A 115343-nucleotide genomic window follows, 5' to 3' on the forward strand; every position below is an offset into this window, starting at 1 on the left:
CATATTATGGTCCTTGTTCGGCAACCGCGAACTGGCTGACATCATTGATGTGTTGTTGTTGCTGTGAAGCCAGTTGGAGCAGAATTAAGTTGGAAGTTAAGGTCGGTTGCGCTGGCTTTTCATCGGATTCTTTGTCAGTGTTTTGCGAGTCACTGTTAGTCGCGCTCTGCGTATCGCTCAAGAAAACCGCGCTAGTCGCGTCTCCGGTAAAGCCGGCACGCTGGATAGCCGCAAAAACTTGTTGCTCACCGCTTTGCAAATTAACCAGCACCGCCGTCGCTGCTGGCTTATCTTTCTTACCCGCTTGCTCACGTTCGAGTAACGGCGCCAGCTGCTTGACCAAGCCCCATTGGCGGTCACTAGCGATTTGCGGCGCGGTACCCCGCTCCACTCGCCACTCGGTATCGGCTTGCAAGGCACGAAATATGGCCTCGCTGTCACCACGGTCAGGACGCGCCTCGTAAGCTATCCAGTCGCCCTGGTCGCTGAGTTGTAAACCCTCAATAGCGCGAAACTTCATGATATCAGTCACCGTGAGCGGTCGCTGCGTATCACTTGTTGCGGTTGCTGCTTGGCTGGCGAGGCCATCGTTATCGATAGCGCTAACGGGCGCGGCCTGAGCTAGCTGTAGTGAGCCGCTAAGGCAAATTGAGGCCAGCCAAAACCGCCTTACCGGGGTAAAAAAACGTTGCCGTGACATAGTGCATCCTGATGCTTTTATGATGGTAATTGCATCATACCAAAGCCGGCGTTGATACCGGCATCAACGCCTCGCCATTAACCGCAAGATTTGGTCGATAAGTCGCAACACCGGCACTCGACTGGGGCTAGACGCCGTCAGCGTTGCTCAATATTCGGTGTAATTTGGGTGACATCGCCACATTGGGCGCGATGTCGCAAGTAATGATCGATAACCACCAGCGCCACCATGGCTTCAGCAATAGGTACCGCACGAATACCGACACAAGGGTCGTGCCGCCCCTTCGTCACAATAGCTTGTGGCTGACCAAAACGATCAATGGTTTGGCCGCTTACGCCAATGCTTGAGGTTGGTTTTAAGGCTATGTCAGCAAGCAATGGCTGTGCCGTTGATAAACCACCCAGCACACCACCACTATGATTACTTAAAAAACCGCTGGGTGTTAGTTCGTCACGATGTTCACTACCGCGTTGATTGACCACTGCAAAGCCATCACCAATAGCCACCGCTTTAACCGCGTTAATGCTCATCAGCGCTTTAGCAATATCGGCGTCGAGGCGATCAAATACCGGCTCGCCAAGACCCACGGGCAAACCATGAGCTTCTACACGCACTTTGGCGCCGACCGAGTCACCGGCTTTCTTCAACTCGCGAATAAGCTCTTCCATAGCGGCAACGGCGTTACCATCGACACTAAAAAAAGGATTTTGGTTAACTTGCTGCCAATCCCATTGCTCAGCGATAACCGAACCCATTTGGCTCAAACCAGCACGAATGCTGATACCCTGCTGTGCTAAGAACTTTTTCGCGATACCCGCAGCCGCCACCCGCATAGCGGTCTCCCGCGCCGACGAGCGGCCGCCACCCCGATAATCACGAATGCCGTATTTATGTTCATAGGTATAATCGGCATGGCCAGGACGAAACAGGTCTTTGATATCGCCGTAATCTTGCGAGCGCTGGTCGCTGTTTTCAATCAGCAAGGCTATCGGAGTGCCAGTAGTTACGCCTTCAAACACGCCCGACAGAATACGCACCTGATCGGCTTCGCGCCGTGCCGTGGTAAAACGGTTACTACCGGGTTTACGTCGATCGAGGTCGGCTTGTAAATCGGCTGCCCCCCGGCGGGCAGCCATCAACAATAGCGCCGAGCGCCTCGCCATGACTCTCGCCAAAAGTGGTAACCCGAAATAATTCGCCAAAACTATTGCCCGCCATAAACCGTTATGACTCCCTTAACAACGCTTGTGCTTGCAGCAACTCGTCGCGGGTCAGCAAGAACACGCCATCGCCACCGCGCTCAAAACTCAACCAAGTAAACGGAATTTGTGGATATTTCTGGCTTAGCGCCACCATCGAATTACCCACCTCACAGATCAGAATACCACCCTCATTTAGCTGGTCGGCTGCTTGCCGCAAGATACGCTCAACCAAGATCAAGCCATCGTTACCAGCGGCTAGGCCCAGCTCGGGTTCATGTCGATACTCGGCCGGCAGATCAGCCATGTCTTCGGCATCAACATAAGGCGGATTGCTGACAATTAAATCGTAGCGCTCTTGTCGAATGGCGTCGAATAAATCGGACTGTAGCGGTATCACACGCTGACTGAGCTGGTGTTCTTCGATGTTGCGCTCGGCAACGGCTAAAGCGTCCTCAGAAATATCGACGGCGTCGACTTCGGCTTGGTCAAATGCATAAGCACAAGCAATGGCGATACAGGCGCTACCGGTGCAAAGGTCCAAAATACGCTGTGGCGGCTGCTGCAACCACGGCTGAAAACCCTGCTCTATCAGTTCCGCAAGCGGTGAACGCGGTATTAACACCCGTTCATCGACATAAAATGGTAACCCGGCAAACCAGGCCTGATGAGTTAAGTAAGCGGCCGGAATACGTTCACGGATACGACGAGCAAAAAGCTCGACCACGGCAACGCGTTCACGCTCAGTCAGGCGGCAATGGCGAAACTGTTCGATCGCCTGCGGCTCTATTTTTAAAACGTGCATGAGTAATACCATAGCTTCGTCGTAGGCGTTGTCGGTACCATGGCCAAAATAAACTTGATTGCTGTTAAAGCGACTGATGCCCCAGCGCAAATAATCATCGATAGTTGCTAAATCGGCTACCGCCTGTTCTAAGTACACTCGTTCCAAAATCTCTCTCCGCCCTGTTGTGCGCTGCGCAGTTGTTCTATACTGCATGAACTATCGCCATAAGATACCCCAAAGCGGGCTCGGTTTACATCAAGCAAGCGACCAATCATGAAAAATTCCGACCAACAGCCAGAGAGTGACGCGACATTATTTCGCCAGTCGGTCAAAGGAACTCGGCGTTTAAAGCAGGATAAAGTGGTACATCCTCCCGCCAAAAAGCGTCAATCACCGCTGTTAAAACAACAACATGAACGTGCGCAACGCAACGCCAGCCATCACTTTTCCGATGTTTTCGAAGCCCATTTTGGCGCCGGTCCACTGAAATATATTGCCGACGGTGAAGATCCTTATTTAGCCAAGCAGTTACGTCGTGGCGATTTCGAACCTGATTTATTACTGGATTTGCACGGTCTGACGCAGGCTCAGGCAAAACGCGAGTTAGCGGCTTTGTTAGCCAGTTGTGAACGCGAATTAGTGGCCTGCTGCAGTATCATGCACGGTTATGGCGAGGGAGTCTTAAAACAACGGGTGCCGCACTGGCTAGTGCAACACCCATTAGTGAGAGCTTTTCATCAGGCGCCGCAAGCTTGGGGCGGTGATGCCGCTATTTTGGTACTACTGCGGGTACAAAGCTAAAACAGCACTAACGCCGTCATCAGGTTAAGAAAAACAATGAGCAGCGCTATGCATTTGCAATAAACGGCCACGACCGGTGCTGACATCCAACTCAATTTCAGCGATCGCCGCGGTGGAGAAAATCGGTGGCTCTTGCGCACTGTCTAAACTTCTCACCAAATAGCTAACAAACGGCATATGCGACACCACTAACGCGGTCTTTGCACCACGCGCTGCCAAATCGATCAATAGCCATTCAGTAAACAAATCAGCGTTGCTGTCTGGTGTGACATCGGCGTCATTCACACGGGCACTTGTCGGCACCGACTGTAGCACGATGTTTGCCGTTTGCTGAGCGCGAATTAACGGACTGACGTAACAACAATCTAACTCGGTCAGCGATTCAGCCTGAGTCGACGAGCCTGTGGCGTCACTGGTTAGCGCTTTACGCAGGACATTTGCTTGGCAGTCAACTTCGTCTTCACCGGCAACCGTTAAGCGCCGGTCGGCGTCACTAGCGCCAGCGACTGCAGAAGCTTCACCATGACGCATAATATAAAGTTTCATAAGCGTTTTACGATGTTTCGGTTAACGCCCCTTCCTAGCTCGCCGCGTCATCCGTTTGACTGCGACGGGGATTGGGTCGTCCACCGGTTACTTTATCCGCACGCCCTGACTCCTTGGCCTGCTCAGCTCGTTTGCGTCTAATTGCTTTCGGATCGGCAATCAGTGCGCGATAAATCTCAATACGGTCACCGTCGCGCGGCTCGGCATCCAGTTTAACGGTTTTACTCCAAATGCCGACTTTCTGTTCGGTTAAGTCAATCTCGGGAAAATGCTGCTGAATCGCCGAACGCTTGATGCAATCTTCAACGGTGCTACCTTCAGCTACACGCACGGTAACTATTTTCTGCTTGGCCGGTGTGGCATAAGCGACTTCAACGGTGATCATGGCTTCAGACATTAGCGCTCTTTATCCCGATGTAAATCAGACTTTAGGTGTAAACTTGGTCGGCACGCTTAACAAAAGCATCGACCATACGCCCGGTAATTTCGTTAAATATTTTACCAAAAGCCATGCCCAATAGGCGGCTGGAAAATTCAAAATCTAACTCAAAAATGATCTTACAAGCGTGCTCGTCTAAGGCCTCAAAACGCCAACCGCCAGACAGGCGTTTGAACGGCCCATCAACCAAGCTCATATCGATGCGTTGCGGTCGCAACAGGTGGTTGCGAGTGGTAAACGATTTTCGAATACCGGCTTTACTAATCTGTAATTCGGCAACTTTTTCGTCGTCTGTTTGTTGCAATACGCGTGCGCCAACACAACCCGGTACAAACTCCGGATACGCGTCAATATCGTTGACTAAGTCGAACATTTGCTCTGCGCTGTATGCTACCAACGCGGTGCGCTCTATTCGCGCCATAATTTTGGCTTCCACGATGAAAATTGAGCGAATGATAACGCAACTGACGCAACATTGAAGCCCCGAAAGCAATTTTCTTTTTGCCAGTCACTGGTATAATGCGCGCATGAGCAAAAAAAACAATAGCACCGGCGGCACTATCGCGCTGAACAAAAAGGCGCGGCACGAATACTTCCTTGAACATAAGTTCGAAGGCGGTTTAAGTTTGCAAGGCTGGGAAGTCAAAAGTATACGCGAAGGTAAAGTGAACATTCGCGACAGTTACGTCATCATCAAAGATGGCGAAGCCTATCTACTCGGCAGTCAGATTCAACCGCTGAACTCGGCCTCGAGCCATGTGGTTTGCGACGCTGAACGTACTCGTAAGCTGCTGTTAAAGCGGCGCGAACTGGATACCCTCATCGGCGCCTCGGAACGCGAGGGCTACGCCATTGTAGCCACTGCCATGTATTGGAAAAAGTGTTGGGTCAAACTAGAGTTTTACTTGGCCAAGGGTAAAAAGTCACACGACAAACGCGATACTATAAAAGAGCGTGACTGGCAGCGCCAAAAAGAACGCGTGCTTAAGCATGCGGTTCGTTAACGATGCAAGCGCAGCGTATTCGGTGAGAGACTCGTAGCCACTCACCGCTCGCTTGGCAACGGAAGATAGCCGAGCATCGTCTAATCGGGTCACCACCAGGGGCGTTAGGAAAACATTGAAAGGTCAACGGCCCAGTATTTTGTAATTGACCAACATTGCCGGCACTCATTTGTGCGCTAAGTACCTGTAGTGGTGAGCTGTTGAGTACCGTCACGCTAACACGCTGCGCCGGGCAAGTCTGAATAGACCGCTGCCAGTGCAAGGCTAACCGCCGTTGGCGTTGAGCGCTCGCCTTTTTACCGCTTTTCACCGTTAACACCAGCTCCCCCTCAATCGCGGTGGGTAACGTCAGTTGCCCGCTTAAACGACAATGGGCGGTTAATGCTGGCGACTTAACTGCGGCAATACGCCCATTCAGCGGACAATCGCTATGCACGCCCTGCGGCAGGCTTAGCTGATAATCGCAACCGTGCACACAAGCCGCTAATGCAATGCTTAATCGAGCGCTAAAATCGGTGCCTTCCTGCTGTTGTTGACAGCCTTCACAAGTCAATGAAAAAGTGGGCGTTTGCGGGGCTTGGCACCAACCATCAGCGGCCATACAACGCTGCATTTGCTGCTGTAATTCGGTTAGTTGCCGATAATTTTCATCAACACTAGAAAATGGCGTGTCGAGTTGTTTGCCATGCAATGGATAAAGGCTGATTAAACGTTGTAGTTCAGCTTGCTTAGCCTGCAGCGCGTGCACTTGACCGCGCTCAGAGCGCAACGCTTGCGCAAGCAACTGTTCACTAGCCACCGCGGCTATCTGCGCCGCCTCAGCGTTAACGCGCTGCACCTCGGCTTGTTCCGCAGTCAATTGCTGGCTGGCCACATCTATCGCCTGTAACTCATTAATTTTTACGGTATCTGCAGCTATTGCTATGGTGGTAGCGGGCTGACTAAAGCTCAACTGCGCTAGTTTGGCTTGTTCGACCTGCAAGTCATCGCTTCTGGCTTGTTCGATGCGAACTCGCTTTGCCGTTACCGTGGCACTGTTGCTTATCGGATGATTCGCTAAATCTAGCGTCGTCAACATACTCGCGGATTGCTCGGCATCACGTGGCAGTAATTGCGCTAATTGATTAACCGAAGTGGTTGATAACTGCGCGGGCAGCACCAACCAATCACCTAACTCATCGCTAACGACCTTAAAATAAATTGCCCAGTCGGACTGGTTAGGCCATTGCTCGGGTAGACGTAAGTGTAATGCCGAAGTCACCGGCTCTGGCTGCTGACGCCAATGCCAACTTGCATAAGACAACGGTGCTGGCAACCAGTCATTCAATACCTGCAAATCACTTGGCCATTGTCGTTGTTGTTGACGATAGCGGTACAGCGCTTGAATCACCTGCAAGAGTTGCGACTGACGATAGTGTCGTTGCGACGACAGCTGCAGTGACGGTGTTGTCATGAATAGTGCACTGATAATGGTGACTAACAGTAACACCATCAGTAAAGCGAAACCTGTCCTTGGCAATGGCTTAGTCATTTGCTAGCTGCTGACCTCGTTGCAATCTTAGCAGCAGTTGTAACAGTCGTTCGCCGTCTTCATCCAACACTTGCTGTTGACGCGCCGACAGCAACGACGCAGTAGTTTGTCGAAGTTGTACGATGGCTAAGTTATGCCAAGCAGTTGAGTTTCGACTATCAAGCCGCAACACCTGCTGGTAATTCTGCTGCGCGGCATCCAATCGGCCTTGCCTGAATTGCACATTGGCTAGTTGTAGGCGCGTGATGATATCGTTAGGTTGTTGCTCTAGATAAGTTAACCAAATTTGCTCAGCGCTTAATAAATCGCCTTGCTGGTAAGCACGGCGGCCCTGCTGTTGCCATTGTAACTGCTGTTCGGCGCTAGCGGGCGCACGCCATGCCGCAGGCAGATAGCTGACTACGGGTAGCGATAGCGAGCTACATGCCGTCAGTTGCGGTAACCACAGTAATAGCAGCAAACGATTAAGCTTCATACTTAACGTCTACTCCTTGCCTGGCTAGTTCGGCGTTGCTATCGGTATGCTTGGCAGCCAACGGTGCCTGAAACAGCAAACGGCGGCCTAGCCAAGCCGACAGTGGCCATGGTTGTCCAGCGATACATTCAATCAAACTATCGACGCGGCCAGTTAAATTCGATCTGGCAGTGCGCGGAAACTGTTGCAACTGGCGCACAGCCAAGTGCCTAACCACCGCTACGATGCGGCGCTGCTTATCTAACGCGATGATATCCAGCGGGGCGCGCATACCAAAGCTATGAATACGCCGGCAATGTGGCAGCCAAATCACCGATTGCTGGCAGTAGGGCCAGCGAGTTAAGCCATCTAAACGCGATAAATAGCGCTGCTTGATCGCCACCTGCGACCATAATAACAAGGCTCGGGATGCGCTGCTGGTTGCAGCTAAGTCAGCATTTTTCGGTGCCAGATAAACCGACATCATAAGCCCCCTCCTTGGGTTAATTGAATAAAAATGGGTCCCAGCAACACGATGAAGTTGACAGGAAAAAAGCACAGAACCAACGGCAGCAACATTTTGATGGTAGCTCGTTGGGCGTGACTCTCAGCGCGTTGCAGTTGCTCCCGCCGCAGCTCATCAGCCTCAAAAGCCAGTAAACGAGCACTGCTGTGGCCGCTCTGTTGCAGTTGAATCAATAATTGCCGTAGCCGTTGTAAGCGCGGTAACGGGTATTGCAAGACCAAACGTTGCAAAGCCTGAGATAACGTCATACCTTGCCGCAGTTGTACCGCCGTGCGGGCCAACGCTTGATGAAAATGGCCTGGTCGTTGCCCCAATTGCTGAGCCAGTTGTTGTAGCGCCAAACTGATGGGAGCACCGGCGCTGATTAGCATCATTAATAAATCAAGTAATGCTGGAAGCTGCTGTTCCACCAACGTTAAGCGTTGTTGCAAACGTCTTTTACCGCGCGCTAACGGCAACACCATCAACAACAATAGCAATAGATAAAACGGCGCTAGGGATAACGCAGATACGGCTAAGATTAACAACAACAGAGCCACTGCTGTTTGCAAAAACCAGCGCGCTAAACGGTAGTCAGCATGACAGTGTGTTAAATATAACTGCCAGCGCTCACATAATGCTCTCGGCAAGTGCTTTAGCCGCTGCTCGGCGGCGTCTTCTGCCCAGCGCCAGACTCGCTGCGGCCAATGCAGATAGCGCATCAACCAATAACCGCCAAACGTCAGCACAAGCCAAAACAACAGGATCACCAGTAACATGCTTAACCGCGCCCGTCTTCGATCATGCGCTGCATAAGCCAGCGACCCAGTAACATCAATATGACACAAAGCGCCAGTAAGCATTGACCGATACGATGCTGCCAGAGTAGCCCAATGTGTTCTGGCTGTATCCACCAAAGCGCGGCTGCCAGTAGGAACGGTATGGCGAACAAGAGCTGTCCTTGTAAGCGCGCTTGCGCAGTCAAACTTTGCTGCCGCTGAAACATGGCCAGACGTTGCTCAAGAGTATTCGCCAATTGTTCAAACACTGGCGCTTGTTGACCACCATAGCGCTGCCCAAGCATAGCGGTGTGCACAAACATCATCATGCAATCGGACGGCGCACGCGCCGCCAACGCTTGTAATGCGGCTTGCCAGCCTTTGCCATAACGAACCTGTTGTAGCAACAAACCGATCTCTTGTTGTAGAGGCTTGAGTAAACCCGGCTGCTGTTGTTGAATCGCTAAAGTCAAACTACTACCACTGCGCATTGCACCAGCTAAGCTGAGCAGATAGCGCGGCAGTTGCTGTTGCAATAGCTGTTGGCGACGGCGCCAGAGATAACCAAATAAGCGTCGCGGCAAGAACACGCTGAGCAACAACAACGGTAGTTGGAGTGACCAAGGCAGTAACAATAATGCCAGCCCATGTAGCAACAACAGCAGTAGTAACCAATACAACATGAGCCGTTTAGCGGGGGTAAACATAAATAGCTCTAACAAGCTCTGTTGCGTACTTTGCTCAACCCGATGCCACATATTAAGCCGCCAAAGCAGTCGCACAGCCAACCACCACAACAACAGCGATAACGGCAACAAACTCGCCATCAACCACAACGCGGAAGACGACTGTGGTGCTGCACCGAGGTCTGCGATAAGTAACATTTAAAGTAACCATGCCAGCAATTGCTGACGTTCATGATGAGTTAACTGTTCGGCGTATGGTGGTAGCATTCCGGTGGCATTAAGCGTCATATCGCTTGCGTAAGCGTCGCCCGCGGAAGGCGCTAACTCAAATAATGGCAGTAGTTGAATCGCCTGCTGTTCCATGCCGGTGATTTGACTAATTGCTGTGACCTGACGTAAGCCATGACTGTGACGTTTCAGTTGCACCAACAGGTCAACGGCACTGACAATCTGTTGCCGAACCGCCTGTACCGGCAACTCAAACCCTGCCATTAACACCATCATTTCAAAGCGTTTCAGCGCATCTTGTGGCGAGTTAGCATGAATGGTTCCCAACGAACCATCATGACCGGTGTTCATTGCTTGCAACATGTCCAGCGCTTCGGCACCTCGACATTCGCCGACGATGATACGATCAGGCCGCATGCGTAACGCATTGCGCACCAGCTCACGGATGCTGATTTGTCCGGCTCCCTCATGATTCGCCGGTCTCGCTTCCAAGCGCACTAAGTTCTGCTGCTGCAGCTGCAGTTCGGCGGCATCTTCGATGGTGATCACCCGTTGTCGAGCAGGAATCGCCTGCGCTAATGCATTCAGCAGGGTCGTCTTACCACTGCCAGTACCGCCAGCAACAATGATGTTGTCGCCCTGCTCTACTCGCCAACGCAAAAACTCAGCCGCCGCTTGCGATAAACCATCATTGCTTAACCAGTCCTCTAAGCTCATGACATCGCGCCGAAACTTACGAATGGTGATCACCGGTCCGTTAAGGCTGACCGGGGCTAACGCGACATGAATGCGAGCACCGTTACTGAGGCGACCGTCTAACAACGGTGAGGCGTTATCGACCTGCCGTCCGAGCGGCGTGACCATGCGCTCGACCACCGCCAGCAATGCGCCCTCGCTAGCAAATGCTTGCGCTTGTTGGGTGATTTTTCCACCTCGCTCAACGAATAACTGATCATAACCGTTAATCATGATCTCGCTAACCTCGTCATCGGCCAGCAAAGGCTCTAACGCACCTAAGCCGACAACGTTAGCGATAGCCGCTGCTACCTGAGGAGCTAACGACTGAGTCTGCGGCAGGCGGAATTCGCTGTGTAAATACTGTTCAGCAAAACACCGCAGTTGCTGCTCGTTCATCATCGCTAGCTGCGGATCGCGTTGATCGAGCCGCCGCTGCAAGCGCTGCTCCATGTATTGCTGCTCGGCGTTTAGTTTTTTTAGCGCTGAGCTCTCGGCTACGCCATGAGGCGTTGTTAAGGTAGACATTCAGTTTGGCTTCCTTTGCTAAGTGAATGATCCATTAGTCACTAAGTACGCTATGTGACTCGGCATCAACGTTGACCTCACGTAGTCCATTACACCCCATCGCCGCCTCAATCTGCCGTCGATGTCGTTGTGCCTGAGTCACCCTAGCGAGTTGCTGCTGACGCTCCTGCAGACGTTGTGGCGTGACCAAAATGACCAGCTCGCGCTGCTCGGTACGCGTTTGTTGCTGACTGAAAAAGTGCCCGATAATCGGCACATCTGCCAACCCCGGAATACGCTTTAGCGATTCACTTTTTTGTTGATTCAATAAACCCGATAGCACCAGCGTACTGCCACTTTGGGTATCAAATTCGGTGGTCGCTTCACGGCTGAGTAAGCCAGGAATACCGGCGACGGTAGTGGCCGGATCGATATTACTAACCTGCGCTCTAACTCTGGCATGAATAGTTCCGGCTGCAGTCAGTTTTGGACTGATCGATAACTGCACGCCATAACGCCGGAAAGTAACGCTCTGTAATCCCTCACTACTAACCTGCGGAATCGGCAATTCACCACCCGCGAGAAAATCAGCGCTGGCGCCATCCTTACTCAGTAACTGTGGTTGCGCCAATAATCGTGCTTGGCCGCTTTGCTGTAGCGCTTGCAGTTGCGACATCAGAGCCGGACGCCACTGCAATAAGCCACTTTCCATCAGTGCCGGACCAAGCACCGGTTGCTGCCAATCTACCCCCAACTGCTGTAGCTGTTGCCTGGCCATTTCATAAACCTGAACTTGAATGGTGATCATCTCGGCCGCCGTTACCTGTTGTTGGGTTTGGTCGAGCACGTCTGGATAGTCACTCACCAACTCAGCTAGCTGAGCCTTAGCCTTTGCAGTTAGTTCGCCAGTTAGCAACCAGAAACCTTGATGTTGACGCCAACTTAATTGTGGCTGTTGCTGCTTCAAGTGCTGTAATTGCAGCAGCAACCGGGGCTTTAATTGCGCTTGCACATGGACAATATGGCGCGTACTCACTTGCCCCTGACTGTTAACTTGTAACACCTCAACCACACCGCTTTGCTGTGGTAATAGCGCCACTTGTGCAGCACCGATGGGGTGTATTAATAGCGTTTCCTGATCGGCAACAATAAGTTCTGCGGCGGACATCGACCAAACGGCAACATCGCCAACCGTCAATTGATGCTCAACGACGCTTATGGTAGCTATTGGCTGACTATATTGGTCGTTATCCGAACGCCCTGAGCTCATTGGTTCAGCGGCAACAGTGTCCGCTAACAACATCAGCGCCAGCCAAACGGGTATCCACGTTTGTAGCCGCGTCATCAACCCGCCGTAGCGAACATGACAGCTATCGTTTTGCATTAATCCGTCACCTGTTTTAGATAACTAATACGGATAGGCGCAGCGGATTCTGCCGTTGCCACCTGTTCGACGTTAGCCGCCATTAGCCGACTGCGTAACCACAGCCGTACACCGGCAGTCGATGCGCGCTGGTATCGTCGACGCTGTTCAGCGGTCAATGCCAACGTTAGCGACTGTGGAATAAAGCCACCGCTCAAGTCTGCTGATGAGGCACTGCTGTACCGTGGTGATAGCGCGGTTTGCGATAAGTGCTGATCGATGGCGACCACGGGTAGCGCCAATATCGGCGGTTCAGCGCCATCTAAGAATTCCATATCAAGCCGATCTCCCAGTTGAATAAGGCCATGATGGCTATTCAATAAATCCGCACTCAACGTCAACGCATAATGCTGCGCTTGTAGCACCTCGGATAGCGCTGCTGCGGCCGGTTGCAATAGATTAAATGCCAACGGTTGTCCAGCTTCTACAGCAACGGCCAAGCGTCTGCCAAGCAGTGTTGCTGCATGTTCAGGGGCTAGCCATTGACCGGCTAATCCGTTATCGGGTAAACGTCGCTGACGCAAGTGCTGTTGCTCGATACGCGTGCCGACAGCAAGAGCGTCGGCGGCCACTACCACCGTCAACATGGTCGGTTGCTGCGCGCTTAGCGCTTGCTGTTGTTGCCGTTCGACATAACGACTAATTAGCGTTACCGTGAGTACCGTCAGTATTAACGCCGCGATAATAACCACCATGAAGGTTTGATAGGGTTGCCAACGCATGACGTTACTCCGTTGCGCTCAGTAACGTTAACCGCTGTTGCAACTGCTGGTGCTGTATTGCCCAATCCTTACTCGCTACCGATAGCTTGGCAACAGACTCCACCACCGATAGCGGTTTTTCTGTAAGCGCCTCGTCAATCGTCGACATCGATGCAGATAATTGCCACAACAACGCTAATAGCACCATATCGACGAGCAACAGCAATAGAAATTCGAGGCTACTCTGGCCGCCATTGGTCAGGTTGAGACCTACGCTTATTATCGGTTTTGTTGCTGCCATAACATCACCAAACTTCCTTGTTGTCCGACTAGCGGCGCCGCGAATATTTGCACCAAGCCAAGCGGACGCTGTAACTGAAACTGCAACACCGTTGCTGTTGGTAACAATGGACTACTTGCTAGCCTTCGCTGCCAACGCATCTGCAAATGTTTAGCAACTTGCACGGGCGCGCGACGCGGTAGCCAAAGCAACGAATAACTGAAGCCCTGTTGTTGCCAATGATGTAAATTAATGCCCCGCAACCCCGACAACATCGATGTTGGCCGGGCTGCGGATGGCAGTTTAGGCAACTGCCGTAACCACCACCGTCCTTGTATTTCGGTCCATAACCACCACCGTTGTCGAAAACGACATAATCGAGCCCTTGACTGTGGTTGTTCAGGCGCGCCCAAACAGTGCCAGTCAAGCTCTGCCAAAGCAGCCCATAAGGGCGTATATGGGCGTTGTAAAAACCAGTAACCAGGGTCCTCAAAAGCGTCTATCAACTGCCAATCAGCCGGCACCGTTAGCTTGGTCGCCGTAGCCGATAGCCAAATCATGGCTATTAGCGTTAACAATTACTCACCACCAACACCTCCTAAGTATCGGTTGCAGCCATGCTCACGGTTGTATAGCTCACGGCTTGTAGCTTACGGTTGTGCAGTGCCATGCGAAAATGGTCGGCACGGCGCCTGTTGGCACAATGATGTATCGGGCACGACTTCGTCATCGACATAGCCCAAGCGCAAACTGTCCGGACTAATTTCCCGGGCTAGCGGTAACCACGACAACCAACGTAAGGGTTGCTCAATTGGCAATAAACGCGATGCTTGTCCAGTCAACGTTAATCGCTTAGCGACCTGTAACCCCTCAGCATCACTGCGCGCCGACCAACTGTCCAACCAGCGATACCAAGCGCGCTCTTGGTCGTTACTGGCGTAACGGTATTGGCGCTGAAAATCGATGGGTAACTCGAACCATTCCCGTAGCGGCCGCAATGCTCCTTGTGTGGAATGAGCCAAGCGATAATCGTCATCGCCTTTAACCAAACCCAGATCTAAGCGCCGTAATTGCTGCCGATAATGCTGCCACTGTTGTTGCTTGGCCGTTGCTATCTGGTGAAGTTGCTTGGTTGCCAATAGCAGCGCCGCCAACAACGGTAGCAGTAGCAAACTGTGTACTATTGCCTGTCCTTGACACTGACTCAGACTTTGTTGATTAAGCTGTTTGCTGTTCATCGATTTAACTCGCCCGCTCGGCGACCTCAAATGAGGCGACTCTGGCCTTATCAATCGCGCTCAATGGTCGCAACTGTACGAACCACAGCGGATTAAACAGGTTGCCTAACTCAAGTTGCTGATCAGCACGGGGAAATAACCGCCGCGGCCGGCTATAACGAGCATCGGCACGGGCTGCCACTTGCTGTTTACCATTATCTAATGTCACCACTAAGGCGCTGGACGACTGCTGACCAGCAGACTGTTGCAAACGGTAAAAATAGAAATTGGTTTGACGTGCTAATAAGCGACGATATAACCATTGTGCTTCGGTAGAGGTATTCGGATTTACCGAGCGGCTGCCACCGAAATCCTGCCCATATCCGTGAAAGCGCCCTTGCCCGCGGCTACCCCGGCCCCAAGCCAGCTCATCGTGATCGAACAATAGATCAATATGCAGAGCTAAAGTATCCATTGCTTGCCACTGCCATTTTCCCTGGCCATCGATCAGTAAAGTGCTTGCACCTGCCTTTTCAACCTTCGCAGGTCCGGCCTTTAGCCAGCGGTAACTGCGCCGTCGACTAAAGGGATCGCGACTGCGATTGACCAGACTAGCGAATTGCTTGCCATGCGTTGCATGATCATTTCGAAACCGCCGAATATTACGTAGCCAAAGTACCGGGAAAGGTAACAACGAACCGCTATGCCATAGCTGCCAATTGTAGTCGCCGTGCTTAGCGACAAACTCGCTTATGGAGCTTGGCAGCATACTGGTGAAACTCGCCTGTAATAGTAACTGTGACGTCGATAACGCACTAATAATTAGCTGTTGTAAACGCAACGCTGCTGGCAATAAACGGTCCATCACCGTCGACACTCGATCGAGCACCACCGCTAATTGCCGACTGAGCACATTAAGATAGGGAATGACGCTGGTCACCATTGCCATACGTTGGCTTGCGTCGGCCAGCATCGCCAACCAACTGGATAAACCGGTCAACTGTGCCATCACCACTTGATTGGCAATCAGGGCACGATTACTTAGCGCCAGATAATTCAGTTGGCGAGCCAGAATCAACGCACCGGCCTCCGCGGCGTTGTCGGCAATATTCTGCATGACCCACCGCTCACGACTGTCGCTACTGACGCGATGCAGACTGAACAAGGCTAAACTGAGTATGGCGGTTAATAGCAAACCGCTAAACAACAACCAACCCGATTGTTGTTGCGTCAGGCTCATTGCTGCTCACCCGCCTCGGTCGCTTCGTTATAATTACCCAGATTGATGTCTTGCTGAGCCACCGTACCAGCACGGCGAGCGGCTTGTCGCGCCCGATTTATTTGTGCGTTGCTGGTTTGTCCGGTGATTTCCTTGGCAATACCTGCCACTTGGTTGCGCACGCTCTCGCCCAGCAGCGAGTAAACACCGATTGCGGCAACGGCAATCAAGGCAACAATAATGATGTATTCGGTCATGCCTTGACCGAGTTGACGATGACGGTTCGCCCCCTGAGAAGCAAACAACGCGAAGATTGACAGCTGCATGGCTACCCCCTACCGATGACAATGTCGTTCAGTATAGGCGCCAGTCATAAGGCTATTTTAAAAAGGCGTTAACGCTTATTCGATATGGAGATATTTGTGCAGTTGTACCGATAGCCGCCAATTGCGTTCGATACACACTTGCATGGCTAACTCTGTGGCTCGTGGACGCTGACTAATCGGTTGTAAACTGATCACCACGTTGGCTGCCGGCGGGTATTGCGCAAGGAGGGCGTCTAGCGCGTCAATGTGCTTTTGCATAGCCACCGGATGCTTAATTTCATTCGCGCGTGCCATGCAGTCGGCGCGCACCAGATAGCCACCGGGCATATCCAGTTTAGGCGATAGCGTCACCCAAGTTTGCGCAGAGACCTGTAGCGCAAAGGTGCCACTGGTTTCAATTTGCAACTGATAACCACGCGCTTCGAGCAGCTCGGCTAGCGGACGCCAATCAACCATAGCCGGTTCACCGCCGGTAATGACCACGTGTTTGGCACTATAGCCCTGCTGCTGAAAGCAATCGACGATAGCTTGCGCCGATAGTTCCGCCCATTCAGCACTGGCAGTCGATTTACTTAGCATTCGCTCGACACTCACTTGCTGCGCTGGGTCGATGTCCCAGGTATGCTGCGTATCACACCATGGACAGCCCACCGGGCAGCCCTGCAAACGCACGAATATCGACGGCGAGCCGGTAAACACACCCTCACCCTGAATGGTTTGAAATATTTCGTTAATGCGGTAAATCATGAGTTCCGTTACACTATGCGGGGCAAGCATTATAAAGAGGATCGAGCATGACGAAAAGCGTTGTCGTTATTTATTCTGGCGGTATGGATTCGTTTACCGTGTTACACCGTGCCATCGCCGACGGCTTTGACGTTTATGCACTTTCTTTTGACTATGGACAGCGCCATAAAAAAGAACTCGATGTTGCGGCTAAAGTTTGCAAAAGTAATGGAATTTCGCATAAAATCGTCGATATTACAGCCATAAACAGTTTGGTCGGCGGTAGCGCCCTAACCGACGATATTGATGTCCCTGAAGGTCATTACCAAGAGCAATCGATGAAATCGACTGTGGTCCCCAACCGCAACATGATCTTGCTTTCGCTGGCTATCGGTTATGCCGTATCGGTCGGCGCCGAAGCGGTTTACTACGGCGCCCATTCTGGTGACCATGCCATTTATCCGGACTGCCGCCCCGAATTTGTCGAAAAAATGAACGACGTTAGTCTAATCGCTAACTACGAAGCCATCCGCGTACACTCGCCTTATTTATATCAAGACAAAAGCGACATCCTCGCCGATGGCTTGGCGATGGGCTTAGACTATGCCAATACCTGGACTTGTTATAACGGCCGTGAACAGGCTTGCGGCCGCTGTGGCGCCTGCGTCGAACGGCTCGAAGCGTTCGCCGCGCAAGGTGTTAGCGACCCGCTCAGCTACGCAGCGACCTGACCTCCTTGCACAGAATCGTTTAATAACCATGGCGCTGTCCGAAGAGCAGCGCCCATGTGCTGCTAGCGCCTTCTCGCCAGTAACTGAGCTTTAAATAACTGATACCGCGGTTATATTTTCCAATGCGCCAATATCTCTTGCGCCTTAAGCCAACGCGGGTGGTTACGCAAGGTATCAATGGCTAATCCCGCTTGCCGCGCTAACCGCTGATACACCTTATCGTTGCCATCATGGCTACTGCCAATACTGTCTAGCACTTGCTCAGCACCAACACGGTCGTTACAGGCCAACACCATGTCGCAACCAGCGCTTAACGCCGCCGCCGCGCGCTCGGCCATGTTACCGGCAACAGTGGCGCCCTGCATGGCTAAATCATCGCTAAAAATCACGCCTTGAAAACCGAGCTGTTGACGTAGCACTTGTTGCAACCACAACGAGGAAAAACCGGCCGGTTTATCACAGACTTGTGGATAAATGACATGTGCTGGCATGATTGCATCGAGCTGCTTAGCGAGCGCTTTAAAAGGCACTAAGTCAACCTGCTCAATGGTATCCCAGTCGCGCTCATCATAGGGAATATCGATGTGTGAGTCGGCAACCACCGAGCCGTGTCCCGGAAAATGTTTACCGGTGCTTTTCATGCCTGCTTGATGCATACCGCGAATAAAGGCGCGAGCCAACGGAATAACCGCCTCAGCATTATGCGCGAAGGCGCGATTGCCAATCACATTGCTGCAGGCATTGATATCTAACACCGGCGCAAAGCTGATATCGATATCCAACGCTTGCACTTCGGTGGCCATTAGCCATGCTAATTCTTGCGCCCAGTATTGTGCTTGTTCAGCATCAGCAGCACGCTCGGCAATTTCGCCCATGGCTGGGATTTCGCTGAAACCTTGACGAAAACGCTGCACTCGCCCACCTTCATGATCGACAGCTAAAATTAGCGGCTGACGCGCCGCCGCTCGAACCTGTCGCACCAACTCAGCCATTTGTTCACGGTCATGATAGTTACGGGTAAAGAAGATCACCCCACCCACAGCCGGATGGGCAAGCAACTCACGTTCTTCGGCTTGCAATTCTGTATTTTCTAAATCGACCATTACCGCGCTCATAACCACTCCTCTAATTGGCGATGCTGGCAGTGTGCCAAAAGCCACGGCAATCGTCATCTATGCCGACAAAATTCTCGACGAATAACTCAATATAACGGTCTATACCCAGCTACGATGGCACATCAGCGGCTAAAAAACGCGCGATATGACGGTCAGCATCGGTCGCTGCGTCGGCGTTACTTTGCTCGGTGCCACCTAATGGATAAGCCGGATCTAAAATATGGCCGGCATTGGGATAATGTTGTTGCAAACAATCATCGCCACGTTGATGCTGCTGCATACGTTGACAAATCATGTCAGCCATACGCTTTGCTGGCCATACTTCATCTTCGCCGCCGGTGATCAAAAGCAGCGCCCCAGCGCTTTGTTCAACGTTAATTCGTGCCTCAGCAACCGCCTCTTGTTGCGCCAGCGACTGCTCATATAAATCACGCAAACCGGCTACCTGGCCAGTTGGTTTAAAAGGTACGAAAGCCAATACTTCACCATCGTCCTGCCAGCTAGAGGATGGCGTTTGGGTCCAGTCTTTCAATATACCAGCCCATACCACGGCACTTGGCGATATAGCGACCACACGCTGATAAGCATCATCGCGGGAGGCGAGCAACAGTGCTAACTCGGCACCCTTCGACCAACCGACAACATTAATTCCCTCGGCATTGGCAGGGTGTTGCTGTTGTAACCAACTTTTCACCGCATCGAAATAGTCCAATGGCACTTTTTCGAGTTCGGCTGGCAAACCGTCGGCTTTAAAATAAGCGACCGCTAATACCGGATAGCCAAGCGCAGCAATGCGCTTAGCTAAACGGGTAGGTTTACCGCCCTCGGAGCCTCCCAGCACTAATACCGCCGGTTGCTGTTCGCTACCTTGAGGCTGATAAAAATCGGCGACAAAATCGACCCCGGTCAAGGCTTTCTGCGAGACCTCAACGGCGTTAGTCGAGGTATCACTGCGCTCAGCCGCAGCCGCAGTGTTAACGAAAAATGTCATCATACTCATGGCGGTCAACATCAGCACTTTTCTCATCATCTGGCTCTTCTTGTTATTGATTTAACACCCAGTTAACAAGGTTGAGGCGATAGATACAAGTGACAATACTCACTTTTTGCCATAAAAAAACGCCAGTGACTAAGCACTGGCGTTGGTTCTTTAAGCAAACGCACAAAAAGCAATCTTACGCTTCTTCTGCAGTACTCGATTTACGACTGCGTTTAGTCGGCTTTTTATAAAAGCTAACATTTTCAATCGTACCCGGTTTAAAGCTATCAACCGCTATGGCGCCTTTACGTAAGCGCTCTGTCTCACGTAATTTATCGGCCTCTGTGGCGTCAATCAACTCCGCCGCGATGGCCGCGTCTACCAACGCATCACCGTGTAAGTCGGCGCCTATATCACCACGCTTTTCGGCTTTGCGCAGTGTTTTATAGACCTCTTTCATCGCCAACATGCTGATGAATGCTTTTTCCATATGCCCGGTCATGTCCTCGGCGTCATCTTTCCAGTAGCAGAGGAAAGTATGGCGGTCACGGGTTGCCCCTGGTTCCATCATACTCTCACTGATCTGCTGTAACACCTCGTCACGGGGCTCACGAAAGCGAATACCAAATGGAAAAGCGATGAACTTCAAGGTATAAGCAACGACTCGATTCGGGAAGTTATCGAAGAAACCTTCGAAGGCTTTACCGATCGCCGCTAAATGATGCTGCAAGGCATAATGAACAAAGGCTAAATCGCCCTGCTGACGACCATCGTCTTCGTAACGTTTGAGCACCGCTGACGCCATATATAAATGACTTAAGACATCGCCTAACCGCGCTGAAATCATCTCTTTGCGTTTTAAGTCCCCCCCCATGATCAACATAGACACATCCGCCGCCATTGCTAAGACTCGGCTCATACGCGTTAAATGTTGATAATAACGGCCGGTTTCGCCGCTAACTGGCGCTTGATTAAAGCGCGAACCGGTTAATCCCATAAACAAGCTACTAAAGACATTGCTTACCGCAAAGCCGATATGCTTCATCAGCAACTTATCGAATTCGCGTAATCCCGCTTCTTCGTCAGGGTTAGCTGCCGCATCCATTTCCTGCAACACGTACGGGTGGCAACGAGTCGCGCCCTGCCCAAAAATCATCAGGTTACGGGTTAGAATGTTGGCCCCCTCAACGGTAATCGATACCGGTGTCGCCATGTAGCCTTGGCCTAAGTAGTTCTTCGGCCCCAACTGAATGCCCTTACCGGCATGAATATCCATCGCCGCATCCATCACTTCACGGCCCATTTCGGTCATGTGATACTTGGTCATGGCGGTGACCACTGACGGACTCTTACCTTGGCATAAAGCATTAACCGTCAACCGACGCATCGATTCAAGGCTATAGTTGGTGCCGCCGATTTTACCCATCGCCGCTTGCACCCCTTCAAATTTACCAATCGGTAAACCGAACTGTTGCCGCACGTAGGCATAGGCACCGGTCATACGCTCTGCGGTGTGGCCGGTTGCGGTAGCCAACGCCGGTAATGAAATACCGCGTCCGGCTGACAAACACTCGACCAGCATACGCCAGCCTTTACCCGCGTATTCGACCCCACCGATGATCCAGTCAAGCGGAATGAAAACGTCTTTGCCCGACGTGGTACCATTCATAAATGCTTGATTTAATGGGTAATGGCGGTCACCTGTAACCACACCCGGGTGATCTGTCGGGATCAAGGCACAGGTGATACCAATGGCCTTTTTCTCGCCCAACAAACCATCTGGATCGTACAACTTAAACGCTAAACCCAGTACCGTAGCGACTGGCGCTAAAGTGATATAGCGCTTATCCCAATTTAAACGAATACCGAGCACTTTCTCACCATCATGCTCGCCTTCACAAATCACACCGGTATCAGGAATAGCACCTGCATCCGAACCTGCCTCAGGGCCGGTCAGTGCAAAACAGGGGATCTCGTCGCCCTGCGCTAACGCCGGTAACCAACGTTGTTTTTGTTCATCGGTGCCGTAATGGCTTAAAAGCTCACCCGGGCCTAGCGAGTTGGGTACCATCACCGATACCGCGGCACTCAGCGAGCGCGTAGCAATACGCGCCACAATGTGCGAGTTAGCCGCTGGCGAAAAATCCAAACCGCCAAACTCTTTGCCGATGATCATGGCAAAAAAGCGCTCTTTACGCAGGTATTGCCACACCTCTTCGGGTAAATCGCGATCTTGTTGAACGATGCGAAAATCGTCCAACATGGCCAATAGCGTTTCTAATTGATTGTCGATAAAAGCTTGTTCGTCATCGCTAAAGGTCGGTGGCGTCATTGCGTGCAACTGGTGCCAGTCGGGGCGACCGCTAAATAGCTGGCCATCCCACCAAACATCACCGGCTTGCATAGCTTCGCGCTCGGTATCTGACAACGGCGGTAAAATCTTTTTAAAGATTCTAAACACCGGTCGCGTGATCAGGCTGCGGCGCACATCGGTCACAGCAAACACGACAATCACCAACACCAGCAGTAAAATCAGAATTTCCATCTTCTTCCTCCGAAGAAAAACAACGTGTCATTAACTGTAGTTCATCATTGCGTAAACAGCATTAGCCTGCTGCGGAACTATCTAACCCGCCCGCAATAAACGGAATTAATTTGTCGATAATATGTTCGGGATCAACCTGTTCATCGAAATCAGCGGCGGCAATTTCAATCAACGCCTGACTGGATACTTGTGCAAATACGGTTGCACCTAAAATAAAGTGTAAGCGCCAGAACAACTCGGCATCGCTTAATTGCGGATTAGCACGATGTAGCCACTGCAGCAGCTGCTCGATAACCGTACCAAATTCGGTCATGGTGTACTTACGCAAGTGGCCCTGAATTTCGGAATAAGCAAAACCCAGCAAACGTAAAAAATTAGCCGGCCCCTGACGACTAACGTCGGTCAGCGCCATCAGTGGTTGTCGAAAACAATCAAACACTGCCCGGCTGGTCACTTGTTGGTAATTTTCAAGCGACTGTAACTGGCGCGCTAAAGCGGGCATAAAGCGACTTAAATAGCGTGCCATCACCGCTTGAATCAGCGCTTTTTTTGAACCGAAGTGATAATTAACCGAAGCTAAGTTAACACCGGCTTCACTGGTGATTTGACGTAATGATGTTTGTTCAAAGCCATGCTCTGCAAATAAGGCTTCGGCAGCGTTAACAATTTTATCTTTGGTCGTCATCGACGGTTAAACCCGAACACATATTTAAAACATGCGTTTAATTTAAACCAGCAGACGTTTGAACTCAAGAAAAGAAAACAGCTGTTCGCTGAAAGTTTCGGCCTAATATTGCCAATAACGCTTATGCAATAAAATCAGCACCGTAATGATTTCTAGACGGCCGCAAAGCATGGCAAAAATCAGCGTGATTTTAGCACCATCCGGTAGACTCAAGAAATTGCCCGCCGGTCCGATGATTTCACCTAACCCGGGTCCTACGTTACTGACCGCCGTCGCCGAGCCAGAAATTGCCGTCATAAAATCCAAGCCAAATAGCGTTAACACAAAAGCCACCGCCGCGACCAAAATAAAATACATGAAGCAAAAGGCGACAATACTACCCAGCAGACTGTCGTCGACTTGTCTATCCTGATAACGCTGTGCGCTGATCAAGCTAGGATGAATCAACTTCAAAAACTGTTTGCGAAGTAGTAACTGCGATAATTGAAAGCGGAAAATCTTCATGCCGCCGGCGGTTGAGCCGGTACAGCCACCGACAAAGGTCAAATAAAAGAAAGCCATCATCGCCCAGCTACCCCAACGTGTATAATCCTCGCTGGCATAGCCGGTGGTGGTAACCACCGAAACCACGTTAAAGGCGGTATGAGTCACCGCGTCAAAACCGCTCCGGCCATCTTCCTCGAAATAGTCGATAAGACTTAATGCGGCAATCACTACCAACAAAAACAGCAAGAACGCGCGAACCTGAGGATCTTCTCTTAACGGCCGCGTTTCGCCTTTTAGCAAACGGATATATAAAACGAAGGGTAAGGCGCTGGCCGCCATAAAAAGCGTGCCCAACCAGACTAACGCCGGTGTATCGTTAAACGCGCCAAAAGAGGCATCATAATTAGAAAAACCACCGGTCGCGACGGTGGTCATCGCGTGCACAAACGCATCAAAGCCGGACATGCCAAACACATAATAACAGAGCACGATAAGCGCCGATAATAACAGGTAGATGCGTGCAATGGCCCATACCATATGGCTTGAGCGCGGCATAAACTTACCCGAAATATCCGAAGACTCGGCTTGAAACAGACGCATGCCGCCTACTTGTAAGAACGGTAGAATCGCCATTGCCATAACGATGATACCGACCCCACCTAGCCACTGCAAAATGCCCCGCCACAGGAGGTAGCTTTGCGGTAACTGGTCGAGACCGCTAACCACCGTCGAGCCGGTCGTGGTGATCGCTGACATGGCTTCGAACCAAGCATCGGTCCAAGACAGCTTAGCGCCCGCTAACATCAACGGTAGCGCGGCAAAAAGACTGGCGTACAACCAGCATAAGGTGGTTAACATAAACACTTGGCGAGCGCGCAACTTAGCGTCGCCAATGTCACGTATAAACAGCAAACCACCAACAATTAGACCAATGCCAGCAATGCTCAGGTAGGTCCATTGGTCACGCTCGTTGTTGAGCACCGCAAAAGCGTAAGGCGCTAATAAACTGAGCGACATAATGGCAGTCAAGCCACCAAACGTCTTGCTGAGCACATTGAGGGTGTTAGCCCGCAATGTTGCTTGCTCCACGCGACTGAACGCCATCTTGCTGCCTCCGCTATCGCTAACCTTGGTTGGTTAACGGCTTATTGCGTATCTAACTCGGGGAGCGCTTTAACCAACTCATCCAGCGCTTTCATTTGGCTTAGGTAGCCCTCTAATTTAGCCAGTGGTAAGGCACAAGGGCCGTCACATTTTGCTTGCTCAGGGTCTGGGTGAGCCTCGATAAACAATCCCGCTAAGCCTAATGCCATGCCCGCTCGGGCTAACTGTGCAGCTTGCGCGCGGCGGCCATCGGCGGAGTCACTGCGGCCACCAGGACGCTGTAACGCATGGGTGGCATCAAAGAGTACCGGTGCTTGCTGCTTCATATCGTCCATGCCGAGCATATCGACAACCAGATTGTTGTAGCCAAAGCTGCTGCCGCGCTCACATAGCATGACTTGTTGATTACCCGCTTCGGCAAACTTTTTAATGATATGACGCATCTCGTGAGGTGCTAAAAATTGCGGCTTTTTAACGTTAATGACATTACCGGTTTCTGCCATAGCGACCACTAAATCGGTTTGTCGAGCCAAAAATGCAGGCAACTGAATAACATCGACCACTTCCGCTACGGATGCGGCTTGATAAGGTTCATGCACATCGGTAATCAACGGTAGCTGAAACTGCGCTTTTATTTCTTCAAAAATTTTCAAGCCAGCGTCTAAACCCGGTCCCCGATACGAATGAATTGACGACCGATTAGCTTTATCAAAGCTGGCTTTAAAGACCAAAGGAATACCCAAGCGCTGCGTCACTTCGGCATAATGCTCGGCGATTTTCAGAGCCAAATCACGTGACTCCAACACATTCATACCACCGAACAAAACAAACGGCAGATCATTTGCGACGGTAATATTATCGCCGATTTGAATGCGCTGTGTATTCATGCCTGTTACTCCTGATTAAGGGTCGTTTTACCGTGCCAGTGTTAGCTACCGATGACGCGCAACACCTGACCACAAATATAAGCCGCATAAGTGCCGACAGCATAGCCAAGCACCGCTAATAACACGCCCACTGGCGCTAACGACGGATGAAAAGCCGATGCCACCACCGGTGCCGATGCGGCACCACCGACATTGGCCTGACTGCCTACCGCCATATAGAAGACCGGTGCTCGCAATAACTTAGCCACCAGCAAAATAAGGCTGGCATGAATGACCATCCAAATCACACCGATCAAAAAGAACTTAGGCGCTTCGGCAATTTTCGTAATATCCATGTGTAAGCCAATACTGGCAACCAGAATATAAACAAACACCGAGCCAAATTTCGATGCACCCGCCGCCTCATAGTTACGCGCGCGGGTACAAGATAGAATAATACCGCCAGTCGTGGCTAACACGATGAGCCAGAAGAACTGGCTATCCAAACTAAACTTACGTAGTTCGGGATAGTTTTGACCAATAAAGGGCGCAATGATGTCGGCGGCAAAATGGGCTAGGCCAGCGATACCGAAGCCAATAGCCATGATGATCATAATATCGGCCAGTGATGGATTGCGTACGTGTTGTTGCTGATAGGTTTCCATGCGCTGCTTGATATCGTCGATAGCACTGGTATCGGCTCCTGTGCGCGTATCGATTTGGCGACTGTTAGCCGCCATATAAAGCAACACCGCCATCCACAAATTAGCGACAATGATATCTACCGTCACCATGGCGGAAAAAATATCGCCACCGACTTCAAACACTTCTTTCATCGCCGCTTGGTTAGCACCACCACCAATCCAGCTACCGGCGATAGTGGTCATGCCCCGCCATACCGCATCCGGACCATCAACGCCCAGCATTTCAGGGAAAATGGCTGAAACAATCAATAATGCGATGGGTCCACCGATAACAATACCCAGCGTACCGGTTAAAAATAAAATCGGCGCTTTGATGCCCAAACTAGCAATAGCTTTTAAATCTAAGCTCAGCGTTAACAGCACCATACAGGCAGGCAAAAGGTAATCCATGGCAATATCGGTAACCGCTGTGCTGTTGCCATCGACGATACCAAAAGTGTTCAGTAATGACGGCAAAAAATAACACAGCAGTAACGCCGGTACGTATTTATAAAAGCTTTGGAAAAATCGGTTTTGGCTCGATGAGGTATAAAACACCGCACCCAGAATCACCATAAGCAAACCGAATACGACACCGTCGTTCTGTATTAAAGCTGTGCTGGCCTCCATGAACTCTCCTTATCTAGCTTGGGGCACTTATTATTATGTTGTCTAGCTATAACGACCTGCGCAGAGGTCACTAAGCAGTAATGATTAATGCTGGTTAGTGCAATATCTGCGCAGGGGTTGACCAACTATCGATTTGCAAGCGCAACAACTGTGCGCTGGGGTCATCAGGACATTGCTTTAAAAAATACTCATAATCATCAACCGCGACATGCTGACAATCCAGTTCTTCATACACATAACCGCGATCTCGAATCTCGTATGGGTCGTCAGGCAATAAGGTTAACAACATATCAATGGCGATCAGCGCTTGTTCAAAAGCACGCTCGTAAATCAGGCTATGTTTCAGCTCACCCAAATAGCGCACCAACATATCCTGCTGGTTAGCGGCATCTAGCGCTTGCCAACTAAACTCGCCGTCGGCTAAATCATCGCTGTCATCAAGCTCAGAGAAACGTTGCTGTAATTGTTCGGTGGTCATCAGCTCACCGCTTAACGGATCGATGAAATGACAACGATCACCCTGCTCTAAGCGCAAAATCGGATAACCGGGAGCATCAACCAATGCCAACGTTAACCCCGCGTAGGTTGCCGCCTCTTGCAATAAAAAGGCTAAGCTAACCGGCAAGCCGGTGCGCATTGCAATGACCCGATCGATCAAAATACGTTGGCTGGTGACGACCGCTTCCGGCGCATCACTGTATGCTTGCTTGATGTAAAAAAAGTCGCAAAGCGCAACCACTCGTTGTAACAAATCGGGTTCATCACGCAGCGCCTCTAACTCCGCCACAGAGCGATAAAAATCCGCAATAAAGTGGTCTGCATCACGATGAAATGCACGACTAATTTCCCAAACAATATCTATCGTAGGCAGCAGCTCGCGTTGACACTGCTGTAAATAGGAGAACGCCATATAACCTCAGCAATTACCCAAACATGATCGCTTGTTTTGAGGTTGCCACGTGAAACAGTACCGCTAACCAACCCATCGCTACCAAAAAACCAAACCATTGCCAAAGCTTCTGCCGAGCTTTAAGCGCAATAGCCGCAAATACGATGTAGCCAACCAGTCCCACCAATTTATCGGTGAGCCACGCGGTTTGAAACGGATAAATACCTAAGTAAACAATCAACGCGATAGCGCTGATCAACAACAAGGTATCGTTAATATGCGGAACAATCTTCACCCACTTTTTTTGTAACATGGGTGATTGACGCTGCAACCAAAAAAAACGCAGCAAGAATAATATCACAGTTATGCCGACAAACGTCAGGTGGAAGTGCTTTAACATCGGATACACAGCAAGTTTTTCCTTCTCGTTAACTGCCTTTAAATAACATCGCGCAATTGCGCTAAACGTCCAGCAACATGTTGCTGCACATCGGGGGCGTAATACTGGCCACTTTCGGCCTGCAAGCGAGCCACAATCCCCTGCTCACTGTCCTGCCCCTGCTGCCAGCCCTGTAACCAGCAATGCAATTGCTGCACCAGCATAATGATTTGGCTACTTAAAGCAATTTGTTCGCCTTCTTTGCCTTTCGGTAACCCCATGCCATCCCAGCGTTCTAAACGTTCATGTAGCGCCCGATGGGCTAATTGCGTCGCGCTACTATGGCCCTGCTCTAACGCTCGCAAAGAGCGACTAACGCGCTGCTGACAGGTAGCCATTGAAGCTGCCGGTTGGTCATCACGACAGGTCAACAAGTCTTCTGCTTGTTGATATAAGTAGGCAGCGCAAGCGATATCCTGACGTTGCTCGGGTGCTAATTCAGCAGCAATGGCATCGGCCAAACGAGCCACCGGTTGCTGCGCCAAGAAGCTGTCATAGTCGGTGCTGACACGACCCATTAATTCATCGGTCATGGTGGCTAAAAAACGGTCGGCGTCTTCTAAGCAAATCACGTTATCATGCGCTAACTGGACGTTTTCGGCGAATAGTTGCAGTACATGATGGTCGTCATCGCTCAACGAACGAGAGAAACCCTGTAGATATAAAATCGCCCCACGTGGACGACAATGACTACGGCAATAAGCCAAAATAAAATCATCACCATAATGAATGCTGTGGTGTTTAATGACCGTATCAACTTCGGCCAACGCTTCCGCCGGAATAACCGAGCGTAAAGTATGGCCAATGGCCGGCTGGGCGTCATCGCCATAGGCTGCACGGACGCGATAATCGTGGCTGCTATCGTCGTCGGCACTGGCGTATAGTGTCTGCCGCGCGCCACCAATGACCCAACTGAGTTGCTGCACTAAGCCATCAACAAAACTATTCATCGATTGTAAGGCGTATAAATCGGTAGCAGCCGAAATGATCTTCTCCAGCCCTTGACGGCTTTGGTCAATCGACATGATATCGCGATAAGAGCGCAACGCTGACATCACCGCAGTAAACAACTTTTGTGCAGTCAGTTCGGTTTTTGATTTGTAATCGTTAATGTCGTAATTGACGATTACTGTGCGTTCAGGCGCCTGGCCCGGCTGCCCAGTACGTAAAATAATGCGGGTAAAGCGGTTAGCTGCTTCTTCGCGAATAAAGCGCGCCACATTAAGACCGGCATCGTCGGTTTCCATGACCACATCTAAAAGCACAATGGCAGCATCGGGATGATCCTTGACCAATTGTTTTGCTTCACTGCCCGAATGTGCCGAAAAAAACTGTAACCCTCGACCAAGAAAACTGAAATCACTTAACGCCAACTTAGTCACCGCATGCACTTCGGGCTCATCATCGACGATCAGAACTTTCCAAAACTCTTCGGGTAAATTGGGTACTTTTGCTGCACTATCGTCAGCAAACATAAACTGGCTACTCATCGCTAGTCACCAATCCTTGATCATATTGTGCGGCTGTTATCCGTTCCACATTAGCATAATCTACAACGCTATTAACCTTTTTATAACCTGATTCGACAAACTTATCTCTAACTGCGGCAGCCTGCGTATAGCCGTGCTCTAACAACAACCAAGCAGCGCTTTTTAAGTGCTGTCGAGCATGCTGAATGAGGTAAAACAAATCGGCAAAGCCGTTATTTTCGGCAACTAACGCTGAACTCGGCTCAAAACGCACATCGCCTTGCTGTAAGTGCGGATCGTCGATGTCGATATAGGGCGGGTTAGCAACAATTAAATCAAATCGGTCAGTCGCCGTTTGTGGCAACCCAGCAAACCAACTACCTTGATAAAAAGTCACCGCCAAATCAAGTTGTTCAGCGTTACTTTTAGCAACCGCTAATGCGGCTGGGCTTTGCTCGACAGCATGCACTTGCCAAGCCGGTCGCTCGTGCTTTAGCGCCAATGCAATAGCGCCGCTGCCGGTACCTAAATCTAATACCTTTGCGGTCGCCGGTAATGCCAATGTTAAGGCGTGTTCAACTAACACTTCGGTATCCGGACGCGGGATCAGCGTGGCATCGCTAACTTGCAAGGGCAGCGACCAAAACTCACGCTGGCCAGTAATATAAGCCATCGGTAAGCCGCGCAGACGGCGCGCTAATAAGGCCTGAAATGCCTGCTGCTGCGCTGCCGTTAACTGACGCTCTGGCCACGTATGCAAATAGCTGGGGGCTTGCTGCAACACCTGGCAAAGTAAAATCTGCGCATCTAAACGTGGCGTTTCCGAGACACGCTTTAACTGCGTAGTCGCCTGCTGCCAGACGAGCGCTAAGGTCGGTTGATGCGGCTCAAGCATTATCCGCCAAGGCCGCTAATTGGTCAGCTTGATGCTCTTGCACGATGGCATCCAAAAGCAAATCCAGACTTCCCGCTAACACTTCGTCTAAACGATATAGGGTCAAGTTAATGCGGTGGTCGGTAACCCGACTTTGTGGGTAATTGTAGGTCCGAATGCGCTCTGAACGGTCACCACTACCGACTAAATTACGGCGTGTACTGGCTTCTTCTTGCTGGCGTTTATCGTCTTCTAGCTTTTGTAAGCGCGCTTGTAAAACCGACATCGCCTTGGCGCGGTTTTTATGCTGCGAGCGTTCGTCCTGACATTCCACGACGACACCGGTCGGAATATGGGTTAACCGGATCGCCGAATCGGTTCGGTTAACATGCTGACCACCAGCGCCTGATGCACGGTAGGTATCGACTCGCAAATCGGCCGGATTGATCTCGATAGCTTCCGCTTCAGGAATTTCTGGCAACACGGCAACGGTACACGCCGAGGTATGAATACGCCCCTGCGATTCAGTTTCGGGTACACGTTGCACGCGGTGACCACCAGACTCAAATTTCATGCGTCCGTAGCAGCCTTCGCCACTCACATGAGCTATGACTTCTTTATAGCCACCATGTTCGCCGTCGCTGGCACTCACCATACTGACTTTCCAGCCACGCTGCTCAGCATAACGGCTATACATACGGAATAAGTCGCCGGCAAAAATAGCCGCCTCATCACCTCCCGCACCGGCACGAATTTCGACATAGCAAGACCGGTCATCGTTCGGGTCGCGCGGCAGCAATAACACTTGTAAGCTTTGCGTCAATTGCTCTTGTTGCTGCTTAGCTTGGGACAACTCGTCTTCGGCCATGGCGCGCATTTCAGCATCGTCTTCTTGCAACATTTCTGCGGCGGTTTGCACGTCTTCCTGAGCTTGCTGATAACGGCTAAACTCGGCGGCAATTTCTTCTAACTGCGAGTATTCCTTGGACAACGCCCGAAAACGATTCTGATCGTTGATAACAGAGGGCTCGCTCAGTAACGCCTGCACCTCTTGGTAACGTTCGAGTAAGCCCTCAAGCTTACGCATAATGGATGGATTCATTCGCTGACTACGCCTTATTGTTCGCTGTCATAAAGATGTCGGAACGCCGCAAGGGCATTCATATCACCGCTCTCACCGGCGTTTTTGATGGCTTGGGTAGGACGGTGTAATAATTGATTCGATAAACGGTTAGCCAATTCTGCTAATACTTCATCGGCGGCTTTACCGGTTTGTAACTGTTGTTGAGCGCGCTGCAACTGCTGCTGCGCTAACGCCATACCCTGTTGCCGGTAGGCGCGGATCATATCAACGCTGTTCAAAGATCGCAGCCAGGCCAAGAATTCTTGGCTGTGCTGCGCAATAATCGCTAATGCTTGCTGCGCCGCTTGTTCGCGATTGCGAATATTCTCACTGATGATGCCCTGTAAATCGTCGACGGTATACAAGTAAGCATCGTCTAGCTCGTTAACCTGTTCTTCAATATCGCGCGGCACCGCCAAATCAACCAGCAAGATAGGTTTATGACGGCGTTGTTTTAATGCCGTCTCGACCATTCCTTTGCCAACAATCGGCAAGGTGCTTGCGGTAGAGCTAATGACGATATCGGCACGTGGTAACAACTGCGGTAGCTCGGCAAGACTATGCGGTTCGGCTTCAATGCGTTGGCTTAATTCCTGCGCCCGCGCCAAGGTTCGATTAGCCACCATGATTTGCTCGACGCCCTGTTCTTGCAGATGCTGAGCAACCAGCTCAGCGGTATCACCGGCACCGACCAGCAACACCCGTGACTGACTTAATTGAGCAAAGATGTGTTTCGCCAAGTTCACTGCCGCAAACGCCACTGACACCGCATTTTGACCCACATCGGTATCGGTGCGGACGGTTTTAGCCACGCTAAAGGTGCGTTGAAATAAGCGTTCTAGCACTCCCCCGACAGCAGCTTGTCGCTTCGCCATTTGATAGGCTTGCTTAACTTGTCCTAAAATTTGCGGTTCGCCTAAAACCAGCGAATCTAAACCACTGGCAACCGCCATTAAGTGGCGAATTGCGTCTTCATCGCTATGTAAATAGGCGTGTTGCTGGATCTGCTGCGGTGCCATGCGGTGGTAACCGGCCAACCAGCCGATAACGATATCTGCGGACATGGAGCCATGGCAATACAGCTCGGTGCGGTTACAGGTAGACACAATGACTGCCTCGGCGACACCCTCTAGCTGACATAATGCCGCTAGCGCTGTATCTAGCTGCTCGGCATTAAAAGCGACTTTTTCTCGCAGCTCTACCGATGCCGTTTTGTGGTTTATACCTAAGGCTAAAATGGTCATAACAGCGCTAACAAATACCTGTAATGCACGCGTTAATTGGGGCGCTTATTGTACGTTAAAGGATTAACCATTGAAAGCACCTAGGATTTCTGGTGAACTATTTGCCACCAACAGCGCCAGCTGTGCTTGCTTGTTAACCCATAAGGACCCAGCCTGTTCATGCGCCTGCTCATCTGTACTTGCTTGTTATTGCTGCTGAGCGCCTGTGCCAGCCGCCCGCCACAACCTAGCTATCAAGCGAATCAAGTCGATCAACACTTGATCGCTGAGCAACAACAACGCTTAGCAAACCTTAACGATTGGCAGCTCGACGGCCAAGTCGCGGTATTCGATCTTGTCGCCGACGAGCGGCATGCGGTTTATCTCCGCTGGCAGCAAACAGCGACACATCTTAGCATGCGCTTTTCCCACCCTTTAAAAGGCACGTTGGCCACCCTTGAGGCGTCGGCTAAGGGTGCCATTTTAACCGATGATGAAGGCCAACAATGGCGTGATCGCGATGTCAAACGTTTGTTAGCGCGGGTTTTGAACCTGCAATTACCCATTGCCACCATGCAGCAACTGGTGATTGGTCGCCAACCAAGCGCCGCTGAAAATTTGCACTATTATCAGGATGGACATATCGCTGAACTCGCGCTAACCCTGTCAGATCAGCGTTGGAGCGCCCAGCTACAAGATTACCGAGCAGTGCGTAACGATTTGTTAAAACTACCGCACGCGGTTGAATTGACGTCGCCACAATACCGTATCAAAGTAAAGGTTTCGCAATGGACGCTAGCACCACAATAACGCTACCTGCACCGGCAAAACTCAATCTATTTCTACATATCACCGGACGTCGTAACGACGGTTATCATCAACTGGAAACGTTATTTCAGTTTTTAGACGTGGGCGATAGGCTGCGCTTTCAACCGCGCTCAGATCAACAAATCGAATTGCTTGACGATAGCGGTATCGCCACCGACGACAATCTGGTGATGAAAGCGGCACGTTTGTTAAAGCACTATGCCGAACAACATCAACAGCCTGTTACTGGGGTCTCTATCGGTTTGCAAAAACTACTACCCGCTGGTGGTGGTTTGGGGGGCGGCTCTTCCGACGCGGCGACCACCTTGCTGGGGTTACGACATCTTTGGCAATTATCCATTAGCGATACCGAGCTGCGACAATTGGCGCTAAGCTTAGGTGCTGACGTACCAATTTTTATTTATGGCCAAGCCGCTTTTGCGCGCGGTGTCGGTGAACAATTTTTCCCGGCATCACCAGCCTGTCCATGGTATCTGGTCGCCAAGCCCAATGACCTCCATATTGCTACCGCTGAGCTGTTTCAACATCCCGATTTACCGCGTCAAACCGCGTCTATCGACTTTGCCGATTGGTATTTTGCCAATAGCCATAACGATTTTCAGCAACTGGTCTGTCAGCGTTACCCGGAAGTTGCCAAGCTATTAAGCTGGTTGTTAGAATACGCCCCGGCTCGGTTAACTGGCACGGGAGCTTGCATTTTCGGCAGTTTTGCCACAGAGGCGGAAGCGCGCGCAGCACACGCGCAGTTGCCGGCAAACTGTAGCGCTTTTGTAGCTCGCGGTCTCAATCAGTCACCCGTTATTGACGCACTCGCCAACGCTGCCGGCGCGTCTTAATCAGCGTAGCGCCTGATGCGCTGGTACTCCAAATTAACCCAAAAAGGTCGAGGTTTACTGTGCCTGACATGAAGCTTTTCGCTGGTAACGCAACACCAGAACTAGCCCGTAAAATTGCTGACCGCTTATACATCAAACTTGGCGAAGCCGACGTAGGCCGCTTTAGCGACGGTGAAATTAGCGTACAAATTAACGAAAATGTACGTGGTTCAGATGTCTTCATCATTCAATCGACTTGCGCGCCAACCAACGACAACCTGATGGAGCTGATCGTCATGGTCGACGCATTACGGCGCGCCTCTGCAGGTCGCATCACTGCCGTAATGCCTTATTTTGGCTATGCTCGTCAGGATCGTCGTGTGCGTTCAGCACGGGTACCCATTACCGCCAAAGTCGTTGCCGACTTTTTATCCAGCGTTGGTGTAGACCGAGTACTGACCGTCGACCTGCACGCCGAACAGATTCAAGGCTTCTTTGATGTACCAGTAGATAACGTCTTCGGCAGCCCGGTGTTACTAGAACATATGCGCCAGCAACAATTTGATCGCCCGGTGGTAGTATCACCGGATATCGGTGGTGTAGTACGTGCTCGCGCAGTCGCCAAACTACTTAATGACATCGACTTAGCCATCATCGACAAACGTCGTCCATCGGCCAATGTTTCGCAAGTCATGAACATCATCGGTGATGTTGAAGGGCGCGATTGTATTATTGTCGACGACATGATTGATACCGGTGGCACCTTGTGTAAAGCCGCTTCCGCGTTGAAAGCTAATGGCGCCAAGCGGGTGTTCGCCTACGCCACTCATCCGGTCTTTTCTGGCAATGCGGTAGCCAACATTAGCAACTCAGAAATCGACGAACTGATTGTTACCGATAGCATTCCATTATCTGACGATATGAAAAGCAGTGGTAAAGTCACGCAATTGACCTTAAGCGGTATGCTTTCAGAAGCCTTACGCCGAGTCAGCAACGAAGAATCGATTTCGGCGATGTTTGAATATTAAATAAGCCGCGCCACCCGCGTTAGCTGAAATCACTGAAACACCTCGCTCTCGCGGGGTGTTTTTTTAGTTATCGCAAGCGCTCGTTATTGCTTTTGGCGGCTTGCGGTGGTAGTATGCCGCGCCCCTGAATACTCGGTGTTTTATTGCAGTTAACAGCAATCAGTATTTGCTTTGCTAAAGCATCTCCATGGGGGTTACCAAAACGGGTTTTGTATTTGGTCGCGAATACAAAACAAATCATGATCTTGCGGAGATAATCCAAGATGGCAGAATTAGATTTTACCATTAAAGCAGAACTACGTACTGACTTAGGGAAAGGTGCGAGCCGCCGCCTTCGTCGTGCTGAAAAAGTACCTGCTATTTTATACGGTGGCGAGAAAGAGCCTTTAGCGTTGACCTTAGACCATAACAAGGTTAACAACATGGCTGACTACGAAGCGTTTTACTCGCACATTTTAACGCTCGACGTTGATGGCAAGAAATATCAAGCCATCGTTAAAGACATGCAGCGTCACCCGTACAAACCGAAATTGACTCACATCGATTTCCAGCGCGTTGAAGCGGGCCACAAACTGCATACTAACATCCCTCTGCACTTCTTAAACGAAGCGACAGCGAAAGGTGTTAAAGATGAAGGCGGTATGGTAGTTCACCACGTCACTGACGTAGAAATTACTTGCTTGCCTAAAGACTTACCAGAGTATCTGGAAGTTGATATCGCAGCATTGGCGCTGGGCGACACCCTGCACTTAACCGACCTGAAACTGCCACAAGGCGTAGAATTGGTTGAGTTAAACAAAGGTGAAGACCACGACCAAGCGGTTGTTTCAATCGCTGCACAACGTAAAGAAGCCGAAGAAACTGAAGCATCAGAAGAAACCTCTGCTGAAGTACCTGCGGCTAACGTGAAAAAAGACGAAGAATAAGTCTCTATCCAGCCATGGATAACGACATTCGTCTGATTGTGGGCCTGGGTAATCCAGGCCCCGAATATCAACATACCCGTCATAATGCCGGTGTTTGGTTCATTGACCAACTGGCGCGTCAATATCGCCTCACGCTTACTCCTGACAGTAAATTTTTTGGTGCTTCGGTGCGATTACAACAAGGCAGCAGTGATGTTCGCCTGTTAATTCCCGATACCTTTATGAACCTCAGTGGTAAAGCCGTTGCCGCGATGGCGAATTTTTATAAAATTGCGCCCGAGCAAATTTTAGTGGCTTATGACGAATTGGACTTGCCACCTGGCGTTGCGCGTTTTAAGCGCGGCGGTGGTGCTGGCGGTCATAACGGTATTAAAGACATTATTGCAAAACTGGGTAGTCAGCAGTTTTTACGCTTACGTCTGGGCATCGGCCATCCGGGCGACAAAAGCCGCGTTACCGGGTTCGTATTAGGCAAGCCACCCAGCAGCGAATTTGAACTCATCGCAGCAGCCATTGATGAGGCCTGTGCTAGCGTACAAATACTGCGCGAACAAGGTTTAGCCAAAGCCCAACAACGACTACACAGTTTTAAAGCAAACGCATAAAAGGTAAACACAAAATGGGATTCAAGTGTGGCATCGTCGGTTTACCCAATGTGGGCAAATCGACCCTATTTAACGCATTAACTAAAGCCGGCATCGAAGCTGCCAATTTTCCGTTTTGTACCATTGAGCCAAATACCGGCGTTGTACCGGTGCCGGACAGCCGTTTACAAAAGCTAGCTGATATCGTCAACCCGCAGCGCGTACTGCCCACCACCATGGAATTCGTTGACATTGCAGGCTTGGTGAAAGGCGCGTCTCAGGGCGAAGGCCTGGGTAACAAATTTTTAGCCAACATTCGTGAAACCGATGCTATCGGGCACGTTGTGCGCTGCTTTGAAAACGATAACATCGTGCACGTTAACGGTACTATCGATCCGCTTGATGATATCGATACCATCAACACCGAGTTAGCCTTGGCCGATCTGGATAGCGTCGATAAAGCGTTACTACGTCTGGCCAAACGAGCCAAAGGTGGCGATAAACAAGCCAAAGCTGAAATTGCGGTACTCGAAAAGGTTAAACCGGTACTGGATGAAGGCAAAATGGCGCGTTCGGTAGGCTTGGATAAAGACGATTTAGCCACTATTCGCTCCTATAACCTGCTGACCTTAAAACCCACCATGTATATCGCCAACGTCAACGAAGACGGGTTTGAAAATAATCCGTTTTTAGACAAAGTACGCGAGTTAGCTGCTGGTGAGAATGCTGTCGTGGTACCTGTTTGTGCGGCTATCGAATCAGAAATTGCCGAACTTGATGACGAAGAAAAGGCCGACTTTTTAGCCGAGTTAGGGCAAAGCGAACCCGGTCTCAATCGCGTCATTCGTGGTGGTTACGAGTTACTTAACTTACAAACGTACTTCACCGCTGGCGTTAAAGAAGTGCGGGCCTGGACCATTCCCGTCGGTGCCACAGCCCCACAAGCCGCAGGTCGCATTCATACCGACTTTGAAAAAGGCTTCATCCGCGCCGAAGTCGTCGGCTATCAAGACTACATCGAATTTAACGGTGAGCAAGGTGCTAAAGACGCCGGTAAATGGCGTTTAGAAGGAAAAGAATACATCGTTAAAGATGGCGATGTGATCCACTTCCGCTTTAACGTTTAATCATGGCTGCCGTCGACAGCGCTGTCGACGGCAACTTTTCTTACCTGCTCCCGCCCCTCTCCCAGCACCCTAGCACTGATCCAGCGCTGACAATCGGCAGTACGCTGTTATAGTCTAAGCTGTTAACAGTTATCCGTGCAGCCAACCTAAAAACCGGCTAGCCAATCTGGTCAGCAGCGGTTTCAGCAAAGGAGTGATGGTGATGAAAACTCGTATCGAAAAAGATTCAATGGGCGACATCGAAGTACCAGCAGATGCGCTCTACAGCGCTCAGACACAGCGTGCAGTCAATAATTTCAAGATCAGCGGTCTGACCCTGCCGGAGGGTTTTATTAAAGCACTGGCGTTAGTTAAATATTGCGCCGCGCAAGCTAATTTAAAGCTGGATAATATCGAGGCTGACAAAGCCAAGGCCATTCAGGATGCGGCGCTGACCATTTACGACGGCCGCTGGCTCGATCAGTTTCCGGTCGACGTGTTTCAAACCGGCTCAGGCACCAGCAGTAACATGAACGCCAATGAAGTCATCGCCAATTTAGCCAGGCGCGAGTCGAACATCGACATCCATCCCAACGATGACGTTAACCGTGGACAAAGCAGTAACGATGTTATTCCAACCACGATTGCTGTTAGCTCAGCCCTAGCGGTTGCCGAACAGTTGCTACCAGCCGCCGAGCACCTGATCGACAGTATCCGCCATAAAGCCGGCCAGCTTAGCCACGTGGTTAAAACCGGACGCACCCACTTAATGGACGCGATGCCGTTAACCATGGCGCAGGAACTGGAAAGTTGGGCACAGCAATTACAGCTCAGTGTAGATCAAATCAAGCAGCTACAACCGGCGCTACAGCGTCTTAGCCAAGGCGGTACCGCTATCGGCACCGGCATTAATGCACCGCAAGGCTTCGCCGAGGCGTTCAACGACGCCTTATCTGACTTTACCGAGCTATCATTTACCGCGCATGACTGCTTATTCGCTGGCATCGCCGGTCAAGAGACCAGCTTACTCTTGTCCGGTCACCTGAACACGCTGGCTGCTACGCTGATGAAAATCAGCAATGATTTACGTTGGATGAATAGCGGGCCTTTAGCCGGTCTAGGCGAAATCAGCTTGACCGCACTGCAACCCGGCAGCAGCATCATGCCCGGTAAAGTTAACCCTGTCATCCCGGAAGCGGTGACTATGGTGGTGGCGCAAGTGAGCGGCAACCACAGTACCATTACCACGGCCGCACAAGCAGGTAACTTCCAACTCAACGTGATGCTGCCAGTTATCGCCTATAATTTACTGCAAAGCATTGAGTTACTGAGTAACAGTTGTCATGCGTTAGCCGACCAAGCGATTGCTGACTTCAGCGTGAACGAAGAGCAAATCGAGCACGCACTGGCTAAAAATCCCATTTTAGTCACGGCTCTAAACCCGGTAATTGGCTATAACAAAGCCGCCGACATCGCTAAACGCGCCTATAAGGAAAAGCGCGCAATCATCGATGTGGCCGAAGAAATGACCGATCTATCACGGCAGCGATTAAGCGAATTATTGGACCCGAAAAAACTGACCCAAGGTGGTCTGTCGGACGATTAAAAAGGAGTTTTTCGATGAGCAAAAAAACCGTACTGATCACCGGCGCCAATCGTGGTATCGGGCTGGCACTGACGCAGCAATTTTGCGCCCGCGGTGACCATGTGATTGCCGTGTGTCGACGGGCATCCAGCGACTTACATGAAACCGATGCCGACATTATTGACAGCATCAACCTGACCCGCGAAGCCGACTTATTGAAACTACAAGAGCAGCTTGCCGATAAAAATATCGACATTTTGATCAACAACGCTGGCTTGTTACATGATGGCCAGCTGGGTAACGTCGATGCGGGCATGGTGCGAGCACAATTTGAAGTCAACGCGTTGGCGCCGCTCAATGTCACCGAGTTCTTGTTGGATAACCTTGATGACGGCAGTAAATTAGTCTTTATTACCAGCCGCATGGGTTCGATGGCTGATAACGGCTCTGGCGGCTATTATGGTTATCGCATGTCAAAAGCAGCGCTTAACGCCGCGGCGGTGTCATTAAGCCATGATTTAGCCGATCGCGGTATCGCCGTTGGTTTATTCCACCCCGGTTTTGTGCAAACCGATATGGTTGGCGGTAACGGTGACATCAGCGCCAGCGAAGCAGCCGAGCGTTTACTCAAACGTATTGATGAACTTAATCGCGACAACAGTGGTCAATTTTTACATAGTAACGGAGAACAGCTACCTTGGTAGTTGTTCTGCTAAAAAGGAATTAAAGCATGTCAAAATCCAATCTGTTGTTAGCGGTGGCGGTCGTTATTGCTAGCCTGATTTTAGGTTACAGTGCAGTACGTAGCGTCGATACCTTGCAAAGCTATTCGCGTACAGTCACGGTAAAAGGGCTAGCCGAACGTGAGGTAAAAGCCGATACCGCGATTTGGCCGGTGCAATTCGTCCGCGCTGGCAATAACTTGAACGAGGTTTATCAGCAGTTAGAAAGTGATGCCGCAGCGATAAACGCATTCTTACTTGAGCGTGGTTTTAGCGCCGACGAAGTGTCTTTAACCGCACCACAAGTGACCGATAAGGTGGCGCAAGCTTATAGCAGCAATGACGTCGGGTTACGCTATTCGGCGCAGCAAACCATCACGGTTTATACCAATCAAGTCGACGCCGTGCGTGAAGCACTGCAACACGTCGCCGAACTCGGTAAAAAGGGTATCGCCATTAGCGGTGACATGTACAGCAGTCGAATTGAGTATTTGTTTACCGGTTTAAATGACATCAAACCCACCATGATCGAAGAAGCCACCCGTAATGCACGTGAGGTAGCAACCAAGTTTGCGGCTGACTCTGGCAGTCAGGTGGGTAAAATTAGGCGTGCCCAACAGGGTATCTTTAGTATCGCTGATCGCGACTCATCGACCCCTTATCTGAAGAAAGTACGTGTGGTTTCGACCGTCGAGTATTTGCTAGTCGATTAATACCGAAGTGATGCCAAAAACTGCTATTTATTTGACCGATTTAAGCATTTTTTGAGCAAACAGTCATTTTCAGCGGCTTTTTATGAAAAAGATACTTGACGCTATCGATCCTGATTTGCATAATACGCGCCGCACTCAAGGAGCGCGAAACGTTATCGGAAAGGCTACGTAGCTCAGCTGGTTAGAGCACAGCACTCATAATGCTGGGGTCGCAGGTTCGAATCCCGCCGTAGCCACCAATAATGCGGAAGTGGTGGAATTGGTAGACACGCTGGATTTAGGTTCCAGTGCCGCAAGGCGTGAGAGTTCAAGTCTCTCCTTCCGCACCACGCGTTCTTGCAAGTCAGATTGTAGGGGTATAGCCAAGTTGGTAAGGCAGCGGGTTTTGATCCCGTCATTCCCAGGTTCGAGTCCTGGTACCCCTGCCATTGCAAGCAACCTGAGCGCGACATTGAAAGTCTTTGTAGGGGTATAGCCAAGTTGGTAAGGCAGCGGGTTTTGATCCCGTCATTCCCAGGTTCGAGTCCTGGTACCCCTGCCAAGCTTCCAAGTAGTTAAGATGTAAACGATGTTGCGGTGGTGGCGGAATTGGTAGACGCGCTAGCTTCAGGTGCTAGTGAGCGAAAGCTCGTGAGGGTTCAAGTCCCTCCCTCCGCACCAATTATCTTTGATAATTAGGTGCCTATAGCAACAACAAGAACCGCCAGCAGGCGGTTTTTTTGTCTCTAAGTTTTTTGTCTCTAAATTTTTTGTCTCTAAATAACGCATTTCACCGACCAGGGTTCAAGCCAGCCCGACCGCGTAACGCAATACTTGCTGCTTCAACAACGGCACACGTTGCAACGTAGCCAATCCGGCTCGACGTAACAGCGATACCCCCCATTGTTCGCTGCGAAAGCCCACGTGGCAGGCGTCCATGGCACGCATCATCTGCTGATTCTGGCGCATACGCTGGCGTTGATAATCTGCTAGCGCTGTATCTAACGACGGCTGCTGTAACGCCTTCGTCAAACTACGTACATCGGCAAAGCCCAAGTTAACCCCTTGCCCCGCTAACGGATGGATACTGTGCGCGGCATCGCCTAACAACGCGATGTTTTGCTGAAAATACTGCAACGCGCGCCAGCGCGCGATAGCAAAACTGGCGTGATGCAGTAACTCAAAGGCACCGACTCGCTCATGAAAGGTATGGTGTAGCTCGCTTGCCACCGCCTCGCGCCCCTGCTCCAATAACGGCTGCCATTCGACCTGACTGCGGTAATCGATTAAACAGGCTAAGCGTTCGCCTAACGGCAGGATGGCATACGGTCCTTGCTGGCGAAATACTTCCCATGTATGCGGCGCTAACGGCTGTTGACAGCGTACCGTCGCCAACAAACAACGTTGCCCATAGTCCCAACCGCGATAGCCGATACCGGCGGCGCGCGCCACCATAGAATTATGCCCATCGGCACCCAGTAGCAACTGATACGGTAGCGACTCACCGTCAGCCAAATGTACTCGCTGTTGACGGCGGTCAATGCTATCCACCGCCGCGGAACTTAATAAACGCAACTGCGGCTGCTCGCTTAATCGCTGCCATAAAGCAGCCTGAAGCGCGCGGTTTTCGATCATGGCACCCAGCTGGACAATGCCTAACTCATCGCTGTGAAAACTCAACTCAGCGCCATCGGCGGTGGTTACTGACAATTGCTGATAGTCATAGTAGCGCGTCGCGGGTATGGCGCTTAACACGTTTAGTTGCGCTAACCAGTTCAAATTACCATGATGAATCGACGAAATACGTAGGTCCCAATCACCATCGTTAGTTTGCTGTGGCGCGCGGTCACGCTCAACCAGAGTTATCTGATGACCGGCTTGTGCCAAACTTAAAGCCGCTGCGGCCCCCACCATTCCACCACCGATAATGACTATTTGCATTGCCGCCTCTGTCGTTATGTTTGCCTGCTCGGCACCCCTCGCTTAATGCCGTCATCATAGTGAAATTTGGCAACGGAATACAGCCGCATAGTCGCCAGAACTTTGATACACTACAAGCCTGCTTAGGTTAACTCATGGAAGTCGTCATCCAGCATGTCATCTCCTGCACTTTTTAGTCGTGACCATCCGTATGCGGTGATCATCGCATCAGCGCTGGTGTTAATGGCAGAATTGAGTTTCGCTAGCGTCAGTGCGCTGGTCAAATGGCTCAGCGACGACGTTAATTTTGCGCAATTGGTGTTTTTTCGAAACCTGTTTGCGTTATTGGTGTTATTACCGTTTTTATTACGCAAAGGCGTAGGTAATTTACGCACCCGGAAGTGGCACCTGCATTTGTTACGCGGCAGCGTCGGCATGGTGGCCATGTACTTATTTTTTTACGCTATCGCCAACATTCCACTGGCACAGGCCACCTTGGTACTGCTGCTAGCGCCGTTTTTAATTCCCATCATTAGTCGCCTGTGGTTAGCCGAAGCCATCAGCCGGCAAACTATTGTTGCCATTGCTATCGGCTTTAGCGGCGTTTTTATTTTTCTTGACCCGTTACATAGCGAATTATCACCGATTGTTGCCGTGGCGCTTATTGCAGCCTGCTTTGCCGCCTTGGTAAAAACCGTTATTCGACGCTTGTCAGATACCGAATCGACCTCTGTTATTGTGTTTTATTTTTCTTTGTTAGCCACCGTTTTTTCAGCGATTCCACTCATTTGGCAATGGCAAACGGTCAGTGCCGATAGCTGGCTGGGCATCGCCGCCATGGGCTTGCTGGCCGTCATAGGTCAATTGGCGATGACCCGCGCGTTCTCTATTGCGTCGCCGTCGCAAGTGGGAGTATTTACCTATAGCTCGGTGCTCTTTGCCGCGCTGTTTGGCTACTGGTTTTGGCAAGAGCCGCTATACTGGCATATGTTGTTCGGAGCGCTGGTGATCATGCTGGCTGGCTACCTAGCAATTCGCGGTCAAGCACGTCGTCCCAGCTAATGATTGGCAAAGCCCCCCGCTTCGCGATAAAATATGCGCCCTGCGCATCCTGATCAAGGTTGCATGCCATTCGCATCGGCGAATTCGGCAATACATGTAATAGGCACGGTGGTAAGTAAGCGATCATGAGTAAAAAGTTATATATCAAAACCTGGGGTTGTCAGATGAACGAGTACGATTCGGCAAAAATGGCCGATCTACTGCAGGCAACTCACGGCTACGACGTGGCTGAAGAGCCGGAACACGCCGACCTGATCTTGCTCAATACCTGCTCGATCCGTGAAAAAGCGCAAGAAAAAGTTTTTCACCAGTTAGGCCGCTGGAAGCATCTCAAAGATAAAAAGCCTGAATTGGTGATTGGTGTCGGTGGCTGTGTCGCCTCGCAAGAAGGCGACGCCATTCGCGCCCGCGCCCCATTCGTGGATATCGTGTTTGGACCGCAAACCTTGCACCGCTTGCCGGAAATGGTGAAAAGCGTGCAAAACGATAAAGCACCGATGGTTGATATTTCTTTTCCAGAAATCGAAAAATTCGACCGCTTACCCGATCCTAAAGCCGAGGGTCCCAGCGCCTTTGTGTCGATCATGGAAGGTTGCAGTAAATATTGCACGTTCTGTGTTGTACCTTACACTCGTGGTGAAGAAGTCAGCCGTCCGGTGGACGATGTGATATACGAAATTGCGCAGTTAGCCGAGCAAGGCGTGCGCGAAGTTAACCTGTTGGGGCAGAACGTCAACGCTTTCCGTGGCGAGCATTTTGACGGCAGCATTTGTCGCTTCGCCGAACTGTTGCATTTGATCGCCGCCATTGATGGTATTGACCGTATTCGCTACACCACATCGCATCCGGTTGAGTTCACCGACGATATCATTGAGGCTTACAAAACCATTCCGGAATTGGTCAGCCACTTGCATTTGCCGGTTCAGAGCGGCTCTGACCGCGTGTTAGCATTGATGAAACGCGGTCACACAGCGATTGAATATAAGTCAAAGATCCGTGCGCTGAAAAAGGCCCGTCCGGATATCGCCATGTCGTCAGACTTTATTATTGGCTTTCCCGGTGAGAGCGACGCTGACTTCGAAGACACCATGAACCTGATTCAGGCGATTGATTTCGATTTGAGTTTTAGCTTCATTTATAGCGCACGCCCTGGTACACCGGCTTCGGATTTACCCGATGACGTCAGCGAGGCGACCAAGAAGCAACGCTTACAGCTGTTACAACAGCGTATTAACCAACAGGCACAAGCCCATGCGCGGCGTATGTTGGATACCGAACAACGTATTTTAGTCACCGGTCCATCGAAGAAGAACCCGATGGAACTGAGTGGTCGTACCGAAAACAATCGTGTGGTTAACTTTGTTGGTCAACCACATATGATCGGTCAATTTGTTGATGTCCGCATTGTCGAGGTGCTACCCAACTCGTTACGCGGCGAACTGTTGCGCGAAGAAAAAGACATGGGCTTACGGGTGGATACATCACCACAAAGTATTTTGGCTCGAGCGCCGGCACAAACCGACGCCAACGAGCTTGGGGTTGGTCAATTTACGCCAGCCGTCAATCAATAACGAGGTATGCATTGACTCAATCGTTAACCACTGTAGATATCGAACTTGAGCCGGCCGATTTAGGCCGGCTTTCGCACCTTTGCGGTCCCTTTGATGATAACATCAAACACATCGAACGCCGTCTGGGTGTAGAAATTACCCACAAAGGACATCAGTTCCGCCTCATTGGTGAACCGGCGACGGTGGCTGCGAGTAAGAAAATCTTACTCGATTTATATGTCGAAACAGCGCCAGTCAAGGGACAGCAAAACGCCATTGAGCCACAGCAAGTGCATTTGGCGATTCAGCAGGCGAAGGTGTTAGAGCAAGATCAAGGCGACCCTGCCGCCGAAAAGATGACCCATATCAAAACCAAACGCGGCATTATCAAACCTCGTAACCACCATCAGGCACAATATGTGCGGGCGATACTCAGCCATGATGTTAACTTTGGTATTGGTCCCGCCGGTACCGGTAAAACCTATTTAGCAGTGGCGTGCGCGGTCGATGCGTTAGAGCGGCAAGAGATACGCCGTATTCTGCTGACTCGTCCAGCGGTTGAAGCTGGCGAGAAGTTGGGTTTTTTGCCAGGCGATTTAGCACAAAAAGTCGACCCTTATTTGCGTCCGTTATACGACGCCCTGTTTGAAATGTTGGGCTTTGAAAAAGTAGAGAAGCTGATTGAACGCAACGTCATCGAAGTTGCGCCATTGGCTTACATGCGTGGTCGTACACTCAACGATGCCTTCATCATTCTGGATGAAAGCCAAAATACTACCGCCGAGCAAATGAAAATGTTTTTAACCCGCATCGGCTTTAATTCACGCGCAGTCATCACCGGCGATATCACCCAGATAGACTTGCCACGAGGACAGCGTTCAGGGCTACGTCACGCGATTGAAGTGTTACGTGAGGTTAACGATATCAGCTTCACCTTCTTTCAGGCTGGTGATGTGGTGCGTCACCCGGTTGTACAGCGTATCGTAGAAGCCTATGAGCAAGCCGACAGTCTGCGTCAACGGCAACAGCAGCAACGCCAGCAAAAACAGAGCGGTGAAGATGACAATGCTTGAACCGAGTACGGCCATTGCGGTCGAGGTTGATGTACAACGAGTAGTCAGCCCCGCGCAAGCTCCTGACGATGAAACTATCACCCGTTATGTGGCCGCCGCCTTAGCAGCGGCCGGTTACCAGCAAACGCAAGCAGAACTCACCGTGCGCATGACCAGCGCCGAAGAAAGCCAGCAACTGAATCGCGACTACCGTGGTAAAGATAAACCCACCAATGTGCTATCTTTTGCTTTTGAAAACCCAACACCAGAGCCCTTGCCGTTACTCGGTGATTTAGTCATTTGCTGTGCGGTGGTAGCCGCAGAAGCGGAACAGCAAGGCAAGGCCGAAGCGCACCACTGGGCGCATATGATTGTACACGGCACCTTGCATTTGCTAGGTTATGACCATATTGAAACACAACAAGCCGAGCAAATGGAGCAATTGGAACGCGACATTCTGGCTCAGTTTGCCATTAACGATCCTTATTAACCTTTAGATCAAGAGCATGTGGAGTATTAACAGCTAATGAGCGACGACAGTCCCCACTCTAGCAACGGTTCATCGAATAAGTCATGGGCAGCACGTTTGCTGCAAGTCTTTACCGGTGAGCCGAAAAGTCGAGAAGAACTGGTCGATTTAATTCAGGACGCCGAAGAGCGCGACCTGATTGATAACGACACCAAGGAAATGATCGAAGGCGTACTGGATGTCGCCGAATTGAAGGTGCGGGATATCATGATCCCACGCTCGCAAATGGTCACCATCGATAAAAGTCAGCGTGTCGAAGAATTCCTACCCATCGTTATCGATAGCCAACATAGCCGTTATCCGGTAGTCAGTGATAACAAAGATCATGTCGACGGTATTTTATTAGCTAAAGACCTGCTGAGTTATGGCTTCAATTTGACCGACGACGAATTCTCGTTGGACAAAGTCATGCGCCCAGCGGTGATTGTCCCCGAGGGCAAACGCGTTGATGTGTTACTGAAAGAATTTCGCTCTCAACGTTATCATATGGCCATTGTTGTTGATGAATATGGCGGTGTTTCTGGCCTCGTCACCATCGAAGATATTTTAGAGGAAATCGTCGGTGATATTGAAGACGAGACCGACCACGAACAAAACGATAAGGCTGATATTCGCCGAATCAATAAATCGCGCTTTGCTGTCAAAGCATTGACCACCATCGAAGATTTTAACGATTATTTTAATACCGATTTTGGTGACGATGAGTACGATACCATTGGCGGTATGGTGGCACATGGTTTTGGGCACCTGCCCCAAGCCGGTGAAGAAATTACCTTAGCCGGTATTAATTTTAAAATCACCAATGCCGATAAGCGTCGCATTCAGCAATTACAAGTGACCATGCCTGCGGCTGACAGCGAGCAAGGAACCGATTCGTGAGCCAGTGGCTGCGGCGTAGCTGCCGCTTTGTTGCTCAACATGGCACCCTGCGAGTGCTGCTCGCGCTGTTAAGCGGTGCCGCGTTAAGCTTGGCCTATGCCCCCTTTGGACACGCCTATTTAGCGTTTATCATCCCTCCCTTACTGATCGCCTTGGCTTGGTACTGTTCGCCACGTTCAGGTTGGCGCTTGGGTTATGCCTTCGGCTTTGGCTGGTTTGCCGCCGGTCTTAGCTGGATTTATGTCAGTATTGACCAGTACGGCGGTATGCCAGAATTTGCTACAGTCGGTATTTTGCTGCTGTTATTCGCTTATCTTGCCATTTTCCCGGCTTTGGCATTTTGTTGCTGGCGTGTATTTGCCAAACGCCATGCCGCCGCCGTATTTTTATTGCCGACATTTTGGTTAGCGTTTGAATTACTGCGCGGATGGCTATTTACTGGCTTCCCGTGGTTGGGCTTGGGTTATACACAAACTGATACCCAGTTCGGTACGCTGGCACCACTGCTGGGTGAACAAGGGTTAGCGGTATTAATCTGGTTGGCTGCAGCCAGCGTCGTTTATGGCCTAACTCAGCGGCGTTACGGGTGGCTGGCAATCGCCATCAGTATCGCTATCAGCCCTTGGTTAACGTCATTTTACCAGCCCATTCAAAGCACCGGCGAGAGCAAGCAAGTCTCGCTCGTACAAGGCAACATCAAGCAAAGCTTAAAATGGCAATCTGATCAGCAATGGCCAAGCTTACTACGCTATTTAGATTTAAGCCGTCCACATTACGATAACGATCTGGTCGTCTGGCCCGAATCGGCCATTACTGCGCTCGAACCCTTTGCTGGCGACGTCCTACACAACATCGACCAAGCCGCACAAAACAGCCAAACCAGCATTGTCTCGGGCATTATTGATTATGATCGCGACCACGATGCATTTTTTAATAGCATCATTGTGTTGGGTAACAGCCACACCGATAGTGAGCAAAATGGCTACCGCTATGGCAGCAGCAATCGTTACTTGAAACATCAATTGCTACCGATTGGTGAGTTTGTGCCATTTGAAGAATGGTTACGACCACTGGCGCCGTTATTTAATTTACCCATGTCGTCGTTTAGTCGGGGTGACTTTGTCCAGCCTAACTTGGTGGCTAACAATATCCATCTGGCCGCCGCTATTTGCTACGAAATTGCCTTTCCAGAACAAGTCCGTGCGGGCGTGCGCGCCGATACCGATTACCTGCTAACCATCAGCAATGACACTTGGTTCGGTGACTCGCATGGTCCATGGCAACATATGCAAATAGCTCGCATGCGTGCTATTGAAATGGGTCGACCACTGTTACGTGCAACCAATAACGGGGTTTCGGCGATAGTCGATGCGCAGGGTAAAACCTTAGCCACCGCGCCGCAATTTGAGGCCGCGGTGATCAGTGCAGAAGTGCCTTTGGTCAGCGGCGAAACGCTTTACCATCGTTACGGTTTGCTAATACCGTTACTGCTCGCCGCACTCAGCACGCTGTTTAGCCTACTGGCTTGGCGCCAAAGCACGACAAAAAAGCAAAAAGCTGATGCAGGCCAATAGTCAAAGCGGCTTAAAATCAGTAAACTATTAACCTTAATTTTGATATGACTTATTTCGGGAACGATCACCATGAGCAATATCGTTGACGCGTTAATTTTCACGGTTTTAGTGGGTGCCGGTGTATTAGGCATCAGTAGCCTTATTATGTTTTTAGTCCACAAAAACCCTGTTGACCGCGAAGTTCAACAACAAGAACGCATTGAGTACAGCTTCTTTGGTATCGCAGGCATCGTTATCATGCTGCTAATGTGGTACGCATTAAGCTAAAGCAGCCATTAGCGTAGGAATACCGTATCGATAGCGGCTGCCCCAGTCTCTTTAGACTTGATTGCGCAGCCGTTAGTCGTTTTAGATTATCCATAATTTCAGTAGTGACCAGGTAACCGAATGACCGGATCTCAACCAAAAGCCATGCAAGAACAATACGATCCCGCCGCCATTGAACCAAGTATCCAGCACCGCTGGGAACAACAGCAAGTATTCAAGGCGAACGAAAATCCCGAGCAGGAAAAATTCTACTGCTTATCGATGTTTCCCTATCCCAGCGGCAAGCTGCATATGGGTCACGTGCGTAACTATACTCTTGGTGATGTGATCAGTCGTCATCAACGCATGCTCGGTAAAAACGTACTGCAACCGATGGGTTGGGATGCTTTTGGTTTACCCGCAGAAAACGCCGCAATCAACAATAAAACGGCGCCCGCGGCCTGGACCTACCAAAATATCGACTATATGCGCGAGCAGCTTAAGCGCTTAGGCTTTGGTTATGATTGGAGTCGCGAAATCGCTACCTGTCATCCCGACTATTATCGTTGGGAACAGTGGTTCTTTACCAAGCTTTATGAGAAAGGCTTAGTATACAAGCGTAACGCTACCGTTAACTGGGACCCTGTCGACCAAACCGTACTCGCCAATGAGCAAGTGATCGATGGCCGCGGCTGGCGCTCTGGAGCTAAAGTTGAACAAAAAGAAATTCCACAGTGGTTTGTGCGTATTACCGCATACGCCGACGAGCTGTTGGACGATTTAGAGCAATTAGACGGTTGGCCAGAACAAGTTAAGGCGATGCAACGGAACTGGATCGGTCGCTCCGAGGGCTTGGAAATTGATTTCCCGCTAGCCCACAAAGACAGCCATCTGACAGTTTATACCACCCGCCCAGATACCTTGTATGGGGTCACCTATCTAGCGGTTGCTGCACAACATCCGCTGGCACAACAAGCGGCCGCCGATAATGCCGAATTGGCAGCATTCATCGAAGACTGTAAAAATACCAAAGTTGCCGAAGCTGATTTAGCGACCATGGAAAAACGGGGCATGGCGACCGGCTTTTTTGCTCGTCACCCGTTAACCGGCGAGCAAGTCCCGGTCTGGGTCGCTAACTTCGTCTTGATGGGCTACGGTTCAGGCGCTGTGATGGCGGTACCAGGTCACGACCAACGCGACTGGGAGTTCGCTAACCGCTACCAATTGCCGATTAAGCAGGTTATTGAGCCCAGTAGTGGTGCTGGCGACATCGCCCAAGCAGCCATTACCGAAAAAGGCCAACTGGTTAATTCCGCTGATTTTAACGGCTTAACTTCAGAGCAAGCGTTCGACGCCATTGCCGAACAATTACAACAGCAGCAACAAGGCCGTCGGCAAGTTAATTATCGTCTGCGTGACTGGGGCGTATCGCGGCAACGTTATTGGGGTGCGCCGATCCCGATGCTGAATCTGGCCAACGGCGATTCGGTGCCAGTGCCAGCAGATCAATTGCCGGTGCGGCTACCGGAAGATGTGGTGATGAACGGCGTTACCTCGCCCATTAAGGCCGATCCGGAATGGCGCAAGACCACGTACCAAGGTCAACCGGCTGAGCACGAGACCGATACCTTCGACACCTTTATGGAGTCGTCTTGGTATTATGCTCGTTACTGCTCGGCTAACCACCAAGATGGCATGTTAGATCCTGAACAGGCGAATTACTGGTTGCCGGTCGATCAATATGTCGGTGGCATTGAGCACGCCATTCTACACCTGTTATACGCCCGCTTTTTCCATAAGTTGCTGCGTGACACGGGTTTAGTGGCGTCGGACGAACCGTTCAAACGGTTATTGTGTCAGGGTATGGTGTTAGCCGACAGCTACTTCCGTGAAGACGAAAAAGGCGGCAAAACCTGGATCTCGCCATTGGATGTCGAAGTACAACGCAATGAGCGCGGTGAAGTCGTTAGCGCCGTATCGAGCAAAGATGGCCAAGCTGTCGAAGCGGCTGGCATGAGCAAGATGTCAAAGTCCAAGAACAATGGTATCGATCCGCAAGTGATGGTCGATAAGTACGGGGCCGACACGGTGCGTCTATTCATGATGTTCGCGGCTCCGCCAGAGATGACCTTGGAATGGTCAGACTCCGGTGTTGAAGGTGCGCACCGCTTCTTACGCCGCGTTTGGAAGCTATGTTACGACTTCATTGAGGCTGGCGGCAGTGATGCTGCGGATCCCAGCAGCTTTAATAGTACGCACAAGCAGCTGCGCCGTGAGCTTCATCGTACCATCGCTAAAGTCAGCGATGACGTTAGTCGTCGACAACACTTTAATACCGCCATCGCGGCCATTATGGAGCTACTCAACCATTTGCAAAAAGCACCGCTAGAAAGTGCTAACGATCGTGCTTTAATGGCTGAAGCGTTAGATGCGGTGGTGTTAATGTTAGCGCCATTTACCCCACATATGTGCGAACACCTGTGGCAACAATTGGGGCATCAGGATAATATCGTGCAGGCGGCCTGGCCGACGGTTGACGATAGCGCCTTGATCGAAGACGAAAAACTCATTGTGGTACAGGTTAACGGTAAGGTACGGACAAAATTAACCGTCGCTGCCGATGCCAGTGCAGAACAAGTCGAGGCGATGGCATTTGCCGACGAAAACGTGAGTAAATTTGTCGACGGTAAAACCATTCGTAAGAAGATTTACGTTCCCGGCAAAATTTATAATATTGTCGCTAACTAACCGCGGAAGATAAGCATGTTGCGTATGACATCGGTTATTCACTGGCGCTGGCTAAGCCTGACAACACTGTCTTTGGTGTTACTCAGTGCCTGTGGCTTTCAACTGCGTAATAACTACCACCTGCCAGAACAACTGCAACACGTTTATGTGCAAGGTAGTCAATTTAATCAGTTATTGAAAACGCTCAAACAGCGACTCGTGATTGCCGGTGCCGAAATCAGCGATAACGCCCAACATGAGACTCAACTTCGTATCCTTAACGACACCTTGGATAGACGTACATTATCGCTGTTTGAAAGCGGCCAAGTGGCTGAATATGAGCTGATTTATCGTGTTCAGTATGAACTAGTGGTAGCCAATAAAGAGCCCGTGGCGGGCGAAGTCGAAGTATTCCGCGATTATCAAGATGACCCCAATTTTGCCTTAGCAAAAACTCGCGAACGTGAGATTTTGGTGTCAGAAATGCGCCAAGATGCCGCTAATCGCATTATTTACCAGTTAATTAGTAGCCTGAGCGACGATTAAATGACGTTATACCCAGAGCAGCTCGACACCTATTTGCAAAAGCAAGGGTTGCCTGCGGTATTGCGTATTTTTGGCGATGAGCCTCTGCTGCAAGATGACTGCCTGCAAATTGTGCGGCGCTTTGCCAAGCAACAGGGCTTTGACGACAGGCAAAGCTGGCAGCAACAAAATGACTTTGACTGGCAGCAATTAAACCTCTCGCAACAGAGCATGAGTCTGTTTGCCGAGCGCCGTTTAATTGAGCTGTGCTTGCCCGAGGCTAAACCGGGTAAAACTGGCGCCGACGCCTTAAAGCAATACGCCGCACAGGTGCCCGAAGATACTTGCTTGGTGCTATATGGGCCGAAACTCAAACGTGAACAACAGCAAGCCAAATGGTTTAAAGCATTTGACGCTCACGGCCCTTTATTGCTGACACTGAGTCCAGATCGTTCACGTTTACCGCGTTTTATTAATCAACGTGCACAACGCTACCAATTAAGACTCGCAGCCGATGCCGTCGAGCACCTTGCGGATTGGTACGAGGGCAACTTATTGGCACTTGACCAAGAGCTTGCCAAGCTGTCGTTGTTAGGCATCAACTCGCCTATCGAGCTGTCACAGATCCAACAACAACTGCAAGACAACAGCCGTTTTAGCGTATTTGCTATTCAAGAAAGCTTACTGCAAGGCCATTTCGAACAAGCCTGTCATCGCTTACAACGTGTACTAGAAGCCGATGGCGAAGCCGCCATTGTCGCTTGGCTATTAACTCGTGAGTGGCAACTATTGAGTCAAGTTAAACAAGCGCAAGCGTTACAGCAGGATCCTCAAGCTTGTTTTAAGGGCACGATGGTTTGGAAAAACCAGCAACCGCTCTATTTACAATGGGCCGAACGTTTAACCATGGCAACGCTGGTTCAGCTCGGTGATCTGCTGACGCGAGTGGAGCTGGCACTAAAACGAGACAGCGGTGAGGACTGGTCAACCTTAGTGGTTCACATCATGGCGCTGCTTTGTCAGCCGACCGCGGTCAGCGAAAGCTTACAATGTTATAGCGAATACCGACCTGCCAGCTCATTATGAAATCTTCGGACATCCCTTTACGCGCTATTTTTGGCGGCACTTTTGACCCCATTCATCAGGGCCATACCGGCGCGCTGTTGAGCTTGGCGGCACAACTACCGATCAGCCAAATCCACTTACTGCCAAGTGCGATACCACCACATCGAGCACAGCCACAAGCTTCCGCAGAACAACGCTTTGCTATGACTCAATTAGCCGCGCAGCAAGATCCGCGTTTGTTAGCCGACGACTGGGAACTGCAGCAACAGCGACCATCTTATAGCAGTGTGACATTGGCACAATTTGGTCAGCGCTTTGCGGGTCAATCGCTACTATTTGTGATGGGTATGGACGCATTTTTAGGCTTACCCAGTTGGCATCAGTGGCAGCAACTGTTCGTACACGCGCATATCGTGGTAATGGCCCGGCCGGGTTACCACCTCAGTGATGCCGAACCGACCTTACAGCAATGCCTGCAGCAGCGTCGTTGTAGCGCGGCTCAATTGCAGCAACAACCAGCAGGTGGGATTTACCTTGCTGATACACAACTGATCGATATTTCCGCCACCGCCCTACGGCAAGCCCTGCGTCAGCAGCAAGGTCATAGCCAAAAGCTACTTTATCCCGCAGTTTTTGACTATATTCGTGCTCACCACCTCTATCAGTGACTGCTATTTGCTCGATGAGCGTGGTAAACTACCCTTTTTTTGTGTCCGGAGATGTAGTCCTTTGCAAACCGATATGTTGCGCCAATTTGTTATCGATAAAATTGAAGAGTTAAAAGGCCGCGATATCCGCGTGCTTGATGTTCATGAAAAAACCGATGTCGCCGACTTAATGATCGTCTGTTCGGGGAACTCAAAAACTCATGTTAAGAGTATTGCCGAGCACGTAGCAACCGAAGCTAAACATGCCGGTATGCCACCACTGGGTGTTGAAGGTGGTGAGCAATCTGAGTGGGTGTTAGTCGACCTGGGTGACGTGGTAGTGCATGTTATGCAAGAAACCACACGCGATTTTTATCAACTCGAAAAGCTGTGGGATTTATAACACCGTGCGCATTCAGATTGTCGCTGTCGGCAGCAAAATGCCAAACTGGGTCAATCAAGGTGTTAACGAGTATTTAAAGCGCTTTCCACCGGAGTTACCGGTCAGTTTTAGCGAAGTGACGGCAGGTAAACGAGGCAAGAATGCCGACATCGCAAGGATCTTACAGCAGGAAGGCGAAGCGATGCTGGCAGCCGTGCCTAAAGGTAACCGCATCATCTCGTTGGACGTCACCGGTAAACCTTGGGATACCCATCAAGTCGCCACTCAGTTGAGCAAATGGCAATTAGATGGACGCGACGTGAGCTTACTGATTGGTGGCCCCGAGGGCTTAGCTCCAGCTTGCCAGCAAGCGGCTGAGCAACGTTGGTCGCTATCGCCGTTGACGCTGCCACATCCGTTAGTCAGAATAGTGGTTAGCGAATGTTTGTATCGGGCTTGGAGCCTGAATAATAACCACCCCTATCACCGCGATTAACCCCATATATTATCATGAAAAGACGCGTCACCATTCGAGACCACAGCGCCGAAGCAGGCTTGTTCAGTCGTCGAATGCTGTTTTGCGCAATTTTTGTGTTGCTAGCAATGCTAGGTTTGCTAGCGAATATGTATCACCTGCAAGTGCAAGAGCACCAGGCACTACAAACTCGCTCTAACGATAACCGTATTAAACTGCTGCCATTAGCCCCCAATCGCGGCCTGATTTATGACCGTAACGGCGTGTTGCTGGCGGAGAACATGCCGGTCTACAGCTTAGAGATCGTGCCTGAAGAAATTGCCGATATGAGCGTGCTGTTAAATGATCTTAAGCCGCTACTATCGCTTGATGAAGAAACGCTAAATCAATTTCGCGAGCAACTAAAACGGCAACGACGCTTTGCCCATGTCACCTTAGTCGATGAAATGAACGAGCAACAGCTCAATATTTTCGCCGCTAACCAGCACCGTTTTCCCGGTGTTAGCATTGAAGCGCGACTAGTGCGCCACTACCCTTACGGCGAGTTGTTCACTCACGCATTGGGTTATGTCGCCAAAATCAACCGCCGCGACGTAGAGCGCTTACGCGAAGAAGAAAAGCTCGCCAATTATGCCGCTACTCGCACTATCGGTAAGTTGGGCGTGGAGCGCTTTTACGAGGATAAGTTGCACGGCGAAGTCGGCTATCAGCGTGTTGAAGTGAATAACCGTGGTCGCGTCATTCGCACCGTGGATATTGAACCGCCTAAGCCGGGACAAGATATTTATTTAGAAATAGATAGCCGCTTGCAGCGTAAAGCTACCGAACTGTTGAAGGGCCGGCGCGGCTCAATCATCATGATGGATGCCCGTAATGGCGGCATTTTAACCATGGTCAGCGCGCCAAGTTACGATCCAAACTGGTTCGTTAACGGCATTTCTTATAAACATTACCAGCAACTGTTGAATTCCAGCGATAGTCCACTGCTTAACCGCTCAACCCAAGGCGGCTACCCACCCGCCTCGACCGTCAAGCCGATGCTCGCCATTTTAGGCTTAGAAGATGAGATCATTACCCCCACCACTCGTATTTGGGATCCTGGCTGGTTTGAAATCAAAGGCGCCAAGCGACGTTATCGCGATTGGTTAGCTTGGGGCCACGGCTGGGTGAATGTCTCGAAAGCGATTATTGTTAGCTGTGACACCTTTTTCTACGACTTAGCGTTAAAATTAGGTATTGATCGCATTTCCGAGTTCATGAACAAGTTCGGCTTTGGCGACTACACCGGCATTGATATTGCCGAAGAAACCGACGCGGTCATGCCATCTCGCGGATGGAAACGCGCGCGCTTCAACCTGCCCTGGTACGCCGGAGAAACGGTATCGGTCGGTATTGGTCAAAGTTATTGGACCGCTACCCCCATGCAATTAACGGTCGCCACCGGCATTTTAGCGACCGGCGGCAGTCATTTTGTACCACGCTTGCTGCACAGCAGCCGTCAACAGGGTGAACGCGTGTTAGCTGCGCACGAAGAATTCCCGCCGATCGTGTTAAAAAACCCCAGTAATTGGGATGTCGTTCATGATGCCATGGTCGAGGTCAATAACGGTGCCGAAGGCGGTGCCCGGCGCGCGTTTAAAGATACGCCGTACATTTCGGCCGGTAAAACCGGTACTGCACAGGTGCGTAGTTTAGGCGAAAACGAGGAGTATAACGCCGAGGAAATCGACGAGCGTTATCGTGATAATGCCATGTATGTGGGTTATGCCCCCGCCGACACCCCCGAAGTGGTCATTGCCATCGCGCTGGAAAATACATTAGGTGGCGGTGGTAGTGTCGCGGCCCCCGTTGCACGACAAATGTTGGACGCGTATTTTGATAGAGAAAATCAACCCACGCCAAGCGAGATAGACGATGCAGACGACTGAAGAACGTCAACGAAATCCCTGGCTCCACCGCTTTCATATCGATGGACCACTGTTGTTCGCGTTAGTCTGTCTGAGTCTGACCAGCTTATTCGTGGTTTACAGCGCCAGCGGTGAAGACTTGGCGATGATGGAACGTCAGGCAATGCGTATAGGACTTTCTTACCTGGCCATGTTGGTGGTTGCACAAATTCCTTCACTGACGGTAGTACGCTGGTCTGCACCCATGTATTTATTGGGCCTGTTGCTACTGGTGGCGGTGCTGGTGATGGGCGAGATCGGTAAAGGCGCACAGCGCTGGCTTGATATCGGCATCATGACCATTCAACCCTCAGAGTTGATGAAACTAGCAGTACCGATGATGATGGCATGGTTTATTGCTAAACAGGGTATGCCGCCAACCTTTAGCCGCATACTTGGCGGCTTACTGTTAATCACTGCGCCGACGTTGTTGATCGCCAAGCAACCCGACTTAGGCACTTCATTGCTAATCGCCTGCTCGGGCATTTTTGTGCTGTTCTTATCCGGTTTAAGTTGGCGTTTAGTGGCGGTTAGTGTCGGCGCCTTGTCGGCTTTTGCGCCGGTGCTGTGGATGTTTTTAATGCACGATTATCAACGTCAGCGGGTACTCACCTTTCTCAACCCTGAGCGCGATCCTTTGGGGTCGGGCTATCATATTATCCAATCGAAAATCGCTATTGGTTCAGGCGGTATCGAAGGTAAAGGTTGGTTACAAGGCACGCAATCTCAGTTAGAGTTTTTACCCGAACGCCATACCGACTTTATTTTCGCAGTATTTAGCGAAGAGTTTGGGCTGATGGGGGTATCGTTACTCTTGCTGCTTTACGGCTTTGTCATTTTTCGCGGCATGATTATCGCGAATCGCGCCCAAGATACTTACGGCAAGCTGTTAGCCGGCAGTTTAACGCTGACTTTCTTTGTCTACGTATTCGTTAATATTGGTATGGTGTCGGGATTGTTACCGGTGGTCGGCGTACCCTTGCCGTTAATCAGCTATGGTGGCACCTCAATGGTGACGCTAATGGCCGGTTTCGGCTTGTTAATGGCAATTGCTACGCACCGACGTCTGGTGATGCGAAAAGAGTGATGAGAATAGTGTAAGCACGCAAGCTTATTAGCCACACTAAAGCGACTCGACACTCAACCGCTGTCGTTAATTATTCTATGATAAGTAAAAGGACGTCATCATGTCGATTTTCACTCAGTTAGCTAGTAGACGCGTTACCACTGGCATTGTCCGAACCTTAGCCGTGCTCAGCAGCGCTTGTGCAGTTGCGGTACAGGCGGCACCGCCTAAACAACCTACAGACTTCATCGACTACATGGTTGAACAGCATCAGTTTAAGCGTGACCAGCTGCAACAATTACTCAACCAACGCACACCGAACGAAAGCATTTTAGAGGCGATTCAACGGCCCTGGGAAGCGAAGCCCTGGCACCAGTATTACCCGATATTCCTGACTCAAAAACGCGTTGATGCCGGCGTTAAATTTTGGCAACAGCATCAAGCGGCGCTAGCGCGTGCCGAGCAAACCTACGGTGTCCCCGCTGAAATCGTGGTGGCTATTATCGGCGTCGAAACTTTTTACGGTCAATATAAAGGCAAGTACTCGGTACTCGATTCATTGTACACGTTGGGCTTTCATTACCCGCCGCGCGCCGACTTTTTCCGCAGTGAATTAGAGGAATACCTGCTATTAAGTCGCGCCGAGGGCTGGGATGCTGAACAACAAATGGGATCTTATGCCGGGGCTATGGGCTTGGGCCAGTTTATCTCGTCTAGCTATACCCATTATGCGGTCGACTTTGATAACGACGGCCAGCGTGATTTATTGCAAAATCCAGTTGATGCCATCGGCAGTGTGGCTAACTATTTTGCCGAGCACGGCTGGCAACAAGGGGCGCCGGTCGCGCAACCCTTAGCACAAGATAACCATGGTGATTTAGCGCGCTTTGTCAGCAAAGGATTAAAGCCGCAACAGACCACCGCCGAGCTAGTTAGCGAGGGTTTACCGTTAGCGGCGGAACTTGCCGACCAAAACAAGGCCAAAGTGTTTGCGTTTGAACAACCGGATTCACAGGAGTATTGGCTTGGCTACACCAATTTTTATGTTATCACCCGTTATAACCACAGCCCGCTTTATGCCATGGCGGTCTACCAGCTTAGCCAACAAATTAATGATGCTTACCAAACCAGTCAGGTTCAGTAGCCTGTGTTTGGGGCTACTGCTATTAAGTGCCTGCAGTAGCTCCAGTGGCCCCAATAGCGGTCGTTACAAACACGATAACGATAGTGCCCCAACGCGCATGCCGACAGCGGCTGAATTACGCGATCCTATCCCTAAAGTGGAACCGCTTAGCCGGGGTGGTAATCGCCAATATGAATTATTTGGTAATACTTACAGCATCATCGAAGATACCAACAATTTCGTACAAGAAGGAAAAGCCTCATGGTATGGCCGCAAGTTTCATGGGCATTTAACCTCCAGTGGCGAATTCTACGACATGTACAGCATGAGTGCCGCGCACAAACGGCTACCGCTGCCGACCTATGTCCGGGTAACCAACTTAGACAACAATAAAAGTGTCATTGTCCGAGTCAACGACCGGGGCCCCTTCCACCAAGACCGTATCATTGATGTGTCCTATTCGGCGGCCTACAAGCTGGGCATGTTGCAAACTGGCACGGCCAATGTCCGTATTGAAAGCATCGCTGCCGACCAGCAACCAGCTACGCCGGTACTACCGCTCCCGCAAGGCGGCACCGAAGCGGCTAGCGTGACGCAAACCCATTACTTTATTCAGGTAGTCGCGGCGGCTAATCAACAACGTTTATCGACGATAGCCGACCAGTTATCGCAACAGCACAATGTGCCTGCAACTACCGAGCAAGATAATGGTCTATACAAAGTCATGTTAGGTCCCTTACCAGAATTGGCGGCTAATCGATTATTAACCGCGGTTCGACAGCAGGGCTATGACGGTGCCTTTCGGGTAAAAGCGGCGGATAGCGCTGCCGCGGCGCCCGAAAAGTGATACCATTAGGGCGCTTTCCGTTAACAGGCCGTGCGCCCCGGAACAAAACTCACGCGTTACCGCATCACTCACAGATATAAATGACAATGAGAACCATGGATACGATGTTTAGCCATTGCAGAAAATTGCTCACCACCGTTGCCGTTACCGCGTTCAGCGTCACCTTTAGTATGAACGCCGCTGCGCAATCGGTTGTACCTTCCGCTCCCAACATTAATGCCAAGGGACATATCCTGATCGATTATACAACGGGTAAGGTGCTGTCATCAGAAAACGCCGATGAACAATTGGCACCAGCCAGCCTAACGAAAATGATGACCAGCTTTATTATTGGTAAAGAGATGCAAGCGGGTCGTATTAATCGAAGCGACATTGTCACTGTTAGCGAAAATGCTTGGGCCAAGAACTTTCCCGAGTCATCGAAAATGTTTATCGAAGTCGGTAAACAAGTCAGTGTCGAAGACTTGAACCACGGCATTATCATTTCGTCGGGTAACGACGCCTGTGTGGCAATGGCCGAACACATTGCCGGTAGCGAGTCGGCATTTGCCGATTTGATGAACGCCTACGCCGAAGAACTCGGCATGAGCGCCTCGCACTTTGTTAACAGCCACGGTCTGCCCGATCCGCAACAATATACGTCGCCACGTGACATGGCCACTTTGGGCTCGGCGTTGATTAAAGAGACCCCGGAAGAATATAAAATTTATTCGCAAAAGTCGTTTACCTTCAACAATATCAAGCAATACAACCGCAACGCCTTGCTCTGGGACCGCAGCATGAACGTTGACGGTATCAAAACCGGTCATACCAGCGAAGCCGGTTATAGCTTGGTGTCGTCAGCCGTGGAAGGCGATACTCGCCTGATCGCGGTAGTGATGGGTACCGACAGCGAGCAAGCACGTAAAATCGAAAGCAAAAAACTGCTCAATTACGGCTTCCGTTATTTCGAAACCGTCACCGCTTATAAAGCTGGCGACAGCTTTGTTAACCACCGCATTTGGGGCGGCGACATCGACGAAGTCGAATTAGGTGTAAGTGAGGATGTGGTGATCACCCTGCCGCGCGGTCAGCGTGAGAATTTGAAAGCCAACTTTGAGCTAGAATCGGAACTGGAAGCACCGCTGGCTGCCGGCGAAGTAGTCGGTCAGGTCTATTTACAGCTTAATGGCGAAGACGTTGCCAGCTTCCCATTAGTGACCCTACAAGCGGTAGAAAAAGGCGGTATCTTCAAACGCTTTACCGATTACATTAAACGCAAGTTTGATTAAGCGTTAATGACAAAGTCATAAAAAACCCGCTCAATGAGCGGGTTTTTTATATGAGATGTAAACCATCTAACTCTTATTGAACGCCTTTGCTTACAGCTTACCAGCGTTCTTTTTCAAGTAAGAAGCAACACCTTCCGGGTTGTCTTGCATACCTTCGTCACCTTCATTCCAACCGGCAGGGCAAACTTCGCCGTGTTTCTGGTGGAAGTTCAGTGCATCGACCATGCGCAACATCTCATCGATGTTACGGCCCAGTGGCAAGTCGTTAACGACTTGATGGCGAACAACGCGATCTTCATCGATCAAGAATGAACCACGGAAAGCAACGCCCGCTTCTGGATGCTCAACGTCATAAGCGCGGCAAATGCTGTGCTTAACATCGGCAACCAATGGGTATTTAACTTGGCCAATACCACCGTTGTCGGTATCCGTATTACGCCATGCGTTGTGGGTGAATTGTGAGTCGATAGAAACACCGATCACTTCAACGCCACGCTTTTTGAATTCGTCTAAGCGCTTATCAAAAGCAATTAGCTCTGATGGGCAAACGAAGGTGAAGTCTAATGGGTAAAAGAAAACTACCGCTTTTTTACCTTTGATGTGGTCAGACAGTTTAAAATCTTCGACGATTTCGCCTGAACCTAACACTGCCGCCGCAGTAAAATCAGGTGCTTTACGACCTACTAATACAGCCATGTTTATTCTCCATAATTGTTTGCGAATGTCACACGCGTAAAAAGCATGGGGATGACCCGAGCAAAAAACAAGGGCTCCCGGATAAAAACTCGTTAGTCAGCCTGTGGTGCTGGGTGACGTTCCGCCACTTCTTCAATCAGCGGCTGCAGCTCACCCTTTTGGAACATTTCGATGATGATGTCACAACCGCCCACCAGCTCGCCTTCTAGCCACAACTGGGGAAAGGTCGGCCATTCGGCATATTTCGGCAGTTCCGCACGAATATCAGGGTTTTGCAAAATATCGACATAAGCGAAAGCGTGACCGCAGCTCATTAGCGCCTGCGCAGCCTGCGCCGAGAAGCCGCAACTCGGTAACTTTGGTGAACCTTTCATGTATAACAAAATGGGATTTTCAGCAATTTGCTGTTTAATTTTTTCAAGCGTTTCCATGACAACCTCAAGGTGTTACACACTGCCAACCAGTGTGGTTGCGATAAATGACAGCCTGCAGTGTAACACAGCCAGAGCAGTGAGGTGAAAAGGAGAAATTTACAGATTTTTTCGCGCTAAACCTTGAAACCTTGGTCTGCTATCGCCATTTTTACGTATACTAGAATAACGACCGATCCCAAATAGGGACTTTTACACGCAACAACCGACAAATGGAGAGGTACTATGGCTTTTGAACTTCCTGCACTGCCGTACGAGAAAAATGCACTGGAACCGCATATCTCTGCAGAAACCCTTGAGTATCACTATGGCAAGCACCACGCAGCCTATGTCAGCAAATTAAACGACGCGATCAAAGGGACTTCGGACGAAAACAAATCGTTAGAAGACATCATTAAGTCATCGAAAGGTGGTCTATTTAATAATGCGGCTCAAGTTTGGAACCACACGTTCTACTGGCATTGCTTAAGCCCGAATGGCGGCGGTAAACCTTCAGGTGATTTAGCTCAGGCTATCGACAAAGCTTTTGGCTCATTCGATAAATTCAAAGAAGAGTTTAGCGCGCAAGCTGCTGGTAACTTTGGCTCGGGTTGGACTTGGTTAGTGAAAAAATCTGACGGCTCAGTGGCTATCGTTAACACCGATGATGCAGAAACGCCCGTTACCGATAGCAGCGTAACCCCATTGATGACTGTTGACGTCTGGGAACACGCTTATTACATCGATTATCGTAACGCTCGTCCAGATTATCTAAAAGCGTTCTGGAATTTAGTCAATTGGGAATTCGTTGCGAAAAACTTCGCGGCCTAATTTGCTAACGCATAAAAAAACCGCTGTCTCATGACAGCGGTTTTTTATTATTCGATTCGCCAATCTACTGATTTAATCGACCAAATCAGCGGGAATATCAGCACGACGCCCCTGCCATACTTTAGCCGACTCATAACCATACTTGCGCACCGCCGAGACGGCTTCGTTATACTCACTAGTTTGCGCCAATTGCGCCAACCGGGCATAAAATTCACGCGCTAAACGGCGTGCTTCTGGGTCACTGAAATAAAAGTTACCCACACGCGAATATAAGCCTTTAAAGCCGTTCAGAATTAATACATAAATCGGATTACCCGATGCCATCGCCAAATCGTGATTAATGCGGTAATCGAACTCAGTGAAAGCCTCGGCAACATCCTCTAACTCGGCAGCCGCGGTTAAAATCTCGACCACTCGCTGCGGCTGATGACGCACGGCAGCGCGGATATAAATAGAACTGATGTTGGTTCGCGCCGACAGCAACTGGTCGACTAACTCCGGCATGCCATCTTCATCCAAACGCGCCAGGGTTTCTAAGATATTAAGGCCAGAGGTCTCCCAAAAGTTATTCACCCGAGTTGGCTTACCATGTTGAATGGTTAACCAGCCGTCACGTGCTAAACGCTGCAAAACTTCTCGTAACGTGGTACGCGTCACGCCAATCAGTTCTGATAACTCACGCTCAGCGGGTAAAATGGAGCCCGGCGCAAAATGCCCACTCCAAATGGATTTAACGATATACTCTTCAGCAAAGCCCGCGGGACTTTGTGCTTTTATGATCATAACCTGCTTCGCTTGTTGTTATGCGTATATAATTTGCCTGTTGTAGCCAGTTGGCTAAGCATACGCTGAGTCGATTGACGACGGTAGTCAAAAATTAATCGTCGATTTTATCAGGGGTCGGTGAGGTCGGACAAGTTCTGCGTCGACAAATCAACCGGCTTTGTTTATCTTGCATAGTCGTTAACCCATGATCACGGCGTTGTTGGCAGCCGCACAACGCTGCCGCCACAACCCCATCAACAAAAAGGACCCTCATGTTACACGCTGTTAGTCTTAGTGCCGAACGTCGTAGCGCTTGGTTTTTACTGTTACTCAGTGCCAGCGCCTTATTCGGCTGCGCGTTGTACTTCCAATTTGGTTTAGCGCTAGAGCCTTGCGTTAAATGCGTTTACCAACGCGTTGCGGTAGTCGGTATTGGTGCTGCTGCTCTACTCGGATTTATCGCGCCACGGCTCGCACCGGTGCGCTTTTTAGCCTTTGCCTTATGGTTAGTCAGCGCAATATGGGGATGGTTCATTGCCAGCGAACACCTCGCATTGCAAAATGCTAAGAACGCGTTCTTTATGACCTGCGATAGCTTCCCTAACTTTCCTGATTGGGCGCCATTACACCAGTGGTTTCCGACATTATTTTCGGCGCCTGGCGTGTGCGGTGATATTGAATGGAGTTTTGCCGGTTTATCGATGCCAGCCTGGATGCAAATTATTTTTGCCGCCTATGCGCTAATCGGTATCGCAGTGGTGCTACTTAGATTGCTACGTTTACATCGCATTTAAGTCAACGTGACCGGCGCAATGAGCCGCCGGTCATCGCTTTTACAGCGGCCAACTGACAATTCTGTCTTCTAAATCGCCAGCAAAGTCACGCTCACTGATACAACGCCCTGCCGCCGAAATACCGGCGCGTTTCATCGCCGCTTTGTCACCACCGTGCCGTAAAGGATGCCACGCGGGTAATGGTTTACCCTCGGCTAACAGTCGATAAGCACAAGAAGCCGGCATAAAATAAACGTCAGCCAGATTCTCTGGCGTTAATTTGACGCAATCCGGCACCCGCTGCAAACGATTATCGTAGTCGCTACAACAGGCGTTATCGGTGTCCAATAAACGACAAGCGACATCGGTAAAGTAGACGTGCTCTTGGCTTTCCTCGGCATCGCCATCGATCAGTTTTAATAAACAACACTTACCACAGCCATCGCACAATGCTTCCCACTCGCTACGCGACATCTGTTGTAGCGACTTGTGTTGCCAAAAGCCACTCTGTGCCAAGTTTTGTTGCTGAGTCGACTGCGTCATTACGGCGTACCCACATAACTTTGCCAACGCCACTGTTGCTGCTCGTCGCTGAGCACCAATTCTAACTTGTCACCATTGTGCAATGCCGCGACACCGGCCGGTGTTCCAGTCATCACGATATCACCGGGCTGTAAGCTAAATACGTGACTGATGTCGACCAATAAATCGACTATCGAGAAAATCATTTGTTCACTGCTACCCTGTTGCCGTAACTGACCATTCACATACAGTGCCAGCGTTAAGTTTTGACAGTTAGAAAAACAACTTGGGTCGATGAAGCGCCCCATTGGACAAGCACCGTCGAAAGCCTTAGCGCGCTCCCAAGGTTGGCCGGCTTGGCGGAGCTGCGTTTGTATCTCACGCAGGGTTAAATCTAAACCCAAGCTAATCCCCGCGATGGCTTGCGCTGCGCTGGCCATATCGGCGTTTTTTAAGGGTTGACCAATGAGTAAGCTGATCTCACATTCGTGCTGACACTCACCTTGCCCATGTGGTAACTGGAAGCCACGCTCAAGATTGACTAAAGCGGTGCTAGGTTTGATAAATAGCAGTGGCTGCGCGGGAATATCGTTGCCCAGCTCTTGCGCATGGGCAACATAATTACGACCAACACAGACAACTTTGCCGACCGGCAAAGGTAATGCTTCACCTTGCCGGTTGAGATGTTGATAAGCCATTAGCCACCGAAACGAATACGGTCGGACAGTAAACCTACCGCGGCAACAAAGTAATTAGAACGGTTCCAACGCATTAACGCGTCGTAATTAGCATAAGCGAGATACACCCGGCCATGCTTATCATCAGGGATGATCACCGACGCTTCAATGTCGTCACGTTGTGGCAAATTCTCACCGTCATAGCGGCGAACGCCCAATGCCTGCCATTCGGCTAATGATTTTTTGGTCTTTAATGTCGCTAACTGTTCGTCGAAATCCTCAGGGATCTGCACCTGACGTCCCCAAGTGACGTCGTCACGCCAACCCACCGAGCTTAAATAATTGGCAGCCGAGGCAAATACATCGGGCAAACTCCCCCAAATGTCTTTTTTACCGTCACCGTCGTAATCAACTGCGTATTGCATAAATGATGATGGCATAAACTGGGTTTGACCCATCGCACCGGCCCAAGAGCCTTTCATATCGTCAGGCGCAATGTGGCCTTCTTGAATAATGGTTAATGCCTGCCACAATTGCCGTTTAAAAAACGCTTCGCGACGGCCATCGTAGGCTAACGTGGTGAGCGACGATATTACGTCAAAACCACCGGTAAATTTACCAAAATTGGTTTCGATACCCCATAAGGCGACGATGAAACGTGGTTGCACACCATATTTTTCGCCGATTTCGGTCAGCAGGGGTAAGTGCTCTTGGTACAGCTCCCGCGCTTGTTGCGCTTTCCAATCCGGCACCGCGCGAGGTAAATAAGTATCTAGCGTTAGCTTAAACTCCGGTTGATTTTTATCCAGTTCCACCGCGCGCTCATAATACTTCACCTTGGCAAAAGCGGCTTGCAGCGTTTGCTCGGTAAAGCCCTCCGCCTTGGCTTCGCTTTGCAATTGCTCAACATAAGCCTCAAATGTGGGCTTGCTCGGTTCAGCGGTTTCTGCTGTCGCTTGTGTTGCATTATCTTGCACTAGCGCTGGTTGCATACCGGTCAGCAATAATGGTTGGGCGGTAACCCAAGCAGGGGTCAACGAGGTCATGGCAATAACCATGGTGGGCAGTAATTTACGCATGCGCCTTACTCCTTAGCTTTAGATTTTGGCAGGGTATCAAGCAAGTTTTCACTGGCTGGTGGTAATTGCACATAATAGCCTTGCTCGGTTAACCGTTGGACTAATTCGACTGATGTCATTCTGGCAAGGTTCCGCGGTTTCGCTAAATTTACCGTTAATACCTGCGTAGCACCAGCAAACAGTTGCTGCAACGATTCGGGTAACTCGTCAAAACTGGCACCATGAGGTAAATAAAGGTAGGTATCGAGTTTTTGCCGACAGCGGTAAACAACACACAACATAAGCGGAGGTATCCATTAACAACCCATAAAGAGCTTAGCAGTTTAGCGAAGAATCGCTCTAATCTCAGCCCCTAATAACTGTTCGCGCCAGCCTTGCAATAAGTCTGGCGGGTTAAGCTGCGCTTGAATACTCGGTTGATACTGCCAGCACCACTGCATGGCATCATTAATTTGTTTGCGAGAGGCGATTTGCGCGGTACCAATTTGTAAGCGTTCAGCTTGCTCGGCAACCAATGCTTTAATGCGGTCAAAACACTCTTGATAGCGTGGCATGTGGGTTAAACGCTGCAACACAGGGGGTAGCTCATCGTCATTCAAACTCAAACCACGCTCGACGCAAGCCATCATCTCATCGGCCGCATATTTGCGTGTGATCGGCGGTAGCCCCTCGATTTGATATAAGTGCTGTTTCTGTTGCGGTGGACGCTTCGCCAATGCCATTAACGCGCCCTCTTTCACCACAAAGTTTAATGGAATATCTTGCTGCTGCGCACGACTAACCCGCCACTGGCACAACTCTCGTAACACAGCCAGTTGCCTTGTATTAAGCTGCCAGGCGTTGCCCACATCCAAATAACGTAACGCCAAAGGTGGCTCGAAGCAGCGCTTATCGACCTGTTGTGCCGACTCTTGTAGAGTTAATTGCAAGCGTTCTTCGCTGACTAAACGTTCACGCAAATCGGCATAAAAGCGCGCCAGATAAATCACGTCATCGGCTGCATAAGCCAATTGCGCCTCGCTAAGCGGACGTGCCAACCAATCGGTTCGTGATTGCGACTTATCCAAGCTGATATCGTAATAACGTTCGACCAATGCCGCGTAACCGAGCGAATCACCCCACCCCAAAAACGCCGCCGCAATTTGTGAATCCAATAAGTGCTGCGGTTGTACACCACCTTGCTGCCAAAAAAGCTGGATATCTTCACCGGCAGCATGCATCACTTTAACGATATCGGCATCACCGACTAAACGCCAAAATGGTTTTAAATCCAAGCCCACTAACGGATCAATGAGCACCGCACCGTGACCGCAATTAGCTTGCAATAAGCCTAATTTAGCGTAATAAGTGCGGGTGCGAACAAACTCACTGTCTATCGCCACCCAACCTTGCTCACGCACCTGCTGACAAAATTCCAGCAACTGCGCTTGTGCAGTAATGACTTGGTAAGCTGTTACCTGATTATTTGTTGTCGGCGATACGCTCATCAATGCTTATCTTCATCGCGTAATTGACGACGTAGAATTTTACCCACGTTCGTTTTTGGCAGCTCATCACGGAACTCGACCAATTTGGGGACTTTATAACCGGTCAGGTTTTCTCGCGAAAAGTCGATAACTTCACGTTCCGTCAGTGACTTATCTTTGGCCACAATAAACACCTTAACGACTTCACCCGAGGAATCATGCGGCACACCGACTGCCGCCACCTCTAACACTTTGGGGTGCGACGCAATGACGTCTTCAATCTCATTCGGATAAACGTTAAAGCCGGACACCAAAATCATATCTTTCTTACGGTCGACGATGCGGAAATAACCACGCTCATCGCAATTACCGATATCACCGGTGGCGAACCAGCCGTCTTTAATTGCTTCAGCAGTATCATCTGGACGATTCAAATAGCCCACCATCACCTGCGGCCCCTTGACTTGCAGTTCACCAGATTTACCCAATTCAACTTCTTCACCGGTATCCGGATCAACGATGCGAACATCGGTGCTCGGAACGGGCAAACCAATACTTCCGGTATAGTGTTCAATGTCATACGGGTTGACGGTAACTACAGGTGCGCATTCGGTTAACCCATAGCCCTCTAGCAGGCGCGATTTGGTTACTCGCTCCCAGTGCTCAGCGACTGAACGTTGTACCGCCATACCGCCGCCCAACGCCACCTTCAAATGAGAAAAGTCGAGATTCTTAAAGCCTTGAGCATTTAATAAGCCGTTGAACAGCGTATTAACCCCCGAAATCATCGAGAATTTATGCTTGCCAAGCTCCTTGACGAAGCCCGACATATCACGCGGGTTGGTGATCAATACATTGCGACCGCCATGTTTGATAAAGGTCAAGCAGTTCGCCGTTAAGGCAAAGATATGATAAAGCGGCAAGGCGGTAATAATGACTTCTTCACTATCGCTCATTAACGGCGTGATGACCGCCGACACTTGCTCTAAATTAGCCACCATATTGCGATGGCTCAGCATAGCGCCTTTCGCTACACCAGTAGTGCCACCGGTGTATTGCAAGAAGGCAATATCGTCACCTTGCATACCGGGTTTTTGGTAGTCGTGTTTAGCGCCCTGAGTCAGCACCTCACGGAAACCGATCGTGTTGCTTAATTGGTAGCTGGGCACCATACGCTTAACGTATTTTACCACCAAATTCACCAAGTAACGTTTTGGCGCCGGCAGTAAGTCACCAATCTGGGTAGTGATGATTTTATCCAGCTTCACCTCATTTTTAATTTTATCTAAGGTGTGCGCGAAGTTCTCTAAGATGACAATCATACGCGCGCCAGAGTCATTTAACTGGTGCTTAAGCTCGCGCGGGGTGTATAACGGATTAACATTAACCACCACCATGCCTGCTCGCAAAATGCCAAACAGCGCAACTGGGTATTGCAACAAGTTAGGCATCATGACAGCCACCGCATCGCCTTTTTGCAAACCTTGCGCTTGCAAATACGCAGCAAAATCGCGAGAGCGCTTTTCTAACTCGTTAAAACTCATCTCTACATCCATATTGATGAATGCAGTTTTGTCCTGATAGCGATCGACGCTTTGCTCGAAAATGTCGTTCAGCGACACATAATGATCAGCATCGATAGTTTCCGGTACACCCGGAGGGTAATGTTTAAGCCAGATTTTTTCCACAGTCTTAGCTCCTGCAACGCGTTATGTTCTTATCGTTATGTTGTCGTTGGCAACAAAATTGGCGTCATCATCGCATATCCGACCAGTGAATCCTAGTCGCTAACGGCGTCGATGAGACGATAAATACCCGCTAATTGTTGATGATTTGCTTACTTTCTTAACCTTTAATTACGCAATAATTGAACAATGAGTTCAGCCAACCTAGGGCCTTGCTGCATATGCACATGATGGCCTCCCGGCCAACACTGTTGCAGACATTGAGACGCTGGCAATGGCCAGCGCTGTTGCGCAACCTGCAGCTCCTGAAAGCCTTGCTCGCCTCGAATGACGTGCATTGGACAAGCGATATGGCGCATTAATGAGGTCACTTGGTCAGCAACAAAACGATAAGGTGACGTGGTTCTAACGGCACGATCGGTACGCCAAACAAAGCGCTGAGCATTGTCATCGACCGCTTGCAGTGCGCGATCCACGAGCAATGCTACATAACACTCCTCAAAATCCGCCACCGCCGCTCGTGCGCTCAGCGCTTGCGACCGCGACAATGGTCGTGGCGGCGACTGTTGCGCTGGCGTTGCTTGCAAACCGGCTTTTTGCTCCCAATTAAAGCGACTCTGCATACCCTTTTGTAGTTGCCTGACGGTATCGTCAGCCTCGGCAGCCAGCAAGCCATAAGCCTCTACACTGACTAATTGCTGTATGCTAGCGTTACCGGTTTCGGCTTGTTGCAAACCGTCCAGACTGGCTAACATAGTGGCGACATAGCCACCCATAGAGTGCCCTAACAGGAGCGGCAAGGGCGACTGTGCCGCAATCCCTAATTGCTGTAATACCGACCAGCTATCGTAAACATAATCGACAAAGTGATAATGCACACCGCGGGGGCGTTTGTCGCTATGCCCATGTCCGGCAAAATCGAGTGCTAGCAGCGATACTTCAGCCGGTAGCGCCGCAGCTAACGGTATAAAACTCGCGGCATTGTCTTGCCAACCATGCAACGCCAACACTTGCGGCACCTGCTCTTGCGGCCCCCACCGCAAGCCGCGTAAACAGCCCCACGGTAGTTGAAACGAAACAGGCTCAGCATCTTGCTGAGCCTGTGCTAGTTGTTCGACCGATAATGTCGTCGCTGTCATCTTACTGCTTGTTGCCTGATGATTTCTGAGTGCGAGCCGGCACCACTCGCGTGCGCGGATAGTAATAATAAGGCGGTGCATAAAACTGATGGCGGAACCAGAGCGGTGAGTAATCCACCTCAACACGAGTCTCTTTAATTTCCTTCCACAAGTATTTGCCACTGACATCTATGACCGGATACAAATAACGGTATTCATCAATTTTGCCTTGTTGCGGCTCGGCAATAGTACCAATCACCGTAATTGAGCGACCTTTTTTGTAAACCATAGGGTCGACAAAACCGTCAATTACGGCACGAAAACGACCATTACTTTGATCACTAGCTAGCGGCCGTCCCCACGACTGCAAGTCAAAATTAACCACTTCAATAACAGTACCTTGCTCGCTGTTATTGACCGCCGCAATGACGCCACCCCAGCGCGCTCGCTGACCGACCGTTTGCTGCGGATTTTCTAAAGCCTGGGTGTAACTGACCAGCGTTTCGCCGTCGTTAGCTTTAATCGGATCGGGGATTGACGAGCAACCACTAAGTACCAACAATGCCGCTATTGACCATAAAACTTTCATCATTAACTCCTCACGGCTAGCATCTTAAGCATAAACATCCACGCCGAACATGGCGCCGACTTGCTCACGACGCTCTGCCGTTGCCACCGCCTGATAAGTTGCTAAAGCCTGACGTGCGGTACCCGCCGGCTGATCATAACTAATTTGCAAACGTTGCCAGCGTTGTGCCTGCTGCGCCGCTTGCGTCACCGACGGCAAGCTGGGCTTAGCCTCAGCACGGACATCGCGATCGACAGTTGACGCGGCATTCTGCCGCTGCTGTTGTGAGTTAGCGCTTGCACGCCAACCTAACCCGTTAATTTGCAAAATTTAGTACACTTATGGCGTTTGACCTTGATTTATTATGGCGAGTTCCAGCCGGCTTAGCAATGTTCTGCCACGCTAAACTTGCGCTACCGTTTAGCCCCGCCCCGGTAACTTCTTCCACGTCACTTCGTTACGTACGTATAAAGGCTCCAAATGGATGGCTTCAACACTGTGCCGCGGCCAGCTTAATTGTGCATATTGCAACATATCCAATGCTCGTGGTAAGCGTATCTCAGTCTGTTGCGTAACTCGCTGTGGGTCCAGTTGCGCTGCGTAAACTGGCCACGCACTGCCGACCGCCACGCTATCGGCACTGACATCGGCGAGCGCCGTTGGCGCACACACACAAGGCGCCAGCGTCTCGATTAATTGCCCAGCCGCGTCACTCTGAAAACGGGCGAGATAGATTTCACTCATGCGCGCGTCAATTGCCGCGATGATGTCACTATTAGGGTACGACTGCGCGGCACGATAGGCCATTGCTGTTAAGGTAGGTACCGCTAATACCGGTACGCCCACACTAAAAGCCAACCCCTGAGCAATCGCTATACCAATACGTACACCGGTAAAGCTGCCAGGTCCAGCGCCCACCACCACACCATCAATGTCGCGCAAGCTCAGTTGCGCCTCGGCTAAACACTGGTCAACCAAACCCAGCAGGCGCTGCGAATGCTCACGCGGAGCTTCTTGTTGGTCATGCCAGTATTGCTGACCGTTAGTCAAGGCTACCGAACAGTTTTCGGTAGCCGTATCAATTGCCAATAAAATTGTCATGTTGTCTGTCGAGATTGGGTTAAAAATTGACACGCAGTAGCCAGTGAACGAGTACGCTGCATGGCTGGTAAACTGCGTAAAAAGATCTGTCCATATTGTCGCGTAACGATGCGGTTGTCGCAAACAATCAAGACGCCGCTATCGTCGGCGTCACGGATCAAACGTCCGGCTCCCTGTTTTAACGCGATCACCGCTTGCGGTAACTGAATCATCGAAAAGGCGTCGATACCACGACGTTTGGCATCTTCGATGCGCGCTTGTAATAACGGATCGTCGGGCGCGGCAAAAGGCAACTTGTCGATGATCACACAGCGCAATGCATCGCCACGTACATCAACGCCTTCCCAAAACGACGAGGTGCCCAACAAAATGCCATTACCTGCAGCACTAAATTGCGCCAGCAGATCGCGTTTTCCGCTAGTACCTTGTACAAATAATGGACGCGTACTGTGTTCGCTTAGTGCCGTTGCCATGCGTTGTAACATGCGATGACTGGTAAACAGCACAAAGGTACCACCGTCATTATCGCGCGTTGCCGTTAAAATCACCTCCAATAAGGCGCTTTCCATCTCACGCTCATGCGGTTGTGGCAGCTGGCGCGGCAAGCAAAACATGGCTTGCTCGGCAAAATTGAATGGGCTCGCCAACTGCAATGTCTGAGCGGGCTTTAAGCCTAAACGATCGACATAATGACTAAAGTCGTCAGCAATAGCTAAGGTCGCGGAGGTAAACACCCAGCTCATCTCACTCTCTTGCAAGTAACGGCCAAAGCGCTCAGCAACGCTAAGTGGCGTCTGATGCAAAATGACATGCCGAGCGGTGGTTTCAAACCAAAAGCTATAGCCGTTGCGCTCGGTATCTTGTAACTGCTGCCACTTATGCATGAAACTGACACAGCGCTCGTACAAGTTATCCAGCGTCTCGTTCCGACCTAGTGCTGTTTTCATCACCGTCATCAACAATTCTAGGTTTTCTTGCAAGCGCTGCCCAGCCGCGGTAATGCTCGGCTGTTTGACCCATTCTCGCCAGTTGCCCCGCATAGCATCATGGGGGAACGCCAAGCGCCAGTCTTTCACGCTGCTGATGAGCTTTTCGCTAATACGGCTGAGTTGTGCAAGATCTTTTAATTCGGTCATGTATAGCAAGCGCAAATCTTCTGCCATATCGCTCAGCTGTCGTGTCGACAACGCCTCACCAAAATAATCACTGGCGATATCGGGTAGCTGGTGTGCTTCGTCAAAAATGACAGCGTCAGCGGCTGGGATCAGCTCACCAAAACCAACGTCTTTTAATGCCAAGTCAGCGAAAAACAAGTGGTGGTTGACAACCACCAAGTCGGCTTCCATGGCTTGCCGACGAGCTTTCACCAAATAGCAATCTTCATAAAACGGGCATTCACGACCCAAGCAGTTATCTTGGGTGCTGGTCACTTGTGGCATGATACTCGCGTCTTCCGCCAACAAATTAAGCTCACCCACATCGCCGCTGCGGGTACGTTGCGCCCATTGCTTGATGGTTAATAGCTGTTGCTGCACGGCTTTTGACCATTGCCCGCTTTCCGCAGTGGCTTGCTGCAAACGCTGAATGCAAAGGTAGTTAGCACGCCCTTTTAGTAAGGCGACTTGTTTATTCGGTGCCAGGCTATCGCGCAAACGCGGTAAGTCACGGTAGAACAACTGCTCTTGCAGATTTTTGGTACCGGTCGAAATGATTGCTTTTTTGGGATGCAGCAACACCGGTGCCAGATAGGCAAAGGTTTTGCCGGTGCCGGTCTCGGCTTCGACCACCAGTTGCCCGTGCTGCTGCAGCGCAGCGGCGACCGCAGTGGCCATTTGCTGCTGAGCTAAACGCGGCTTGAAGCCATCGATGGATTGTTGCAACGCGCCCGCTTCGGCAAATACAGCAGCGACACGTTCGGCTAAGCGCGACATGAAAACCCAATTGAAAATAACGGTGAGTATTGGCCGATAGTATCGCACAGCCAGGCGCTGCTGATAAGTCGTTTAACCTCGTAGTGCCATCGTTGTTAGCTGCAAATTTAAGTTCATGAGCTATAGCAACAATCATTAAGGATTGCGCCGCCACCGTCTTACACGGCGAGAGCGCTTGATAGCTTTACATGCTTACACAAAGGTGTCGATGTGATTGCCCTTAGTTGGCTCTAATTCGTTATCGGTCGTTTCTGGCTGTGGGATCTGCGACTCTGGGCTCGCCTGCTGCTCGGCTTGGCCATCGTTGCCATCGCCAGCGGCACCGTAACCGCCACCATCGAGCTGTTGCTCGTCAAGTTTAGCTAAGCGCTCAGCGGGGCTAATTTGATGAATACGCAGCGTGTCACGCGTCACGGTTCGCTGCGTGTCGCGCGGTACCAGGGGTAATATTGCGTCTAAGCTTGGCATGGCTTGTCACCCTTGCTGGTTAACCAGCACTCACTTCATCGGTTTAAACTGCCTACCTCGCGCTGTTATCCGGCGCCGGCTCGATCACGGCAGTTGACTAGACAACTTTTTTACTCAGTATAGCCTGATATCGGCAATACGGCATAAAACCTAAGGGTTGCATTTATTTTTTTAATCGATACAATCTATACAACTTAATCAAAACAACGATGAGAGCAACCCTATGTACGTCCTTAATAACTGGCATCATCACCATCTATTATTAAGCTAGCCGCACATTTGTTGCGTTGAAGGCTAGCCACTGGTGCTTGCCTTCCTCAACTATACAACCCCTGGAAGGCCTACCTTTCGGGGGTTTTGTTTTTTTACAGGAGTGACTATGTCGGAACGATTAACGATTGCCATCCAAAAGTCGGGGCGCTTAAGTAAAGAGTCCTTAGCCTTGTTGCAAGCTTGCGGCGTAAAATTCAGTATTCATCAGGCGCGCTTGCTGGCCCACAGCACCAGTCACCCTATCGATCTTTTGCGCGTACGCGATGATGATATTCCTGGTTTGGTGATGGATGGCGTAGTGGACGTTGGCTTGGTCGGGGAAAACGTACTTGAGGAAGTGCGGTTAGAACGTGAAGCAACCTCACAACGTGCCGACTACATCGATCTGCGTGCCCTCGATTTTGGTCAATGCCGATTATCGTTAGCGCTGCCCAAAGAACAAAGCCAGTTATCGCTAGCGGATCTTGCCGGCAAGCGCATCGCTACCACTTATCCATTCTTGTTACAGCGCTTTTTAAAAACTCAACAAATTGATGCCCAAGCGGTCATGCTGACCGGCTCGGTCGAGGTTGCTCCGCGCGCGGGTTTAGCTGACGCCATCTGTGATTTAGTTTCAACCGGAGCCACGTTAGAAGCCAATGGCTTAGTTGAAACGCAAGTCATCTTTCGCTCACGCGCCAAACTGATTCAACGAAAACAACCCTTGTCACCGGCAAGGCAGCAACTACTGCAACAGTTATTACCGCGTTTAGATGGTGTGCAGCAAGCCAAAGAAAGCAAATATATTATGCTGCACGCGCCCAAACAGCGCTTAGACGAGGTGGTAGCGTTATTACCCGGCGCCGAAGCCCCCACCCTGTTGCCCTTGTCGGATCAGCAGCAACAAGTCGCGGTACACATGGTCAGCACCGAAACGCTGTTTTGGGAAACCATGGAACAACTAAAAGCCATCGGTTGTAGCTCTATTTTAGTGCTACCCATTGAAAAGATGATGGGGTAAACGATGCAAAGCATAATTTGGAACGACCTCAGTAACGAGCAACAACAGCAGCTACTGCAACGTCCCTTACAAAGTGTGTCGGCACAAACCCAGGCGCAGGTCGACGACATCATCGAGTTGGTGCGAAGCCAAGGCGACGCCGCATTAAAGGCGCTAACCGCGCGTTTTGACGGCTGCCAACTTGAACAGTTGCGCTATAGCGAAGCGGATATCGCCGCGCAAGCGGCAAAACTGGATAGTGACAGTCGTGCGGCGATTGATTGCGCTTACCAAACCATTAGCCGCTTCCATCAGGCCCAGCAACCACAAGATATCAAGGTCGAAACCGTCAAGGGCGTAACCTGTGAGCTACGTTATCAAGCGCTAGAGTCCGTGGGCTTATACATTCCTGGCGGTAGTGCAGTGCTGCCTTCGACCGCCTTGATGCTGGGTATACCGGCGCAGTTAGCCAACTGCCGTCGTCGCGTTTTAGTCACTCCTCCCGCCGCCGACGGCAGCTTATCACCGGCCTTAATGTATGCCGCACAACGTTGCGGTATTAGTGAGGTGTATCGGGTTGGTGGTGCGCAAGCGATTGCCGCGCTGGCTTTTGGCAGCGAGAGTATCGCTCCGGTCGATAAAATTTTTGGTCCCGGTAACAGTTATGTCACGACCGCCAAACAGCGGGTCAGCCAGAGCGCACGAGGCTGTGCCATCGATATGCCTGCCGGCCCCTCAGAATTATTGGTGATCGCCGACGCCAAAGCCAATCCAGCTTATGTTGCCGCCGATTTGCTGTCGCAAGCAGAGCACGGCGCCGATTCACAGGTTATTTTGCTCAGTGATAACGATGCGCTGTTAACCGCAGTTAGTCGTCAGCTAAGCCAACAACTGCGCACTTTAGCGCGCGCGAGCATTGCTCAACAGGCCCTGACCCACAGTCGCTTTATTCGCGTCGACTCGATTGCCGAAGCGGTAGCCATTAGCGAGCGCTATGCGCCCGAGCACTTATCCTTGCAAGTCCGCGATGAGCAACGTTGGTTAGCTCAACTCAGTCGTGCTGGCAGTATTTTTGTTGGACCTTATACGCCCGAATCGGGTGGTGATTACGCAACCGGCACCAACCATGTATTGCCTACCGACGGTTTTGCCGCGAGCTATAGTAGCTTAGGTTTACTCGACTTTTATCGTCGTTACACAGTGCAGCGCGCCAGTCGCCAAGGCTTAGCCACTCTAGCCCCGGCTATCACCCGCTTAGCTGAACTAGAAAGTTTGGATGCACACGCACGCGCGGTCAGCATCCGTTTTGCTGCAGTGGAGGTGAACTCATGAGTCTTGCTCAGCAATTGCAACGCCAACATTTATCCAGTTTGGTCCCCTACGCTTCGGCGCGGCGCAATGCCAACAGCGACACGCCAGCATTATGGCTGAATGCCAATGAGTCGCCCTACAGCACGGATTATACGCTTGATTGCAGCGACTTGAACCGCTATCCGGCATTTCAGTCAGCGGCATTAAATCAGGCTTACGCCGCGTATGCAAAGGTTGCCGAGCAACAAGTATTGAGTTGCCGCGGCAGCGACGAAGCTATCGATTTACTGATCCGAGCGTTTTGCGAACCAAACCGTGACGCGGTGATGATCACAACACCAACCTATGGCATGTATGCCATCTCTGCGGCGACGCAGGGTGCCGCCGTCATTGATGTGCCGTTATTGCTGAACGCCAGCCAAAGTAACGCAGCCGGACAACTGGATGTCGACGCTATCTGTCAACGTTTACAAGACATCAATGCTGACCTAGCTGTTAAATTGGTTTTTCTGTGCAGCCCCAGCAACCCGTTAGCTAATGACCTACAACCAGAGTCATTAAAACGTGTGCTAAATGCCGCTAGCGAGCACGCCTTGGTGGTGGTTGATGAAGCTTACATCGAGTTTAGTCAGCAACCCTCAATTAGTAGTTGGTTAAATGATTATCCAAACTTAGTCGTGTTGCGCACGCTATCAAAAGCTTTTGGCTTGGCCGGCGCGCGCTGCGGTTTTGCCTTAGCCAATAGCGACGTGATTCAAGTACTCCAAAAAGTACTGGCGCCCTACCCGTTACCAGAACTAACCCTGCAGGTCGCGCAACAAGCGCTAGAAGCCAGCGCTATAGCGCACATGCAAGCGTCTGTGCAGCGCACCGCCGTTGAGCGTATGCGCTGGCAACAAGCGTTGGCACAACTGGCGGGAGTAGACCACGTTTATCCGAGCGTGACTAACTTTATCTTGCTTGCCGTCGATGATGCTAACGCGCTGGTTAACCACTGCCGCGCCGATGGCATTTTAATTCGTGACCAATCGGCGCAACCGGGATTAAACAATTGTGTCCGCATCAGCATCGGCAGTGCCGACCAGAATCAACGCTGCTTAACCAGCTTGCAGCGCTACTTTGCTGACCGTCATGCGGCTATGGAGAAGTAATGAGAGAAGCCATATTATTTATCGACCGCGATGGCACCTTGGTGCAGGAGCCACCCATTGACAAGCAACTCGACAGTCTTAGTAAGTTGGCGTTTGAACCGCATGTCATACCGGTATTGCTGCGCTTGCAACGCGCTGGCTATCGCTTGGTCATGGTCAGTAACCAAGATGGCCTAGGCAGCGACAGCTTTCCACAAGCTGATTTTGACGCGCCGCAGCAGTTTATTTTGCAAACCTTTAGCTCACAAGGCATTAACTTTGACGAGATCCTGATATGCCCACACTTTGCCGAAGCTAACTGTAGCTGCCGGAAACCCCGGCTCGGCTTAGTTGAGACGTTTTTGCAACAACAACGTTTAGACTTTGCTCGCTCCTATGTTATCGGTGACCGCGAGACCGACCTGCAGCTAGCGCGTAATATGGGCATTCAAGGGATCCGTTACGACCGCCAGCAGTGTCATTGGTTGCACATCGCCGAACAACTGTTAGAGCAACCGCGCACGGCATCAGTGGTGCGCACCACGCGCGAAACCGACATCCGCGTGGATGTTAATCTGGATAGCCCGACGCCGGTTAAGATTCAAACCGGTATCGGCTTTTTTGACCATATGCTCGAGCAAATTGCCACCCACGCGGGTATTGCACTCAATGTAGCGGTTAGTGGCGACCTACACATTGACGACCATCACACCGTTGAAGATACGGCGTTGGCGTTGGGACAAGCGTTGCGCCAAGCACTAGCTGATAAACGCGGTATCGCTCGTTTCGGTTTTAGTCTGCCCATGGACGAGTGCCGCGCCGATTGTGTATTAGACCTGTCGGGGCGTCCTTACTTACAGTTTTCTGCGGACTTTAGCCGTCCACAAGTGGGGCAAATGAATACCGAGATGGTGCCACACTTTTTTCGCTCGCTGACCGATGCAATGGCCATCAGCTTACACTTAAGTACCACCGAGGGTAACAGTCACCATCAAGTGGAAAGCTTATTCAAAGTGTTTGGCCGCGCGTTAGGCCAAGCCATTGCTCAGACCGAACAAGACACGCTGCCATCCAGTAAAGGAGTATTAGCATGAATGAGCGAGCGTTACCGGTGGTTATCATCAATACCGAGTGTGCCAATTTAGCGTCGGTGGCTAATGCCGTTAAACGACTCGGTTATCCAGCCCTAGTCAGTGATGATGCCGGTCACATTGAGCGTGCTGAGCGTGTCATTTTACCCGGTGTTGGCAGCGCAGCAGCGGCCATGCGTAGCTTACAGCAAAAGCAGCTAGTGCATGTCATTCAACAACTGCAGCAGCCATTATTAGGCATCTGTTTGGGGATGCAGCTACTCACCGACTATTCCAGCGAGGGTGATGTGCGTTGTCTAGGCGTGATCCCGGGCCAGACCGAACGCCTGCAAGTGGCGCAGCAGCAGGAACAAACCCTGCCATTACCACATATGGGCTGGAATACGTTGCAGCAATGCCACCCCGCTCAGACAGCTTTACGTGACAACGATTATTACTATTTTGTCCATAGCTACGCCGTGGCGGTGAACGATTACACGTTAGCGAGCTGCCATTACGGCCAGACATTCGCTGCGGTCATCGGCCATAACAATTTTTACGGTACGCAGTTCCACCCTGAGCGCTCAGGCGCTGCGGGCGCGAGACTACTACAGCAATTTTTGGAGAATGGACAATGCTGATCCCTGCTATCGATCTGATTGACGGTCAAGTGGTGCGTTTACGACAGGGCGACTTTAATCGTCAGACCACCTTTGCCAGTAGCCCGTTGGCATTAGCGCAAGACTATCAACAACAAGGGGCGGAATGGCTACATCTGGTCGATTTAGACGGTGCCCGAAACCCCGCACAACGACAGTTGCCATTAATCACTGAAATCGCGCAGACAGTTGGTTTGCGCTGTCAGGCTGGTGGCGGAGTGCGTAGTCGTACCGACCTTGAACAATTGCTGCAAAGCGGTATTGAACGGGTAGTGGTCGGTAGCGTCGCGGTGCAGCAGCCACAGCTGGTTAGCGCTTGGCTACGCCAGTTTGGTGGCGAACGGATAGTGGTCGCCATCGACGTCAATATCGCCGCCGATGGCGTCGCCTATGCAGCCACCAACGGCTGGCAAGCCGCCAGCCAACAGCCCATCGAAGCGGTATTAGCGCCGTTATTAACCAACGGTTGTCAACACGTACTTTGTACCGACATTAGCCGCGACGGCATGCTCAATGGCAGCAATGTGGCACTCTATCGGCGCTTAAAACAACACTACCCACAATTACAATGGCAAGCCTCTGGCGGTGTCGCCAGTGTTGATGATTTGCGCCAGCTAAAACAACAAGGCTGTGATAGCGTCATCCTCGGCCGCGCCTTGTTAGATGGTCGTTTTACTCTGAAGGAGGCATTAGCATGCTGGCAAAACGCATAATTCCTTGCTTGGACGTACGTGACGGACAAGTGGTTAAAGGCGTGCAGTTTCGCCAGCACCAAGTGGTTGGCGATATTCTGCAATTGGCCCAACGCTATGCCAACGAGGGCGCCGATGAACTGGTGTTTTACGACATCACCGCATCGACCGAGCAGCGCGTAGTCGATAAATCCTGGGTTTCTCGTATCGCCGAGTACTTAGACATTCCGTTTACCGTTGCCGGTGGCATTCGCAGCCTGCAACAAGCACGCGAACTATTAGCCATGGGCGCCGATAAAATATCGATTAACTCGCCCGCGTTGCAGCAGCCGCAACTGATCGACAAGCTGGTGTCCGAATTTGGTCAACAATGTGTGGTTATCGGTATTGACAGTTTTTATGACAACGACAGCCAACGCTACCAAGTGTATCAATTTACCGGCGACGAGAGCCGTGCTCAAGCGACGCGGTGGCAAGCTGCGCAGTGGCTACATGAAGTGGTTGACCGTGGCGCTGGCGAGGTGGTGTTAAACTGTATGAACCAAGACGGTGTTAGAAACGGCTATGACATTGCACAACTGCGTGCCTTACGGCCACACTGCCCGGTACCGCTGATTGCCTCTGGCGGCGCCGGCACCATAGCGCACTTTATTGAGGTGTTTCAGCAAGCCAACGTTGATGGCGCGCTTGCTGCCTCGGTATTTCATAAGCAACTGATCGCTATCGATCCGCTTAAGCAGGCGTTAGCTGCAGCAAATATTAATGTACGCCCCACTTGTTACTCACCCCAATAAGGAAGTCAACATGACAGTACAGCGACAATCACTGACTGACGCCGATTTAGGCAAATTGGCTTGGCAAAAAGGTGCAGGTTTGCTGCCCTGCGTAGTGCAACACGCACTCACCGGGCAAGTGTTAATGCTCGGTTATATGACCCGTGAAAGCGCCGCAATGTCGCTACAAAGCGGTAAAGTGACATTTTTTAGTCGCAGTAAGCAACGACTCTGGTGTAAAGGCGAAAGCTCAGGCCATTTTTTGCTATTGCAACACTTATATGGCGATTGCGACGACGATAGCCTTTTAGCATTAGCGTTGCCCGAAGGACCGACGTGCCACTTGGGTAGCAATAGTTGCTTTACCGATCAGGCCCAGCCTACGTTAGCGTTACTGCAACAAACCATAACCGAGCGCGCGACAAACGTAAGTGACGACAGTTACACCGCAACACTGTTACAAGGTGGTGTTAAACGGGTTGCCCAAAAAGTCGGGGAAGAAGGGGTTGAGGTGGCGCTCGCGGCGGTTGCCGAGGACGACCAGTCTCTTTGCAACGAAGCCGCCGACTTGCTTTATCACCTATTAGTTACTTTACAAGCACGGCAGCTAAGCTTAACCGATGTGCTAACGGTGTTACAGCAGCGTCAGCGTTAACGGCATTATTCAACAGTGGCCTCGCTAGCTAAGCTATGGTCACTGTTGCGGTGATGTTTAACGATATAGCGTAAACGCCAACTCAGTAGAATGGCAGCACAGGTTAGCCCGGTAATAAAACCGATCCAGAAGCCAGCGGCTCCCATTGCCGGCACCAGCCAGTCGGTTAAGCCGAGAATAGCACCGACCGACAAGCCAAATGGCCAATACGAGACAAAAGTGATGAGCATTGCCATATTGGTGTCTTTATAACCGCGCAAGGTACCAATATTAATCGCCTGAAAGGTATCCGACAGGGTAAAAATTGCCGCTAACCCCATTAACTGCGCGGCCAGTACGATGATAGCTTGATTGTCGGTATATAAACCCGCCAACCAACTACCGCCTAAGTACATGCCAATACCATTGACCGCGGCAAAGCTCATGCCCAGCACCATGGCTAAACGGTAACTGCGCATCGCATTGGCTGGCGTACCAGCGCCAAGTGCAAAACCCACCCGCAAGGTAATCGCCATCGACAAGCTCATCGGCACCATATACACCAACGCCGAAATATTCATCGCTATCTGATGTGACGACACCACTTCAGGCCCTAACGGGGCAATTAATAATGCCACGGCAGCAAATAAGCTGACCTCGAAAAAAATCGCCATAGCGATAGGGAAACCCAAACGGATCAGATAAACCACGTCATCCCAATTTGGCCAATAAATGCGGCTAAACAATTTAATCTCGCGAAAGCGTTTGGCGCTGTAGACATAGAGCAACATGCTCAGCCCCATCACCCATAACACAATGGCAGAGGCTAAGCCGCAACCAGCGCCGCCCATCGCTGGCACACCAAAATGGCCGTGAATAAATATGTAGTTGGCTGGAATGTTGACCAGTAGACCGATACTGGAAATGACCAACGATGGCATGGTGTGCGACAAGCCCTCACAGAAATTACGTAACACCACATAAATCAATAGCGCCGGTAACCCCCAAATAATATAACCCAGATAGTCTAGCGTGACCGCGCGAAACTGTGCTTCGACATCCATCACATCAAGCAATAAAGGCGCGGCTAACACCGTCGCGACAGCTAATAAACCACCTAGTGCACAGCTGTAAAAGCCCTGCTGGGTGATATTGGCGATACGCCATTGTTCATTGGCGCCATGCAAATGCGAAATGACCGGCGCTAACGCTAGCGCTAAGCCAAACATCAACAGTATCGCTGGTAGCCAGATACTACCGCCCACCGATACCGCCGCTAAATCGACCGCTCCAGCCTGCCCAGCCATCAACGTATCAACCACGCTCATGAGCGTTTGTGTCACTTGCGCAACGAGGATCGGACCGGTGAGCTTGGCCAGTTTAATCAATTCACTGCGATAACTACTGACGACTTGCAAAGTGATAACTCTCTTGTTGTTGGCTAGCCACACTAGCCCAGATTTACTCAATAAATAGTTGGTAGGCTTGATCAAGGGCATCTACCACGCGTTGCATGTCGTCATCCCTATTATTCAAGCCCCATGACAAGCGTACCACCGAACTGAGACCGAGTTGCTGTAACAGCGGCTGCGCGCAATGCTGGCCAGCACGTACAGCAATGCCCGCTTCGTCTAACATGAAAGCCAAATCCTGACTATGAATCGACTCACAGTAAAGACTGAGCAGCGGAATTCGACGGCTCGTGTTGGCGGCCACTCGCTGTAACCACGGTCGCTGCGCCAACTGTTGCTGAAGCCAGTTAAACGATTGCTCGACTTGTGCTTGGTGTGGCGCTTGTTCAGCAAACCATTGCAGCGCATTGGTTAAGCCGACGGCTGCGGCCACGTTGGGTGTACCGGCCTCAAATCGGTGTATATCCGGCAACCAGCTGGCACTGAACGGGGTAACTTGCGCGACCATACCACCACCCCGGATCTGCGGTGTTAACTGCGGCCACCAGTCGGCGGCTAAATACATTACCGCGACCCCGACTGGGGCATACACTTTATGCGCTGAAAACACCAAGGCATCACACTGCAACTGGTCAACGTCAAGCGCTAAATGAGCAGCGCTCTGCGCCGCATCAACAATGACCCGAGCGCCCTGTTTATGGGCATGCCGACAAATCTCTTCAACGGGGTTGATAACGCCCGAGACATTGGACACATGAGTGATCGCGACTAAATCGGTATCGCTATCAATCAATTGCTGCCACTGTTGTATCTCGCCACTTTCGACAGCAACCGGCAGCACCACAAACTCGGCGCCGCAACGTTGTGCTAAATATTGCCAAGGCAGCCAATTAGCGTGATGTTCCGCAGCACTAACAACAATTTTACGTAAATCAGGTTGCTGCTCCGCCAACATCAAGGCCAAATGATTGAGCGCTTGCGTAGTACTGGTTTGTAAGCTCACATCGGCAGCGTTAGCGCCGATGAATGTGGCAGCAGTTTGCCGACACCGTTCCCACGCTTCAGTCGCTGAACGGGCGCGTTGATGGGCGCCACGGTGAGCGTTAGCGTGCGCGTACTGCCAGTATTGTTGCTGCGCGTTCAACACCGATATGGGTAATTGGCTAGTTGCAGCGTTATCCAGATAGATCAGGTCACTATCGGTTAAATAGGAAAACTGTTCGCGGCAGCTCAACATGACAAGCTCATCGGGGTTACTGACGGTTAGCCTGCTAGTATATCAGGCTAACCCCAGCACCACACACCTTAGTCTCACTAAACGCCGGCCTATTTTGACGCCAGTAAAAACGCCAACAAATGCGTGTTCACCTCTTCGGCGTGAGTGATTGGACCCATATGACCTGCTGCGATAGTCACTTGCTGCAAATTAGCTAACACCGTCGACAATGCTTGCGCGACGGCATGAGCACTACGCCGACTATAACGTCCTTGCAGTAATAGCGTGGGCTGTTCAATCGCGGCGTAATCAGCTAGCCCCAAAGGCTCATTGATCAAGGCCTGAAAATCCAAACTGACCTTGGCATTCTGTTGCACCATCAAAGTTTGTATGCGACTGGGTAACGCGTCAAAAAAGCCGGCATCGTTCCAGTAATCGACAAAAGCGCGGGTGGCACCGCGTTCATCTAAGGTTTCGACTTGCTCGCTAACACTAAATATTTCAGCACGCGCTGGCGAGTCCTCAGCTAATACGTTGAATGCTACCGGTTCATACACCGCTAAACGGTCTACAGCAAAAGGCTGCTGCAGCGCCAATTTCAAGGCCAGCGCGCCACCATAGGAGTGTCCCACTAGCGTCAATGGCTGGGTAATCGCTAAAGCCTCGATGATCGCCTGTAGACGCTCTACCTCGACGCTAAAACGAAAAAAATCGCTAGCGGGTGTGGCGGGTGCTTGCCCATAGCCGTATAGGTCGACAGCGATAACAAAACGCTGTGTCTGTATCTGTTCGATTAACCCCCGCCACTGTCCGCTATTACTTTGCGAACTGTGTAATAGCAGTAACGGTGCCTGCTGTCGATCACCGTAACAATGTACGCCAGGCAATTGCATTGATTTGTCCATTTAACGCTAAGCCATTAAACGTTGTATGGCGACGCCCAATAAATAGCCGCTACTTAATAACAACACGGTGAAATTTAACAACACGCCAACGCTTCTTGCTAGCGACACGCCGGCATTGCTGCTCAGGCCAATCGCATGGAAAACACGCGCGATGAATAACCCAGCTCCTAAGCTATGCAACAACAATGGCGAAGCACCTAAAAAAGCCATTAAAGTCAAAATCAATAACAGCAAGGGTACATATTCGATAAAATTACCGTGCGCACGAATGGCCGTTTGTAAAGATAGTTCTTTACCACTACCAATGCCCACCCGATAGCGCCAACGCAAACGAATAATCCGAGCCGATAGCACAAACAATAATAACGCTAACAGCGATGCATAAAGCCCGACGATAGTTAATGATTCAGTCATGTGATGCCTATTGCTTATGATTAGAAGTATTAGCTTGCAAGATAGCATAAAAAAACCCAACCGGAAGTTGGGTTTAGCGATTTAATTTGGTTTTAATACGACCATAAAAAAACCTAGCGAACAATTGTCGACTAATTAAATAATTGTGCCAGTTCTTTGCTGATTTCAGCGACAGGCTGGGTACCATCGATACGATGATAGTGAGTTTTGTCTTGCTCAGCCAAGCGTCGATAATAATCCACTAACGGCTCGGTTTGCTCGTGATAAATTGCCAAACGCTTACGTACGGTTTGCTCTTTATCATCATCACGAATGATCAGTTCTTCACCGGTAACGTCATCTTTGCCCGCTTGTTGTGGGGGGTTGTGCTCTACGTGATAAACTCGACCTGAGCCTGGATGCACGCGGCGACCGCTCATGCGCTTAACGATTACATCGTCAGGCACAGCAAATTCCAGCACATAATCAATTATAATACCTTCTTCTTGCATCGCATCAGCTTGCGGGATTGTGCGCGGAAACCCGTCTAGCAAAAAGCCGTTTTTGCAATCTGCTTGCGCAATACGCTCTTTCACCAAGCCTATCATAATGTCGTCAGACACCAGCTTACCGGCGTCCATGACTTGCTTGGCTTTTTTGCCTAGCTCGGTGCCGGCACTTATCGCCGCACGCAGCATATCGCCAGTAGAAATCTGTGGAATACCGTAGTTCTTCATTAAGAACTGCGCTTGGGTGCCTTTGCCTGCGCCGGGAGCCCCTAGCAAGATAATGCGCATGTATAACCTCGTATTTTTGACATTAACAGTCATTTGACATTAACAGGAAAAAGATATGCCCGAACTTTACCGAGTTGTCAGCCGCTTTACAAGTCTGTAAACAGCGCCAGTACAGGGCTTTAGACTATAGTCTCAGTACTGACGCTGGTTACCATGCGGGTTATAGCCTGCTATCAGGCGTTTTTGTCACGCAGCTGTAACATTAATTTGTTAAGCCGCGATACATAGCTGGCGGGATCTTTCAGGCTACCTCGTTCGGCTAGCGTGGCCTGATCAAGCAATACCTCAGCCCACTCCGCGAACAGACTCTGATCGTCAACGGCGCTAACATGTTGCACGAGCGGGTGAGATGGATTTAACTCAAAAATATATTTGGTTTCCGGCACTTTCTGACCGGCGGCCTCCATCAGCTTCGCCATTTGCGTGCTCATATCATTGTCATCGGTAATGATACAGGCCGGTGAATCGGTCAAACGATGAGTGACACGAACATCTTTGACGCGTTCACCTAAAGCGGTTTTAAAGCGCGTTAGCTGTTCGGCAAAGTCTTTCTCGGCAGCTTCCTGTTCGGCTTTATCTTGCTCGTCATCTAGTTCGCCCAAGTCTAAATCGCCACGCGTCACCGACTGCAACGGCTTGTCACTGTATTCGTCTAAGTGACTCATGAGCCATTCGTCAATGCGGTCAAACATCAATAAGACTTCGACGCCTTTTTTACGGAAGATTTCCAAGGCCGGGTTGTTCTTAGCCGCTTCATAGCTATCAGCAACGATGTAATAAATCTTATCTTGGCCATCTTGCATACGGCCGATGTAATCGTCTAACGAGACCTGTTGTTGCGAACTATTTTCGTGGGTAGAGGCAAAACGCAGTAGGCTGGCAATCTTTTCTTTGTTGCCGCTATCTTCTGCTGGCCCCTCTTTAAGCACATTACCAAAGGTATCCCAGAATGTCTGATAACTGGCTTGGTCGTCTTTCGCCAGCTTACTGAGCATCTGTAGTACTTTTTTGGTACTACCGTTGCGCATCGAGCGAGTGATTTTGTTGTCTTGCAAAATTTCACGCGAGACATTTAACGGTAGGTCATTAGAGTCAACCAGACCGCGCACAAAACGCAGATAGGTCGGCATCAATTGCTCAGCATCATCCATAATGAAAACGCGCTTCACGTATAATTTAACGCCGTGTTGCTGATCGCGATTCCAGAGGTCCCAAGGTGCGCGTTTGGGTACATACAATAGGCTCGTATACTCGGTTTTACCCTCGACTTTGTTATGGCTCCATAGCAATGGGTCATCAAAATCATGGGCAACGGTTTTATAAAACTCTTTGTATTCGTCATCGCTAATATCGCCTTTATCGCGAGTCCATAGCGCTTGACCTGAGTTTATGGTTTCCCACTGGCCGGGCTCAGCCGGGATTTTTTCGCCATCCGGGCCGTCACGTTCAGGGGTTTCTTCGCGCCACATTTGAACCGGAATACTAATATGTTCTGAATACTTATTGATGATGCCCCGTAAGCGGAAGTCATCCAGAAACTCTTGGCTGTCCTCACTAATAAACAAGATCACATCGGTGCCGCGGTTAGCTTTATCGATGGTCGCCAGCTCAAACTCGCCCTCACCTTGCGAGCTCCACTCAACTCCTTCGCTGCTGTCGCTAGTGGCAGCGCGTGTGCGCACCACGACTTTATTGGCAACGATAAAAGCAGAATAAAAACCCACACCAAATTGGCCAATCAGCTGACTGTCTCGCGCCTGGTCGCCTGATAACTGACTAAAAAACTCGGCGGTGCCCGACTTGGCAATAGTACCCAAGTTGCGGATCACATCGTCACGGTTCATACCGATACCGTTATCGCTGATAGTGATAGTACCGGCTTCTTTATCGACGCTCAGGCGCACACGTAGCTCACTATCACCTTGATATAAGCTATTATCGCTCAGCGCTTTAAAACGCAGCTTATCGGCTGCATCAGAGGCGTTGGATACCAACTCGCGCAGGAAGATTTCTTTGTTCGAATACAACGAGTGGATCATCAGGTGAAGTAATTGCTTCACCTCGGTTTGAAAACCGTGCTTTTCGGTTTCGCGGGCTTCTGCCATGGCAGTCTCTCCTTACTTACATTGATAACGTATTATCAATGTAAGTGGGGGCTGACCTTAGCTTTTCAAGGGTTATTCGAGGCTTTTGCGACCACTAAAAGCGTGCGTCAGCGTGGTCTGGTCGACGTACTCCAACTCGCCGCCAACCGGCACGCCATGCGCGATGCGACTGGCTTTGACTCGGTACTGACGGGCAATATCAGCGATATAGTGAGCGGTCGCTTCACCTTCAACGGTCGGATTAGTCGCCAATATCACTTCATTAATGGCGCCTCCAGCAAAACGCTCAGCCAAGTTATCTAAGCCGATGTCTTCGGGGCCGATACCATCAAGCGGCGATAAATGCCCCATCAAAACAAAATATAGGCCCTGATATTGACTGGTTTGTTCAATAGCTAACACGTCCGCTGGCGTCTCGACCACACACAGCAAGCCGCTGTCTTGGCGCCGCACGTCTTCACATAAGCGGCAAATGTCGGTTTCGCTAAAGGTTCGACAACGTTGACAACGACCAACCCGCTGACAAGCTTGTTGCAGCGCATCGGCTAAGCTTAAAGCGCCCTCACGATTGCGTTCTAACAGCTGAAAAGCCATCCGTTGCGCGGTTTTTTGACCGACACCGGGCAGCTGCCTCAAGGCTGTAATAAGCTTATCAATAAGCGGACTGATCACCGTCATAACGTGCTTCTCAACAAGGGTTAGCGGATGCCTTAAAACGGCATTTTAAAGCCTGGTGGTAATCCCATACCACCGGTCACTTCAGACATTTTCTCTTTACTCATTTCCTCGACTCGACGCACCGCATCGTTGGTCGCGGCGGCGATTAAATCTTCTAACATTTCCTGATCATCATCAGCCATTAACGATGGATCGATAGCTACGCGACGCACATTATGATTACCCATCATGGTCACTTTAACCATGCCGGCGCCGGCTTCACCGGTCACTTCCATTTCAGCGATCTGCTGCTGAACCTGCTGCATGCGCTCTTGCATTTGTTGCGCCTGCTTCATCATGTTACCTAAACCACCTTTAAACATCGGTTTCTCCTTCGTAAAACTTATAAAGCGTTAATTGATTCGGTTAACAGTTGCGCGCCAAAGCGCTGCTGCAACGCTTGCAGCCCAACATCATCGGCAAGTTGCTGTTTAGCCCGTTGCAGCCGCAACTGATTAATACGTTGTTGAATTAAATAAGGCGTCGGTTGCGCTGGTTGCTGTGCGATAAGCTGTAACTCGCTATCGCCAATCAACTGTTGTAACTGCTGCCTGATTTGCTCTTCGTTCTGCGGTCCAATTAAACGCGCCTGATCGGGCGCGATGAGTAATTGATAAACATCACCGCTTTGCTGCAATTGCGAATGTATTAGTATCTGGCGTGTTAAACCTGCAATTTCAAGGTTATCTAACACCGCACTCCAACGATCGAGCTGAGCAGCACTGCGAATATCGATATCAATTTGCTCGGGTAACTGCGCTAATAAAGCGGGATCGGCTGCTTCGGTCATGGCTTGAGCTTGCTCGGCAATCGCTTCTGCCTGAGTCAGTTCCGAGTTACTAGCAGCTTGCTCAGCGTTGTCCGCGGGGAAATCGGCTGTCAGCGTGGAAGCTGGCGATGGCGTCGACGGCGGTGGCGTATTTAACGGTTTGTCTTTGTCAGCATTTTTTTTTTGCCGTAATTGACTCCGCGTTGCCAATAATTGGGCTAAATCATTTTCAACGCCATCGCTATGGGTTGAGTTAGCCGCCACCGGCTCGGTGGTGACTGCCGGTGTAGCACTGGCCGATATCGGCGCTTGCTGAGTCAACTGCTCAGCCTCTTGCTCAATCGCATACATTTGTTCAGCCAGCTCGTTCCCGGCGTCGTCGTCAGTCTCGGCGTCCGATTCGCGTTCTACGTCGACTTCTGACGATAATGCTGGTGCTGCATGCGTAGCTGCTGCTGTTGGCGTTGACGCCGTGGTCGAGGTGGCGCTGGTTGGTGTTGCGCTTAAGTGACTACTTAAGTCACTACTCAAGTTACGACTCAAGCCACTGGCTGGCGGCGTCGAGGTCTCGGCATCAGTTTGCTCGACACTTTGCTTACTGGCTTGTTCCACCTCGCCGTTATCCTGATAAGGGCGGAATGCCAATAAACGCAGCAAGGTCATTTCGACGCCACTACGCACGTCCAGAGCATGCGCAAGCTCGCGCCGCCCCTCTAAAATGATGCGATAGTAAACCTGCAATAAGGTATCGGGTAATTGTGTGGCTAATTGGCGACTATCATCGCTTAAATCAAACACGCTATTGGCCGCCGGCACCACTTGATATAGCGCTAACTGATGCACAAAACGTTGTAGTTCATCGAGTAAACCGGATAAATCAGGGGTAACCGCTGCAATACTATCCAGTTGCTGAAAAACATCGATACTATCACCGTTAATCAGCGCTCGTATCAGTTGCTGCAAATCGGTTTGCGGCACACTGCCTAACATCGCTTGCACCGCCGCTTCGCTAACCTGCTGGTCGCCTTGCGCTATAGCTTGGTCGGTTAAACTTAACGCATCACGCAGACTGCCTTTGGCAGCGCGCGCTAAGGCGGCAACAGCAACCTCAGCAAAGGGGATCGCTTCTTGCGCCAACACGTGCTGTACATGCTCGCCAATTTCAACCGGCGTCAACGCCTTTAAATTAAATTGCAAACAGCGTGACAATACGGTGATTGGTAGTTTTTGCGGATCGGTGGTAGCCAGCAAAAACTTAACGTGCTCGGGTGGTTCTTCTAAGGTTTTTAGCAGTGCATTAAAGCTGTGTCTTGATAGCATGTGCACTTCGTCGATCAAATAAACCTTATAGCGTCCGCGCGTCGGACGATATTGCACGTTATCCAATAGTTCACGGGTATCTTCGACTTTGGTGCGCGAGGCGGCATCGATTTCAAGCAAATCAACAAAACGTCCGGCATCGATCTCTTGGCAGGCAGAGCACTGACCACAAGGCGTTGCAGTAACGCCGGTTTCACAATTTAGGCTTTTTGCCAGAATACGAGCGATGGTAGTTTTGCCCACCCCACGAGTGCCGGTAAACAAGTAGGCATGATGCAAGCGCTGGTTAGTTAACGCCGACAACAACGGTTGTAACACGTGCTGTTGGCCTACCACTTGCTCGAATGTACGCGGCCGCCATTTGCGCGCCAGAACTTGATAACTCATGTCGCCCCTACCATGACAAAGTAACTGCCTTAAGGTACCTTAAAAGCGACACAGGGTATAGCTTGGTAGCCCAGCTTGTGCAAGTTTACTCACACCGGGTAGGTCGTTTAGGGTAATAATGAACGCCAGCTCTTGTAGTTGCGCGCCGCAATCTTGTACCAGTTGAGCCGCAGCTAAAGCGGTGCCTCCGGTGGCTAAGAGGTCATCAATAACGACCACCTTATCAGCTGTCGTTAGCGCGTCACGATGTACTTGTAACTCGTCGTCACCGTATTCTAACGCGTACTGACGGCTATAAGTTTGTCGTGGTAACTTTCCGGGTTTACGTAATGGCACAAAACCCGCACCAATACGATAGGCCAAAGCCGACGCAAAAATAAAGCCACGTGCCTCGATACCGCAGACCTGCGTGATGCCTTGTTCGCGATAACGCTGCGCCAACACATCGATGCAGGCAGCAAAAGCTTCGGCATGCGCCAACAGCGGCGTGATATCACGAAAAATAATGCCCGGCTTAGGATAGTCGTCAATACGGCCGATATTATCGGCAATGAGCGTCAATGCTTTATCCATATTCAAGCCGCTATCTGCTTAGCCCACTGCCGTAACACATCCAGCAACTGGACTTGTGCTAGCGGCTTAGCCAAGCACTGCACAGCACCGGCTTTTAACGCCAGCGGTTCGATATCGGTCAAGTTTTGCGTGGTCATCAGCAGCAACGGTTGTTGCTGATAAGTCGGCAAATCGCGCAGATTACGCAACAACGTGATACCGTCCATGAGTGGCATTTTATGGTCACTGAGCACGATATCAAAGTGCTGCTGTTTAGCTTTGCTAAAGCCATCCAAGCCGTCATTGGCGACCGTCACGTGAAAGCCACTATGCGCTAACATGTCTTGTAATTGCGCTTGAGTTCGCTGGTTATCTTCAACCAGTAACAACGATAAAGTCATTGCAACCTCATAAACTACCTAACGCTTAGGCAGTAAAAAATTTGATGAGTGTCAGTACTGCAGGCAATGATGCAATAAAGATAAAGCAAAGTACTGCCACACCTAAAAAGCCTACGCCGGCAGATTCTTTAAACGGTTCTTGTGAGTGATGAGCCATGCTGGATAACCTCTTGTCACAGCGGATGGTAGAAAGGCCACTGACGAAATAAATGGCGTTTGTCGCCTAGGGAATCAATGACCAATAAAACGGTCGCGATCATACTGGATCTCGCTAAGGGTTGAAAGCCTTTATCGGTGAGCGGGCTTTCAGGCACTGCTTATGACTACTCCAATAATAAAAAACCCCGTCATTTGACGAGGTTTTTAGGGGCATTTATCAACTATTAGCCAGCGCTTATAGCTTCACGCCCTTACGTTCTGCCGCAGCTCGGATATAACCGGCCCAGCTACGCGCGTTACGACGAGTGTTGTCGTAATCAGCAGCTTTATTGGCATAGTTCAATGCACGACGGAAATCGCCAGCATGATAAAATGCTTCGGCTAACGACATATAGACTGAACCGGGACGCTCGTAACCATTATCCAAAGATTTCATCAATGGATCAGCGGCAGCAACATACTGCTCGTTGAGTAATAAGATATTACCCTGCTTACGATAATACTCGGCTTTGTCTTCGCGATTATCGGCTAACTCGGCAGCTTTACCATACAGTTCAGCGGCTTCGTCAAACTCTTTCGCAATGTGATAGCTATTGGCTGCAGACGCATAGTTAGTTGCAGTTTTCTCGATATCGCCGTTCTTCAAGTGCTTTTCCATCACTTGACCCGCTTTATACGGAACATTGTTGTTCGCATAAAGTTGAACCAACATTTTATAGTGGTTCTCGGTATCCAAATAACCGGCTAGATAAGCAATTTCCATGGTTTGCAGAGCTTTGTCATACTGCTCGTTCAACATGTAAAATTGACCTAACTGAGGCCACCATTTGGTGTTACCCGGGATAGCATTGATACCTGCTTCTAATGTCTGAATCGCTTGCGGAAACATCTTACGTTCATAGTAAGAGGCCATTTTCATAATATAAGGATTCTGATTTGGCTCCTCATAATACTCAATGGCTAAATCCGCAGGTTCAATAACATCTGCATACTGCTCTAACTGATAGTAAGCATTAGCAATACGAGTAAAGATCTCTGGATCACGGTTACCCGTGAACATTAACCATTTACCGTAGTATTCTAACGCTTGCTGGTACTGCTCTGCTTGTAAGCTTAAATCAGCTAACAAGCGCAGCGCGGCACCATGATCAGTAAAGCTTAGTACGTCAGGAGCTACCGCTTTCTTTAAGCTTGCGATGGCTTCGTCAAAACGCTCGGCACCGGCGTACAAGTTACCTAAAAAACGAGAAACATAAGCTTCATCATAAGTCGCACTTGTCGAAATATCTTCAAGTTCGCTGATAGCTTCGTTAATTTTCTCTTCTTCGTATAACTCATAGGCGCCCATGATGGCACGCCCGACACGCTCGGATAGTGCTTTACCACCACGCGCTTGCTTTTTAGCTTCAACTTGTTCGGCAGATGGGATTTTACTGTAATCAATGGCTGCGTTGGCAATCACTGGCGTTAACGCCAGTGATGATGCCAGCACCATTGCAGACAGCAGTTTACTAAGATTCATACTCATACTTAGTTACTCCCCTGCAAGTTAAAGTCTAGCTGAACAGTTTGGCCAGTTTGACGTACGGCTTTACCGTCGACAACTTTAGGCTTGTACTTCCAGCGCAACAAGGCGCGACGAGCTTCACGGTCGAATACACGACGCGGCTCAGAGTCGATAATTTCGACGTCGGTGACACCGCCGGTTTCATCGATAGTAAAGCGCAAACGCACCCAACCCTCTGTACCGTCACGTGCCGCTTCTGGCGGATAGCGCGGTTCGATACGAACAATCGGTGTCGCATCACCATCACCACCTAATGCACCAGGACCGCTTAAGCCTGTATCAGCACCACCAACATCAACATCAAAACCCATGTTCATGTTCAGATTAGAGCTATCTGACGTATCAGGCTGCGAATCTGGCGTCTGTGGTGGCTGAGCCGGCGGCGGTGGCGGCGGCGGAGGTGTCCGTCGACGTTCCTGCACATCGGATTCAGGTGGCGACGTTACGATGTCAATGACAGGGCTTGGTGGCGGTGCCTCAGCACTTTTGTCACCGCCCCCAATCAAGTAAGCCATAAAGACAAACAACGCAAACGTAACGGCGGCACCTAGTAATAAAGATACTAGTAAGCGCACCATATTAGTTAGTCTCCGCGGCTATGGATATCTTATCGATACCCGCTTCCTTCACTTGATCCATCACTTCTACGACAACACCGTGTTCAGCTTTCTTGTCGGCCTGGATCACAACGATATCGGTAGGCTGTTCAGCCAGCATACGTTCGATGTTGGCAGCTACCCGCTCGACATCAACCATACGCTTGTCCATCCATACTTCGCCATTGGCGCGAACGGCGATAAAGATGTTAGCTGATGGCTCTTTAGTCGCTTGGTTCGCCTCAGGCTTATTCACCTGAATACCAGCTTCTTTTACGAATGACGTGGTTACGATGAAGAAAATCAACATGATGAAAACGATGTCCAGCATCGGCGTCATGTCAATTGCTGCTTCTTCGACATCACGAACTCTATTACGTGCCATAGTTTTACTCTCTTAATGATGTGGCAAACTATCGATTAGGGCTTCTTTTGCCCGGCGTACACGTGATTCAAGACGTGTCGCAAAAAACATGCCTGATAGCGCTGCAACCATACCCGCCATTGTCGGGATTGTTGCCATAGAAATGCCCGATGCCATCAAACGAGGGTTACCCGTACCTTGTACCGCCATAATTTCAAATACGGCGATCATACCGGTTACGGTTCCCAACAGTCCGACCAACGGACATAAGGCTACACATGTTTTAATCAATAGAATGCGCGCATTCAATTTATCATTAGCCTCAGAAACCCATGCATCACGGATTCTATGCGCATACCACGAGGTGGTATCTGCGCGGGCTTCCCAGCGCGCGATAATATCGCGCTTAATGCGGGGAAACTCGCGTAACAGAAACCAGTAGCGCTCAATCATCAAAATCCACATCAGAAAGAGCACGAACATGACGACATAAAGTACGTCACCACCGGTCGCTATAAAATCCCTGACAGACTCCCAAAGCTCCATCAGGTAGTACATAGGATTACTCCTTATTCTCCGCGTGAGCGGCCACGATACCTGCAGACTGTTCGTCTAGGATGCTAAGGATAGATTTGCTACGCGATGCCACAACACTGTGAACCAGAATCAGTGGGATAGCAGCAATCAGACCCATTGCAGTGGTTACCAACGCTAATGAAATTGAGCCAGCCATGATTTTCGGATCGCCAGTACCGTAAAGGGTAATTTGTTGGAAGGTTTCGATCATACCAACAACGGTACCTAACAGACCTAACAATGGCGCGATAGCAGCGAAAATCTTGATAACGTTAACGCCAGAGTCGACTTTCGGAATTTCGCGCATAATGGCTTCGTCAAGTTTCAGCTCAAGAGTTTCAGTGTCAACATTGCGGTTGTCCTGATAGACCTTCAAGATACGACCCAGTGGGTTACCTGATGAAGGCTTGTCTTTGTTCTTAAGCTGCGAACGAATTTTGCCGCCAGTCACGGTCAAAGTGATGAACTTGTAGATAGCAATCAAGATACCGATGACAAACAAGCCAGTAATTACGTAACCGACGGTGCCACCTGCTTGATAGTGCTCAGCTAAAGTCGCTTTTTGCGTTAACAAGCTCAAGATTTGGCCACGTGAAGGATCGACGTAGAAGCCCGCATAACCGCTATCGGTATTCTCGAACGTTTCCGCTTGCGAAGTGATGTAACCTTCTGGTTGACGACCCAACGGTTGAATTTGCTCAGACTTATCGTTGTAAGTCAGGTACTGACCGTTAGAAACCAAGTTGAAGACACCAACACGCAATACTTCACGCTCTTCAGAACCACCACCTAGCAGGGTTACGTCAGCGTTAAACTTAACCACTTTACCCGACTCGGTCATTTCGGTTAGCAGCGCAAACCACAGCTCTTCTAACTCTTCCAGAGTTGGCAGCTCTTTGGCTTCGGCGATGCTCGACAATACGTCTTCACGGTCAGGGTATTGAGCGCTGACGATTGAAGTCGCGATACGACCAACGGTTTCGTTAGCAGCACCACGGGCAACACCCACGATTTCACCTAACGTACCTTGTTGGTTAACCAATTCTTGTTCTTTATTGGCTAATTCAATTTCGTTTTCAGAGAAAGCTGTTTGTAGACGTTCGCCACGAGCTTTTTCGTCACTCAATTGCTTTTTAGCACGATTCAACAAGGCTTGCTTGTCAGCACGAGCAGCGGTGAATTCCGCTTCACGTTGCTTGTCGATTTGTGCGCTTGAGACACGATTTTGTTTAACCGCTTGCAACAACTCGTCCAAAGACTTGGCATCGTCCATACTTTGGGCTGACGCAGCGAAAGTCGTGCCGGCGGACAGGGTGACTGCTGCTGCGACCAGTACATTCTTCACTAGTTGTTTCATTCTGCATTCTCCGCTGCGAAGATTGGAAGTTTAACGACATCATATGCCGTTTGCTTACGCGACATACGAATAGCGGTAGTCAATGGACCCAAATATTCATCTTCTAAAGCGGTCCACTCGTCAGTTTCGTTGTTATAAATCCACGCATTACGTAAATCCAACGACTGAGCTAAGAATGCAACACGACCCAGGTGGAAGAAATCAACAGCGACTTCTTCACCGTTAACATCTAGGTTACCTTGGTAAGAAATCAGACCTGAACCGTAATCCAGTTCAGCTTGGTAAGCTTCGATGATCTGACGGAATTGCTCAGAGGTACTAACGCTTGAGTTACCCATGATGCTGCGCAGACGCTCGACACGTGCTAAACGCTGCTCTTTATGAATTGGAATGTCCAATTTCACAAAGTCTTCCAGTGAGTCAATCATGCGGTACATCAATGGCACGATACCTTGCTTAGTACGCTCAACGCCGTCGATTTGCTTCTGCAACGAAGCTAATTGACGCTCTTGGTCATCGACCAAGCTCTGTACGTGATCGTTGTAAACTTTCAGGTTCTCGTACTCCGCGACTACTGTACGATACTCACCCAGTAAGTCCTGGCTTTGCTCGAACAGTGAATCGATTTTCACTTGCGACTTAGCCGCAGCTTCAATGGTACGACTGTCTTCTTTTTGAAGAGTTGCCAGATCTTGAGCAGCTACTACACCGCTTCCGGCCATCGCCAACGCGCCAGCTAAGGCTGCAGCGATTTTAGTTCTATCGATTATTTTGGTCATAGTTCCCAACCAATTTGACTTAACTTCCATCTAACGTAAACAGTTACGCAGACACCAGTTACATTGAGTGACGAAACGAATCTCTATTAATAATTATTGCATTGATTGCCAATTTATAGGCAATAACCTAGCAATACTCCCACGATAGCCTAAACCTGTCAATAAAGGCCTAGCGCCCCTATTGCGGGTTTTAACAGCAACTTTTAAAGCACAAAATGGCGTTAAAAGGACTACTGCAGCATACCTGAGTCGCGATAACTCCATCGCTGCCTGAGCATAGTGACTTTGAGATGAAAAAAGTACGCGAACGTACAACGTCATCTCAGGGTAACTACGAGCAGGCACTGCCGCATCCTGATGACAGCTTTTGCATTGGCAGCGCATAAAAACGCTAAAAATGCATGTTCTTGCATACTATCACTTTTTAAAACGCGAACAACACTCGCCACCGCATTTCAACATTAATAATACAAAGTGAGCTTAGCGGTCTGATTATAGTAGAGTCAGACGTTGTTAAAATGTAAATTTATTGCCAATTTTCAGATTCCTACGGCGATATTTGAAGCAAAAAAAAGCCGCTTTATAAAAAAGCGGCTTTATGCATTTAAGCGTTAGCTTTAGAAGCTGATGTCATACTTCGCGTAGAAGAAACGACCACTGTTGCCATACAGGCTTTGGTCGTAGAACGGCCAGCCAAATGCAGTAGAAATTGGCGGGTTCTCATCAGTTAAGTTACGGATACCAACACGGATGTTTTGGTTGGCGTTGATGGTGTAACCATAATACACGTCTAACTGCGCGTATGAGTCGACTTCAAGGCCTTCGGCGTTATATGCACAGCTACCAACAGCGCGGCCACCGATGTAGTCGTTAGTCTCACCGACATATCGTACGTATGCACCGGCAGTGTGGTCACCTTTGCTCCAGTCAGCACTGAAGTTAACTTTCCATTCTGGCTCTGAGGTGCTACCGATATCGTCACACAGCGGTTGTGTGTTTGACGTCTGACGCATGTGCTCTAATTGGTGGTCAGCTTTTAAGCCCCACTTCATGTCGCCATACTGGCCCAGGCTTGATAGATAGTTCATGTCAATGGTCACACCTTTTGCAGACTCTTCATTCAAGTTCTGCAGGTTGGTCAAGACATAAGCCTCATCACCCACACCGGTCAAACGACCGTTAACACGGTTTACCAAATCTGGATATTGCTCTTCATTGTTGATGATTTCCTGAATGCTCAGTGAACCAACAATGTTTTCAACTTCTAATGACCAGTAGTCGATTGAGATGTCGAAGTTTTCGAATGGGCTCGCAATCAAACCAACGTTGTAGTTAGTTGACTCTTCTGGTTCTAGGTCTGCGTTACCACCGCTACGGCTATTTAGCTGTTGCTGAGGGCAGTCGGCCGCTGCAATACCATTGTTCTCACAGTAGGTGTAGTCGATAGCGTCGGTGACACCAAACGACTGACCTAAGAACAGATCGTGTAAATCAGGGGCTTTAAAGCCTGTACCGTATGACGCACGAACCATGTAGTTGTCGTTGATACGGTAAGTCGCACCTAACTGGTAAGTCGTTTTTGCTGCATCACCACCAGTCCAGTCGATATCATCACGACGTACCGCTGCTTTTGCTTCAAAACCTTCAAATAATGGCGCTGACAATTCTACGTAATAAGCCATGTTGTTACGTGCACCAGCACCGTTTGAACCAGCACCACCGATAACCTGACCATCTAAGGTTGCTGGATCAGAACGGTCGGTGAAGGCTTCGCGACGCCAATCGATACCACCCGCGACACCTAAGTAACCGCCTGGTAATTCGATATCGGTCATGCCGCCAATGGTGAAACCAGCGAAGCTTTGCTCTGACTCACCGGTACGGTGAACTGAAGCTTGTAAGCCTTGTAACACGGCTAATTCTTCGCGAGTTTCGAAGGTATTGTATTCAAATGGGTTGATGTCGCCCGCGGCGATAGCGTCAACGACTGAATCTTTTAACAACTGACCGCTAGCGCCAATTTGACGGTTAGTCAATTTAGTATGACCTACGTGGAAATCCCAGTCATAGTTAGCGCCGATGTAACCCGACATGCCAACGATGCCCGAGAAGGTCTCATTGATATTGTCTTTTTCACGATTCGGAAAGTCGATGTAACGACGACCCATCAAGAATGAGGCATCGCCGTTGGCAGCCGCATCTTGGTACAACGCATAATCGGCCGCAGAAAGGTTATTCTGCAAGAACTGATCAGCATATGGGCTAGCAGATACATCTAAGACACCTGGTGCTGGAGCGTTAGAGGTACGAGTGTACGCACGTGAGTAACGGAACTCACCATAAGCGCGTACGGTAGAGCTCAAGTCATGGTTGATGCTGGTGTAGATTGACTGACGGTCACTTGCCGGTTGAATCTGGTAGCGTGACGCGAAGTCGTACAAACAGTAACCATCGCTAACATTGCTTGGATCACATGATGGATCGGCAAAGCGAGTTTGCAACTCTTGGTTATTCGCCTCTGCGCTGATTTCGTAGAAACCTGGTAGGCCATAAGGAGAACGGCCGTCACCATTGGTTACACCCGGTAAGTATGCAGTGCTACCCAATTCACGATCGCTCGCGGCAACTGGCTTACGTTCAAAATAGTCAAACGCGAACAAAATACTAGTGTTGCCTGATTGTGCACCAGCGGTCAGCTGTGCAGAGATCTCATCACCGTCGTGCTCTTCCATGTTAGTTCCGTAACCAACATTTAAGTTAACGCCTTGATAATCTTTTTTAGTAATGATGTTGACAACACCGGCAACCGCATCAGAACCATAAATCGCTGAAGCACCGTCGGCTAAGTATTCAATGCGCTCAACCGCGGCCATTGGGATCTGGTTTAAGTCAACAAAGTCAGATGCAATCGCGTTGACTGGCAAACGACGGCCGTTTAACAAGACCAACGTATAAGATGAACCAAAGCCTTTCGCATCGACAGAACCTGAACCGGCTACTTGGCTCAGTGTTGCAGCTTCGGTGTTCCCGCCTGGACCTGAAGCAGTGGTATAACGTAAGAATTCAGAAACCGTGTTAACACCGGTATTAGCGATGTCTTGTGCATCGAACACAGATACCGGTGAAGAGGTTTCCAGATCGGCACGCTTGATGCGTGAACCGGTAACAGAAATTTTTTCGATTTGGCCAGCGCCATCTTCCTGTGCAAATGCGCCAGCAGAAGTTACCGCTGTTGCAGACGCACCAAACATCATGGCTAAGCGAACCGCTTTCGCCAATTTAGTATTGGTATTCATTGTGAGTTCTCCCTGGATCACGTAACGTGATAACTATTCGAATTACCGAGTCTTATGGGCTCGGTTCCGTTAACAAGACCTGGAACCCTTGTTAACAGTGATTCGATAGTAAGCAAAAATAAGCGGGGTAGCAACCACTGAAACCTTAACAAATAAACACAATCACTCGCTTTATTAACAAAATTGCAAAAAATAACGAACCAGCCTGTTGCAGCTGTTTACAAAACCTTTAGCAAACAAAAATAAAAACTTAAAAAGCAACAAGTTAACAATATAAAAACATATTGATATTTTTCACCCAAAAACAACATTCATGAAACATAATCTTAAATAATGAGCTTAATTCACTATGTTACAGGCAGATTTTCGGCAAGAACGGTTAAAAAAAATCGTTGAAGCGTTAAAAAAGCAAGCTCAACAAATTGATCAGCAGCTATCTGAACGTATCGAACATTGGTTTGATGTCCACCTATTTAGCTGCGACTCCAACAAAGCGTTAGATTATGTGCTAGAAGTCGAACGAAACCTAAATCGCTTGCCACAACTCAGCGGCAACGCACAGCATTATTTAGCACAACAGTTATCGCTGCAAATAGAAGCGCTAGTAGTCGCCTTACGCCCGGGAGTTATCGACAAAAAACAGACCGATAAACGCTTAACCACCGCTGCCACGCTGGCTAGTCAGCATCAACGGTTGGCGCAATACCATGAATATGAACGTCGTTTGCAGCAAAACTTATTAGACGCACAGCAACTGCCCTCCTCGCCGCAGCAAATACTGCACTGCCAACAACGATTAAATCGTTGCCAGCAAGCAATAATGCAACTAGAGGAACGTATTCGACAGCAAGAAGAAGGCGCCGAGGTTAATCGACGCTAACGTTGTTAAATCAGTTACTGTGTTTGATGACTAAAATAAAAACCTAAAGCGCGTTTGACTTGTTGCGGCAAAACTGGCATCGCCGATTTAGGTAGCAAATAGGTTGCCATCGAAAAGAAGTCTTTAAAAACACGATTAGATTCGGTTGTTTTGCGCAGGTAATCGTGCCCCGATGAACCACCAGTACCAATTTTTGAACCCAACATACGTTGCACCATCATGGCATGCTTATAACGCCAAATAGTGAGCTTTTCATCGACCTCAGCCAAACTCGTAATGACCTGAAACGGTAAATGAAAAACAGGCTCTTCGCGATACAACGAAATAAATAGTGCACTTAGCATGGCTGGTTGACTTAACTGCACAGCGCCGCTGTCGCGTAATTGCTGGTAACGTTGCTGATCGAAAAGCGCAGCAAAGTTCTCTCGAGTTTCGGCAATGCCTTTTAATTCTTGCTGTTGTTCAGCATCGGTTAAGGTGGCGTTGTTACGCACCGTTTCAGAATCGGCATCTAACATATCGTTAACCGCCTGCTGATAAAGCGACCAAAAGCTAAAATCTTGAAAACGCAAAAATGGCATACGCGCTAACCAATCATCAACACGATCGAACAAACTGGGTTGGGCTTCTAAGTTTTCTAAATAAGCACGGTCATGGTCGTTTAAGCGGTTATAAAATGACTGTTGGTCAAAGGCTATACGCCGTTGCCGATTTAAACCTAGCAAGATTTCTAACTCTTTAAACTGAATACTCTGAAAACCCGACGCTGGCACCAAGTAATCCCGAAATGCTAAAAACTCTTGCGGCGTCATGGTTTCGATAACTTGCACTTGTTGATTCATCAGTTCTTGAATAGTCAATACCCGACGTAAACGATGTCCAACTAATGCTAACGACTCATCGGCTAATTGCGGTTGCGCAAATAACCCATAAATAGAACGCAATTCATGTAGCACTTGTTTGAACCAGAGTTCATACACCTGATGCACGATAATAAACAAGGTTTCTTCGTGTGCTTCATCACCATAGCGCGGGCTATGTGGTTGTTGCGCGCCCAGTAGTTGTTCTAATTGTAAATAGTCGCCGTAATATACCGGCTCGACATTCTTCGCCATAATTGCTCTCCTCGCGGTTACCGCGATTACAGCAATTGCCGCCGCACAAGTAAAGTGAAGTTAGACTGGGTCAGTCAAGAATAGTGGGAATACTGCATTAAAAACAGTCAATCAGGATTGGGTGGTAACCTCACCAGCCACACCCCGGCACACACGTCCCTGACTACGGCTGCTCCCTTCCGGGCCTGACCGGGTTTGCCAGTTAGCGTTGCGAGGGGACCAATGAGGTCACCATAACGTCTTACGGCTCGCGTAAGATGGGCGCATTATGCGTGATCAAAAGCAGCCTGACAAGGTAAGTCGGCCGGAAAAGCTAGGTAAACCCGTTCAGCTGCTTATTTTTTCTTCAATTTAGCCGCAATTGCCGCTTTTGCGGCATCTGAGTTGAGCGCTTTAACAAAGATCTGCCCTTCTCTTCGAATGCGATCAGCAACGGATTCTGCGGGCATTTGCAGTAGTTGCTTGGACTGTCGTAACGCCTGCCGCGGTCGTCGCGACAGCTGCTCGGCAACCTCATTGAGTTTGTCGGCAAGCTGTTCGGCCCCAACCACGTCATTAACCAAACCGATACTAGCTGCTTTTTCAGCGCTAAAGGTATCGCCCAACAGCAATAACTCAGCCGCACGTTGACGTCCGCAAAGCTGCGGTAGCAACTGACTGGAGCCCGCTTCAGGCACTAAACCAAGGTGCACAAAGGGTAAACAGAATAACGCTTTATCGCTGGCGTAGACCAGATCACAGTGCAGCAGCAAGGTGGTGCCAATACCGATAGCGAGGCCATTTACACCAGCCACTAAAGGTACTGAAATTTCGGTCAAGGTTTGCAATAACTGAAACGCTGGCGAATCTAAATTAACCTCACCTAGCTGTAAAAAGTCGTGTAAGTCGTTGCCGGCAGAAAAACTGTCGCCACTGCCATGCAAGAACACTGCGGCAACCTCACTGTCGGCGTCAGCATCGCGCAAGGCTTGGTTGAAACGCTGATACATGGCCTGCGTGAAGGCGTTCTTTTTCTCAGGACGATTAAAGGTGATGTGTACAATGGCATCTTGGCGATGCACAAGAATGGCGTCACTCATGAGTTCCTCTCAACTGGTTGTACCACTTTGAGAGTCACCTTATCACCAGTGACGCAGACTGTCATTACATGCGGGTTATTTTTTAGCCTCGGCGCGCGCTTGCCAAGCCGCTTTAGTTTTTTCGTGCATCGGCACAATCATATCTAACGCGGATAACTCACCTGCTGGTAACTGCTCTTGATTTGGTTTAATCGGCGTCACCCGTTGGCCCCACTTGATCATACCCGCACCGCAGGTCAAGCCACCACCAAATACCGCAGAAACGATAGTGTCACCGGGCTTAATAACGCCGCTATCAACCGCTTCAGCAAACGCGATCGGTAGAGTTGCCGATGACGTATTGCCGTATTTTTCGATATTGATCACCGTCTTATCAGAGGGCACTTTACACAGTTTCGCTAGAAAATCGATCAACCGCTTGTTGGCCTGATGCGGGATCAGTGCATCAACATCGTTAGTGGTCATGCCGGTTTCGGCAAAGACTTTTTCTAACGCATTGCTCATGCCTTTCACTGCGCGTTTGAAAATTTCCTGACCAACAAAATCAAACTGCATAATGCCGTCAAACTCAAAGCGATTAAAACTGGTACCAAAATCCAACGATAGGACATCACGTGCATCGGCATCACAGGAGATGTGTGACGATAGCAAACCGCTTTCAGTGTCACTGGCCTGTAGCACCATAGCGCCAGCACCGTCGCCGAATAACACCGCGCTTTCCCGCCGAGTCCAATCGAGTATTCGCGTCAACCGCTCTGCACCAATCAGTAAGACATTGCGATGCGCGCCGGTACGGATGGCTTGCGTGGCCATGTGCATGCCGTACAAGAAGCTGCTGCATGCCGCATTTAAATCAAACGCCGCCGCATGTTTAGAACCAATTTTTTGCTGTACTGCCGAGGCCACATTAGGAATGACTTCGTCAGCGGTACAAGTGCCGACAATGATCAGATCGAGCTCATTAGCATCTAGACCCGCCGCCGCTAGCGCGTTACGCGCCGCAACCGCGGCCATCTCCGACGTGCCTACATGACTGACACGACGCTCTTCAATACCGGTTCGTGTTCGTATCCATTCGTCAGATGTATCTAAAAACGTGGCTAAATCATCATTTGTCATGATGGCCGGTGGCAAACACTTACCCCAGCCGGTAATTTCCGCATATGTCGTCACAGAGCAAACCTTTCAGTACAGCAAACCAGTATGACACGACTATGAAAAGATTAATCTTTAACCGACGTTAAAAGATTTTAGTCGCGCGCCGTTTTTCCGTATCATAGCACGATTGTTAGAGAGATAAATATTTTACTATGAGCAACACAGAAACGGCCTTACGCACGCCTTTCGGTGATTTTCAGCTACGCCGTATACCGTACTTTAATCGATCCACGCTACGTGCTTGGGATGCTGCCGATGAATGGCTAATTAATAGCGTAGCTGAATCCCCCAGCGATAAACCATTACTCATTATTAACGATAGCTTTGCCAGCTTAGCGACGGTGTTGCATCAGTTTCAACCGACGGTTAGCGGTGACTCCTATCTCAGTCAATTAGCCATACAAGAAAACGCCCGCTTAAATCAGTTGACTGATAGTGCGGATTGGCAATATCCGCTGCCCCAGCGGACGCAACCACAACGTGTCCTGATGAAGTTACCGCAATCGCAAGCATTGCTTACTGCGCAGTTACAGCAACTCAACCGTTGCTTAGCGCCAGCCAGCGAAGTCTTGGTTTGTGCTCGCAGTCAATACTTCACGCCTAAGGTCAAACAAGCCTTTGCTGACTATTTAGGTGAACCTGAAGTGTCGTTAATTAAGCGCAAATGTCGGCAATTACGACTAATAAAAACTCGCGAGGCTGTAGCCCATGAGACCATTGATAGCGAAACACAATCGCAATGGCGGGTGCCTGAACATGACTTAACAATGGTCAATCATGCTGGCGTATTTGCACAACAGCAACTGGATATTGGCGCCCGCTTTATGCTGCAACATTTGCCACAAAAGTCGGTGCAACAAGTCATCGATCTGGGTTGTGGTAATGGCGTTCTTGGCCTAGCCTACGCACGTCAACATCCAACCGCGCAAGTCAGCTGGGTTGATGAATCATACAGCGCTATCGCCTCAGCTAAAGATTCGCTGCTGGCAAGTGGCCTGCAAGCGGAACCAAAGCGCTATCAGTTTGTCCTTGATAATTGCTTGAGCAAACAAGCAAACAGTAGTGCTGATTTAATTTTGTGCAATCCACCGTTTCATCAAGAAAACGCCATTACCGACGGCGTTGCGCGACAGATGTTCGGAGATGCCAAACGCGTTTTACGACCCGGTGGTGAGCTACGTATCGTCGCTAATCGACATTTAGGTTATCATCAGCACCTCAAGCGCTTGTTCGGCGGTTACCGCAATGTGGCTGGTAACCCTAAATTTGCGATCATTTCAACGACACGGAAATCACTATGAAAAAATTATTATCGACTGCAGCGATGTGTCTCGTGTTAAGTGCTTGTCAAAGTGCTGCGCCACCGCCTTTGACCGTTGTCCCGCAGGCCAATCAAGGTGTGCAAATCACGCAACCGCTGCAACTCAGTATCAATGACAATCGTTCTCACAATTATTTGCTGCGTATCGAACACGGCACCGACTCAGCACAGTTTTCGCCCAGTAATCCGCTCATTTCGGAGGCGGTAAAAGGCTATTTAACAAAAACGTTAACGCTAAAAGACAATGCCTCATCCAGCTTGCACATTGATATCGACGAGGCCATTGTTCGAGTCTCACAAAAAACCATGAGTTATCAAGCCAACCATGAAATCGCCATTCGTACGACGCTGCAATATGGTAATAAAACCTTGCGTAAAACCTTTAGCGGCAAGAGCCAATCAGAAGGCGCCTTCAAAGCCGATCCTGCGGTACTAGAGCGAGAGTTCAGTGATTTGCTTGCGCGTATTCTCAACGATATGCTGAACGACCCACAAATTCGCCAAGCGTTAAATTAATCAGTACTGATTAATCAATAGTGATTAACTACTTTGCGCTCGAGGATAACTGATGAAGAAACTTTTATTAGCCGTTGTGACACTGACTACCATCGGAGTTCATGCCTTCATAGCAAAGGCATACGCGGAAATTCAACCCGATAACCTTTTTCCTCGAGTGGTGATGGTGACCAATATGGGTGAGATCACTGTCGAATTAGACCGTAGCAGAGCGCCTCGGACGGTCGCTAACTTTTTACGGTATGTGGAAAAAGCTAGCTATAACAACACCATTTTTCACCGCTTGGTACCAGGTTTCGTGCTACAAGGCGGTGGTTACGACAAAGACTTTCAAGAAAAGCCAAATTTTGGCGAAATCGTTAATGAGTCGGGCAACGGCTTAAAAAACCAATACGGCACCATTGCGATGGCACGCGATAACGCGCCCCACTCGGCTACGCGTCAGTTCTTTTTTAACTTGAATGACAACAGTTCCTTGAATCCGAGCGACAGCCGTTGGGGTTACGCCGTATTTGGTCGGGTCGTTGCCGGTGAGGCTGTGTTGGAAAAGTTGGCTGCGCAAGAATCGCAACCTTATGATGATACGACGGGGTGGGCTGACGTGCCGACCGAGACATTACTACTCGAACGCGTCAAAGTCGTTCCTGAAGCACAATAACAACAGCCTGTTACACTTTGAAAAACTCATCATCAACATCGTGGCTGGCCGATTTAAGCGTTTATAAACAGCCACGCCTAAGAAATATCTTTTTGCTGGGCATTGCCAGCGGCTTTCCTTGGGTGTTAATTGGCTCGGCACTGACCGCTTGGCTACAAGAAGCCGGTGAGACGCGCTCAACCATCGGCCTGTTCGGTGTCGTCTTTACCATGTACTCGATCAATATGCTGTGGTCGCCACTGGTCGACACCGTGCGCATCCCATGGCTAACCCAGCGTCTAGGACAGCGTCGCAGTTGGTTGGTGGTATGCCAATTGATCATCGCTGCTGCCTGCTTTTGTTTAGGTAGCGTCGATGTCACTCAGCAACTGTGGAGCGTGGCGCTACTCGCCCTGATTATCGCCATCGCTTCCGCCACGCAAGATATTGCCATTGACGCCTACCGTATCGAATCATTTAGCGAACACGAAGCGCGTCTACAGTCAGCCGGTGCCGCCATGGCAACCGCCGGTTGGTGGACCGGCTACAGCGGCTTAGGTGCAATACCGTTTTTTATTGTCGGCGATAGCCAGTGGCAGTGGCAAGATGCCTATCAAGTATTAGCCGCTTTAACGCTGTTGTTCGTTATTCGCACCCTGCAAATGAAAGAGCCATTAGCGACTCAGGTACGCGCTCATCTGGTGCCGCCGTCAACAACCAATAAAGCGGCTTGGCGAGCCATACTGATTAACTTAGTGCATTGGCTGAAAAATCATATTTACGCACCGGTCGCCGAGTTCTTTCAGCGCAGCGGCTGGAAAGTGGCGCTGTCATTATTGCTGTTTATTTTGCTATTTAAAATTGGAGAAGCATTTCTCGGCAAAATGTCCATCGTGTTTTATAAAGAGGTAGGCTTTAGCAACGAGCAAATTGGCTTCTACTCAAAGCTAGTGACTTGGTGGATAACCATTGTTTTTTCTATCCTCGGTAGCCTAGTTAACCTGCGTGCTGGTATTGTTAAAGGCTTATTTATTGGCGGTTTAGCAATGGCAGCGAGCAATTTACTGTTTGCCTGGATAGCCGTCATTGGCCCCAAAGAATATGCCTATGCTATCGCGGTGCTGATAGATGGCTTTACCAGCGCTTGGTCTACCGTTGCTTTCGTCGCGTTTATTAGCTTATTGTGCAACCGTGCATTCACAGCCACGCAATATGCGTTATTGGCATCGCTCGGTAATTTAGGACGGACGCTGCTGTCGTCATACAGCGGTTTTGTGATCGATGGCTTGGGCGGTGATTGGACCTTATTCTTTATTATTACCGCACTGATGGTACTACCGAGCTTGCTACTACTGTTCTGCATTCGTAAAACCTTGTACGCGCTCGAACAAGCCCATTATCAGAAGAGCCAGTATGACGGATAACGCGACACAACACTGGGTCATGGTTGGTTGTGGTGCTTTGGCGCAATGGTTAGGCTGTTCTCTCATACGGCGGCAGCCAACGCTATCACTTAGTGTATTACATCGCCAGCAACGGCTGCGTAGCTGTAACTACCGCCTGAGCACCAATAACTCTGAAATGACGATTGAGCTACCCACGCAACATCATGATGACCGCGTTGCCGATGTCGTCATTGCTGCGGTTAAAGCTTATCAGGTGAGCAGCTTGCTCAGACAACTTAATCAGGCGCCTTGGTTTACCGATAAAACGCATTTGATCCTAAGCTTTAATGGTATGCATAGCGAGCCGCTAACGCCTTTAGTGTCAGTCAATCAACAGTTTTTAGTGACCACATCGGGTGTGACTCGAGACCATCAAGGTGCCCATTTGCATGGTATCGGACAAAGTTGGTTAGGTCCTATGGCGACCAACAACGTCGATGTCGACAATGTTTTCGACACTTTAGCCGAAGCCATTGCACCTCTACAGGGTGTTGATGACATTGAGCAAATACGCTGGCAAAAACTACTCATTAACTGCGCTATTAATGCGCTCACCGTGGTTGCCGATTGTGTTAATGGTGAGCTGCTAAAAGCTCCCTATCAAGCCACATTACATGCCTTGCTGAGTGAAGCTTGTGACATCGCTGCACAGCATGGTTATCATTTTGATGTCGAGCAAAGCCTACAACAAACGCAGCAGGTACTGTCGCAAACCGCGGCAAACAGCTCATCGATGCGCCAAGACGTGCTTGCCGCACGACCTACCGAAATCGACTACCTGAACGGCTTTATCACAAAACGGGGGCGACAACTTGGCATTGTCACCCCCGTGAATGAGCGCTTGTGGCAACAGGTTAGCGCAATTAGCTGCGACCATCCTCAATAAAATCGACCACTTCAAGACCGAAACCTGACAATGCCGAATAACGCTTAGGTGAACTCATCAGGTGCATTTGGCTAACACCTAAATCCGCCAAAATTTGTGATCCTAAACCGACATTGCGCGAGGCATCTGAAGCCGAAGCGGTAACACGTTGCTCGCCTTTGTCTTCCAGCTCAAAGTGTTTCACCTGCTGAATAATATCATCTGCAGTCTCATGACGTCCGATGATGACCAGTACACCGGTATTCTCGGCGATAAACTGCATCGCATGCTGCAACGGCCAACTACGCTTGGTTGCCCGATCGGTCGTAAACAGATCGTTAAAGGTATCTTGTAAATGCACGCGCACGTTGGTGGGTTTATCGGCGCTCACTTCTCCTTTAACCAGTGCATAATGTACTTGCTGTTTGATGGTGTCCTGATAGGTAACCAAATCGAACTGACCATAACTAGTAGGCAAGCGACATTCAGCGACGCGCTTGATGGTTTTTTCTTTAACCGAGCGATACTCGATTAAATCGGCAATAGTGCCAACCTTAATGTCATGTTCGGCGGCAAATTTTTCTAAATCAGCACGACGCGCCATACTGCCGTCTTCGTTCAATACCTCAACAATCACCGCCGCCGGCTCAAATCCCGCTAAGCGGGCTAAATCACAACCCGCTTCGGTATGCCCAGCGCGCGCCAAAACCCCACCTTGCTTGGCCTTTAACGGGAAAATATGACCCGGCATAACCAAATCAGACGGCTTTGCTTGCTGGGCCACTGCGGCTTGTACGGTACGCGAACGGTCTGCCGCAGAAATACCGGTAGTGACGCCACTGGCGGCTTCAATAGATACGGTAAAGCTGGTCGCATAGGGCGCGCTATTTTTATCAACCATCAATGGCAACTGCAACTGCTCGCAGCGCTCCTCGGTCAAGGTTAGGCAGATTAGGCCACGACCAAATCGCGCCATAAAGTTAATCGCCTCTGGCGTCACACAATCTGCCGCCAGTATAATATCGCCCTCGTTCTCACGATCTTCGTCATCCATCAGAATAACCATTTTACCCTGACGAATGTCTTCAATGATTGCTTCAGTACTGTGTAACGACATCACTCACTGCCTTATTGAAGTTGCTGATTATTCGGCGCTAGCCGAGTTTAACCAAAGAGTATCGGGGCTGTGCGATAATACGCAAGTCAGTCCCCACATAGCGAACATCACGGATGTCCAATTCAGGCACCTCATCCATCTGCTCAAATTGCGGGAGTTGTAGCAACTGACGTGCACTGGCTCCCATAAGTTTTGGTGCCTGATAAATAATCAATTCGTCGACCAATTGCTGCGCCAATAAAGCGCCAGCTAAGCGCGGCCCGCACTCGCTCCATAATTCATTAATACCGCGCTCGGCTAGTTGCTGCATCAATAGCGCCAAATCAATGAACTGACCGCATTGGGGTACCACTAAATCCTGGGCATCACGAGCACTGGGGGAAGCCCGCCAAACTTCAGCTTGGTGTTGATAAATACGTGCCTGTCGAGTGACTCGCTGGCGGCTATCGACAACCACTTTTATCGGTTGCCGCAATTGCTCAGGGACTGGTTTGCAAACCCCTTTGGGCCACTCATTCAAGCGTACAGTTAACTGCGGATCATCCATTAGCACGGTATCAGCACCGGTCAATATAGCATGGCTTTTAGCGCGCCAGACCTGGACGTCGGCTCCCCCAGTTATCCACTGACTTTCACCATTCGCTAACGCGGTAGCGCCATCCAACGACGCCGCTAACTTGACGCGTAACCATGGTCGTTGACGTCGCATGCGTGCGCAAAACCCCTGATTAAGTCGCTCTGCCGCCGCACTTTGTACACCGCTGACAACATCAATACCCGCAGCTTTCAAACGCGCTAAGCCGGCTCCTGCTACTTGTGGATTAGGATCTTCCATCGCCACCACAACCCGCGCAACTTGCGCACGAATTAAGGCATCAGCACAAGGCGGCGTACGTCCATAATGGCTACAAGGCTCTAAGGTGACGTAGGCAGTTGCACCGCGCGCGCGCCCGCCCGCCGCTTGCAAGGCGTGCACTTCGGCATGTGGCTCACCAGCACATCGATGCCAGCCTTCAGCGACTAACTCGCCATCTTTAACCAAAACACAACCGACATTAGGATTAGGCGCCGTAGTGAATTGCCCTAACCGCGCAAGCTCCAGCGCGTGCAACATCCATTTATGGTCGGCAGCAGAAGCAAAATCAGTCATTGAGACGCGCGATCTCCTCGCCGAATTCACGGATATCTTCAAATGAGCGATAAACCGAAGCGAAGCGCACATAAGCCACTTTATCGAGTTGCTTTAGGTTCTCCATCACCAAGTTACCGATCACATCGCTAGAAATTTCACGTTCACCGGTAGCCCGTAAGCCTGACTTAATGTGATTGATGGCCTGCTCCATAGCTTCTAAGCTGACAGGACGCTTCTCTAGCGCGCGCAATAAACCATTGCGTAACTTATCTTCGTTAAAGGGTTCGCGAGAACCGTTCGACTTAATCACGCGCGGCATGATTAATTCAGCCGTCTCAAAGGTGGTAAAGCGTTCATGGCAGTGATTACATTCGCGCCGCCGACGCACCGAGGCGCCATCAGCCACTAACCGTGAATCAATAACTTTGGTATCTTGAGTGCCACAAAATGGACAGTGCATGGGTTTCCCTCAAGCTGACAAAATTGGCCGCGTAATGGCGGCCAATCTGCGTATTGCGCGCGTGCTATTTTACCTAAAAATAGCACTTAACGCATGCTAACCACGAACGAAATTACGCGTACACAGGGAACTTAGCACACAACGCTTTCACCTGTTCGCGAACCTTGCCAATGGTGGTTTCGTCGTCGATATTATCCAATACGTCACAAATCCAGTTAGCCACTTGCTCGGCCTCGGCAGTCGCAAAACCACGACGGGTAATGGCTGGCGTTCCCAAGCGTAGACCTGATGTCACGAACGGTGAACGAGGATCGTTCGGTACCGAGTTTTTATTAACGGTAATAAAAGCACGGCCTAACGCCGCATCAGCATCTTTACCGGTAATATCTTTATCGATGAGGTCGACCAAGAATAAGTGATTATGGGTTCCGCCCGAGACAATTTTATAGCCGCGCGACTGCATCACTTTAACCATGCTTTGAGCGTTATCCAGCACCTGCTGCTGATAGTTTTTAAAGTCGTCCTGTAAGGCT

The 115343-nt window shown here is 50.1% G+C and carries 119 protein-coding genes, 5 tRNA genes, 1 other RNA gene and 1 pseudogene (1 of these 126 running past the window's edge); 51 read left to right on the forward strand and 75 right to left on the reverse strand.

Translation table 11 applies throughout. From position 1 onward, the window contains the following. Positions 1–4: 4 nt before the first annotated feature. From A10D4_RS08985 to prmB, 3 genes and pseudogenes are all read right to left on the reverse strand, one after another. A complete protein-coding gene (locus A10D4_RS08985; protein WP_008489091.1) occupies positions 5–700 on the reverse strand; it encodes a hypothetical protein in 696 nt (231 codons plus the stop codon). A gap of 137 nt (positions 701–837) precedes the next feature. Beyond that, positions 838–1918: pseudogene (gene aroC, locus A10D4_RS08990) on the reverse strand (chorismate synthase). Between the two features lie 6 nt (positions 1919–1924). After that, positions 1925–2851 carry a 50S ribosomal protein L3 N(5)-glutamine methyltransferase gene (gene prmB, locus A10D4_RS08995; RefSeq protein WP_040502820.1) on the reverse strand — a complete coding sequence of 309 codons (927 nt, stop codon included), beginning with the start codon at positions 2849–2851 and terminating at the stop codon, positions 1925–1927. Between the two features lie 108 nt (positions 2852–2959). On the opposite strand from prmB, the gene smrB reads away from it, so the two are divergent. Further along, positions 2960–3487: an endonuclease SmrB gene (gene smrB, locus A10D4_RS09000; protein ID WP_008489094.1), complete on the forward strand. Its 528-nt coding sequence runs from the start codon at positions 2960–2962 to the stop codon at positions 3485–3487. A gap of 24 nt (positions 3488–3511) precedes the next feature. On the opposite strand, the gene sixA is transcribed toward smrB, so the two are convergent. Genes sixA through A10D4_RS09015 form a run of 3 tightly spaced genes read right to left on the reverse strand, consistent with a single transcriptional unit; the run spans position 3512 to position 4893 of the window. Continuing rightward, positions 3512–4033, reverse strand: coding sequence for a phosphohistidine phosphatase SixA (gene sixA / locus A10D4_RS09005; protein WP_008489096.1), 522 nt, complete (start codon positions 4031–4033; stop codon positions 3512–3514). Between the two features lie 34 nt (positions 4034–4067). Further along, positions 4068–4430 (reverse strand): RnfH family protein, encoded by a 363-nt coding sequence (locus A10D4_RS09010; protein WP_008489098.1) that lies wholly within the window; start codon positions 4428–4430, stop codon positions 4068–4070. 31 nt (positions 4431–4461) lie between these two features. Then, positions 4462–4893 (reverse strand): type II toxin-antitoxin system RatA family toxin, encoded by a 432-nt coding sequence (locus A10D4_RS09015; RefSeq protein ID WP_008489099.1) that lies wholly within the window; start codon positions 4891–4893, stop codon positions 4462–4464. 106 nt (positions 4894–4999) lie between these two features. Between A10D4_RS09015 and smpB the strand changes: the two genes are divergently transcribed. Further along, positions 5000–5476, forward strand: a complete 477-nt coding sequence (gene smpB / locus A10D4_RS09020) for an SsrA-binding protein SmpB (RefSeq protein ID WP_008489100.1) — start codon at positions 5000–5002, stop codon at positions 5474–5476. Here smpB and A10D4_RS09025 read toward each other — a convergent pair. From A10D4_RS09025 to queE, 14 genes are all read right to left on the reverse strand, one after another. Then, positions 5457–7007 carry a type II secretion system protein gene (locus A10D4_RS09025; protein WP_156812125.1) on the reverse strand — a complete coding sequence of 517 codons (1551 nt, stop codon included), beginning with the start codon at positions 7005–7007 and terminating at the stop codon, positions 5457–5459. The two genes, smpB and A10D4_RS09025, sit on opposite strands and share 20 nt — an antisense overlap. Continuing rightward, entirely contained in the window at positions 7000–7482 is a 483-nt protein-coding gene (locus tag A10D4_RS09030; protein ID WP_008489103.1) for a tetratricopeptide repeat protein, read from the reverse strand. Before A10D4_RS09030 ends, A10D4_RS09025 begins: the two co-directional genes overlap by 8 nt. Continuing rightward, the gene (locus tag A10D4_RS09035) at positions 7472–7948 is read right to left on the reverse strand and encodes a DUF192 domain-containing protein (RefSeq protein WP_008489105.1); all 477 of its coding nucleotides are present in this window, start codon (positions 7946–7948) and stop codon (positions 7472–7474) included. The genes A10D4_RS09030 and A10D4_RS09035 overlap by 11 nt, the downstream gene beginning before the upstream one ends. After that, positions 7945–8745: a type II secretion system F family protein gene (locus tag A10D4_RS09040; RefSeq protein WP_008489106.1), complete on the reverse strand. Its 801-nt coding sequence runs from the start codon at positions 8743–8745 to the stop codon at positions 7945–7947. The genes A10D4_RS09035 and A10D4_RS09040 overlap by 4 nt, the downstream gene beginning before the upstream one ends. 2 nt (positions 8746–8747) lie before the next feature. Beyond that, a complete protein-coding gene (locus A10D4_RS09045) occupies positions 8748–9629 on the reverse strand; it encodes a type II secretion system F family protein (RefSeq protein ID WP_008489107.1) in 882 nt (293 codons plus the stop codon). Then, the gene (locus A10D4_RS09050; RefSeq protein ID WP_008489108.1) at positions 9630–10922 is read right to left on the reverse strand and encodes a TadA family conjugal transfer-associated ATPase; all 1293 of its coding nucleotides are present in this window, start codon (positions 10920–10922) and stop codon (positions 9630–9632) included. 34 nt (positions 10923–10956) lie between these two features. Then, a complete protein-coding gene (locus A10D4_RS09055; RefSeq protein WP_008489109.1) occupies positions 10957–12285 on the reverse strand; it encodes a type II and III secretion system protein family protein in 1329 nt (442 codons plus the stop codon). Continuing rightward, complete coding sequence (gene cpaB / locus A10D4_RS09060; RefSeq protein WP_008489111.1) at positions 12285–13046, reverse strand: Flp pilus assembly protein CpaB; 762 nt, start codon at positions 13044–13046, stop codon at positions 12285–12287. The genes A10D4_RS09055 and cpaB overlap by 1 nt, the downstream gene beginning before the upstream one ends. A 4-nt stretch (positions 13047–13050) precedes the next feature. Continuing rightward, the gene (locus A10D4_RS09065) at positions 13051–13326 is read right to left on the reverse strand and encodes a hypothetical protein (RefSeq protein WP_008489112.1); all 276 of its coding nucleotides are present in this window, start codon (positions 13324–13326) and stop codon (positions 13051–13053) included. Then, positions 13305–13883 (reverse strand): hypothetical protein, encoded by a 579-nt coding sequence (locus A10D4_RS09070; protein ID WP_156812126.1) that lies wholly within the window; start codon positions 13881–13883, stop codon positions 13305–13307. Before A10D4_RS09070 ends, A10D4_RS09065 begins: the two co-directional genes overlap by 22 nt. Before the next feature lie 72 nt (positions 13884–13955). After that, positions 13956–14543 (reverse strand): hypothetical protein, encoded by a 588-nt coding sequence (locus A10D4_RS09075; RefSeq protein ID WP_008489114.1) that lies wholly within the window; start codon positions 14541–14543, stop codon positions 13956–13958. A gap of 4 nt (positions 14544–14547) precedes the next feature. Next, positions 14548–15762 (reverse strand): hypothetical protein, encoded by a 1215-nt coding sequence (locus A10D4_RS09080; RefSeq protein ID WP_008489115.1) that lies wholly within the window; start codon positions 15760–15762, stop codon positions 14548–14550. Then, positions 15759–16067 carry a Flp family type IVb pilin gene (locus A10D4_RS09085; protein ID WP_008489116.1) on the reverse strand — a complete coding sequence of 103 codons (309 nt, stop codon included), beginning with the start codon at positions 16065–16067 and terminating at the stop codon, positions 15759–15761. The genes A10D4_RS09080 and A10D4_RS09085 overlap by 4 nt, the downstream gene beginning before the upstream one ends. Positions 16068–16142: 75 nt before the next feature. Then, positions 16143–16814 (reverse strand): 7-carboxy-7-deazaguanine synthase QueE, encoded by a 672-nt coding sequence (queE, locus tag A10D4_RS09090; protein WP_008489117.1) that lies wholly within the window; start codon positions 16812–16814, stop codon positions 16143–16145. Between the two features lie 47 nt (positions 16815–16861). Here queE and queC point away from each other — a divergent pair, with 47 nt between their 5' ends. Continuing rightward, on the forward strand, positions 16862–17524 hold the full coding sequence (gene queC / locus A10D4_RS09095) for a 7-cyano-7-deazaguanine synthase QueC (RefSeq protein WP_008489118.1): 663 nt from the start codon (positions 16862–16864) through the stop codon (positions 17522–17524). 110 nt (positions 17525–17634) lie between these two features. Here the strand turns inward: queC and nagZ are convergent, their stop codons facing one another. The 13 genes from nagZ to hemA form a co-directional block, all read right to left on the reverse strand. Next, on the reverse strand, positions 17635–18639 hold the full coding sequence (gene nagZ, locus A10D4_RS09100; protein WP_008489119.1) for a beta-N-acetylhexosaminidase: 1005 nt from the start codon (positions 18637–18639) through the stop codon (positions 17635–17637). Positions 18640–18748: 109 nt separating this feature from the next. Further along, complete coding sequence (locus A10D4_RS09105) at positions 18749–19669, reverse strand: acyl-CoA thioester hydrolase/BAAT C-terminal domain-containing protein (RefSeq protein ID WP_156812127.1); 921 nt, start codon at positions 19667–19669, stop codon at positions 18749–18751. 145 nt (positions 19670–19814) lie between these two features. Then, complete coding sequence (locus tag A10D4_RS09110; protein WP_008489121.1) at positions 19815–22163, reverse strand: acyl-CoA dehydrogenase; 2349 nt, start codon at positions 22161–22163, stop codon at positions 19815–19817. A gap of 61 nt (positions 22164–22224) precedes the next feature. Further along, a complete protein-coding gene (gene psrA, locus A10D4_RS09115; protein ID WP_008489123.1) occupies positions 22225–22848 on the reverse strand; it encodes a TetR family transcriptional repressor PsrA in 624 nt (207 codons plus the stop codon). A gap of 102 nt (positions 22849–22950) precedes the next feature. Continuing rightward, positions 22951–24438 carry a TrkH family potassium uptake protein gene (locus tag A10D4_RS09120; protein WP_008489124.1) on the reverse strand — a complete coding sequence of 496 codons (1488 nt, stop codon included), beginning with the start codon at positions 24436–24438 and terminating at the stop codon, positions 22951–22953. A gap of 41 nt (positions 24439–24479) precedes the next feature. Next, positions 24480–25325: a 3-deoxy-8-phosphooctulonate synthase gene (gene kdsA, locus A10D4_RS09125; RefSeq protein WP_008489125.1), complete on the reverse strand. Its 846-nt coding sequence runs from the start codon at positions 25323–25325 to the stop codon at positions 24480–24482. A 41-nt stretch (positions 25326–25366) separates the two neighbouring features. Then, the gene (locus tag A10D4_RS09130; RefSeq protein ID WP_008489126.1) at positions 25367–26617 is read right to left on the reverse strand and encodes a DUF819 family protein; all 1251 of its coding nucleotides are present in this window, start codon (positions 26615–26617) and stop codon (positions 25367–25369) included. Positions 26618–26711: 94 nt separating this feature from the next. Next, a complete protein-coding gene (locus A10D4_RS09135; protein WP_008489127.1) occupies positions 26712–27527 on the reverse strand; it encodes a SirB1 family protein in 816 nt (271 codons plus the stop codon). 13 nt (positions 27528–27540) lie between these two features. Then, positions 27541–27906, reverse strand: a complete 366-nt coding sequence (locus tag A10D4_RS09140) for a SirB2 family protein (protein WP_008489128.1) — start codon at positions 27904–27906, stop codon at positions 27541–27543. Positions 27907–27944: 38 nt separating this feature from the next. Then, positions 27945–29435, reverse strand: coding sequence for a DUF3369 domain-containing protein (locus tag A10D4_RS09145; protein WP_008489130.1), 1491 nt, complete (start codon positions 29433–29435; stop codon positions 27945–27947). Next, positions 29428–30309: a peptide chain release factor N(5)-glutamine methyltransferase gene (gene prmC, locus A10D4_RS09150; protein ID WP_008489131.1), complete on the reverse strand. Its 882-nt coding sequence runs from the start codon at positions 30307–30309 to the stop codon at positions 29428–29430. The genes A10D4_RS09145 and prmC overlap by 8 nt, the downstream gene beginning before the upstream one ends. After that, the gene (gene prfA / locus A10D4_RS09155) at positions 30302–31390 is read right to left on the reverse strand and encodes a peptide chain release factor 1 (RefSeq protein ID WP_008489132.1); all 1089 of its coding nucleotides are present in this window, start codon (positions 31388–31390) and stop codon (positions 30302–30304) included. Before prfA ends, prmC begins: the two co-directional genes overlap by 8 nt. 14 nt (positions 31391–31404) lie before the next feature. Continuing rightward, positions 31405–32655 (reverse strand): glutamyl-tRNA reductase, encoded by a 1251-nt coding sequence (hemA, locus tag A10D4_RS09160; RefSeq protein ID WP_008489133.1) that lies wholly within the window; start codon positions 32653–32655, stop codon positions 31405–31407. 159 nt (positions 32656–32814) lie between these two features. Here hemA and lolB point away from each other — a divergent pair, with 159 nt between their 5' ends. The 14 genes from lolB to A10D4_RS09230 all read left to right on the forward strand — a co-directional run bounded on the left by lolB (position 32815) and on the right by A10D4_RS09230 (position 41601). After that, complete coding sequence (gene lolB / locus A10D4_RS09165) at positions 32815–33444, forward strand: lipoprotein insertase outer membrane protein LolB (RefSeq protein ID WP_008489134.1); 630 nt, start codon at positions 32815–32817, stop codon at positions 33442–33444. Further along, positions 33423–34298, forward strand: coding sequence for a 4-(cytidine 5'-diphospho)-2-C-methyl-D-erythritol kinase (gene ispE / locus A10D4_RS09170; protein ID WP_008489135.1), 876 nt, complete (start codon positions 33423–33425; stop codon positions 34296–34298). Before lolB ends, ispE begins: the two co-directional genes overlap by 22 nt. Positions 34299–34357: 59 nt before the next feature. Continuing rightward, positions 34358–35305 carry a ribose-phosphate pyrophosphokinase gene (locus tag A10D4_RS09175; RefSeq protein WP_008489137.1) on the forward strand — a complete coding sequence of 316 codons (948 nt, stop codon included), beginning with the start codon at positions 34358–34360 and terminating at the stop codon, positions 35303–35305. 263 nt (positions 35306–35568) lie between these two features. Next, positions 35569–36231, forward strand: a complete 663-nt coding sequence (locus A10D4_RS09180) for a 50S ribosomal protein L25/general stress protein Ctc (RefSeq protein ID WP_008489138.1) — start codon at positions 35569–35571, stop codon at positions 36229–36231. Positions 36232–36245: 14 nt separating this feature from the next. Beyond that, the gene (pth, locus tag A10D4_RS09185) at positions 36246–36836 is read left to right on the forward strand and encodes an aminoacyl-tRNA hydrolase (RefSeq protein WP_008489139.1); all 591 of its coding nucleotides are present in this window, start codon (positions 36246–36248) and stop codon (positions 36834–36836) included. Between the two features lie 14 nt (positions 36837–36850). Continuing rightward, on the forward strand, positions 36851–37942 hold the full coding sequence (gene ychF / locus A10D4_RS09190; protein ID WP_008489141.1) for a redox-regulated ATPase YchF: 1092 nt from the start codon (positions 36851–36853) through the stop codon (positions 37940–37942). Between the two features lie 199 nt (positions 37943–38141). Further along, positions 38142–39527: a class II fumarate hydratase gene (locus tag A10D4_RS09195; RefSeq protein WP_202801437.1), complete on the forward strand. Its 1386-nt coding sequence runs from the start codon at positions 38142–38144 to the stop codon at positions 39525–39527. A gap of 14 nt (positions 39528–39541) precedes the next feature. Further along, positions 39542–40210, forward strand: coding sequence for an SDR family oxidoreductase (locus A10D4_RS09200; protein WP_008489144.1), 669 nt, complete (start codon positions 39542–39544; stop codon positions 40208–40210). A 26-nt stretch (positions 40211–40236) separates the two neighbouring features. Further along, positions 40237–40941, forward strand: a complete 705-nt coding sequence (locus tag A10D4_RS09205) for an SIMPL domain-containing protein (protein ID WP_008489145.1) — start codon at positions 40237–40239, stop codon at positions 40939–40941. 162 nt (positions 40942–41103) lie between these two features. Then, a tRNA-Met gene (locus A10D4_RS09210) sits at positions 41104–41180 on the forward strand. 5 nt (positions 41181–41185) lie between these two features. Continuing rightward, a tRNA-Leu gene (locus A10D4_RS09215) sits at positions 41186–41270 on the forward strand. Positions 41271–41293: 23 nt separating this feature from the next. Further along, positions 41294–41369, forward strand: a tRNA-Gln gene (locus A10D4_RS09220). A 37-nt stretch (positions 41370–41406) separates the two neighbouring features. Further along, positions 41407–41482 (forward strand) — tRNA-Gln (locus tag A10D4_RS09225). A gap of 32 nt (positions 41483–41514) precedes the next feature. Further along, positions 41515–41601 (forward strand) — tRNA-Leu (locus tag A10D4_RS09230). A 123-nt stretch (positions 41602–41724) separates the two neighbouring features. On the opposite strand, the gene A10D4_RS09235 is transcribed toward A10D4_RS09230, so the two are convergent. Next, complete coding sequence (locus tag A10D4_RS09235) at positions 41725–42861, reverse strand: FAD-dependent oxidoreductase (RefSeq protein ID WP_008489146.1); 1137 nt, start codon at positions 42859–42861, stop codon at positions 41725–41727. A 153-nt stretch (positions 42862–43014) separates the two neighbouring features. Here A10D4_RS09235 and A10D4_RS09240 point away from each other — a divergent pair, with 153 nt between their 5' ends. The 18 genes from A10D4_RS09240 to A10D4_RS09325 all read left to right on the forward strand — a co-directional run bounded on the left by A10D4_RS09240 (position 43015) and on the right by A10D4_RS09325 (position 61806). Further along, entirely contained in the window at positions 43015–43902 is an 888-nt protein-coding gene (locus A10D4_RS09240; protein ID WP_008489147.1) for a DMT family transporter, read from the forward strand. Positions 43903–44027: 125 nt separating this feature from the next. Further along, positions 44028–45473, forward strand: a complete 1446-nt coding sequence (miaB, locus tag A10D4_RS09245) for a tRNA (N6-isopentenyl adenosine(37)-C2)-methylthiotransferase MiaB (protein WP_008489148.1) — start codon at positions 44028–44030, stop codon at positions 45471–45473. Positions 45474–45484: 11 nt separating this feature from the next. Then, the gene (locus A10D4_RS09250) at positions 45485–46525 is read left to right on the forward strand and encodes a PhoH family protein (protein WP_008489149.1); all 1041 of its coding nucleotides are present in this window, start codon (positions 45485–45487) and stop codon (positions 46523–46525) included. Further along, positions 46518–46994, forward strand: a complete 477-nt coding sequence (ybeY, locus tag A10D4_RS09255) for an rRNA maturation RNase YbeY (RefSeq protein WP_008489150.1) — start codon at positions 46518–46520, stop codon at positions 46992–46994. Before A10D4_RS09250 ends, ybeY begins: the two co-directional genes overlap by 8 nt. A gap of 36 nt (positions 46995–47030) precedes the next feature. Next, positions 47031–47912, forward strand: a complete 882-nt coding sequence (gene corC, locus A10D4_RS09260) for a CNNM family magnesium/cobalt transport protein CorC (protein WP_008489151.1) — start codon at positions 47031–47033, stop codon at positions 47910–47912. Then, positions 47909–49486, forward strand: coding sequence for an apolipoprotein N-acyltransferase (lnt, locus tag A10D4_RS09265; RefSeq protein WP_008489152.1), 1578 nt, complete (start codon positions 47909–47911; stop codon positions 49484–49486). The genes corC and lnt overlap by 4 nt, the downstream gene beginning before the upstream one ends. 69 nt (positions 49487–49555) lie before the next feature. Next, entirely contained in the window at positions 49556–49753 is a 198-nt protein-coding gene (locus A10D4_RS09270) for a hypothetical protein (protein WP_008489153.1), read from the forward strand. A 144-nt stretch (positions 49754–49897) separates the two neighbouring features. After that, a complete protein-coding gene (gene leuS / locus A10D4_RS09275; protein ID WP_008489154.1) occupies positions 49898–52480 on the forward strand; it encodes a leucine--tRNA ligase in 2583 nt (860 codons plus the stop codon). 15 nt (positions 52481–52495) lie between these two features. Beyond that, entirely contained in the window at positions 52496–53005 is a 510-nt protein-coding gene (locus tag A10D4_RS09280) for an LPS-assembly lipoprotein LptE (protein WP_008489155.1), read from the forward strand. After that, positions 53006–54070 (forward strand): DNA polymerase III subunit delta, encoded by a 1065-nt coding sequence (gene holA / locus A10D4_RS09285; RefSeq protein WP_008489156.1) that lies wholly within the window; start codon positions 53006–53008, stop codon positions 54068–54070. Further along, positions 54067–54717: a nicotinate-nucleotide adenylyltransferase gene (gene nadD / locus A10D4_RS09290; RefSeq protein WP_008489157.1), complete on the forward strand. Its 651-nt coding sequence runs from the start codon at positions 54067–54069 to the stop codon at positions 54715–54717. The genes holA and nadD overlap by 4 nt, the downstream gene beginning before the upstream one ends. Before the next feature lie 61 nt (positions 54718–54778). Next, complete coding sequence (gene rsfS / locus A10D4_RS09295; protein ID WP_008489159.1) at positions 54779–55099, forward strand: ribosome silencing factor; 321 nt, start codon at positions 54779–54781, stop codon at positions 55097–55099. Positions 55100–55103: 4 nt separating this feature from the next. After that, a complete protein-coding gene (gene rlmH / locus A10D4_RS09300; protein ID WP_008489160.1) occupies positions 55104–55574 on the forward strand; it encodes a 23S rRNA (pseudouridine(1915)-N(3))-methyltransferase RlmH in 471 nt (156 codons plus the stop codon). 14 nt (positions 55575–55588) lie between these two features. Continuing rightward, positions 55589–57481: a penicillin-binding protein 2 gene (gene mrdA, locus A10D4_RS09305; RefSeq protein WP_040502823.1), complete on the forward strand. Its 1893-nt coding sequence runs from the start codon at positions 55589–55591 to the stop codon at positions 57479–57481. After that, positions 57468–58586, forward strand: a complete 1119-nt coding sequence (gene rodA / locus A10D4_RS09310; RefSeq protein WP_008489162.1) for a rod shape-determining protein RodA — start codon at positions 57468–57470, stop codon at positions 58584–58586. The genes mrdA and rodA overlap by 14 nt, the downstream gene beginning before the upstream one ends. Before the next feature lie 100 nt (positions 58587–58686). Then, positions 58687–59709 carry a lytic murein transglycosylase B gene (mltB, locus tag A10D4_RS09315; RefSeq protein WP_008489163.1) on the forward strand — a complete coding sequence of 341 codons (1023 nt, stop codon included), beginning with the start codon at positions 58687–58689 and terminating at the stop codon, positions 59707–59709. Between the two features lie 7 nt (positions 59710–59716). After that, positions 59717–60535 carry a septal ring lytic transglycosylase RlpA family protein gene (locus A10D4_RS09320; RefSeq protein ID WP_008489164.1) on the forward strand — a complete coding sequence of 273 codons (819 nt, stop codon included), beginning with the start codon at positions 59717–59719 and terminating at the stop codon, positions 60533–60535. A 104-nt stretch (positions 60536–60639) separates the two neighbouring features. Continuing rightward, complete coding sequence (locus A10D4_RS09325) at positions 60640–61806, forward strand: D-alanyl-D-alanine carboxypeptidase family protein (RefSeq protein ID WP_040502834.1); 1167 nt, start codon at positions 60640–60642, stop codon at positions 61804–61806. Positions 61807–61896: 90 nt separating this feature from the next. On the opposite strand, the gene A10D4_RS09330 is transcribed toward A10D4_RS09325, so the two are convergent. Both A10D4_RS09330 and A10D4_RS09335 read right to left on the reverse strand, forming a co-directional pair. Beyond that, positions 61897–62502 (reverse strand): peroxiredoxin, encoded by a 606-nt coding sequence (locus A10D4_RS09330; RefSeq protein ID WP_008489166.1) that lies wholly within the window; start codon positions 62500–62502, stop codon positions 61897–61899. A 92-nt stretch (positions 62503–62594) separates the two neighbouring features. After that, positions 62595–62933: a Grx4 family monothiol glutaredoxin gene (locus tag A10D4_RS09335; protein WP_008489167.1), complete on the reverse strand. Its 339-nt coding sequence runs from the start codon at positions 62931–62933 to the stop codon at positions 62595–62597. A gap of 225 nt (positions 62934–63158) precedes the next feature. Here A10D4_RS09335 and A10D4_RS09340 point away from each other — a divergent pair, with 225 nt between their 5' ends. Next, positions 63159–63743: a superoxide dismutase gene (locus A10D4_RS09340; protein ID WP_008489168.1), complete on the forward strand. Its 585-nt coding sequence runs from the start codon at positions 63159–63161 to the stop codon at positions 63741–63743. Positions 63744–63815: 72 nt separating this feature from the next. On the opposite strand, the gene fadR is transcribed toward A10D4_RS09340, so the two are convergent. After that, the gene (fadR, locus tag A10D4_RS09345) at positions 63816–64526 is read right to left on the reverse strand and encodes a fatty acid metabolism transcriptional regulator FadR (protein WP_008489170.1); all 711 of its coding nucleotides are present in this window, start codon (positions 64524–64526) and stop codon (positions 63816–63818) included. Between the two features lie 254 nt (positions 64527–64780). On the opposite strand from fadR, the gene dsbB reads away from it, so the two are divergent. After that, positions 64781–65302, forward strand: coding sequence for a disulfide bond formation protein DsbB (dsbB, locus tag A10D4_RS09350; protein WP_008489171.1), 522 nt, complete (start codon positions 64781–64783; stop codon positions 65300–65302). Positions 65303–65341: 39 nt separating this feature from the next. Here dsbB and A10D4_RS09355 read toward each other — a convergent pair whose 3' ends face one another. From A10D4_RS09355 to A10D4_RS09410, 12 genes are all read right to left on the reverse strand, one after another. Beyond that, on the reverse strand, positions 65342–65824 hold the full coding sequence (locus A10D4_RS09355) for a YcgN family cysteine cluster protein (RefSeq protein WP_008489172.1): 483 nt from the start codon (positions 65822–65824) through the stop codon (positions 65342–65344). Further along, positions 65824–66501 (reverse strand): fumarylacetoacetate hydrolase family protein, encoded by a 678-nt coding sequence (locus A10D4_RS09360; RefSeq protein ID WP_008489173.1) that lies wholly within the window; start codon positions 66499–66501, stop codon positions 65824–65826. The genes A10D4_RS09355 and A10D4_RS09360 overlap by 1 nt, the downstream gene beginning before the upstream one ends. Further along, positions 66501–67559: a lytic murein transglycosylase gene (locus A10D4_RS09365; RefSeq protein ID WP_008489174.1), complete on the reverse strand. Its 1059-nt coding sequence runs from the start codon at positions 67557–67559 to the stop codon at positions 66501–66503. Before A10D4_RS09365 ends, A10D4_RS09360 begins: the two co-directional genes overlap by 1 nt. 5 nt (positions 67560–67564) lie before the next feature. After that, complete coding sequence (locus tag A10D4_RS09370) at positions 67565–67840, reverse strand: YcgL domain-containing protein (RefSeq protein WP_008489175.1); 276 nt, start codon at positions 67838–67840, stop codon at positions 67565–67567. Positions 67841–67882: 42 nt separating this feature from the next. Then, positions 67883–69046, reverse strand: coding sequence for a ribonuclease D (gene rnd / locus A10D4_RS09375; protein ID WP_008489176.1), 1164 nt, complete (start codon positions 69044–69046; stop codon positions 67883–67885). Continuing rightward, complete coding sequence (fadD, locus tag A10D4_RS09380; protein ID WP_008489177.1) at positions 69046–70713, reverse strand: long-chain-fatty-acid--CoA ligase FadD; 1668 nt, start codon at positions 70711–70713, stop codon at positions 69046–69048. The genes rnd and fadD overlap by 1 nt, the downstream gene beginning before the upstream one ends. 164 nt (positions 70714–70877) lie before the next feature. Further along, entirely contained in the window at positions 70878–71849 is a 972-nt protein-coding gene (locus A10D4_RS09385) for an alpha/beta hydrolase (RefSeq protein WP_008489179.1), read from the reverse strand. 1 nt (position 71850) lies between these two features. Further along, on the reverse strand, positions 71851–72420 hold the full coding sequence (locus tag A10D4_RS09390; protein WP_156812128.1) for a Slp family lipoprotein: 570 nt from the start codon (positions 72418–72420) through the stop codon (positions 71851–71853). Positions 72421–72441: 21 nt separating this feature from the next. Next, entirely contained in the window at positions 72442–72723 is a 282-nt protein-coding gene (locus A10D4_RS09395; RefSeq protein ID WP_008489182.1) for a hypothetical protein, read from the reverse strand. A 93-nt stretch (positions 72724–72816) separates the two neighbouring features. Further along, a complete protein-coding gene (gene tsaB / locus A10D4_RS09400; RefSeq protein WP_008489183.1) occupies positions 72817–73497 on the reverse strand; it encodes a tRNA (adenosine(37)-N6)-threonylcarbamoyltransferase complex dimerization subunit type 1 TsaB in 681 nt (226 codons plus the stop codon). After that, entirely contained in the window at positions 73494–75428 is a 1935-nt protein-coding gene (locus A10D4_RS09405; protein ID WP_008489184.1) for a DNA repair helicase YoaA, read from the reverse strand. Before A10D4_RS09405 ends, tsaB begins: the two co-directional genes overlap by 4 nt. 192 nt (positions 75429–75620) lie before the next feature. Then, positions 75621–75896, reverse strand: coding sequence for a hypothetical protein (locus tag A10D4_RS09410; RefSeq protein ID WP_008489185.1), 276 nt, complete (start codon positions 75894–75896; stop codon positions 75621–75623). Between the two features lie 373 nt (positions 75897–76269). Here A10D4_RS09410 and hisG point away from each other — a divergent pair, with 373 nt between their 5' ends. From hisG to hisIE, 8 genes are read left to right on the forward strand one after another with little or no spacing between them, the layout of a single operon-like run. Next, positions 76270–77169, forward strand: a complete 900-nt coding sequence (gene hisG, locus A10D4_RS09415; protein WP_040502825.1) for an ATP phosphoribosyltransferase — start codon at positions 76270–76272, stop codon at positions 77167–77169. A gap of 3 nt (positions 77170–77172) precedes the next feature. After that, on the forward strand, positions 77173–78480 hold the full coding sequence (hisD, locus tag A10D4_RS09420; protein WP_008489187.1) for a histidinol dehydrogenase: 1308 nt from the start codon (positions 77173–77175) through the stop codon (positions 78478–78480). Further along, a complete protein-coding gene (gene hisC / locus A10D4_RS09425) occupies positions 78477–79610 on the forward strand; it encodes a histidinol-phosphate transaminase (RefSeq protein ID WP_008489188.1) in 1134 nt (377 codons plus the stop codon). Before hisD ends, hisC begins: the two co-directional genes overlap by 4 nt. Beyond that, the gene (hisB, locus tag A10D4_RS09430) at positions 79610–80683 is read left to right on the forward strand and encodes a bifunctional histidinol-phosphatase/imidazoleglycerol-phosphate dehydratase HisB (protein ID WP_008489190.1); all 1074 of its coding nucleotides are present in this window, start codon (positions 79610–79612) and stop codon (positions 80681–80683) included. The genes hisC and hisB overlap by 1 nt, the downstream gene beginning before the upstream one ends. Continuing rightward, entirely contained in the window at positions 80680–81300 is a 621-nt protein-coding gene (gene hisH / locus A10D4_RS09435) for an imidazole glycerol phosphate synthase subunit HisH (protein WP_008489191.1), read from the forward strand. Before hisB ends, hisH begins: the two co-directional genes overlap by 4 nt. Continuing rightward, positions 81294–82031 (forward strand): 1-(5-phosphoribosyl)-5-[(5-phosphoribosylamino)methylideneamino]imidazole-4-carboxamide isomerase, encoded by a 738-nt coding sequence (gene hisA, locus A10D4_RS09440; protein WP_008489193.1) that lies wholly within the window; start codon positions 81294–81296, stop codon positions 82029–82031. The genes hisH and hisA overlap by 7 nt, the downstream gene beginning before the upstream one ends. After that, a complete protein-coding gene (gene hisF, locus A10D4_RS09445; protein WP_008489194.1) occupies positions 82013–82804 on the forward strand; it encodes an imidazole glycerol phosphate synthase subunit HisF in 792 nt (263 codons plus the stop codon). The genes hisA and hisF overlap by 19 nt, the downstream gene beginning before the upstream one ends. A gap of 10 nt (positions 82805–82814) precedes the next feature. Beyond that, entirely contained in the window at positions 82815–83438 is a 624-nt protein-coding gene (gene hisIE, locus A10D4_RS09450) for a bifunctional phosphoribosyl-AMP cyclohydrolase/phosphoribosyl-ATP diphosphatase HisIE (RefSeq protein ID WP_008489195.1), read from the forward strand. Between the two features lie 5 nt (positions 83439–83443). Here hisIE and A10D4_RS09455 read toward each other — a convergent pair whose 3' ends face one another. From A10D4_RS09455 to A10D4_RS09540, 18 genes are all read right to left on the reverse strand, one after another. Beyond that, a complete protein-coding gene (locus A10D4_RS09455) occupies positions 83444–84835 on the reverse strand; it encodes an MATE family efflux transporter (protein ID WP_008489196.1) in 1392 nt (463 codons plus the stop codon). Positions 84836–84878: 43 nt separating this feature from the next. Then, complete coding sequence (locus A10D4_RS09460; RefSeq protein WP_008489197.1) at positions 84879–86066, reverse strand: aminotransferase class V-fold PLP-dependent enzyme; 1188 nt, start codon at positions 86064–86066, stop codon at positions 84879–84881. A gap of 89 nt (positions 86067–86155) precedes the next feature. Further along, complete coding sequence (locus A10D4_RS09465) at positions 86156–86950, reverse strand: alpha/beta fold hydrolase (protein WP_237738540.1); 795 nt, start codon at positions 86948–86950, stop codon at positions 86156–86158. Between the two features lie 6 nt (positions 86951–86956). After that, positions 86957–87364: an MAPEG family protein gene (locus A10D4_RS09470; protein ID WP_008489199.1), complete on the reverse strand. Its 408-nt coding sequence runs from the start codon at positions 87362–87364 to the stop codon at positions 86957–86959. 131 nt (positions 87365–87495) lie between these two features. After that, positions 87496–88140: an adenylate kinase gene (gene adk, locus A10D4_RS09475; protein ID WP_008489200.1), complete on the reverse strand. Its 645-nt coding sequence runs from the start codon at positions 88138–88140 to the stop codon at positions 87496–87498. A gap of 173 nt (positions 88141–88313) precedes the next feature. Beyond that, positions 88314–90245, reverse strand: a complete 1932-nt coding sequence (gene htpG, locus A10D4_RS09480) for a molecular chaperone HtpG (RefSeq protein ID WP_008489201.1) — start codon at positions 90243–90245, stop codon at positions 88314–88316. Between the two features lie 72 nt (positions 90246–90317). Beyond that, positions 90318–90923, reverse strand: coding sequence for a recombination mediator RecR (gene recR / locus A10D4_RS09485; RefSeq protein WP_008489203.1), 606 nt, complete (start codon positions 90921–90923; stop codon positions 90318–90320). A gap of 32 nt (positions 90924–90955) precedes the next feature. Further along, on the reverse strand, positions 90956–91285 hold the full coding sequence (locus A10D4_RS09490; protein ID WP_008489205.1) for a YbaB/EbfC family nucleoid-associated protein: 330 nt from the start codon (positions 91283–91285) through the stop codon (positions 90956–90958). A 20-nt stretch (positions 91286–91305) separates the two neighbouring features. Next, positions 91306–93438, reverse strand: a complete 2133-nt coding sequence (gene dnaX / locus A10D4_RS09495; RefSeq protein WP_008489206.1) for a DNA polymerase III subunit gamma/tau — start codon at positions 93436–93438, stop codon at positions 91306–91308. Between the two features lie 39 nt (positions 93439–93477). Beyond that, positions 93478–94011 carry an adenine phosphoribosyltransferase gene (locus tag A10D4_RS09500; RefSeq protein ID WP_040502826.1) on the reverse strand — a complete coding sequence of 178 codons (534 nt, stop codon included), beginning with the start codon at positions 94009–94011 and terminating at the stop codon, positions 93478–93480. 2 nt (positions 94012–94013) lie between these two features. Continuing rightward, positions 94014–94391, reverse strand: a complete 378-nt coding sequence (locus A10D4_RS09505; protein ID WP_008489208.1) for a response regulator — start codon at positions 94389–94391, stop codon at positions 94014–94016. A 394-nt stretch (positions 94392–94785) separates the two neighbouring features. Next, the gene (locus tag A10D4_RS09510; protein WP_008489209.1) at positions 94786–96078 is read right to left on the reverse strand and encodes a tetratricopeptide repeat protein; all 1293 of its coding nucleotides are present in this window, start codon (positions 96076–96078) and stop codon (positions 94786–94788) included. A gap of 2 nt (positions 96079–96080) precedes the next feature. Next, positions 96081–96695: an energy transducer TonB gene (locus A10D4_RS09515; protein ID WP_008489210.1), complete on the reverse strand. Its 615-nt coding sequence runs from the start codon at positions 96693–96695 to the stop codon at positions 96081–96083. A 1-nt stretch (position 96696) separates the two neighbouring features. After that, positions 96697–97098 carry an ExbD/TolR family protein gene (locus A10D4_RS09520; RefSeq protein ID WP_008489211.1) on the reverse strand — a complete coding sequence of 134 codons (402 nt, stop codon included), beginning with the start codon at positions 97096–97098 and terminating at the stop codon, positions 96697–96699. Positions 97099–97110: 12 nt separating this feature from the next. Continuing rightward, entirely contained in the window at positions 97111–97635 is a 525-nt protein-coding gene (locus A10D4_RS09525; protein WP_008489213.1) for a MotA/TolQ/ExbB proton channel family protein, read from the reverse strand. Between the two features lie 4 nt (positions 97636–97639). Next, positions 97640–99010 carry a MotA/TolQ/ExbB proton channel family protein gene (locus A10D4_RS09530; RefSeq protein WP_008489214.1) on the reverse strand — a complete coding sequence of 457 codons (1371 nt, stop codon included), beginning with the start codon at positions 99008–99010 and terminating at the stop codon, positions 97640–97642. Continuing rightward, positions 99007–99789 (reverse strand): DUF3450 domain-containing protein, encoded by a 783-nt coding sequence (locus A10D4_RS09535; protein ID WP_008489215.1) that lies wholly within the window; start codon positions 99787–99789, stop codon positions 99007–99009. The genes A10D4_RS09530 and A10D4_RS09535 overlap by 4 nt, the downstream gene beginning before the upstream one ends. A gap of 617 nt (positions 99790–100406) precedes the next feature. Continuing rightward, positions 100407–103085 (reverse strand): TonB-dependent receptor plug domain-containing protein, encoded by a 2679-nt coding sequence (locus A10D4_RS09540; RefSeq protein ID WP_008489216.1) that lies wholly within the window; start codon positions 103083–103085, stop codon positions 100407–100409. 349 nt (positions 103086–103434) lie between these two features. Between A10D4_RS09540 and priC the strand changes: the two genes are divergently transcribed. Continuing rightward, positions 103435–103965 carry a primosomal replication protein PriC gene (gene priC / locus A10D4_RS09545; protein ID WP_008489217.1) on the forward strand — a complete coding sequence of 177 codons (531 nt, stop codon included), beginning with the start codon at positions 103435–103437 and terminating at the stop codon, positions 103963–103965. 14 nt (positions 103966–103979) lie between these two features. On the opposite strand, the gene A10D4_RS09550 is transcribed toward priC, so the two are convergent. The 4 genes from A10D4_RS09550 to A10D4_RS09560 form a co-directional block, all read right to left on the reverse strand. After that, entirely contained in the window at positions 103980–105080 is a 1101-nt protein-coding gene (locus A10D4_RS09550) for a tryptophan 2,3-dioxygenase family protein (protein WP_008489218.1), read from the reverse strand. Between the two features lie 128 nt (positions 105081–105208). Beyond that, an RNA gene (ffs, locus tag A10D4_RS13885) (signal recognition particle sRNA small type) lies at positions 105209–105305 on the reverse strand. Between the two features lie 110 nt (positions 105306–105415). Then, positions 105416–106159 carry an enoyl-CoA hydratase gene (locus tag A10D4_RS09555; protein ID WP_008489219.1) on the reverse strand — a complete coding sequence of 248 codons (744 nt, stop codon included), beginning with the start codon at positions 106157–106159 and terminating at the stop codon, positions 105416–105418. Positions 106160–106234: 75 nt separating this feature from the next. Further along, complete coding sequence (locus tag A10D4_RS09560; protein WP_008489221.1) at positions 106235–107332, reverse strand: ketoacyl-ACP synthase III; 1098 nt, start codon at positions 107330–107332, stop codon at positions 106235–106237. 137 nt (positions 107333–107469) lie between these two features. On the opposite strand from A10D4_RS09560, the gene A10D4_RS09565 reads away from it, so the two are divergent. The 5 genes from A10D4_RS09565 to A10D4_RS13680 are packed head-to-tail and all read left to right on the forward strand — an operon-like array spanning position 107470 to position 112122. After that, positions 107470–108618, forward strand: a complete 1149-nt coding sequence (locus A10D4_RS09565; RefSeq protein ID WP_008489222.1) for a methyltransferase — start codon at positions 107470–107472, stop codon at positions 108616–108618. Then, on the forward strand, positions 108615–109154 hold the full coding sequence (locus A10D4_RS09570) for a YajG family lipoprotein (protein WP_008489223.1): 540 nt from the start codon (positions 108615–108617) through the stop codon (positions 109152–109154). Before A10D4_RS09565 ends, A10D4_RS09570 begins: the two co-directional genes overlap by 4 nt. Before the next feature lie 52 nt (positions 109155–109206). Next, positions 109207–109812 carry a peptidylprolyl isomerase gene (locus tag A10D4_RS09575; protein ID WP_008489224.1) on the forward strand — a complete coding sequence of 202 codons (606 nt, stop codon included), beginning with the start codon at positions 109207–109209 and terminating at the stop codon, positions 109810–109812. 17 nt (positions 109813–109829) lie between these two features. Further along, on the forward strand, positions 109830–111215 hold the full coding sequence (locus A10D4_RS09580; RefSeq protein WP_040502827.1) for an AmpG family muropeptide MFS transporter: 1386 nt from the start codon (positions 109830–109832) through the stop codon (positions 111213–111215). Further along, on the forward strand, positions 111205–112122 hold the full coding sequence (locus tag A10D4_RS13680) for a ketopantoate reductase family protein (protein ID WP_008489226.1): 918 nt from the start codon (positions 111205–111207) through the stop codon (positions 112120–112122). The genes A10D4_RS09580 and A10D4_RS13680 overlap by 11 nt, the downstream gene beginning before the upstream one ends. On the opposite strand, the gene ribBA is transcribed toward A10D4_RS13680, so the two are convergent. From ribBA to glyA, 4 genes are all read right to left on the reverse strand, one after another. Continuing rightward, on the reverse strand, positions 112100–113218 hold the full coding sequence (ribBA, locus tag A10D4_RS09590) for a bifunctional 3,4-dihydroxy-2-butanone-4-phosphate synthase/GTP cyclohydrolase II (protein ID WP_008489228.1): 1119 nt from the start codon (positions 113216–113218) through the stop codon (positions 112100–112102). The two genes, A10D4_RS13680 and ribBA, sit on opposite strands and share 23 nt — an antisense overlap. A gap of 37 nt (positions 113219–113255) precedes the next feature. Then, the gene (gene ribD, locus A10D4_RS09595) at positions 113256–114368 is read right to left on the reverse strand and encodes a bifunctional diaminohydroxyphosphoribosylaminopyrimidine deaminase/5-amino-6-(5-phosphoribosylamino)uracil reductase RibD (protein ID WP_008489229.1); all 1113 of its coding nucleotides are present in this window, start codon (positions 114366–114368) and stop codon (positions 113256–113258) included. After that, positions 114361–114810 (reverse strand): transcriptional regulator NrdR, encoded by a 450-nt coding sequence (gene nrdR / locus A10D4_RS09600; protein WP_008489230.1) that lies wholly within the window; start codon positions 114808–114810, stop codon positions 114361–114363. The genes ribD and nrdR overlap by 8 nt, the downstream gene beginning before the upstream one ends. 112 nt (positions 114811–114922) lie before the next feature. Beyond that, positions 114923–115343 carry the final stretch of a serine hydroxymethyltransferase gene (gene glyA, locus A10D4_RS09605; RefSeq protein ID WP_008489231.1) on the reverse strand. Its footprint extends 836 nt past the window's final position, so only the last 421 of its 1257 coding nucleotides appear in the window; its start codon lies beyond the right edge, outside the window; the stop codon is at positions 114923–114925.

The sequence above is a fragment of the Idiomarina xiamenensis 10-D-4 genome, assembly GCF_000299895.1.
Taxonomy (GTDB): domain Bacteria; phylum Pseudomonadota; class Gammaproteobacteria; order Enterobacterales; family Alteromonadaceae; genus Idiomarina; species Idiomarina xiamenensis.

Coding starts and splice junctions, on each gene's coding strand:
- A10D4_RS08985 (WP_008489091.1), bottom strand. CDS start 700: ATGTCACGGCAACGTTTTTTTACCCCGGTAAGGCGGTTTTGGCTGGCC.
- smrB (WP_008489094.1), top strand. CDS start 2,960: ATGAAAAATTCCGACCAACAGCCAGAGAGTGACGCGACATTATTTCGC.
- sixA (WP_008489096.1), bottom strand. CDS start 4,033: ATGAAACTTTATATTATGCGTCATGGTGAAGCTTCTGCAGTCGCTGGC.
- A10D4_RS09010 (WP_008489098.1), bottom strand. CDS start 4,430: ATGTCTGAAGCCATGATCACCGTTGAAGTCGCTTATGCCACACCGGCC.
- A10D4_RS09015 (WP_008489099.1), bottom strand. CDS start 4,893: ATGGCGCGAATAGAGCGCACCGCGTTGGTAGCATACAGCGCAGAGCAA.
- smpB (WP_008489100.1), top strand. CDS start 5,000: ATGAGCAAAAAAAACAATAGCACCGGCGGCACTATCGCGCTGAACAAA.
- A10D4_RS09025 (WP_156812125.1), bottom strand. CDS start 7,007: ATGACTAAGCCATTGCCAAGGACAGGTTTCGCTTTACTGATGGTGTTA.
- A10D4_RS09030 (WP_008489103.1), bottom strand. CDS start 7,482: ATGAAGCTTAATCGTTTGCTGCTATTACTGTGGTTACCGCAACTGACG.
- A10D4_RS09035 (WP_008489105.1), bottom strand. CDS start 7,948: ATGATGTCGGTTTATCTGGCACCGAAAAATGCTGACTTAGCTGCAACC.
- A10D4_RS09040 (WP_008489106.1), bottom strand. CDS start 8,745: ATGTTACTGGTGATCCTGTTGTTTTGGCTTGTGCTGACGTTTGGCGGT.
- A10D4_RS09045 (WP_008489107.1), bottom strand. CDS start 9,629: ATGTTACTTATCGCAGACCTCGGTGCAGCACCACAGTCGTCTTCCGCG.
- A10D4_RS09050 (WP_008489108.1), bottom strand. CDS start 10,922: ATGTCTACCTTAACAACGCCTCATGGCGTAGCCGAGAGCTCAGCGCTA.
- A10D4_RS09055 (WP_008489109.1), bottom strand. CDS start 12,285: ATGCAAAACGATAGCTGTCATGTTCGCTACGGCGGGTTGATGACGCGG.
- cpaB (WP_008489111.1), bottom strand. CDS start 13,046: ATGCGTTGGCAACCCTATCAAACCTTCATGGTGGTTATTATCGCGGCG.
- A10D4_RS09065 (WP_008489112.1), bottom strand. CDS start 13,326: ATGGCAGCAACAAAACCGATAATAAGCGTAGGTCTCAACCTGACCAAT.
- A10D4_RS09075 (WP_008489114.1), bottom strand. CDS start 14,543: ATGAACAGCAAACAGCTTAATCAACAAAGTCTGAGTCAGTGTCAAGGA.
- A10D4_RS09080 (WP_008489115.1), bottom strand. CDS start 15,762: ATGAGCCTGACGCAACAACAATCGGGTTGGTTGTTGTTTAGCGGTTTG.
- A10D4_RS09085 (WP_008489116.1), bottom strand. CDS start 16,067: ATGCAGCTGTCAATCTTCGCGTTGTTTGCTTCTCAGGGGGCGAACCGT.
- queE (WP_008489117.1), bottom strand. CDS start 16,814: ATGATTTACCGCATTAACGAAATATTTCAAACCATTCAGGGTGAGGGT.
- queC (WP_008489118.1), top strand. CDS start 16,862: ATGACGAAAAGCGTTGTCGTTATTTATTCTGGCGGTATGGATTCGTTT.
- nagZ (WP_008489119.1), bottom strand. CDS start 18,639: ATGAGCGCGGTAATGGTCGATTTAGAAAATACAGAATTGCAAGCCGAA.
- A10D4_RS09105 (WP_156812127.1), bottom strand. CDS start 19,669: ATGATGAGAAAAGTGCTGATGTTGACCGCCATGAGTATGATGACATTT.
- A10D4_RS09110 (WP_008489121.1), bottom strand. CDS start 22,163: ATGGAAATTCTGATTTTACTGCTGGTGTTGGTGATTGTCGTGTTTGCT.
- psrA (WP_008489123.1), bottom strand. CDS start 22,848: ATGACGACCAAAGATAAAATTGTTAACGCTGCCGAAGCCTTATTTGCA.
- A10D4_RS09120 (WP_008489124.1), bottom strand. CDS start 24,438: ATGGCGTTCAGTCGCGTGGAGCAAGCAACATTGCGGGCTAACACCCTC.
- kdsA (WP_008489125.1), bottom strand. CDS start 25,325: ATGAATACACAGCGCATTCAAATCGGCGATAATATTACCGTCGCAAAT.
- A10D4_RS09130 (WP_008489126.1), bottom strand. CDS start 26,617: ATGGAGGCCAGCACAGCTTTAATACAGAACGACGGTGTCGTATTCGGT.
- A10D4_RS09135 (WP_008489127.1), bottom strand. CDS start 27,527: ATGGCGTTCTCCTATTTACAGCAGTGTCAACGCGAGCTGCTGCCTACG.
- A10D4_RS09140 (WP_008489128.1), bottom strand. CDS start 27,906: ATGTTAAAGCACTTCCACCTGACGTTTGTCGGCATAACTGTGATATTA.
- A10D4_RS09145 (WP_008489130.1), bottom strand. CDS start 29,435: ATGAGTAGCCAGTTTATGTTTGCTGACGATAGTGCAGCAAAAGTACCC.
- prmC (WP_008489131.1), bottom strand. CDS start 30,309: ATGCTTGAGCCGCATCAACCGACCTTAGCGCTCGTCTGGCAGCAGGCG.
- prfA (WP_008489132.1), bottom strand. CDS start 31,390: ATGAATCCATCCATTATGCGTAAGCTTGAGGGCTTACTCGAACGTTAC.
- hemA (WP_008489133.1), bottom strand. CDS start 32,655: ATGACCATTTTAGCCTTAGGTATAAACCACAAAACGGCATCGGTAGAG.
- lolB (WP_008489134.1), top strand. CDS start 32,815: ATGCGCCTGCTCATCTGTACTTGCTTGTTATTGCTGCTGAGCGCCTGT.
- ispE (WP_008489135.1), top strand. CDS start 33,423: ATGGACGCTAGCACCACAATAACGCTACCTGCACCGGCAAAACTCAAT.
- A10D4_RS09180 (WP_008489138.1), top strand. CDS start 35,569: ATGGCAGAATTAGATTTTACCATTAAAGCAGAACTACGTACTGACTTA.
- pth (WP_008489139.1), top strand. CDS start 36,246: ATGGATAACGACATTCGTCTGATTGTGGGCCTGGGTAATCCAGGCCCC.
- ychF (WP_008489141.1), top strand. CDS start 36,851: ATGGGATTCAAGTGTGGCATCGTCGGTTTACCCAATGTGGGCAAATCG.
- A10D4_RS09200 (WP_008489144.1), top strand. CDS start 39,542: ATGAGCAAAAAAACCGTACTGATCACCGGCGCCAATCGTGGTATCGGG.
- A10D4_RS09205 (WP_008489145.1), top strand. CDS start 40,237: ATGTCAAAATCCAATCTGTTGTTAGCGGTGGCGGTCGTTATTGCTAGC.
- A10D4_RS09235 (WP_008489146.1), bottom strand. CDS start 42,861: ATGCAAATAGTCATTATCGGTGGTGGAATGGTGGGGGCCGCAGCGGCT.
- A10D4_RS09240 (WP_008489147.1), top strand. CDS start 43,015: ATGTCATCTCCTGCACTTTTTAGTCGTGACCATCCGTATGCGGTGATC.
- miaB (WP_008489148.1), top strand. CDS start 44,028: ATGAGTAAAAAGTTATATATCAAAACCTGGGGTTGTCAGATGAACGAG.
- ybeY (WP_008489150.1), top strand. CDS start 46,518: ATGCTTGAACCGAGTACGGCCATTGCGGTCGAGGTTGATGTACAACGA.
- corC (WP_008489151.1), top strand. CDS start 47,031: ATGAGCGACGACAGTCCCCACTCTAGCAACGGTTCATCGAATAAGTCA.
- A10D4_RS09270 (WP_008489153.1), top strand. CDS start 49,556: ATGAGCAATATCGTTGACGCGTTAATTTTCACGGTTTTAGTGGGTGCC.
- leuS (WP_008489154.1), top strand. CDS start 49,898: ATGCAAGAACAATACGATCCCGCCGCCATTGAACCAAGTATCCAGCAC.
- A10D4_RS09280 (WP_008489155.1), top strand. CDS start 52,496: ATGTTGCGTATGACATCGGTTATTCACTGGCGCTGGCTAAGCCTGACA.
- holA (WP_008489156.1), top strand. CDS start 53,006: ATGACGTTATACCCAGAGCAGCTCGACACCTATTTGCAAAAGCAAGGG.
- nadD (WP_008489157.1), top strand. CDS start 54,067: ATGAAATCTTCGGACATCCCTTTACGCGCTATTTTTGGCGGCACTTTT.
- mrdA (WP_040502823.1), top strand. CDS start 55,589: ATGAAAAGACGCGTCACCATTCGAGACCACAGCGCCGAAGCAGGCTTG.
- rodA (WP_008489162.1), top strand. CDS start 57,468: ATGCAGACGACTGAAGAACGTCAACGAAATCCCTGGCTCCACCGCTTT.
- mltB (WP_008489163.1), top strand. CDS start 58,687: ATGTCGATTTTCACTCAGTTAGCTAGTAGACGCGTTACCACTGGCATT.
- A10D4_RS09325 (WP_040502834.1), top strand. CDS start 60,640: ATGTTTAGCCATTGCAGAAAATTGCTCACCACCGTTGCCGTTACCGCG.
- A10D4_RS09330 (WP_008489166.1), bottom strand. CDS start 62,502: ATGGCTGTATTAGTAGGTCGTAAAGCACCTGATTTTACTGCGGCGGCA.
- A10D4_RS09335 (WP_008489167.1), bottom strand. CDS start 62,933: ATGGAAACGCTTGAAAAAATTAAACAGCAAATTGCTGAAAATCCCATT.
- A10D4_RS09340 (WP_008489168.1), top strand. CDS start 63,159: ATGGCTTTTGAACTTCCTGCACTGCCGTACGAGAAAAATGCACTGGAA.
- fadR (WP_008489170.1), bottom strand. CDS start 64,526: ATGATCATAAAAGCACAAAGTCCCGCGGGCTTTGCTGAAGAGTATATC.
- dsbB (WP_008489171.1), top strand. CDS start 64,781: ATGTTACACGCTGTTAGTCTTAGTGCCGAACGTCGTAGCGCTTGGTTT.
- A10D4_RS09355 (WP_008489172.1), bottom strand. CDS start 65,824: ATGACGCAGTCGACTCAGCAACAAAACTTGGCACAGAGTGGCTTTTGG.
- A10D4_RS09360 (WP_008489173.1), bottom strand. CDS start 66,501: ATGGCTTATCAACATCTCAACCGGCAAGGTGAAGCATTACCTTTGCCG.
- A10D4_RS09365 (WP_008489174.1), bottom strand. CDS start 67,559: ATGCGTAAATTACTGCCCACCATGGTTATTGCCATGACCTCGTTGACC.
- A10D4_RS09370 (WP_008489175.1), bottom strand. CDS start 67,840: ATGTTGTGTGTTGTTTACCGCTGTCGGCAAAAACTCGATACCTACCTT.
- rnd (WP_008489176.1), bottom strand. CDS start 69,046: ATGAGCGTATCGCCGACAACAAATAATCAGGTAACAGCTTACCAAGTC.
- A10D4_RS09385 (WP_008489179.1), bottom strand. CDS start 71,849: ATGACAGCGACGACATTATCGGTCGAACAACTAGCACAGGCTCAGCAA.
- A10D4_RS09390 (WP_156812128.1), bottom strand. CDS start 72,420: ATGATGAAAGTTTTATGGTCAATAGCGGCATTGTTGGTACTTAGTGGT.
- tsaB (WP_008489183.1), bottom strand. CDS start 73,497: ATGACAATTTTATTGGCAATTGATACGGCTACCGAAAACTGTTCGGTA.
- A10D4_RS09405 (WP_008489184.1), bottom strand. CDS start 75,428: ATGTCGCGCTTAGCCGAACGTGTCGCTGCTGTATTTGCCGAAGCGGGC.
- A10D4_RS09410 (WP_008489185.1), bottom strand. CDS start 75,896: ATGCCAAGCTTAGACGCAATATTACCCCTGGTACCGCGCGACACGCAG.
- hisD (WP_008489187.1), top strand. CDS start 77,173: ATGCAAAGCATAATTTGGAACGACCTCAGTAACGAGCAACAACAGCAG.
- hisC (WP_008489188.1), top strand. CDS start 78,477: ATGAGTCTTGCTCAGCAATTGCAACGCCAACATTTATCCAGTTTGGTC.
- hisB (WP_008489190.1), top strand. CDS start 79,610: ATGAGAGAAGCCATATTATTTATCGACCGCGATGGCACCTTGGTGCAG.
- hisH (WP_008489191.1), top strand. CDS start 80,680: ATGAATGAGCGAGCGTTACCGGTGGTTATCATCAATACCGAGTGTGCC.
- hisA (WP_008489193.1), top strand. CDS start 81,294: ATGCTGATCCCTGCTATCGATCTGATTGACGGTCAAGTGGTGCGTTTA.
- hisF (WP_008489194.1), top strand. CDS start 82,013: ATGCTGGCAAAACGCATAATTCCTTGCTTGGACGTACGTGACGGACAA.
- hisIE (WP_008489195.1), top strand. CDS start 82,815: ATGACAGTACAGCGACAATCACTGACTGACGCCGATTTAGGCAAATTG.
- A10D4_RS09460 (WP_008489197.1), bottom strand. CDS start 86,066: ATGTTGAGCTGCCGCGAACAGTTTTCCTATTTAACCGATAGTGACCTG.
- A10D4_RS09465 (WP_237738540.1), bottom strand. CDS start 86,950: ATGGACAAATCAATGCAATTGCCTGGCGTACATTGTTACGGTGATCGA.
- A10D4_RS09470 (WP_008489199.1), bottom strand. CDS start 87,364: ATGACTGAATCATTAACTATCGTCGGGCTTTATGCATCGCTGTTAGCG.
- adk (WP_008489200.1), bottom strand. CDS start 88,140: ATGCGCATTATCTTGCTAGGGGCTCCCGGCGCAGGCAAAGGCACCCAA.
- htpG (WP_008489201.1), bottom strand. CDS start 90,245: ATGGCAGAAGCCCGCGAAACCGAAAAGCACGGTTTTCAAACCGAGGTG.
- recR (WP_008489203.1), bottom strand. CDS start 90,923: ATGACGGTGATCAGTCCGCTTATTGATAAGCTTATTACAGCCTTGAGG.
- A10D4_RS09490 (WP_008489205.1), bottom strand. CDS start 91,285: ATGTTTAAAGGTGGTTTAGGTAACATGATGAAGCAGGCGCAACAAATG.
- dnaX (WP_008489206.1), bottom strand. CDS start 93,438: ATGAGTTATCAAGTTCTGGCGCGCAAATGGCGGCCGCGTACATTCGAG.
- A10D4_RS09500 (WP_040502826.1), bottom strand. CDS start 94,011: ATGGATAAAGCATTGACGCTCATTGCCGATAATATCGGCCGTATTGAC.
- A10D4_RS09505 (WP_008489208.1), bottom strand. CDS start 94,391: ATGACTTTATCGTTGTTACTGGTTGAAGATAACCAGCGAACTCAAGCG.
- A10D4_RS09510 (WP_008489209.1), bottom strand. CDS start 96,078: ATGAGTATGAATCTTAGTAAACTGCTGTCTGCAATGGTGCTGGCATCA.
- A10D4_RS09515 (WP_008489210.1), bottom strand. CDS start 96,695: ATGGTGCGCTTACTAGTATCTTTATTACTAGGTGCCGCCGTTACGTTT.
- A10D4_RS09520 (WP_008489211.1), bottom strand. CDS start 97,098: ATGGCACGTAATAGAGTTCGTGATGTCGAAGAAGCAGCAATTGACATG.
- A10D4_RS09525 (WP_008489213.1), bottom strand. CDS start 97,635: ATGTACTACCTGATGGAGCTTTGGGAGTCTGTCAGGGATTTTATAGCG.
- A10D4_RS09530 (WP_008489214.1), bottom strand. CDS start 99,010: ATGAAACAACTAGTGAAGAATGTACTGGTCGCAGCAGCAGTCACCCTG.
- A10D4_RS09535 (WP_008489215.1), bottom strand. CDS start 99,789: ATGACCAAAATAATCGATAGAACTAAAATCGCTGCAGCCTTAGCTGGC.
- A10D4_RS09540 (WP_008489216.1), bottom strand. CDS start 103,085: ATGAATACCAATACTAAATTGGCGAAAGCGGTTCGCTTAGCCATGATG.
- priC (WP_008489217.1), top strand. CDS start 103,435: ATGTTACAGGCAGATTTTCGGCAAGAACGGTTAAAAAAAATCGTTGAA.
- A10D4_RS09550 (WP_008489218.1), bottom strand. CDS start 105,080: ATGGCGAAGAATGTCGAGCCGGTATATTACGGCGACTATTTACAATTA.
- A10D4_RS09555 (WP_008489219.1), bottom strand. CDS start 106,159: ATGAGTGACGCCATTCTTGTGCATCGCCAAGATGCCATTGTACACATC.
- A10D4_RS09565 (WP_008489222.1), top strand. CDS start 107,470: ATGAGCAACACAGAAACGGCCTTACGCACGCCTTTCGGTGATTTTCAG.
- A10D4_RS09570 (WP_008489223.1), top strand. CDS start 108,615: ATGAAAAAATTATTATCGACTGCAGCGATGTGTCTCGTGTTAAGTGCT.
- A10D4_RS09575 (WP_008489224.1), top strand. CDS start 109,207: ATGAAGAAACTTTTATTAGCCGTTGTGACACTGACTACCATCGGAGTT.
- A10D4_RS13680 (WP_008489226.1), top strand. CDS start 111,205: ATGACGGATAACGCGACACAACACTGGGTCATGGTTGGTTGTGGTGCT.
- ribBA (WP_008489228.1), bottom strand. CDS start 113,218: ATGTCGTTACACAGTACTGAAGCAATCATTGAAGACATTCGTCAGGGT.
- ribD (WP_008489229.1), bottom strand. CDS start 114,368: ATGACTGATTTTGCTTCTGCTGCCGACCATAAATGGATGTTGCACGCG.
- nrdR (WP_008489230.1), bottom strand. CDS start 114,810: ATGCACTGTCCATTTTGTGGCACTCAAGATACCAAAGTTATTGATTCA.